The 115,343-nt window shown below is 43.2% G+C and carries 96 protein-coding genes and 2 pseudogenes (1 of these 98 running past the window's edge); 50 read left to right on the top strand and 48 right to left on the bottom strand.

Annotated features, from left to right (window positions below):
• Positions 1-364, bottom strand: partial view of a cytochrome b gene (locus tag AC3CIA_RS16415; RefSeq protein WP_081008990.1) — the 5' portion only. The gene continues 128 nt to the left of window position 1, outside the view; the window shows 364 of its 492 coding nt (coding positions 1-364); it begins with the start codon at positions 362-364; its stop codon lies off the left edge, out of view.
• Positions 365-664: 300 nt separating this feature from the next.
• Here AC3CIA_RS16415 and AC3CIA_RS16410 point away from each other — a divergent pair, with 300 nt between their 5' ends.
• Positions 665-1,504: a tetratricopeptide repeat protein gene (locus tag AC3CIA_RS16410; protein WP_146456115.1), complete on the top strand. Its 840-nt coding sequence runs from the start codon at positions 665-667 to the stop codon at positions 1,502-1,504.
• A gap of 144 nt (positions 1,505-1,648) precedes the next feature.
• Positions 1,649-2,926, top strand: coding sequence for a peptidoglycan DD-metalloendopeptidase family protein (locus AC3CIA_RS16405; RefSeq protein WP_146456114.1), 1,278 nt, complete (start codon positions 1,649-1,651; stop codon positions 2,924-2,926).
• 177 nt (positions 2,927-3,103) lie between these two features.
• Here the strand turns inward: AC3CIA_RS16405 and AC3CIA_RS16400 are convergent.
• Positions 3,104-3,423: pseudogene (locus AC3CIA_RS16400) on the bottom strand (heavy metal-binding domain-containing protein).
• A gap of 58 nt (positions 3,424-3,481) precedes the next feature.
• Entirely contained in the window at positions 3,482-4,408 is a 927-nt protein-coding gene (locus AC3CIA_RS16395) for a LysR substrate-binding domain-containing protein (RefSeq protein WP_146456112.1), read from the bottom strand.
• A 91-nt stretch (positions 4,409-4,499) separates the two neighbouring features.
• Between AC3CIA_RS16395 and AC3CIA_RS16390 the strand changes: the two genes are divergently transcribed.
• Positions 4,500-5,537 (top strand): DMT family transporter, encoded by a 1,038-nt coding sequence (locus AC3CIA_RS16390; protein WP_171307951.1) that lies wholly within the window; start codon positions 4,500-4,502, stop codon positions 5,535-5,537.
• A gap of 45 nt (positions 5,538-5,582) precedes the next feature.
• Here the strand turns inward: AC3CIA_RS16390 and AC3CIA_RS16385 are convergent, their stop codons facing one another.
• Positions 5,583-8,606, bottom strand: coding sequence for an HD domain-containing phosphohydrolase (locus tag AC3CIA_RS16385; protein ID WP_488519270.1), 3,024 nt, complete (start codon positions 8,604-8,606; stop codon positions 5,583-5,585).
• A 346-nt stretch (positions 8,607-8,952) separates the two neighbouring features.
• On the opposite strand from AC3CIA_RS16385, the gene AC3CIA_RS16380 reads away from it, so the two are divergent.
• The 4 genes from AC3CIA_RS16380 (at position 8,953) to AC3CIA_RS16365 (ending at position 12,582) form a co-directional block, all read left to right on the top strand.
• On the top strand, positions 8,953-9,699 hold the full coding sequence (locus AC3CIA_RS16380) for a PHP domain-containing protein (RefSeq protein ID WP_488519269.1): 747 nt from the start codon (positions 8,953-8,955) through the stop codon (positions 9,697-9,699).
• 166 nt (positions 9,700-9,865) lie between these two features.
• Complete coding sequence (locus tag AC3CIA_RS16375) at positions 9,866-10,261, top strand: cytochrome b562 (protein ID WP_004730193.1); 396 nt, start codon at positions 9,866-9,868, stop codon at positions 10,259-10,261.
• A gap of 344 nt (positions 10,262-10,605) precedes the next feature.
• Positions 10,606-10,956 (top strand): hypothetical protein, encoded by a 351-nt coding sequence (locus AC3CIA_RS16370; protein ID WP_488519268.1) that lies wholly within the window; start codon positions 10,606-10,608, stop codon positions 10,954-10,956.
• A 111-nt stretch (positions 10,957-11,067) separates the two neighbouring features.
• Positions 11,068-12,582, top strand: coding sequence for a PepSY-associated TM helix domain-containing protein (locus AC3CIA_RS16365; protein ID WP_488519267.1), 1,515 nt, complete (start codon positions 11,068-11,070; stop codon positions 12,580-12,582).
• 113 nt (positions 12,583-12,695) lie between these two features.
• Here the strand turns inward: AC3CIA_RS16365 and gloA2 are convergent, their stop codons facing one another.
• Both gloA2 and AC3CIA_RS16355 read right to left on the bottom strand, forming a co-directional pair.
• The gene (gene gloA2 / locus AC3CIA_RS16360) at positions 12,696-13,079 is read right to left on the bottom strand and encodes an SMU1112c/YaeR family gloxylase I-like metalloprotein (RefSeq protein ID WP_488519266.1); all 384 of its coding nucleotides are present in this window, start codon (positions 13,077-13,079) and stop codon (positions 12,696-12,698) included.
• Entirely contained in the window at positions 13,079-14,011 is a 933-nt protein-coding gene (locus AC3CIA_RS16355) for a LysR family transcriptional regulator (protein WP_004730200.1), read from the bottom strand. Before AC3CIA_RS16355 ends, gloA2 begins: the two co-directional genes overlap by 1 nt.
• A gap of 486 nt (positions 14,012-14,497) precedes the next feature.
• On the opposite strand from AC3CIA_RS16355, the gene AC3CIA_RS16350 reads away from it, so the two are divergent.
• A complete protein-coding gene (locus AC3CIA_RS16350; protein ID WP_372193073.1) occupies positions 14,498-15,691 on the top strand; it encodes a glycine C-acetyltransferase in 1,194 nt (397 codons plus the stop codon).
• A 110-nt stretch (positions 15,692-15,801) separates the two neighbouring features.
• Entirely contained in the window at positions 15,802-16,833 is a 1,032-nt protein-coding gene (gene tdh / locus AC3CIA_RS16345; RefSeq protein WP_076645250.1) for an L-threonine 3-dehydrogenase, read from the top strand.
• A 146-nt stretch (positions 16,834-16,979) separates the two neighbouring features.
• On the opposite strand, the gene AC3CIA_RS16340 is transcribed toward tdh, so the two are convergent.
• A complete protein-coding gene (locus tag AC3CIA_RS16340; protein WP_488519265.1) occupies positions 16,980-17,555 on the bottom strand; it encodes a tyrosine-type recombinase/integrase in 576 nt (191 codons plus the stop codon).
• A gap of 621 nt (positions 17,556-18,176) precedes the next feature.
• On the bottom strand, positions 18,177-19,094 hold the full coding sequence (locus AC3CIA_RS16335) for a helix-turn-helix transcriptional regulator (RefSeq protein WP_488519264.1): 918 nt from the start codon (positions 19,092-19,094) through the stop codon (positions 18,177-18,179).
• Positions 19,095-19,454: 360 nt separating this feature from the next.
• Between AC3CIA_RS16335 and AC3CIA_RS16330 the strand changes: the two genes are divergently transcribed.
• From AC3CIA_RS16330 to AC3CIA_RS16305, 6 genes are all read left to right on the top strand, one after another.
• On the top strand, positions 19,455-19,925 hold the full coding sequence (locus AC3CIA_RS16330; RefSeq protein WP_488519263.1) for a hypothetical protein: 471 nt from the start codon (positions 19,455-19,457) through the stop codon (positions 19,923-19,925).
• Between the two features lie 70 nt (positions 19,926-19,995).
• A complete protein-coding gene (locus AC3CIA_RS16325; protein ID WP_488519262.1) occupies positions 19,996-20,511 on the top strand; it encodes a hypothetical protein in 516 nt (171 codons plus the stop codon).
• Positions 20,511-23,261 (top strand): TcfC E-set like domain-containing protein, encoded by a 2,751-nt coding sequence (locus tag AC3CIA_RS16320; protein ID WP_488519261.1) that lies wholly within the window; start codon positions 20,511-20,513, stop codon positions 23,259-23,261. The genes AC3CIA_RS16325 and AC3CIA_RS16320 overlap by 1 nt, the downstream gene beginning before the upstream one ends.
• 10 nt (positions 23,262-23,271) lie before the next feature.
• Entirely contained in the window at positions 23,272-23,994 is a 723-nt protein-coding gene (locus AC3CIA_RS16315; protein ID WP_488519260.1) for a hypothetical protein, read from the top strand.
• Complete coding sequence (locus AC3CIA_RS16310) at positions 23,994-25,025, top strand: hypothetical protein (protein WP_488519259.1); 1,032 nt, start codon at positions 23,994-23,996, stop codon at positions 25,023-25,025. Before AC3CIA_RS16315 ends, AC3CIA_RS16310 begins: the two co-directional genes overlap by 1 nt.
• 1 nt (position 25,026) lies before the next feature.
• On the top strand, positions 25,027-25,824 hold the full coding sequence (locus tag AC3CIA_RS16305) for a LysM peptidoglycan-binding domain-containing protein (RefSeq protein ID WP_488519258.1): 798 nt from the start codon (positions 25,027-25,029) through the stop codon (positions 25,822-25,824).
• Positions 25,825-26,092: 268 nt separating this feature from the next.
• Here the strand turns inward: AC3CIA_RS16305 and AC3CIA_RS16300 are convergent.
• Positions 26,093-27,013: pseudogene (locus AC3CIA_RS16300) on the bottom strand (IS5 family transposase).
• Between the two features lie 319 nt (positions 27,014-27,332).
• Between AC3CIA_RS16300 and AC3CIA_RS16295 the strand changes: the two are divergent.
• Both AC3CIA_RS16295 and AC3CIA_RS16290 read left to right on the top strand, forming a co-directional pair.
• A complete protein-coding gene (locus tag AC3CIA_RS16295) occupies positions 27,333-29,909 on the top strand; it encodes an adhesion domain-containing protein (protein ID WP_488519257.1) in 2,577 nt (858 codons plus the stop codon).
• 95 nt (positions 29,910-30,004) lie between these two features.
• Positions 30,005-30,484, top strand: a complete 480-nt coding sequence (locus AC3CIA_RS16290; RefSeq protein WP_488519256.1) for a hypothetical protein — start codon at positions 30,005-30,007, stop codon at positions 30,482-30,484.
• Between the two features lie 358 nt (positions 30,485-30,842).
• On the opposite strand, the gene AC3CIA_RS16285 is transcribed toward AC3CIA_RS16290, so the two are convergent.
• Complete coding sequence (locus AC3CIA_RS16285; RefSeq protein ID WP_488519255.1) at positions 30,843-31,985, bottom strand: reverse transcriptase domain-containing protein; 1,143 nt, start codon at positions 31,983-31,985, stop codon at positions 30,843-30,845.
• Positions 31,986-32,075: 90 nt separating this feature from the next.
• Here AC3CIA_RS16285 and AC3CIA_RS16280 point away from each other — a divergent pair, with 90 nt between their 5' ends.
• Complete coding sequence (locus tag AC3CIA_RS16280; protein WP_488519254.1) at positions 32,076-32,453, top strand: four helix bundle protein; 378 nt, start codon at positions 32,076-32,078, stop codon at positions 32,451-32,453.
• Between the two features lie 31 nt (positions 32,454-32,484).
• Here AC3CIA_RS16280 and AC3CIA_RS16275 read toward each other — a convergent pair whose 3' ends face one another.
• The 3 genes from AC3CIA_RS16275 to AC3CIA_RS16265 form a co-directional block, all read right to left on the bottom strand.
• The gene (locus tag AC3CIA_RS16275) at positions 32,485-32,778 is read right to left on the bottom strand and encodes a winged helix-turn-helix domain-containing protein (protein ID WP_488519253.1); all 294 of its coding nucleotides are present in this window, start codon (positions 32,776-32,778) and stop codon (positions 32,485-32,487) included.
• Between the two features lie 117 nt (positions 32,779-32,895).
• Positions 32,896-33,138 (bottom strand): hypothetical protein, encoded by a 243-nt coding sequence (locus AC3CIA_RS16270; RefSeq protein ID WP_192854284.1) that lies wholly within the window; start codon positions 33,136-33,138, stop codon positions 32,896-32,898.
• 339 nt (positions 33,139-33,477) lie between these two features.
• Positions 33,478-34,071: a TfoX/Sxy family DNA transformation protein gene (locus AC3CIA_RS16265; protein WP_488519252.1), complete on the bottom strand. Its 594-nt coding sequence runs from the start codon at positions 34,069-34,071 to the stop codon at positions 33,478-33,480.
• A gap of 191 nt (positions 34,072-34,262) precedes the next feature.
• Between AC3CIA_RS16265 and AC3CIA_RS16260 the strand changes: the two genes are divergently transcribed.
• The 5 genes from AC3CIA_RS16260 to AC3CIA_RS16240 all read left to right on the top strand — a co-directional run bounded on the left by AC3CIA_RS16260 (position 34,263) and on the right by AC3CIA_RS16240 (position 39,506).
• Entirely contained in the window at positions 34,263-34,571 is a 309-nt protein-coding gene (locus AC3CIA_RS16260) for an Hpt domain-containing protein (protein WP_488519251.1), read from the top strand.
• 16 nt (positions 34,572-34,587) lie between these two features.
• Positions 34,588-36,906, top strand: a complete 2,319-nt coding sequence (locus tag AC3CIA_RS16255) for an ATP-binding protein (RefSeq protein ID WP_488519250.1) — start codon at positions 34,588-34,590, stop codon at positions 36,904-36,906.
• A 219-nt stretch (positions 36,907-37,125) separates the two neighbouring features.
• A complete protein-coding gene (locus tag AC3CIA_RS16250) occupies positions 37,126-38,046 on the top strand; it encodes an IS5 family transposase (RefSeq protein WP_488519249.1) in 921 nt (306 codons plus the stop codon).
• Between the two features lie 438 nt (positions 38,047-38,484).
• Positions 38,485-38,835: a hypothetical protein gene (locus tag AC3CIA_RS16245; RefSeq protein ID WP_488519248.1), complete on the top strand. Its 351-nt coding sequence runs from the start codon at positions 38,485-38,487 to the stop codon at positions 38,833-38,835.
• A gap of 2 nt (positions 38,836-38,837) precedes the next feature.
• Positions 38,838-39,506 (top strand): hypothetical protein, encoded by a 669-nt coding sequence (locus AC3CIA_RS16240; RefSeq protein ID WP_488519247.1) that lies wholly within the window; start codon positions 38,838-38,840, stop codon positions 39,504-39,506.
• Here AC3CIA_RS16240 and AC3CIA_RS16235 read toward each other — a convergent pair.
• The 5 genes from AC3CIA_RS16235 to AC3CIA_RS16215 form a co-directional block, all read right to left on the bottom strand.
• Positions 39,480-39,713 (bottom strand): recombinase family protein, encoded by a 234-nt coding sequence (locus tag AC3CIA_RS16235; protein WP_488519246.1) that lies wholly within the window; start codon positions 39,711-39,713, stop codon positions 39,480-39,482. The two genes, AC3CIA_RS16240 and AC3CIA_RS16235, sit on opposite strands and share 27 nt — an antisense overlap.
• A gap of 201 nt (positions 39,714-39,914) precedes the next feature.
• The gene (locus AC3CIA_RS16230) at positions 39,915-40,634 is read right to left on the bottom strand and encodes a DsbA family protein (protein WP_488519245.1); all 720 of its coding nucleotides are present in this window, start codon (positions 40,632-40,634) and stop codon (positions 39,915-39,917) included.
• A 127-nt stretch (positions 40,635-40,761) separates the two neighbouring features.
• Positions 40,762-41,331, bottom strand: a complete 570-nt coding sequence (locus AC3CIA_RS16225) for a protein disulfide oxidoreductase (RefSeq protein WP_488519244.1) — start codon at positions 41,329-41,331, stop codon at positions 40,762-40,764.
• A gap of 3 nt (positions 41,332-41,334) precedes the next feature.
• Complete coding sequence (locus tag AC3CIA_RS16220; protein WP_488519660.1) at positions 41,335-43,398, bottom strand: protein-disulfide reductase DsbD family protein; 2,064 nt, start codon at positions 43,396-43,398, stop codon at positions 41,335-41,337.
• Between the two features lie 95 nt (positions 43,399-43,493).
• Positions 43,494-43,970: a hypothetical protein gene (locus tag AC3CIA_RS16215; protein WP_065207018.1), complete on the bottom strand. Its 477-nt coding sequence runs from the start codon at positions 43,968-43,970 to the stop codon at positions 43,494-43,496.
• Positions 43,971-44,195: 225 nt separating this feature from the next.
• On the opposite strand from AC3CIA_RS16215, the gene AC3CIA_RS16210 reads away from it, so the two are divergent.
• The 3 genes from AC3CIA_RS16210 to AC3CIA_RS16200 all read left to right on the top strand — a co-directional run bounded on the left by AC3CIA_RS16210 (position 44,196) and on the right by AC3CIA_RS16200 (position 47,309).
• A complete protein-coding gene (locus AC3CIA_RS16210) occupies positions 44,196-45,116 on the top strand; it encodes an IS5 family transposase (protein ID WP_488519243.1) in 921 nt (306 codons plus the stop codon).
• A gap of 182 nt (positions 45,117-45,298) precedes the next feature.
• Entirely contained in the window at positions 45,299-46,159 is an 861-nt protein-coding gene (locus AC3CIA_RS16205) for a helix-turn-helix transcriptional regulator (RefSeq protein ID WP_488519242.1), read from the top strand.
• Complete coding sequence (locus AC3CIA_RS16200) at positions 46,152-47,309, top strand: EAL domain-containing response regulator (RefSeq protein WP_488519241.1); 1,158 nt, start codon at positions 46,152-46,154, stop codon at positions 47,307-47,309. Before AC3CIA_RS16205 ends, AC3CIA_RS16200 begins: the two co-directional genes overlap by 8 nt.
• Positions 47,310-47,515: 206 nt before the next feature.
• Here the strand turns inward: AC3CIA_RS16200 and AC3CIA_RS16195 are convergent, their stop codons facing one another.
• Complete coding sequence (locus AC3CIA_RS16195; protein WP_017060906.1) at positions 47,516-47,641, bottom strand: hypothetical protein; 126 nt, start codon at positions 47,639-47,641, stop codon at positions 47,516-47,518.
• Between the two features lie 247 nt (positions 47,642-47,888).
• Here AC3CIA_RS16195 and AC3CIA_RS16190 point away from each other — a divergent pair, with 247 nt between their 5' ends.
• On the top strand, positions 47,889-48,323 hold the full coding sequence (locus AC3CIA_RS16190) for a YccF domain-containing protein (RefSeq protein ID WP_004730224.1): 435 nt from the start codon (positions 47,889-47,891) through the stop codon (positions 48,321-48,323).
• A 162-nt stretch (positions 48,324-48,485) separates the two neighbouring features.
• On the opposite strand, the gene AC3CIA_RS16185 is transcribed toward AC3CIA_RS16190, so the two are convergent.
• The 3 genes from AC3CIA_RS16185 to AC3CIA_RS16175 form a co-directional block, all read right to left on the bottom strand.
• The gene (locus AC3CIA_RS16185; RefSeq protein ID WP_488519240.1) at positions 48,486-49,409 is read right to left on the bottom strand and encodes a hypothetical protein; all 924 of its coding nucleotides are present in this window, start codon (positions 49,407-49,409) and stop codon (positions 48,486-48,488) included.
• 194 nt (positions 49,410-49,603) lie between these two features.
• Complete coding sequence (yiaY, locus tag AC3CIA_RS16180) at positions 49,604-50,752, bottom strand: L-threonine dehydrogenase (protein WP_488519239.1); 1,149 nt, start codon at positions 50,750-50,752, stop codon at positions 49,604-49,606.
• A gap of 260 nt (positions 50,753-51,012) precedes the next feature.
• Positions 51,013-51,165 (bottom strand): hypothetical protein, encoded by a 153-nt coding sequence (locus AC3CIA_RS16175; RefSeq protein ID WP_162838725.1) that lies wholly within the window; start codon positions 51,163-51,165, stop codon positions 51,013-51,015.
• A 225-nt stretch (positions 51,166-51,390) separates the two neighbouring features.
• On the opposite strand from AC3CIA_RS16175, the gene yjjG reads away from it, so the two are divergent.
• Both yjjG and yddG read left to right on the top strand, forming a co-directional pair.
• A complete protein-coding gene (yjjG, locus tag AC3CIA_RS16170) occupies positions 51,391-52,065 on the top strand; it encodes a pyrimidine 5'-nucleotidase (protein WP_065205935.1) in 675 nt (224 codons plus the stop codon).
• A 173-nt stretch (positions 52,066-52,238) separates the two neighbouring features.
• A complete protein-coding gene (gene yddG, locus AC3CIA_RS16165) occupies positions 52,239-53,168 on the top strand; it encodes an aromatic amino acid DMT transporter YddG (RefSeq protein ID WP_488519238.1) in 930 nt (309 codons plus the stop codon).
• Between the two features lie 50 nt (positions 53,169-53,218).
• Here the strand turns inward: yddG and AC3CIA_RS16160 are convergent, their stop codons facing one another.
• Complete coding sequence (locus AC3CIA_RS16160) at positions 53,219-54,115, bottom strand: cation diffusion facilitator family transporter (RefSeq protein WP_065205937.1); 897 nt, start codon at positions 54,113-54,115, stop codon at positions 53,219-53,221.
• A gap of 309 nt (positions 54,116-54,424) precedes the next feature.
• Here AC3CIA_RS16160 and AC3CIA_RS16155 point away from each other — a divergent pair, with 309 nt between their 5' ends.
• The gene (locus tag AC3CIA_RS16155; protein ID WP_065205938.1) at positions 54,425-54,775 is read left to right on the top strand and encodes a hypothetical protein; all 351 of its coding nucleotides are present in this window, start codon (positions 54,425-54,427) and stop codon (positions 54,773-54,775) included.
• Between the two features lie 61 nt (positions 54,776-54,836).
• Here AC3CIA_RS16155 and AC3CIA_RS16150 read toward each other — a convergent pair whose 3' ends face one another.
• Positions 54,837-55,715, bottom strand: a complete 879-nt coding sequence (locus AC3CIA_RS16150; protein WP_004730238.1) for a LysR family transcriptional regulator — start codon at positions 55,713-55,715, stop codon at positions 54,837-54,839.
• A gap of 161 nt (positions 55,716-55,876) precedes the next feature.
• Between AC3CIA_RS16150 and AC3CIA_RS16145 the strand changes: the two genes are divergently transcribed.
• From AC3CIA_RS16145 to AC3CIA_RS16135, 3 genes are all read left to right on the top strand, one after another.
• Entirely contained in the window at positions 55,877-56,476 is a 600-nt protein-coding gene (locus tag AC3CIA_RS16145) for a class I SAM-dependent DNA methyltransferase (protein WP_004730240.1), read from the top strand.
• A gap of 355 nt (positions 56,477-56,831) precedes the next feature.
• Positions 56,832-58,388, top strand: coding sequence for a YjjI family glycine radical enzyme (locus AC3CIA_RS16140; protein ID WP_488519237.1), 1,557 nt, complete (start codon positions 56,832-56,834; stop codon positions 58,386-58,388).
• A gap of 43 nt (positions 58,389-58,431) precedes the next feature.
• Positions 58,432-59,346, top strand: a complete 915-nt coding sequence (locus tag AC3CIA_RS16135; protein ID WP_488519236.1) for a YjjW family glycine radical enzyme activase — start codon at positions 58,432-58,434, stop codon at positions 59,344-59,346.
• Between the two features lie 75 nt (positions 59,347-59,421).
• Here AC3CIA_RS16135 and AC3CIA_RS16130 read toward each other — a convergent pair whose 3' ends face one another.
• The 5 genes from AC3CIA_RS16130 to yccS all read right to left on the bottom strand — a co-directional run bounded on the left by AC3CIA_RS16130 (position 59,422) and on the right by yccS (position 64,977).
• The gene (locus tag AC3CIA_RS16130) at positions 59,422-60,333 is read right to left on the bottom strand and encodes a LysR family transcriptional regulator (protein WP_488519235.1); all 912 of its coding nucleotides are present in this window, start codon (positions 60,331-60,333) and stop codon (positions 59,422-59,424) included.
• 70 nt (positions 60,334-60,403) lie between these two features.
• Complete coding sequence (locus AC3CIA_RS16125) at positions 60,404-61,663, bottom strand: hydroxymethylglutaryl-CoA reductase (protein WP_474356607.1); 1,260 nt, start codon at positions 61,661-61,663, stop codon at positions 60,404-60,406.
• Between the two features lie 170 nt (positions 61,664-61,833).
• Positions 61,834-62,154: a hypothetical protein gene (locus AC3CIA_RS16120; RefSeq protein WP_488519234.1), complete on the bottom strand. Its 321-nt coding sequence runs from the start codon at positions 62,152-62,154 to the stop codon at positions 61,834-61,836.
• A gap of 121 nt (positions 62,155-62,275) precedes the next feature.
• The gene (locus AC3CIA_RS16115; RefSeq protein WP_004730253.1) at positions 62,276-62,461 is read right to left on the bottom strand and encodes a hypothetical protein; all 186 of its coding nucleotides are present in this window, start codon (positions 62,459-62,461) and stop codon (positions 62,276-62,278) included.
• Between the two features lie 332 nt (positions 62,462-62,793).
• A complete protein-coding gene (yccS, locus tag AC3CIA_RS16110) occupies positions 62,794-64,977 on the bottom strand; it encodes a YccS family putative transporter (protein WP_004730255.1) in 2,184 nt (727 codons plus the stop codon).
• 177 nt (positions 64,978-65,154) lie between these two features.
• On the opposite strand from yccS, the gene helD reads away from it, so the two are divergent.
• A complete protein-coding gene (gene helD, locus AC3CIA_RS16105; protein ID WP_054547042.1) occupies positions 65,155-67,230 on the top strand; it encodes a DNA helicase IV in 2,076 nt (691 codons plus the stop codon).
• 110 nt (positions 67,231-67,340) lie between these two features.
• Positions 67,341-67,691, top strand: coding sequence for a VOC family protein (locus tag AC3CIA_RS16100; protein WP_114635495.1), 351 nt, complete (start codon positions 67,341-67,343; stop codon positions 67,689-67,691).
• Positions 67,692-67,800: 109 nt separating this feature from the next.
• Here AC3CIA_RS16100 and AC3CIA_RS16095 read toward each other — a convergent pair whose 3' ends face one another.
• Together AC3CIA_RS16095 and torT are read right to left on the bottom strand one after the other, a co-directional pair.
• Positions 67,801-68,256 carry a methylglyoxal synthase gene (locus AC3CIA_RS16095; RefSeq protein WP_009844869.1) on the bottom strand — a complete coding sequence of 152 codons (456 nt, stop codon included), beginning with the start codon at positions 68,254-68,256 and terminating at the stop codon, positions 67,801-67,803.
• Positions 68,257-68,316: 60 nt separating this feature from the next.
• A complete protein-coding gene (torT, locus tag AC3CIA_RS16090; protein ID WP_235451164.1) occupies positions 68,317-69,264 on the bottom strand; it encodes a TMAO reductase system periplasmic protein TorT in 948 nt (315 codons plus the stop codon).
• Here torT and AC3CIA_RS16085 point away from each other — a divergent pair.
• Both AC3CIA_RS16085 and torS read left to right on the top strand, forming a co-directional pair.
• Positions 69,209-69,373 carry a hypothetical protein gene (locus AC3CIA_RS16085; protein ID WP_249633130.1) on the top strand — a complete coding sequence of 55 codons (165 nt, stop codon included), beginning with the start codon at positions 69,209-69,211 and terminating at the stop codon, positions 69,371-69,373. The two genes, torT and AC3CIA_RS16085, sit on opposite strands and share 56 nt — an antisense overlap.
• A 64-nt stretch (positions 69,374-69,437) precedes the next feature.
• Positions 69,438-72,452, top strand: a complete 3,015-nt coding sequence (gene torS / locus AC3CIA_RS16080) for a TMAO reductase system sensor histidine kinase/response regulator TorS (protein WP_488519233.1) — start codon at positions 69,438-69,440, stop codon at positions 72,450-72,452.
• A 166-nt stretch (positions 72,453-72,618) separates the two neighbouring features.
• Here torS and AC3CIA_RS16075 read toward each other — a convergent pair whose 3' ends face one another.
• The 3 genes from AC3CIA_RS16075 to AC3CIA_RS16065 all read right to left on the bottom strand — a co-directional run bounded on the left by AC3CIA_RS16075 (position 72,619) and on the right by AC3CIA_RS16065 (position 78,090).
• A complete protein-coding gene (locus AC3CIA_RS16075; RefSeq protein ID WP_488519232.1) occupies positions 72,619-74,973 on the bottom strand; it encodes a fatty acid cis/trans isomerase in 2,355 nt (784 codons plus the stop codon).
• A 157-nt stretch (positions 74,974-75,130) separates the two neighbouring features.
• Positions 75,131-76,774, bottom strand: coding sequence for a VRR-NUC domain-containing protein (locus AC3CIA_RS16070; protein ID WP_488519231.1), 1,644 nt, complete (start codon positions 76,772-76,774; stop codon positions 75,131-75,133).
• A gap of 77 nt (positions 76,775-76,851) precedes the next feature.
• A complete protein-coding gene (locus AC3CIA_RS16065; RefSeq protein ID WP_017079765.1) occupies positions 76,852-78,090 on the bottom strand; it encodes an L-lactate MFS transporter in 1,239 nt (412 codons plus the stop codon).
• A gap of 594 nt (positions 78,091-78,684) precedes the next feature.
• Here AC3CIA_RS16065 and AC3CIA_RS16060 point away from each other — a divergent pair.
• The gene (locus AC3CIA_RS16060) at positions 78,685-79,065 is read left to right on the top strand and encodes an NADH:ubiquinone oxidoreductase (protein ID WP_488519230.1); all 381 of its coding nucleotides are present in this window, start codon (positions 78,685-78,687) and stop codon (positions 79,063-79,065) included.
• Positions 79,066-79,245: 180 nt separating this feature from the next.
• On the opposite strand, the gene AC3CIA_RS16055 is transcribed toward AC3CIA_RS16060, so the two are convergent.
• Positions 79,246-79,590, bottom strand: coding sequence for a YajD family HNH nuclease (locus AC3CIA_RS16055; RefSeq protein ID WP_017060876.1), 345 nt, complete (start codon positions 79,588-79,590; stop codon positions 79,246-79,248).
• A 283-nt stretch (positions 79,591-79,873) separates the two neighbouring features.
• Between AC3CIA_RS16055 and yghU the strand changes: the two genes are divergently transcribed.
• From yghU to AC3CIA_RS16040, 3 genes are all read left to right on the top strand, one after another.
• Positions 79,874-80,731: a glutathione-dependent disulfide-bond oxidoreductase gene (gene yghU, locus AC3CIA_RS16050; protein WP_017064768.1), complete on the top strand. Its 858-nt coding sequence runs from the start codon at positions 79,874-79,876 to the stop codon at positions 80,729-80,731.
• A 276-nt stretch (positions 80,732-81,007) separates the two neighbouring features.
• A complete protein-coding gene (locus AC3CIA_RS16045) occupies positions 81,008-85,492 on the top strand; it encodes an SslE/AcfD family lipoprotein zinc metalloprotease (RefSeq protein WP_488519229.1) in 4,485 nt (1,494 codons plus the stop codon).
• 143 nt (positions 85,493-85,635) lie between these two features.
• On the top strand, positions 85,636-85,959 hold the full coding sequence (locus tag AC3CIA_RS16040) for a DOPA 4,5-dioxygenase family protein (RefSeq protein ID WP_019825803.1): 324 nt from the start codon (positions 85,636-85,638) through the stop codon (positions 85,957-85,959).
• Between the two features lie 165 nt (positions 85,960-86,124).
• On the opposite strand, the gene fruA is transcribed toward AC3CIA_RS16040, so the two are convergent.
• From fruA to fruB, 3 genes are read right to left on the bottom strand one after another with little or no spacing between them, the layout of a single operon-like run.
• Positions 86,125-87,867, bottom strand: coding sequence for a PTS fructose transporter subunit IIBC (gene fruA / locus AC3CIA_RS16035; RefSeq protein ID WP_019825805.1), 1,743 nt, complete (start codon positions 87,865-87,867; stop codon positions 86,125-86,127).
• A gap of 15 nt (positions 87,868-87,882) precedes the next feature.
• Complete coding sequence (pfkB, locus tag AC3CIA_RS16030) at positions 87,883-88,860, bottom strand: 1-phosphofructokinase (protein WP_019825807.1); 978 nt, start codon at positions 88,858-88,860, stop codon at positions 87,883-87,885.
• A gap of 9 nt (positions 88,861-88,869) precedes the next feature.
• On the bottom strand, positions 88,870-90,003 hold the full coding sequence (gene fruB / locus AC3CIA_RS16025; protein ID WP_019825809.1) for a fused PTS fructose transporter subunit IIA/HPr protein: 1,134 nt from the start codon (positions 90,001-90,003) through the stop codon (positions 88,870-88,872).
• A 374-nt stretch (positions 90,004-90,377) separates the two neighbouring features.
• Here fruB and cra point away from each other — a divergent pair, with 374 nt between their 5' ends.
• Positions 90,378-91,382: a catabolite repressor/activator gene (cra, locus tag AC3CIA_RS16020; RefSeq protein WP_488519228.1), complete on the top strand. Its 1,005-nt coding sequence runs from the start codon at positions 90,378-90,380 to the stop codon at positions 91,380-91,382.
• 68 nt (positions 91,383-91,450) lie between these two features.
• Here cra and AC3CIA_RS16015 read toward each other — a convergent pair whose 3' ends face one another.
• From AC3CIA_RS16015 to nirB, 4 genes are all read right to left on the bottom strand, one after another.
• Entirely contained in the window at positions 91,451-93,241 is a 1,791-nt protein-coding gene (locus tag AC3CIA_RS16015) for a bifunctional protein-serine/threonine kinase/phosphatase (RefSeq protein WP_488519227.1), read from the bottom strand.
• 183 nt (positions 93,242-93,424) lie between these two features.
• Complete coding sequence (locus AC3CIA_RS16010) at positions 93,425-94,894, bottom strand: NarK family nitrate/nitrite MFS transporter (RefSeq protein WP_054547027.1); 1,470 nt, start codon at positions 94,892-94,894, stop codon at positions 93,425-93,427.
• Between the two features lie 142 nt (positions 94,895-95,036).
• On the bottom strand, positions 95,037-95,381 hold the full coding sequence (gene nirD / locus AC3CIA_RS16005) for a nitrite reductase small subunit NirD (protein WP_102552518.1): 345 nt from the start codon (positions 95,379-95,381) through the stop codon (positions 95,037-95,039).
• Between the two features lie 80 nt (positions 95,382-95,461).
• Positions 95,462-98,044 (bottom strand): nitrite reductase large subunit NirB, encoded by a 2,583-nt coding sequence (gene nirB / locus AC3CIA_RS16000; RefSeq protein WP_488519226.1) that lies wholly within the window; start codon positions 98,042-98,044, stop codon positions 95,462-95,464.
• 501 nt (positions 98,045-98,545) lie between these two features.
• Here nirB and AC3CIA_RS15995 point away from each other — a divergent pair.
• From AC3CIA_RS15995 to AC3CIA_RS15975, 5 genes are all read left to right on the top strand, one after another.
• Positions 98,546-101,101 carry a molybdopterin oxidoreductase family protein gene (locus AC3CIA_RS15995; protein WP_488519225.1) on the top strand — a complete coding sequence of 852 codons (2,556 nt, stop codon included), beginning with the start codon at positions 98,546-98,548 and terminating at the stop codon, positions 101,099-101,101.
• A 311-nt stretch (positions 101,102-101,412) separates the two neighbouring features.
• Complete coding sequence (locus tag AC3CIA_RS15990) at positions 101,413-102,042, top strand: DUF4145 domain-containing protein (RefSeq protein WP_488519224.1); 630 nt, start codon at positions 101,413-101,415, stop codon at positions 102,040-102,042.
• Between the two features lie 135 nt (positions 102,043-102,177).
• On the top strand, positions 102,178-102,819 hold the full coding sequence (locus AC3CIA_RS15985; RefSeq protein WP_372020203.1) for an HNH endonuclease: 642 nt from the start codon (positions 102,178-102,180) through the stop codon (positions 102,817-102,819).
• Positions 102,820-102,971: 152 nt separating this feature from the next.
• Positions 102,972-103,802 (top strand): hypothetical protein, encoded by an 831-nt coding sequence (locus AC3CIA_RS15980; protein ID WP_488519223.1) that lies wholly within the window; start codon positions 102,972-102,974, stop codon positions 103,800-103,802.
• Positions 103,803-104,280: 478 nt separating this feature from the next.
• Positions 104,281-104,445, top strand: coding sequence for an Eag protein (locus tag AC3CIA_RS15975; RefSeq protein WP_141195608.1), 165 nt, complete (start codon positions 104,281-104,283; stop codon positions 104,443-104,445).
• A gap of 268 nt (positions 104,446-104,713) precedes the next feature.
• Here AC3CIA_RS15975 and AC3CIA_RS15970 read toward each other — a convergent pair whose 3' ends face one another.
• Together AC3CIA_RS15970 and AC3CIA_RS15965 are read right to left on the bottom strand one after the other, a co-directional pair.
• Positions 104,714-105,913 carry an IS4 family transposase gene (locus AC3CIA_RS15970; protein ID WP_488518938.1) on the bottom strand — a complete coding sequence of 400 codons (1,200 nt, stop codon included), beginning with the start codon at positions 105,911-105,913 and terminating at the stop codon, positions 104,714-104,716.
• 171 nt (positions 105,914-106,084) lie between these two features.
• Positions 106,085-106,474, bottom strand: coding sequence for a hypothetical protein (locus AC3CIA_RS15965; RefSeq protein WP_488519222.1), 390 nt, complete (start codon positions 106,472-106,474; stop codon positions 106,085-106,087).
• Positions 106,475-106,741: 267 nt separating this feature from the next.
• Here AC3CIA_RS15965 and AC3CIA_RS15960 point away from each other — a divergent pair, with 267 nt between their 5' ends.
• On the top strand, positions 106,742-107,437 hold the full coding sequence (locus tag AC3CIA_RS15960) for a 2'-5' RNA ligase family protein (protein WP_488519221.1): 696 nt from the start codon (positions 106,742-106,744) through the stop codon (positions 107,435-107,437).
• Positions 107,438-107,618: 181 nt separating this feature from the next.
• Here AC3CIA_RS15960 and AC3CIA_RS15955 read toward each other — a convergent pair whose 3' ends face one another.
• The 3 genes from AC3CIA_RS15955 to AC3CIA_RS15945 form a co-directional block, all read right to left on the bottom strand.
• A complete protein-coding gene (locus AC3CIA_RS15955) occupies positions 107,619-108,017 on the bottom strand; it encodes a hypothetical protein (RefSeq protein ID WP_488519220.1) in 399 nt (132 codons plus the stop codon).
• Positions 108,018-108,220: 203 nt separating this feature from the next.
• The gene (locus AC3CIA_RS15950) at positions 108,221-110,683 is read right to left on the bottom strand and encodes a CHASE3 domain-containing protein (protein WP_488519219.1); all 2,463 of its coding nucleotides are present in this window, start codon (positions 110,681-110,683) and stop codon (positions 108,221-108,223) included.
• A gap of 193 nt (positions 110,684-110,876) precedes the next feature.
• Entirely contained in the window at positions 110,877-112,457 is a 1,581-nt protein-coding gene (locus AC3CIA_RS15945) for an EAL domain-containing protein (RefSeq protein WP_488519659.1), read from the bottom strand.
• A gap of 327 nt (positions 112,458-112,784) precedes the next feature.
• Here AC3CIA_RS15945 and AC3CIA_RS15940 point away from each other — a divergent pair, with 327 nt between their 5' ends.
• Both AC3CIA_RS15940 and AC3CIA_RS15935 read left to right on the top strand, forming a co-directional pair.
• A complete protein-coding gene (locus AC3CIA_RS15940; RefSeq protein WP_488519218.1) occupies positions 112,785-113,216 on the top strand; it encodes a lysozyme inhibitor LprI family protein in 432 nt (143 codons plus the stop codon).
• Between the two features lie 170 nt (positions 113,217-113,386).
• The gene (locus AC3CIA_RS15935; RefSeq protein ID WP_488519217.1) at positions 113,387-114,178 is read left to right on the top strand and encodes a carbon-nitrogen hydrolase family protein; all 792 of its coding nucleotides are present in this window, start codon (positions 113,387-113,389) and stop codon (positions 114,176-114,178) included.
• 163 nt (positions 114,179-114,341) lie between these two features.
• On the opposite strand, the gene AC3CIA_RS15930 is transcribed toward AC3CIA_RS15935, so the two are convergent.
• A complete protein-coding gene (locus AC3CIA_RS15930) occupies positions 114,342-115,343 on the bottom strand; it encodes a substrate-binding domain-containing protein (protein ID WP_017074037.1) in 1,002 nt (333 codons plus the stop codon).

The following is a 115,343-nucleotide window of genomic DNA, read 5'->3' as shown; positions in this document are numbered from 1 at the left end:
TGATTGCAGGATCGGTAATTGGGTTATTCACGATCACTAACCAGAATAACGAATAAGGTTCTTTCAGCATCAAATAACCGGTGCTGAAAACCATAAACATCACTAGATACATCAGGGAGTGAGCAAGTTTAGCAACGCATTTTTGCCCTTTAGGTACAGACAGTGGCATGGTTGGTGATGACCGGAAGTGGCTCCAGACATAACGAACCACGAATAATGGCGTCGCAATGGTCGCCAATGACATGTTGAGCACTGACAGAAAAGAAAATAGCTCTGGATGGCTGGTAACATAGTGCATCACATACCCTGCGACTGTTGCATAGATGATGACAGATGCCATGACCCAGTGCAGTACCCGGCTCATTAAATCGTATCGTGGATTGTTCAAATTAACCTCGCTCTGATCGTTATTAATATAAGATTCATCTCGATGCAATAAATCAACTCTTGGTATATTCGCATCGCGAATTAATTATATAGAACAGTATTACGCGGTATTTTTATAATTTAGAAATTAATGATGTTGCTTCAGGTGTTTTATAATAATCAATGATGTTTTAGAGTGTTAATTCCAATAAGGAGAAGGCAGAATTGCCAACTTTCTAGCTTGTCTTGCGATTAAGAGATACAGTTAACAAAGATTAAATATATAAGGAATGTATAAATGCTTCGAACCCTATTGATTGCAGTGTTATCACTGGTCGCGACCATGAGCTTTGCAAGCGAGGAGGTTAAATACTCAGAGAAAGAGTATGTAGACCGACCATTGATGGAACGCTACATCTTAGATGAGTTGAAGCAGCTGCGAATGGAACAGCAAGATCTTGAAAGACGCTTAACTATTCAGATGACGGATCGAGAGCTTTCAGTGGCCGATAAATCTCTGAATTACGCAAACGTAACCGTGACTTATTTCTTCTACATTATCGCAGGTGTTGCTTCTCTTATCGCGTTGGTGGGTTGGCAATCACTTAAAGAGCTCAAGCACACCACCAAAGAAATGGCCGATCAGCGACTGAATTCGATTGCTCAAGACTATGAGAAGAAATTCAATATTCTTGAAAGGGATCTTAAACGCAAGACCCGAATAATCTCGGAAAACAACCGAGAGATTGAGATCATCAATGAGATTCATAACTTATGGTTGAGAGCGCAAAATGCGCAAACGGCAGAGCAAAAAATTGAAATCTACGATGAGATATTAAAGGTTCGTCCTGGGGATCTTGAAGCGTTAACCTATAAAGCGGATGCTGCGATGGACATGCAGGAATATCATTGGGCAATGAGCCTGTGTAACCGCGTACTAGAGGTTGACGATCAAAATGCTCATGCCTTGTACCAACGTGCTTGTGCTTACGCTAGATTAGGTGCAGAGGGTCAAGCTATCGATGACTTAGAGCGTTCTATTCAAGCGAGTGGGTCAATGAGAGAGCTATTAGCTGAAGAGCAAGACTTCGAGATGCTACGAGGCTTAGAGCGTTTTGAGGCTCTTTGCGAAGAGTAATTCTATGTAATATGTTGGGCTACGTTAGCCCAACATATTTTTACTGTAGATACAGAACGGTTTCTTACATTTCGTTTATTCTTTTGAATTAATTGTTATGTTATAACACTTACCAAGTTCCTTGTTATAACCGCTAAGTATTTTATGAAGTTCCTCCCTATTGGCCTGATCGTAATCGCTATCAGTGCATTCTCGCTTTCCGTTTTGCTCCATTTTCAATCCGAAGCACCAGAAGAAATCTCAATTCAAGTCACCCCTTATAAAGATTTATTAACTCATCAAGAGGGGGCATCAAACTCATATACAGATTCAGAGGCAAGCTCAAGAACGTTGATAAAAGTTCATTATTTCGTGAAGGTTGGAGATACACTCAGCAACATATTTTCGTCATGGAAACTGCCTTATGAGACAGTTCAAAAAGTGATGGAAGCGGATCTTGAGTCTTTGAAGCTCGATACAATAAAGCCTGGCGATCATCTAGAGTTGCTTTTGGATAGTGACTCTAAACAACTCGTAGAGCTGATTTTCCATGAAAGTCTCGTAGAGCAAGCTGTCTTCACTAAAAATGATGATGGAAGCTTTAATTACCAATTCCATGAAATGCCTAGCGAATGGAAAGAAAAACTCTATAAGGGCACCGTTCATGGCAGTTTTTCAACGTCAGCATACAAAGCGGGATTAACAACCGCCCAGATAGCCAATATTACTCGAACGTTAAGAGACAAGATTAACTTCTCAAAGCAGTTAAGAGCGGGCGATGAGTTTAATGTGTTGGTTAAGGAGCAATACATAGGCGACCATCTAACAGGAAAAACAGAGGTCCAAGGCATATCGATTACGTTACGAGGTAAAGAAGTGGCCGCGTTTCTTGCTCCAGATGGACGCTTCTACGACAGAGAGGGTAACAGCCTTGAGCAAGCGTTCAATCGCTACCCAATAGACAAGCAATTCCGAAGAATTACTTCGCCATTTAACCCGTACCGTAAGCACCCAGTGACCGGACGTATATCTCCACATAATGGTACTGACTTCGCAACACCTGTAGGTTCGCCAGTTTATTCAACCGGTGACGGTCGAGTTATTGCTATTCGTAACCACCCGTATGCGGGGAAATACATAGTGATTGAACATAACAGTGTTTACAAAACTCGCTATCTGCATTTGAGCCGATTCTTGGTTAAGAAGGGGCAACAGGTTAAGCGTGGGCAGAAAATTGCGTTGTCAGGCACGACTGGTCGCGTAACCGGGCCGCATTTGCATTTTGAAGTACTGGTGCGAGGAAGAGCTGTGGATTCGATGAAAGCGAACTTACCTTTAGCGAGTTCTATCTTACCTGAAAATAAAGGTGCATTCTTGGCGAGAGTTGCCTCGTTTGATGACATGCTCTCAGGGCAAAAGGTTGCACGAGTAACATCAAGCTAAGTATCAGCTTATAACCGTTCTAACCCTCTGGCGGCTAATCATCAAAGGGTTGGAATGAGTTTTCATTAGGCTGCCTGATTGCTCAGTATCCTAATCGCTTAAGTGCCCAAGTGCTCAAGTTTTGAGATCTTAAGTGACTAAGTGACTAAGTGACTAAGCGATTGAGCGACTAGGCGATTAAGCGACGACAACCGCTGTACCGCTCGCCGATACCATTAGCATGCCATTACCCGTTCCTAGTACCTCGTAATCGATATCTACGCCCACAACCGCGTTCGCGCCTGCTTCAATGGCTTTTTGTTCTAGCTCTTTGAAGGCGTAGTTGCGTGCTTTTCTAATTCTTTCTCGTAGGTGCCAGAACGTCCACCCACAAAGTCACGAATTCCTGAAAACATATCTTTGAAAACATTCACCCCTAGAATGGCTTCTCCGGCGATAACCCCTTTGTAATCGACAATGCGTTTGCCTTCAACAGATTGAGTGGTGGTAATAATCATAATGGCCTCTTGTAAGCTTGATGAGCTGTTACTCGCTGTATGGATTGATAGTTTGGTCTTACTCTTGAATAACATCGCTCAGTGTTGTCTCTGAGCGTGTGAATTCATGCCTCAACCATGTTCTCAGTTTTAGCACACTTTCTTGTTTTAATTTGTTTTTTGGGCAAACAAAATAGAAATCTTGGTGTGGATTCGCGACGGGTTCGCCCAACTCCACTAGCATCCCATGGCTGATGTCATCTTTCACAAACAAGCGATGCGTAACCAATACGCCTAACGAACGAATTGCAGCTTGAACCGCTTGAATAGAGACATCAAACGTTAGATTGCTATGGAATGTGGGCATTGGGATTTGGTAATTGTCGCACCAGACTTGCCAGTCGTGTTGTCGCCTGAGGTTAAAAACGCCAATGGTCGGGTTTTGTTTGACGAGTTGCTGGACGTTTAATCCGGTCTGGTTTTTCAATAGAGCAGGGCTGCACACCAAGACCAGGTCATCGTCGCCGAGCTTTTCGCTGTAATATTGTTCCCATTCGTTTGGCTTGCCATGTACGAGGGCAATATCGACACCTTCTTGTTCGATATCGAAAGGGCCGGTTAATGTCGAAATACGGATATCAAGTGAGGGAGCAAATGCTTGGAATTCGGGGACTCGAGGGATCCACCAGTGCATCGCGAGTGAGTTCACCATGTTGAGAGTGATACGGTGATCGTTAGGCGTTCTGGCAAGCTCTTCGGTGGCTTCTATCACTTGCTCAAGTGCGGGCGCGACCTTTCGATAATATCGCTTACCGGCGGCATTAAGAACAACACGACGACCTACTCGCTGAAATAGCGGTTTATTAACCAGTAGCTCTAGTGATTTGATGGCTTGGCTTACTGCAGAATGACTGACATACAACACTCGAGCAGCGTCGGTCATACTGCCGGTTTCAGCAACAGCAATGAAAGCATAAACGGATTTAAGCGGGACGAGTTTCTTCATTGGTAAGTTTTCCTTACAGTTATGGTTAATATCACTCGCTATTTTTCATCACGTCACGCTTCTAAAATAGGTGTCATAGGAGGTGATAATTATGTCTGATATTACCAAGGCGACGACTTTCATGTTGTTGTCGACGTTCAGTTTGTCTTTGAGTGGCTTGATGGCCAAGTATCTATCTGAAGTGATGCCAATCTCGTTACTCAGTTTTGTGCGTTTTTTGTTACCCAGTCTGTTCTTATTCTTATTCTTGATGTTCTACAAAATAACGAAACCTTCACTCGATATGTGGAAACCTTTAGTGATGCGGGCGATCTTTATGGTGGCGTGTCAGTGGTGTTTCCTTACTTCACTACAAACCTTAACGCTGGTTGAAGGTGTGGTGTTATTCAGTACGGGGCCTCTGTTTATTCCATTGTTAGAAAAATTAATATTCGGAACCAAGATTCATACAACGACTATCGCATGTTTAGCAATTACATTCTTCGGCGTAGTGATGATGGCAGGGGATTGGTCGCAGTTTGAGTTTGGTTCGGAGTTCTTTAGACCTGCGCTATTGCTTGGACTTCTAGCGGGTGTGTTTAATTCTGGCTCGCAAGTGAGTCTGTACCGAGCATCTAAAACCAGCCTGACACCAGCAGAGCTTAACGCATGGACCTTTTTAGTCGCAGCAATACTCGTTATACCTATGCTCGTGTTTACTTCTGTTTCTGCTGTACCAGATATGCTTAAGGGGGACAGTGTGTATGGAGCTTTAACGACTTTACTGTCGTTTGATGGCTTGCGTTGGATTGGACTTGGTGCATTTGGACTCGCACTGTTTACCATCAATACTCAAATTTTCCGCTCCAAGGCTTATAAGCTTGCAGACAGCGGTTCCCAGTTGGCACCACTGATTTTTACTAACATGCTGTTTAGCGCCTTATGGCAGGGTTTGTTCTTTGATGATGTGTTTTCTACTCAGCAGATGATTGGCATTAACCTGATTGTTGTGGCGAGCATTACCAACACGCTATTAGCGAAGAGGCACAGCAAAGCAAAAGCCAAGCAAACACCGCGAGTCACAGTGGCTGTAGCGACGGTAGCCACTGTAGTGGACGTTGCGGTATTGGACTCGGCAGCTAAAAGCTAACCATTGAGCTTATGAAGCTTATGGTCTTTAGTCTGAATGGTTAGCTTAAAACAATGAACGTATGTACTCTTTGACTCGGTCGATGTGTTCGTTTGGTTCAATCTCGCAACGCTGTTTAGTCTCTAGGAATCGCTCAGCGTATTTGTCGTAGATTTTGTTTTCTAAGAACAGCAAATACAGCTTGGGATCGATATGACCGCTGGTGGCCATGTCGGTCATGATGTTGAGTGATTCGCTTAGGCGTTTGCCTTTCTTATACGGGCGATCACTAGAGGTGAGCGCTTCAAAGACATCAGCAATGGCCATCGCTCTGGACGGTAGAGGTAATTGGTCTTCGCTTAAGCCTCTTGGGTAGCCCTTGCCGTCGATACGCTCGTGGTGTCCGCTGGCGATATCCGGAATATTCTGGAGGTAAGACGGATAAGGCAGCTTGTTAAGCATGGTGAAGGTTTGAATAATATGATCGTTGATCATGAAACGTTCTTCATCGTTTAACGTGCCACGACGAACTTTCAAATTGTGCAGTTCACCTTGGTTGTATTTGACCTCTCCTGGCTTAAGCACAAACGCTTCCTGCCATACATCAGCAGGGCTAAAGCCATTATCCCACGGTATTTTATGCTCAGGCTTATCGGCAAGTAGCGGTTCCATCACCGGTAGTATTTGGTTTTTTCTTGCTGGCTCAGCTTCACTCTTCTCTGTCGTGTCTTGTTGTTCATTGAATCTCTCTTTTTCAGACCAAGATAACCCTAGCTGATCGTCGAGTGTTCGTTTCCATTGGCGCTTGGCTATTCGGTCTAAGCGTTCTAGCTGTTCGTCCGTCATCGACTCTCCACCAAGGTTGCACTCAGCAACAAAGGCAAATTCTTCATCCAATTCTGACAAGCTTTGTTCGAGGACCTTAAGCTGATCCTCCTGAAGCGCTCCGTTCGCTATGGCTTTCCAGTAGTCGGTTTCAGCCTGTTGTTTTAACAGTTCGAAACGCATTCGCACTTCGTGGATTCGGTCGTAAATGGTTTCAAGTTTAGTCGCTTTGTCTACGACATACTCGGGTGTGGTTACCTTGCCGCAGTCATGAAGCCAAGCGGCGAGCATTAACTCTTCCCACTGTTTACTATCCAATGAGAATTGCGGGTAATAACGGTCATCATCAATGGTTGCTTGAGTCAGCCATTTGGTGAGTTCAGGCACTCTCTGGCAATGCCCACCCGTGTAAGGTGATTTGGTATCAATAGCTGATGCAATCAACTCGATAAAGGCATTAAGCATGTCTTTCTGTTGCTGCATTTGGTCAATGTTATCTTTGGCTATTTCCGCAAAGCTGAGCAGTTCTCGTAAGAAGGCGTGCTTGTCTGACTGCATCTTGGTAATCGGTCTTTCATAGCCAATTGCGACGATACCCACCAACAACTTCTCACGATTTAATAGTGGAAACAGGTACAGATCTGAATTGAAGATCGAATCTTGGTAATAGTTGAGAACATTGTCTTCTCGGTTTAAGTGGATGGTTTCTCCAGATTTAAGTTGGCACAGCAACCAAGGCGTGTGCTTGATGAAGTCATTGATGTCGGCCTTAAAGGGAAGAATGGCGAGGTTCGCGGCCGTATCAAACACATCTTTCTCTTTTGATTGAGTGAAGAGGACAATGGTTTCTGCTTTGGTAATTAAATAGCTTTGATGAGCAATATTTTTGGCTAAGATCGAAAATTCCTGATTACCTGCCGTGTCTCGAAGTAGCGTAATAAGATCATGAAGTGTGTGTTCCATCAGCTCAATTGAGTGGGCGAGGTTAGCCACTTCTTGAATCATGCTTTTGGGATAATGAGTTCGCCTGAAGTCAAATCGTGCGATGTTGTCGGTGAGTTGCATCAGTGTATTGAGCGGCTGAGACAGTCGATTAGCAACAAACCATACGATAGCGAAGCAGATGAACAACATACCAATCGCGACCGCAACTTGCTTGTCTCGCATTGAGATAAGATCAGAGAGCAACTCATTGTGTGGCGTAGCCTCTGCCAAATATAAAGTGACATTCTGAGTGAGCTCAACAGGCGTTAGCGTCAATGCCCAAGTGTTTAAGTTGTACTCAACGTTTTTTAGGTTGAGGTTTAATTTCTCCTCGTCGGAGATAAGTGGTGCTATGACGGATGCTTTCAATGCTTCCATCTGTTCACGTTTGGGCACATTAAAGCAGCTTTGGTCTTGCTCACTGCCAGAGAGTTTCCCCGTCGTTTGGTTATTCGTTTTCTCAGTTTTACTTGTGTCGTTAGGCTGGGAGGTAAGCTTGGGAATCGATAGATCAAGTTGATGTTGGCCGAGAAGATTGAAATGTTGATCGAACAGAGCGAGTCGGGTTTGTGGAGAGTAGGCCAATTCACTGATCTGGGAAGAGAGAGATTTCAACGTGAAGTCGGCACCAACGACATGCTTGCCATCCAAAGAACGTCTAGAAAGAGTGATGCCATTGGTTTGCAGGAAATAGAACAGGTAGGGCTCAGAGAGTTGTATTGAGCCGTCAGGCTTTGCGTTACGAAACCAAGGTCGAGTCGTGGGGTTGAACTTACTCTCGGCTTGTCGGGTACTGATCACTTGGTGTGCGCCATCGAGAAAGGTAATAAAGTTTTCACCATCTAGATTGGTGCTGCTGACCATCATGGTCGCTTTAGCGGGAGCGTTGTTATCGGCTCTCTGTTTAATGGAACTCAGAGGGCGAAAGATTCTGAAATCACCATCTTCAGAGCCATAGAATAGAGCGACTAAGTTAGTATTTTGTTTGAAGATGATATCGACCGAAGCAAGCCAAGATTCTTTTTCGACGGAGGAGGTTTGATGAGCAACAAACGGGCTCACTGCCATCACGTTTAAGGTTGTGATGACTGGGGCAATAGCTTGTTTAAATACCGATTCCAACTTATCGCGATGTTCATTACTGACTTCGCGCACGGTGCCTAAAAGCAGTTCTTGAGAGTGCCGATAACTTATCGAAATCAGTACGGTACCGACAAGAGTGGTCAAAATTAAGAAAAGGCTAGTGATGTGGATACTCAGCGGATATCGTCTTCTTCTCATCTAACACTCCAGTTTGTAGACTGGTTTAAGTATTGACGAACTTGGGTAGGTTGCAAAAAATTGGCGTAATTACCGAGTATGTTCGATTTTACTCAGATAAGAAAAGCGTTAGTGTCTTCTGGTTAGCCACGTATTATCGTGCTGTGTAAATGAACTCGCAAGAAACCCTTATGTTTAGGTGCTAATTGTCACTTTCAGCTGATAAACTGGTCGAATTGTTGCCATTAAGCATTCCTTTTCAGAAGCACTCCTTTTCAGAAAAAGGTGCAGGCACTCCTTTCCAGAAAGAGACTCAGAGTTACTTTCTGAAAAACGTTTTTTGACCAAGCGAAGAGAGCATTGATTCATGGAACTCAAAGTAGATACCCACACCCACACATACGCAAGTGGCCATGCTTACAGCACGCTGATCGAAAACGCTAAATCGGCGAAGCAAAACGGTTTAGCCATGTTTTGTACTACTGATCATTCTGAGTCCATGCCGGGCGCGCCACACTATTGGTTTTTCAGCAATCAGCGTGTGCTCCCTCGTTTTATTGAAGATGTCGCAATTATTCGAGGTGTCGAGTCAAACATCATGAATACACAGGGTGAAATCGACATTCATCCGAGTGTGGATAAGAACTTGGATTGGGTGATCGCGAGTTTTCATGAGCCAGTATTTCGTCCATCGGATGTCGCTACCCATACAGAAGCATTGTTGAATGTGATTAAAGGTGGTCGAATTGATGCACTTGGTCATTTAGGAAACCCAAATTTTGATTTCGATTTTGAAGCGGTGATTCAATGTGCGGCGGAACATAACGTTGCGATCGAAATTAATAACACCACGCTTAAAGGCAATAGTCGCGTTGGCAGTGTTGATCGTTGTTACGAGATCGCAAGAATTGCTAAAGCGAAAGGTGCGTTTATTACGACAGGTAGCGATGCGCATTTCTGCATAGATGTGGGCGGGTTGGATCTCGTGTCTTCACTACTTGATGAGGTGGGCGTGGATTCGAGCAAGGTTATTACCCATTCAGCACAGCAATTCTTAGCTTTTTTGGCATTGCGTGGTCGTCAATCGATTGCCGAGTTTTCGGTATTTGAATGATGGTTTGCCTGGTACTTGTCAGTAATTAGCTAGCTAGTTTGCATTTCGACACAATCAATTTTTGTACCCGACGGATTTTTGTATACACTAGCCGAAAATAATAAAGTCGAAGTGCCACAATAACGATGGCGCTATCTTCAAAGACATCGCTTCACCTGGAGAAACAATGAAAACTCGCTCAATCCTTTTATCTGGCTTAATCGCTGCTTCGCTATTGTCTGGCAACGCTTTTGCTAATGTTGACCTTAAGAAAAACATGCAAGAAATGAAGCTTGCGTTCAAACAAGCGGCAGAAGCTCAAAACATTGAAGAGATGCAAAAGCCTATCGTACGTATCGACACGCTAGTTGCTGAGCTCAAAACGGGTGTTTACCCAATTGAGAAAGAAGAACACTTCATGGAAGGTTTCAAAAAGATCAGTGCATCGATTGATAGCATTGAGAAGAAGCTAGACCAAGGTGAATTTGAATCTGCACAGCAAGAGCTTCGTACTATCGATGGCCTTCGTGAAGAGTATCACGAGAAGCGTAATCCAAGCATTTGGAGCAAGATCTTCGGTTAATTTGCTAATCGATTGAGTTTGCTTTTTAGATACGTATCAAAGAGCTACGTAACAAAGAGCAAAGCCTCAAGATTCGATTTCTAAAACGCTGTCTTACATTACCCTCTCTAGAGAAAGGTGTAAGGCGGCGTTTTTTATTGTCTTTTTTCTAAACAGTTGACTGCTATTTTCTAGACATGTTACTGCTAATAGGTGCGTAACATTCTTTTGGCTCTTTGGTTGTAACCAGTTTTTAACTAAAAAGAGTGTGCGTTAGCTTCAATTTTTTAACCTGATGTTAATCTTTACGTTTACCTATATAACAAGTGCCTCATAATAAGGAAAATTTATAAAGATTAGGAATAATGCGCCGAACTTCGTTCAACTTCTCCATGTTACTTGCTACAGCATTAAGCTGGGTGCTAGTGACATTAATGCCTGTTATCAATGCTCATGGTAATAGTGCGGGAGTATGGGCGTCGTTATGTACGGTCAACGGCTTTGAACTGGTTCAAATTGAGGAAGGCGAGCCCAGTACTCACAAAGGAAAGCCGTGTCCATTTAGCCATTTTTCCACGTTTCACCAAGACGAACTTCCCACTACACTACTGACAACTCGACTGAGTTCTATTGTCTCAGACAGCTACGCTTTTTTGGCTCTAAGCGAACGCTACACGAGGCAAGCCCCGCGCGGCCCTCCCTTTGATATTGCTTAAACCTAACCTTCTAAAATAATTAAAAAACAAAGTATTAAGTAAAGTTAAACATGCTCAGATTACTTTCTGATTCTTCAGAAGGTATGTTTGCGTGTGTCAAAGGAAATAATAATGTTGAGAAATGAATCTCAAAGCTCTGCGAAAGCACAAGCGACTTCGCAGTCTACAAGCAGTGCAACAACCGGTTCGAGAACCAATATAAAAAACAAAGACCGCAATAAAACTCTCTACTTCCTCACTTGGCGCTGGCACTTCTATGCCGGGCTATTCGTTATCCCATTCATGTTGATGTTGAGTATTACTGGTTTGGTGATGTTGTTTGATGATGAAATTGAACTCGCTTTCCATCAAGACGCGATTGAAATTGTTGCATCGGGCGAACCGATCAAGGTGTCGCAACAATTAGCTGCCGTACAGCATCAATACCCACAAGGTACGGTGACACAGTTTGTACCGAGTAAAGTCCCTGATCTTGCGAACCGATTTTCTGTATCGCTTGAAGATGGCACTTCCGTTTTCGCCACGGTGAATCAATACACTGGTGAAGTGGTAGGAGAAATCCCGCGCAGCGATAGCCTGTACCAACTGGCGAATGACATTCACGGCACTTTGTTGATTGGTGATTGGGGTGATTACCTAATTGAAGTCGCAATAAGCTTGTCTATTCTGTTACTCATCAGTGGCATTTACTTATGGCTTCCTCGAGATAACGCTAGCCGCGCTGGTTTTCTTAAGCTTCGATTTGGTTCAGGAACGCGTATTTTAATGCGTGATCTGCATGCGAACATCGGTGGAACACTGTCATTCATTCTTCTGTTATTTATTCTTTCGGGATTGTCATGGACAGGTTTTTGGGGCGGTAAGCTAGTGCAAGCATGGAGTACTTTTCCTGCTCAAATGTGGGACGACATTCCTCTGTCTAACGAAACGCATGCTTCTTTAAATCACGGGTCTGAGGAGGAAATGCCTTGGAACCTAGAGCAAACGCCACTGCCTTTGTCTCAAGATAAGCCAGCAGAACACGTCCACCAAGTAGAAGAAGCGTCTGAAGCTCATGATCATTCTCAGCATGTATTGTCTGCGAGTAATTTCTCGATTGATGATGTGATAGCAAAAGCTCAATCTCTTGGTTTTACGCAATATAAAGTCAATTTCCCGCGCTCAGAAACGGGCGTTTACACCGTGGCTGCCAATACCATGGGCGGTGACATTATCGACCCAACCCAAGATCGCACGACTCACCTCGACCAATATTCAGGGCGCATTCTTGGAGAGGTGACGTGGCAAGATTACAATTTATTCGCCAAAACATTAGCCGTCGGTATTTCTCTGCACCAAGGTGACATCAGTATCATCAACAAGCTTCTAAACGCGTTGTTCTGTTTGGCATTCATTTTGGTGTCAGTGACTGGTGGAGTAATGTGGTGGATGCGCAGACCTTCAGGCCATAGAAAGTTGGGAACGCCACCGAAGTTTGGCGATGCAGGCTTATGGAAAGCGGGTTTAGTGACTGTGGTTCTTATTTCGATATTGTTTCCACTCGCGGGTGCAACGATTGTGACTGCAATGCTATTGGATTGGTTACTGTTTTCACGCGTTGAGAGATTTAAGACCGCGTTGAGTTAATTGACATGCAAACGGACTTTCTCTATTTGAGAAGGTCCGTTTTATTCATCAGATGGGCGATTCTTTGGTGATGAAGACTTTAGACTTGATACAGCGCTAGATTTGATAAAGCTTTAGATCTGATAAAGCTCTAGCGGCAGGCCGTCTGGGTCTGCGAAAAACGTAAATGATTTCCCCGTAAATTCATCAACTCGAATCGGTTCGACTTCAATGCCTTGTCCTTCCAAATAGCTTTTGGCATGTTGAACGTCATCAACATAAAAAGCCAAATGTCTCAGCCCTTGAGCTTCCGGAAAGCTTGGTCTTTCAGGTGCGTCAGGGAAGCTGAATAATTCTATTTGAGCGCCAGTAGGCAGTGCCAAGTCAAGCTTATACGACTGACGCGCTTCACGATAATTCTCTGCAATCACTTCAAGCTTTAAAACTTCCGTATAAAAGTGTTTAGAAACTTCGTAGTCTGAGCAAATAATGGCGGCGTGGTGTATTCCTTTCAGCATCAGTTTATTTCTCCTGCCAGTTTGTCACCTAAGTGCTCCATCGCGTAATCAATGAATACACGCAATCGGGCAGGCATGTACTTGGTTTGAGCAAACTGCATCGCGATAGCACCATGGTAATTACTCTTGATGGTCCAATCTTCCAATACTTGCACTACAGAGCCTTCAGCCAATGCATCTTGAATTACAAAGTCATGGAAAATACCCACGCCAAGCCCTTCTTTAACGCCTTTCAATCGCATCTGAGAGTGGTTCACAGCGTAACGTCCGCTGACGGGGACTGTATAAAATTCATCATCTTTAAGGAAGTCCCAAATGTGGTCTTTATCTGTTTCTGCAAGGTATAAGCAGTCGTGCTCAGAAAGCTCGGTAGGGTGGTGAGGGATTCCTTTGGCATCTAAATAGTCGGGGCTCGCACAAAGTACAAGGTTTGTTTTTCCGAGTTCTTTCAATACCAAACTCTCGTCAGGTTTGTCGGTAAGGCGAAAGGCAATGTCGATGCCTTGGCGCAATATGTCGATGTCCCCATCGGCGGCTCTTAATTTGAGTTGAATCTCAGGGTACTGATTCAAGAATGGAACAACGAAAGGCTGTAGCACGGAGTTCAAGAAGGCTTCTGGCGCCGCTACTGTTATTGAGCCAGCAGGTTCAGTATGATCGGAGGTAGACAGCTCAACCGCTTGTTGCGCCGCATTAATCATGACCACGCTTTGGTCGTATACCAATTGACCGGCCTGTGTGATGATCAATGTACGAGTGGTTCGCTCGAACAGCTTTACTGAGAGTGCTTTTTCTAGACGTGTGATCAATTTACTCAACGCTGAAGGTGTCACGCCTAGCTGCTTTGCTGCAGCGGTAAAGCTACCTTCATTCACAACTAAGATAAACGAGGCGAGATCGGGAAGTAGGGCGATGAGTTTTGGGTTAATCATAAGTATCCAGTTAGACTAATTTCAACGGTGACCATAACCTTAATTGTGAGTGATCTCTTCTAATTTGTGAATCAATTTCATTAATGGTGTGGCGTGATTGCTCAGATAGTTTCACGTGCTTGTATCTCATCTATATAGCGGCGCAGAGGCTTCACATTTGAGAGAAGCGGGCATTCATCACTATATCGTTCTGAGATAAAAAATTGAGATTCGATATGAAAGCGAAATTAGACAGGGAAGGAAGGGGGTTGACGTTAAAAAGAACAGGCAAGACGCGTTTATGTGCCCTGCGTCACTGGGATGAACTATTATTCGTGCCTGTGATTCATTAATGTTTTTCCAACTAAAGGGATAATCGAGAAGGAGATGTTCAACTAGAATAGGGGTATAAGTTTTACAGTGTAAATGATCGAATTGAAATCGTTTACATCCCCTACATAATGCGGCGCACGATGCTGCTGAATAATAATTAGGAAGGAATAGACAATGTCTTCTGCATTTTACCAACAGATTCAAAATCAAATCGAAGAAGTTAAAGAAGAAGGTCTTTACAAGTCTGAGCGCATTATCACTTCTGCTCAAAAAGCAGCGGTTTCTATCTCGACTGGTGAAGAAGTACTAAACTTCTGTGCAAACAACTACTTAGGCCTTGCTAACCACCCTGACCTTATCGAAGCTGCTAAAGACGGTATGGATCAACACGGTTTTGGTATGGCTTCTGTTCGTTTCATCTGTGGTACTCAAGACTCTCACAAAGAACTAGAGCAAAAGCTATCTACGTTCCTTGGCAAAGAAGACACTATTCTTTACACATCTTGTTTTGATGCAAACGCTGGCCTGTTCGAAACGATCCTAGGCAAAGAAGACGCAATCATTTCTGACGCTCTAAACCACGCATCTATCATCGATGGCGTTCGTCTGTGTAAAGCTATGCGTTTCCGTTACTCGAACAACAACATGGAAGAGCTAGAGCAACAACTTATCGCTGCTAAAGAAGCGGGTGCTCGCAATACATTAATCGTAACTGACGGTGTATTCTCTATGGACGGCGTAGTGGCTAACCTTCCTGCTATCTGTGACCTTGCTGATAAGTACGGTGCACTCGTTATGGTTGATGACTCTCACGCTGTGGGCTTCATGGGCGAAAACGGTGCGGGTACTCACGAGTTCCACAACGTTGTTGACCGTATCGACATCATCACAGGCACGCTTGGTAAAGCAATGGGTGGCGCTTCAGGCGGTTACACTGCTGGTAAGAAAGAAGTGATCGACTGGCTACGTCAGCGTTCTCGTCCATACCTATTCTCTAACTCTGTTGCACCTGCAATCGTGTCTGCGTCTATCCGCGTTATAGATCTTCTTGCAGAATCTGGCGACCTACGTACTCAATTATGGGAAAACTCTGCTCACTTCCGTACTCGCATGGAAGCTGCTGGTTTCACTATGGGCGGCGCTGATCACGCAATCATCCCAATCATGCTGGGTGATGCAAAAGTAGCGGCTGAATTTGCAGAGCGCGCACTAGAGAAAGGTATCTACGTTGTCGGTTTCTCTTTCCCTGTAGTACCAAAAGGCCAAGCTCGTATCCGTACGCAAATGTCTGCTGCACACTCTCGTGAGCAACTGGATCGCGCAATCGATGCGTTCATTCAAGTTGGTAAAGACATGGCTATCATCTAATTTTAAAGGGATGCCTTATGCGTCCTTTGATTAGATAGAGCAACACCTAATAGAACATATAGATTTTTGATTCTCGCCTTACAGTTAGGCGAGATGAACTGGATAACATTATGAAAATTAAAGCACTTTCTAAGCTTAAGCCTGAAGAAGGCATCTGGATGACCGAGGTTGAAAAACCTGAAATGGGTCATAATGATCTTCTTATCCGTATTAAGAAAACTGCAATTTGTGGTACTGACGTACATATCTACAACTGGGATGAGTGGTCACAAAACACAATCCCAGTACCTATGGTAGTAGGTCACGAATACGTGGGTGAAGTTGTTGGCATTGGCCAAGAAGTTCGTGGTTTTGAAATCGGCGACCGTGTATCTGGCGAAGGCCACATCACATGTGGTCACTGTCGTAACTGTCGTGGCGGCCGTACTCACCTTTGTCGTAACACAACAGGTGTTGGTGTAAACCGCACTGGTGCGTTCTCTGAGTTCCTTGTGATTCCTGCGTTCAACGCATTTAAGATCCCTGCAGAGATCTCTGACGATCTAGCATCAATCTTTGACCCGTTTGGTAACGCAGTACACACAGCGCTTTCTTTCGACCTAGTAGGCGAAGACGTGCTAATTACTGGTGCTGGTCCAATCGGTATCATGGCTGCTGCTGTTGCTAAGCACGTTGGTGCTCGCCACGTTGTAATCACTGACGTAAACGAATACCGCCTAGATCTTGCTCGTCAAATGGGTGTAACTCGCGCAGTAAACGTGATGGAAGAGAAGCTTGAAGACGTAATGGCTGATCTTGGTATGACTGAAGGCTTCGATGTAGGCCTAGAAATGTCTGGTAACCCATCTGCGTTCAACAGCATGCTGACTAATATGAACCACGGCGGTAAGATCTCTCTACTAGGTATTCCACCATCAGACATGGCAGTAGACTGGAACCAAGTCATCTTTAAAGGCTTGGTTATCAAAGGTATCTACGGTCGTGAGATGTTCGAAACTTGGTACAAGATGGCAAGCTTGATTCAATCTGGCCTAGATCTAACACCAATCATTACTCACCACTACAAAGTGGACGACTTCCAGAAAGGCTTTGACGCTATGCGTAGCGGGCTTTCAGGCAAGGTTATCCTTGATTGGGAATAACCTACATTAGGCACTCATTAGCAAAAGGCGACAGGTTAAATTGTCGCCTTTTTTACGTCTAAAACCGCTAAATAACGCTCGATTACAGTGGCTGTCGCCATTTTGTCGCCATTAATTTTCTAAAGGATTGAGGTGAACTGCCTGCATCAAAGCTCGGGAGCGAAATGAGAATACGTCATTGTCTGCTCAATTTTTGTGTGACCTAGAATCCGCTGTAACACCAAAATATCCCCTTTATTCATCATAAAATGCGAAGCAAATGTATGCCGTAGAACATGCGTTGCTTGCCCAGTTGGAACATGATTAGGTAAAGCCCTTTTAATGTAGCGCCAGGCATCCTTATAAGTAGTGTCAAAAATCTTATGGTCGCTCACTGCGATATCTAAGATCTCATGATACAAAGCAGGTGAGATGGGCACACTTCGATTTCTCTTACCTTTTGTCTCAGTGTAAGTTAGCTTGAATTCAGCTACTTGTGAACGGGTAAGAGTGAGAGCTTCACTTATACGAGCACCGGTGGCTAAGCAAATCTTAGAGATTACAATGAGCTGTGGAATCGAGACTGTAATTACGCGGTTGAAATTCTTCAGGTTAAATAGGAACTCTTCAATTTGTGGCTTGGTTAGATATGCCAGGTTCTTTTCACTGGTTCTGATAGGCTCGATTGCTTCAACTGGGTTGGGGTATTTCCACTGATTGTACTTAATCAGCTTCTTGAACACAGTAGAACACTTTTCGCATCTGTATTTTTCTTTTATGCCAACAAATTTTTCTATAAGAGTTCTATGGAGTCTAACAATTCTTTTTTCAACGCAATTACATGTCATATCTTTGTTCACAACAGAGCTAATAAAAGAAAAATGATACTGCTATTGGGTGTTAAATATTATTGGCATACTTCATATCTCTTAGTTGAAGGTGCAATGGCAAGACTTAGTGACGTAATTAGGTGGAAGTTGATTTAGACCCACGATGGGCTTTGATGTGATGGAAATACTCATGCACAGTACAACTGAAAGAATAGTTAACTCACTTGATTATTGCTCCTGAGAGCAGCGCCCTAAACTAAGTCGACTGTTCAACATGTGTAGATGCCTATGTACCTAAATACGGCATTTTAGACGTTTTGGGTAAACTAAAAGCCAATCTTCGCACCACATGCGAAAAACGTTCGATTCGATAAGTAAGGTTTACTGGAAAGAGAACATTGTTTTGTCGTGAGGCTACTTTACCTGTAGTGAATAAGTCATGGCCAATTACATTAGACAATCGGGCGAAAAGGGCTCTGGTCAACTCCGCATGGAGCTGTCACTGTAAGTACCCTGTTGATTGCATCGGGGTATCTAAGCTTCAAATAAATTTTGGATGTAATCCTCAATAAATGGAACAATATTTGATACTACTTTCAATGCAAGAATACTTTCAGATTTGATTCTAATTTGCGCATATTTGTAATGTTTCCCAAAAACTTTAACGCCTCCGAAAGGGATTTCGTTACCTTTTGATAAAAGTTCACAGTCAGTACTCGTTTCGAACAGGGTATAGGCTTCATGATCATGACAATTTAATACTAGATTTTTGATGCGAGTATTTTGGCACAATATATCCAACATAAACATGATACTAGATATTCTAGGAGTAGGCAAAGAACCGAACGTAGAGATTACATACAGATCTACAGGATGTTCCATGCTTTTTTCTTGATCTAGCAAGGGACAGGCTGATAGTTGGTTTGGATCAAGTGACGAAGCTTCCTGCTCGATCGGCACAAAACCGTAAAGTAAATGTCCTACTAACATACCGGAAGAGTCACTAAATGTATTTAAAACCATGTTACTTTGTTGTAAATCCGCAGCGTTTATACATATACCCATAAAGTCTTGGTGAAATCCAACCAACTGCTCACACAAACTATGTTGTTTAGCTAATGAGCCGTGATAGTAATGAGAAAACGTTTTAGGAGTTGTTGAGTATGGGTGAAGGATACGGTTGGTCATTTTTTCAAAATGACGTTTATTCTTTTCTTTGGCTTTAACGTCTGGATCAATGAGTTTTATGACATCTTCATTCATCGCTCTGGCTATGAGTAATTGCTTAGATAATTTAGGCGACGTTACTCCGCGCTCCCAGCGACTGAAGGTTGTGAGGTCAAGCTTAGAAAGATCCGCTTCAGAACTACTAAGCAAGTCGACCATTTCCTGTTGTGTCAAGTCTCTATTTGTCCTTACGTATTCTAAGAATTGAGAAAATGTGAGTGGCATTCCTTTCCCTCTGATTGTGTTTAATGTCTTAGTATTGCTCAGTTTATCTCATCGTTCAAGCGCACTTTGGGGGGGGGGGGGGGATTAAAAAATTGAGAGCAGTCTTAAATAAATAGGATAAACAAACCTGAATATGTGCATTGAATTGAAAAACACCGGAATGGGCATACTTGTATATATAAAATTGCTAATGCCAATTACTTTTCATCGGTGGTTCCGCATAATTCATTTCGTCCGGTTATTAAGGAGCGTTAACGAAACTGCAATTCGATAATCGGCTTGCTAATGAATAAATTATAGCCTTAAGGAAAGTAAAAATGTCAAATTTCAAAAAAAAGCGCACTAGCATCAGTTCTTCTAATGGGTATGGCAGCAAGCGCAGGTGCTAACGCAGCTTCAAATGCTACTGTTCTATGGAGCGGCATTGTTCCAACAACTAGCGCATCAGATAATCTTATCATCACTGGCCTAGCAGGTGATACAACAGCGCTTAACGGTACTATCACTCCAAGCACAGACGGTGTGTTTGAATCAGACACTATCGTACTTGAGTCTCACGAAAATGATGGTGACGTAACAGATCCTGTAGTCGGTGCACTAACTTCAGCTAACTGGACTCTAGTTGATGCATCGGTAACTTTTGACGGTATCGCAAACCCAGCTCAAGTTATTGAAGTTGATGTAAATGGTGCAACGGTTGCCGTTGGTGAAGTTGTTTCTGATGTAGAAACTATTTCAACTAAAGTTAAGCAGACTGCTGTATTACCAGAAGCTGAAGTAGGTGGAACTACTGTTCAAGCATCTGTAACAGTTATGGCTGACCTTGTTTAATTTGTAGAAAATTCCCAATTTAAAGGCTCGTAATAATTACGAGCCTTATATTTTTGCCACGGTAGTCAACATGAAAAAAGTCTTAATACTATTGGCTTTCGCGAGTATGAATGCCAACGCCGATTTTAAAGTGCTCAAAATTACCACGAGCCTAGATATAGGCGAGCTATATACAAACTCAATTAATTCTGTTGAATTTATTCCCGCAGTTCTGGATTTAACGTCAAATCAAGATAAAACAAAGTTTGATGACGTTAATACCACATTAAGAATTGAAACAGATATTCCGTTTGAGTTATCGGATATTCCTTATGTTTCAACGTTAACGAAAAATATGTCAACTTGTACGGACTACTCAGGTGTAAGTAATGTTCAGGATGATTTCGTTCAATTAACGATTGATGGGCAAAGCATATCGGAGGGAGAATCTGTGTCTTTTTCAAATTTTGATTTAAATGATGGCGGCAATAAATACAGTGAGCACGACATTATATTAAGTTTTAAGTCATTTAAAGATATTACGACAACAGGCCAATCTGAGGAATGTAATGGTGAGATAGAGTTCAATATTGAGGTAGATATATAATGTTCAGGTTCAAACTCACAACAATGGCAATTTTAATGCTATTGCCTTTGTATTCTTATTCAAGTTATAGCCAAAAAATCCCAGAAGGTTTTGAAGAACTGTTTGAATTGAAAGAATCAACGGTCCGTATGCGTAACTTAGATGGTTCCCTTACTTCATCAGTCCCATTTTTAACGTCGTTTAACACGTTAAAATTAGACTCGAATAATAAAAAAGCGATCGCACAGGTATCTGACTATTTAAATGATAATGCAGTGTCGGCTGAGTACCAGCAGAAAATCATAGAACAATTAATGGTTGGCATACAAGATCAGTCTGAGTGTTTAGGTAAGCTAGATAAATGTGAGTTGTACCCAGAAACGTTTGAAATCGTTCATAACTATAACGATCAAGAAGTCTATGTTTTTGTATCCCCAAAGGTATTGTCATTGTCGAATATCGATGAGGAACTGTTATACCACTCGTCTCTGAGCCAGCACAATGGGTTAATCAATTCATTTGATCTGTACGTGAGTGAATATCAAGATCAAGACTCAATCGTTTCTTTAAATAATGAAACGACACTTGGACTGCCTTACGGGTACCTCAAGACGGATTTTAATGCAAATAACAGTGATAACGGTTCTGAATTGTATGAAGCGGCGTATCACTTAGATATCGATTCTTACTCAATGAAAGCGGGCCATTTTGAATTTGAGCCAGAGGTTAACTCTACCGACTTCTTGAATAACACTGCTCGTGTTGCTCAAAACTCGATTACGGTAGGTACTTCTAAAAAGTTACTCGTAGGTGGGCATAATAACGATAAAGTTTTAAGCTTTTATGCACCAACAAGTGGTGGAGTACAAGTATCCCGCGATGGTCGATTAATTTTTCAAGATAACGTACCAGAAGGGCAAAACTCAATTCCTTACAGCAAGTTACCAGCAGGTCGCTATGAAGTCGTGCTGGAAGTGACAAGTGGTGGGCAAGTTATCAATACCCAGACTTATCAAGTATATAACACCAAAAGTGACTCTCTGACTCAAGGGGAAGTGGATTTCGTTGCTAGTGCCGGTATGTTTTCAGGAAGCCATTACGACTACATGGAACATGGCATTCAAAATATTGAAGACGATGTTTATGGCAAGGCATTAGCTAACTACCAACTCTCCCGTTCGCTACAAATAGGCTTGGGCGGATTGGTAACGGACGTTGGCACCATGTACACCGTTGGTGGTGCATACAATCTGATCGATTGGGATTTGAGTACCGAAGCCGTTTACAGCCAATTCGAAGATGCATCTCACTTGAACGCTAATATTGGTATCCCTTATTTAAGTATCTCTTACGAATCTTTAGATAATGAGCTTGGAGATCCAGTTGCTTCTTATATGTACGGATATGCTGATTATTCACGTCTATCGTTGAATTCTTCGTACAGCTTCCGTGATGGACAATCTGTGTATGCGGTTTACTCGCTTAACAACGACAAGCAGCTAGACAATTTAGGTAACTCGGATGAACAGGAACAACAGTTTATTTCCGTTGGTTACAGCACGCCCACAGTTTTAGATTCTCGAGTTAATATTAACGTCGATTACTCTGAGGCAACGGACGACACATCAATTAATTTGTTATGGAGTGTTCCGTTGTCAGACACCGTAGAAACCATCGTGGGACTGACGAGTGATAGTGATGACCTTAATCAATTTAAAACAACCGTAAGACGAAATCAGTTAATTGACTCAGACTCATTTAATACGTCGCTTGAGGTGAGCAACACCTACAATCGACAACAAGATGATATGTATCAAGATGTACTGTTGGCGACAAGCGGCACGACTAAATACGCTCGAATGAACGCCTCTGCCCATACGTCAACTAATGGCACGAATGGTATCAATGCAGGTTTGTCTAGTACACAAATAGTGACAACTGATGGTGTTTATATTACCGATAAAGCAGCAACATCTTATACGCTTGTTGATATTCATCAGTCGAAGAACACAGAGCAGGCGCTTGATGAGAAGGGTTACTTCTCTCTTAAAAAAGAAGGGAAAAACAACAGTAAGTTCATCGTATATAACGATGAAACTATTGTGCCTTTGGAATCTTATAGTCAATATCGCGCGAATTTTGATTCAGAGAGCGTTGACCTTTACAACTCTGGTGATAGCAACGTAACCGTGTTTACACACCCAGGAACGGTTGCTTCTATAGAGCCCAGAGTGAGTCGAGTAGTTTCGTTCGTCAGTGCTTTTAATGACATCTCAGAACAACCGATTACAGAAGTAGAGTGTCATGGAGAAGGCTGTATTGAAGTTAATGAAATGGCCGATGGTGTTTATCGAGTAACTGTATTGGAAGGCATGAACTTTGAATTGTCAGCGAAAGAAAGCCAGTGCTTATTGCCTTATGAGTTTACTTCAACAAATCAGATGAACTTTGGTCAAAACTATTGTTTGCCAATAGCTCAAGACAACCGGATAGATTTGATTGATGCAGATGAACGACTGCAAGCGATGTATTTAGGTGCATACGAAAGCTCGATTGAACTGAATAAAGCACTTAAAAAGCTCGAGTCACACGGTTATCGAGTTATTCAGAAAGATGTCGGTTCGTTTAAGGCAGTCTATATAGCTCATGAATCTATAAACATGGCGGAAACAATAGCGCTTCATAAAAGAGATATAGATCAATTAAAACTGCTGGCAAAGCGACTTTATCGCACCAACGCCATCACATACCCTGTCGCACAAGCTAATTAAGGAGAGCGAAATGAAATCCAATAAAGTATTATTAAATTTAGTATCACTCACCGCCATATTGTTATCTATAAGTGTACAAGCTTTTACGGTAGATAAAATGGTTATTGTCTCTGATGATAAAGGGAACGGTATCGTTACGTTAACCAACGATGAGTCTCAACCACTATTTGTCCAAGCGAAGGTTGATGAAATAAATATTGTTGACGGAGAGCTGTTAGAAAAAAAACAGTATACAAGAGACAATTTAAATGATTGGAAGGTGTCATTAACGCACCAGAAGTTGGTTTTGAAACCCGGAGAAGAGAAAGACGTTGGCATACGTAGTTTATGCCACAACACTACATGCGATAATTCGCAAGATTTGATGTTTATGTTGTCTTTTTCTCCAAGTAAATACAGGCCTGATGAAGTAGTGAGTGGTGTGGAAATTAATTACGGATTCGCACCCGTTTATATTATTCCTACAACACAGCCTAATTATGCTTACGAATTGACCTATAACGGTGACAGCCTGAGAGTCGAAAATAAAAGTAATACTATGCTCAACTTTTTTGTTGATGCATGTAGCGCTGTAAATACAGCCCAATGCAAACAAAAGTTTACTGTTGTATCGGGAAGAAACAAGACGTTCCCTCTAATTGAAAGTATGCAAAATAACGAGTTGACCATCACCGTGACATCTCACGACAAAAGCTATTCAAAGAAAGAAACGGTGATGAGAGGAAAAATCTAATGCCTGGACGTATCCTATATATTGCAGCATTTATTGGATTAATCACGACAAATATCGCTCAAGCTGCGTTTGAAATTCGCGCGGAAGTGAAGGCTGGTGGTGTTCGCTGGGACAATGTGACACGTTACGACGATAAAATGTTGCCAAGTACGTGGGAAACTCCTCCTATGCTGCAGGCTTCAGAGGCGTGGGCGGCAGCGACGTTTTCGGGTCCCCCCCCAACTTCGATGACTTTAATCGGCGGGAGTGGAAATACATCAGAATCAATACAGATCGATATATCGGGCGTTCAATACAATACCACTGGAATTGAATTTGTTCAGTCAGCGAATACGGTGGGTGGTGGGTGCTCATTTGATGAAGTGTCACTCCCTATTGTAACAGTTGAAGGCCCGAGCTGTGTTTCGTCTGTTCGATTAATTAACAAACAAAAATCGAGCCCATTTATATTTCTGAGACCTATTTTCGATATAAGCGAAAGTGAAATAGTGTCTGCATTCAGTGGGCTACCAGAGGGGCTATATTCCGCCTCAGTTCCGGTAAATATTCGTTACTACTACGAAAATGACGGCATAATGACTTATCGCAACATCAATGAAGTGATGTTGTTTTCATTTGATTATCAGCCTGTGCAACTCGACAGCGTTATTGTAAGTGGAGATGGTGTCATGACGCCAACCTACGACACAATTGGCAAAAGGATAACATCGAAAACGTCATTTGATATCACAGCGAACGGATATTTTAATGACGGAATTGTTTTAACCATGCCCCAACAGCCATACGAATTGGTTAATTCAAATAGCCCTGGTGTGGTTATTCCTTATAGCATAAATTGCGTTCAGTGTGACTCTCGCAACTTAGTCAATGAAGGGGAATTAAGGAACCAAACCACGGCTATTTCAGAAGGTGTTGGAGTGCAAACAACTATCAACTTCACGTTGGACTTTGATTACGATATCGAGGGCATCTCAGCTGTTTCCGGTGATTATTTTGATGAAGTTACGATCATGTTGGAGCCTGGTATTTAATATGAAAAAAATAAACCTAATGACATCGATTGTCGCTGTGTTCTTATCCATTAGTACGTTTGCAGAGGAGCTGCCTATTCAGATGAGTGGCGGCATGACGCTTTCTGCATTTGATGACAACATGGGGCAGACTGAAGCGGTCGGTTACAAGGCGTCGGTTGGATATAACATTAATGAAAACGTACTATTTGAACTTGGCTATGCTGATTTTTCTGCCTTTTCTGACCCTGAAATAGATAGCCTCCGAGCGGTTATGATTGAAACAGACTTACTGTTACCTGTTAGTGATTTTGCTTCCTTATATGCAGGAGTCGGAGGGGCGCTTTCTAGTGATGATACCAATTTAACGGCATCACTTGGTCTTAAATATCAATTGAATCAAAATTGGTATGCTGACCTTGGTTACCAAGGCATCTTTGATTCAGTTCGTCAACAAGATGATCTATACGCATTTAATGCACTCTTGGTTTATCGTTTTTCAAGCAACGAAGCTACAAAGGGCATTTCAGATATTAATCCAAGACCAAATATCGGTCAGCTAGTTGAAGATCCGCCCCAAGTAACAACGGCGGATACCCAATTGGCGTCTATTGTCCGAATTAAGAAAGCGCCACCGTGTCAGCAGCGTTTAATTGAATACCGAGTAGCTTCTGGCGACCATTTACTAAAAATAGCAAAAACATTTGATATTACATTGGATGAATTAGTCGAAGCAAATCAATACCTTTATAACCGTAATTTGAATATTATTTACCCTGGTGAGAAAATAGTTTATCCCAAAATTGTCTGTTTAGAGTAAATTGGCTATTTATAGTAAATTTCCTTCCTTGAAACAGAAACACTGCCATTTTGGGCAGTGTTTTTTTTCGTAGCTATAAAACTTTGACTATATCTAAATATCACCTGTTAAAAATCGATTTTAGGAATGCTATTTAGTTTACTATAAGGTTGTCTATAATTTACCTTTCAATTAGTTAACTTAGAAAATGGAATAATGAATTTAAACTATTTACGGCTTTGTTGCGTAATTGAATTTAGAGATAGAGCCAACCCGTTTCGCGTATTTCTTAATCAATACGACAAGTTTCAGGCATACCTAACCCAGTAAGCTTGTTCAACGCTTTTATCATCGCGTAAGTTTCACCCACCTGGGCATTGTAATTTCTTAAGCTCAATCGTCCTCCTAGCAACTGTTTAACTCGATACATCGCTGTTTCTGACAATGAACGTTTGTGGTATCCATACCGCTCTTTCCAATACTTATTTGAGCCGTATAACTTCTGGCAACCCACGGCGAGATTTCGAGGATGACCACGCTCCCAGAAGGCTGCCCCTTCTCTTGGGGGAACAAGCGCAATGGCTCGCTTAATCTTAATAGCAGTGTGACACGCTCTTGTGTCGTAAGCGCCATCACCAGACACCTCAAGGATACTTCGGCGTGTTTGTTTCAGTAGGTTCGGGAGTACTTCGCCATCTGTAACCGTTGATAAACTTAGCTCGGCGGCAATGATCTCATGAGTGCTTGTATCGACGGCAATATGAAGCTTTCTCCAGACTCTACGCTTGCCATCCGTCCCGTGTTTTTTGACTTTCCATTCACCTTCGCCATAAACCTTAAGGCCAGTTGCATCAATGGCTAGGTGTTGTATCGCTCCTCTCGTTTTAGTCTTAAATGAGACCTCAACTTGCTTGGCTCTACGGCTGATGCAGGTGTAATGCGGACAACTTAACGGCACATGGGCTAACCTAAATATCGAGTCGATAAATCCTTGCAGCGCTCTCAGTGGCATAGAAAAAACTCGTTTCACCATGAGTGCTGTCGTAATAGCTAAATCACTGAACCGACGTGGTCTCCCGCGCTTATTCTGTTTGCTTTACGCCCAGCCGCTTATCGCCTCTTCATCAATCCAAAAGGTCAGAGAGCCACGGTTAATGAGTGATTGATTGTATTGCTTCCAGTTGGTTGTTTTATAACGAGGTTTAGGCATAGGGCTACGAGAGGGAGTGAATGTAGCTGATCAGATCGTAGGTTCTTGATTTAGTTCCATTGAATTACGCAACAAAGCCCGTCTTATGATAAGAATTACTCTAATGGAATGAAGTTAATTCACTAAGAGTGGCTAATTATATTATTAAATATCTATTTTAACTGATTGATTTTAATTTGGGGTGGCTGGTCTTTGATAAATTTCAAAATAACAGGCTTGGCACTTTGATTTATAGAAAGTCACATGTGCCCAATCTGTTTTTGTTGGCAAAGGGTAATATGAAATTTAAACATGTATGAAGGAATTAGTGAGAAAAACTATGAACGACTTAAATAAAAACTTGAGGTGCGGTATAGGTCCGAGCTTAGCTTTTGCTGTAACACTTGGTCTTGTTGGGTGTGGCGGCGATGGCGGCGAAAGTAGTACCGGGCAGTCTTCTGAAACTCAATTAGCAACAGTTTCAGCTCAAAATGCCACTTACTCAACTGGTTATTCAGAATTATTTGAAGTTGACCTATCATCAAAGGTTTTTTCATCTACTGGCGGTGGTTTTGCGCTGAGTGAAGTCGAGGTCTTGTCTAACGATAGTAGCTGCCAAGTAGAAAGTATGACAGAAACTGGGTTTGTAATTCAGGCCTCTGATACCAAGGTGTGTGATTATCGGTATCATGTGACCCCTAGAACATTGTCGCTAATGGGGCGTGTGGCAGAAGCGCCAATGGCAATGAGTGATAATAGTAGTGGAGAAGATTCGAACTCTGCGATCGCACGCATAGCGGTAAGTAGCGATCCTAGCTCAACCGAATTGGTTCCAGTGAGCGCGACAACACTGATTAACGAAGATGTGAGCGTTTCACTGAAAAGTGAACTGGATAAAGTCGGCTTTACATTAGGTGACGAGTTTGTATTAACGGAGCTTACACTGCCGTACGCTCGTTCTAGTTCAGTTAAAATAAATGATACAGATGATCAGGTCTTGGAATATACACCGCCGCAAGGTTTTACCGGAATTGACCTTGTGCTCTATACCTTCGAAGATTCAGGGAACGGCTTAGTATTAATGGGTGTTTTGGATATCGCAGTAGGCTATGAGGCGAACCAAGGCTTTACGATTAATGATACTATTGAATATCCCGATGCTGTTAACGTCTCTACGGAAATAGAAATCGACATCAGTGAATTTGTAACATCTGATGATGGTGATGATTATCAATTAGTTTACGTTAATACATTCAACGCCGAAGCAGCCTCTAAAGATCCGCTGAACACCGGGAACAAAAAGATCGTCTTTCAAGCACCAAAGCCGGGCTATCACTACATAAGTTTTGCCGTCAGTGATCATAATGGCGTTTATGATATGGGTTTGATTCGTGTAGAGGTTGTAGACCCAAACCAGTCAGGTAAATGGGGAGACATTCCTTATTTAGCGGATGTGTTTACTGCGCCCCTTACTTCGGTTGACGCAGCAAATCAAGGCCTAGCTTACGATGCCAAACTCAGTGATACAAACTACTCGCCGGCAATCGACATGGCAGGGGTGCGTTACCCAACAGCGGTAGAGTATTGTCAGCAAAGCGGTGCCTCGCTGCCAACGGTAGAGGAACTTTCGCAGATGGGAACAAACATCAATGTGCAAACTGGGTACAACTGGCCTACGGATTACACGTACCTTGCTTATGACGATGTGGCTGAAGAGCCTAAGTGGGTAGACTTGTCTGGCAGTGGTAGCGTTCAGACCGGAGCCCTGAGTCCGTCTGGCTATTACTATGCTACATGTATCAAGCAAGGCCTGATTCGTGTGCAACCAGACTCAAGTACAAAGGTAGTGGCGAATGGTACCGATGTTGGTACGGTCTCTGTGGAGCTGAAACTTGGCGATGAAGTTAGGCCAGATACGCAAATCAGTGCATCGGTCTCTGGTGCTGACGCAACACTATATACTAAGACGCAAACAACCGATAGCCAAGGTATTGCTGAGTTTACATTAACCAGCACGAAAGCTGAGACGGTGACCGTAACTTTTGATGTCGGCGGTGTGACTCAAACTCATGAAGTAACATTCATCGGTGATGAAAAGACTGCAGGTGTGACATCGGAAGCGACGATCAACAACGCTTTCTACACCTCAGTTGAAGGTAACGAGGTAACGGCAACCCTGAAAGATGCCTATGAAAACCCGGTAGAAGGTTATTCGGTTGAGTCAAAGGTAAGTACTGGCGTGCACCCGGATACGTCGGGCATTGTCACCCCCCTTCTGGTGGATGAGACAACGGAAACCGATGCACAGGGCGAGCAAAAAGTTCGCGTAAAATGGGATCCGCAGTATCAAACGCCGAAAATCAACATGACATTTGATGTGACCTCATCTTATACCACGACGGTGGGCGAGCAGACGGAATCAACAAGCCAAGTGACGTTTAATGCCTACCTTTGTGGGGGGCAAGTCGGCGATGATGACGGAACAAACGCCGGAGGCGACTGCATTAAAATGGCGGAAAGCGACGGAATGCTGTATACCGGAAATCCAAGCGTCAGCTTTTTAAAAGAGTTAGAGTACGATGAATATAGCGTAACGTATAATGAATCAGGTATATATGGCCCTACAGGCGAGTTTGGTCGTTTCAAATATTCCGAGGCCGGCCAACTTTGCGAACACTATAACACCATTGCGCTCAATGGTAAGAATGATTGGCGCTTACCAACGAAAGGTGAGTTGAGTAGTCTTTATGTAAACAATGGCAACATGTTCAACGACAAGGGTTGGGCGACCAGCTACCACTACTGGTCGTCGACGCCTAGTGGTTCCTACTACTACGGCGTGAGCCTCCGCTATGGCAACGTCTACAGCTACGGCCCATCCAGTCAGGGCTACGCCTCGTGCGTGTCAGGTTCTTAGGGTTTAACGTTTAACGTTTAGAGTTTTCGGCCCGCAGGGCCGTTTTTTCTTTTTAAAAAATTAACGGTTTATTTTTAAACTCAGTAAGGATAGAGATGGATATTGAAACAAAACTCAAGCTGAGTCAGCAACAAGGTAAAATCATCGGTATTCATGAAGACATATTTGTTCGCTTTTATGACCAAGCGCTCTACGCATGGCAGCAGTGGGTGGAAACTCGCCCCTCCTTACCTGCTTTAAAAGTCTCGGCTAAAGTGGTGAAAAAAATCGGTTCACAATGTGTTCTATCGGGCGGGTTACCCGCAAGTAGCCTTGCGAAAGTCGGCGTGTATCCTAACGAAAAAGGCGTCATCAGCATTGATTTTTATGCCGATATGTCGAATTATCTATCGCACAAAAACGATTTACCCGCACATGAACGGTCTGACTTAAATCCTAGACTAAAAACAGATAACAGTTTCTCTAAAGTTTGGATGCCACAATGGTTAGTACGCCAGTTAGACGAATGCACACCGGACACCTCTAACCCCGACGGCAAATTGCTACTTGATGTTATTCGCTGGACTGAAAGATAACCGAAGTCATTATTTTTTGATAAGGCGACACGCAAAAAAACAGGGAACATAGCAGCGTTGCTGCGCCTAGAGAGCACCTTTGTTACGGCATTGGTGAGTGGGCCCTGGTATGTTATCGGCACTTATGGCCTTAAAAGGTAATAAAGGGGAGCAAGTCGAAAGGCAACACTCCGTATAAACAATAAGTGCAAACGTGAAGGGTTGGGCGACCAACAACAACTACTGGTCGTCGACGCCTAATGGTTCCAACTACTACAACGTGAACCTCAACAATGGCAACGTCAACAGCAACAACCCATCCAATCAGAACTACGCCTCGTGCGTATCAGGCTGACATATACCCAGTGGTGTCGCCTTATCAAAAATGGCAGGAACGGAGTTTAACACTGGCATAGTGTGCATTCGCAGGAATAAAGAGTGTTTTTAATTCACCGAAGTGATGATGGTAAAGTGACTTACGTAATCTGCAGTGGTTAGCATGGCTTAATAACCCGTAATAACTATTAATCGTGCTTAGCATTGCGCGATATAAAGGAAGCCCTAATGGGGGCGTGTTGCCTGCTCGGTACCATCGTTGCCATTGACCTCGCTCGGGTGGATGCACGTTTGAAAGCGTTTTATTTGGCTCAAGTAAAGAACGAAAGTAACACAATCGTTGCTTGAGCGATTGTACTGTAGATTGGCGTATAAATTTGTGGTGTCCATAAATGCGATAACCTAAATAGTCAAAACCATGTGTAACTTTATCAAGGCGTACCTTAGTTGGGTGCAGTTTAAGCTTTAAGTGTTCTTTAAGGTAATACTTAATTTCTTTCTGCCAGAATCGTAAGGTCTTAGGAGAGTCGGCAAGTAAAAATAGGTCATCCATATAACGCACGTAACCTTGTACTTTTAACTCGTGCTTAATAAAATGATCTAGGTCGTTGAGGTAATAATTGCCCATTAATTGGCTTGTAACGCTCCCTATCGGCAGGCCTGTTCCTTTTGGGCTGTGAATAAGCCGTTTATGTTTCGGGATGGCGTGCAAAAGAGACTGATCCCCGGTTCGGGTAAGAGCTTCATGTGCGGTATCATGAGTAATGATTTGCTTGGTTACTTCAATAAGGCAACGTTGTTTAAGTGGGTGAATGGTGGCATTGGCAATAAGCCGTTCTATTTTATTGAGTAAAAGAGTTTTATCTATCTGGTTAAAATAGCTGTATATGTCTAACGACATGGCCCATTGGTGCTTTGGTTGCCTCATTAATTTTTGGCTTTTTTCTATAGCCGCGTAGGTTCCTTTACCTTTGCGGTTTGCGTAAGTGTCGTCAATAAAACGATTTTCCATTAGTGGAGTTAAATGACTACACACCCACATTTGAGCAATACGGTCTTTGAATGAAGGAGCGTAAATCTCTCTGAGTTTGGGTTCGGTAATGGCGAAGTGTTGGTAGGGTTCAGGGCTATAGGTACCGCTAAGCATGGCATGACAGAGCTCGTGGCAGTGTGTTGGTAACTGCAATGTCTGTGTGGCCTTTTGTTGGCTACGACCTGCAAGTTGCGCACTACGGAGTAACTCAGAGACAAGTTTGTGACGAATTGAGGAGGGATAATGATGGGGCAACCTTTTAAACATAATCGAATATACTATGACTTACAGAAATTGTATAAGTTATATTGGAACCAACAAAAGCATTTTCCCAGAGCATTTCGGTTTACAACTGGTGAGCAATTGCTTAAGGAAATAACGTCCGCGATTCGTAACGTAGTGCTAGCGAATTTACAAAGCAAGTCAACAACGGTTGGAAAAGAGCGGGCTGCAAAGTTGCTGATGGAGGTTAATGCTTCGCTAGAAACTATCTCGGCTCTGCTGTTATTAGCTTGGGAAATGAAGTTTTTGTCTCACGGCGGACTGGCTGTGTTGACTGAATGTATCGGGAATATTCAAAGACAAGTTGTGGGTTGGCGACGTTGGTTTTTAGGGGGATAGCGCGCAAACTCACGGCAAAACACATATGTCGTCAATTTTTATGCAGACTATAGCCCACTCTATGGATAGTACTGATTTCAATCCATCCACCTAGCCTAAGAAGCTTCTTTCTTAAAGACATGATCACCATATTCAATGCATTATTACAAACGTATGAATTGGGCCAACCGGCTTTGAGCAGGTGGTGTTTTGTTAAATGTTGCCCTTGATGAGCGAGCAACTCTTCGAGAACTAAAAACTCGCTGAGTGTTAGTTGAATGGTTTTTATTGTGGGACAACCCTCAATAGAGAGCCTGAGCGCCCCATGTTGCAAAGTGATTTTCATAAATAAACAACCAGTTTAATCATCGTACCTTTATTATTTCTATGCTACGTTTGCAGACAAGGTCGGATTGAATATCAAACTGGTTGGTATGCCTACCTAGTGGCTTATCATTTTAAATTAAAGGTCGAATAAGACCATCTTGTTCTCTTTTTTGGTCGTCGTGGTTGTTTTACTCTGTTTGAGCTCTAGCTTGCAGCGTTCACTTAATGAGTTGAACGCGACTTGGTTGCTAATAGGGTTTGAGGCGCAGTCAGAAGTCGGAACTTTCCCTGTCCAGCGCACAGTGACATTTGCGGCAGCCGATTGAAAAGAGACAATAGTTGATAATACTGCTGTTGAAGCAAAGAGTAACGAACGCATATTTAAGCACCTTGTTTAGATGTTTTTGTTGATATGCCTAGTTTGGTGCCAGTGGGGCAGATTGTAAAATAAATAGTTATAAATTGAGTTGTATTGGAGATTGAATTGTGATTTTAAACCGAAGAGATAATAGGAAACCAAAATAAAGGAAGGCAATGCGAATTAAAACGGAGCGAACTATTAAGTGAATGGGTAGGCTAAGTTAACAAGATTCAGTTTGAGGGAAATCACTTAAGGACAGGCGGTTTAGCTTAATTAACAGTAGCTAGGAATAGCCACGGCATCAAACTAACCGCGTTTGGAATTAACAAGAATCTAAGCTTCTTTAAACGATATAGGCTAACAATGACTTTGAACTAGGGTGCGCAATGCGTTTTTTAGGTTCGTCGGTAGTTGTGAACGGTGTATATCCTGGATAGCACCCTCTAACGACCAAATCAACTCGATGGTTGGCTTATAGCAGGTATGTTGTTGTATAGCCTCAACAGCACCAATCGTACCAAGACTTCTGAGTTTCTCAATGGAGTTTATGCCCGCTTTCTCAAGAAGTTGTTCTGTTGAAAATCGCATATTGGGTAAGTCTTTGAGCCTTTTGGGAGCAGAAAGGTAGCTGCTTCGTGCTCTCTTTATTTGGTCTAGTGTGACTTCCGCTTCACATAGAGTCAAAGAATATTTGCTCCAAGGGTTTACTGGTAACTTGTAGTAGTCCGCATTTTGACTTACCCCCAGTGTACCTCCATTCACCTTGGGGTAGCCTTTGTAAATAAAGTAGCTTTCTTGTGCCGATGTTCCTCTGAGGTACAGTTCCCCACTTTTATGTAGAACGAGCAAAACGTTATCTACATAGAAGGCAGTAAGGCCAAATATTTGTTTTATAGACACCCGCCCTAATTGTTCCAAGCGTCTAAAAGTCTGTCTGAAAAGGTGTGCCATTATTGTTATTCGATAATTGAAATAGTGTGATCTATTATCCAAATATCTCTCTCTGGTGAATATGGCATAAGCCAACTTGAAAAGTAGACAATGCCATTAGGCATTTTGGTTTTTTTTATAATGCCTATGCCATATCACTTTTGCGATAGGCGTTCAAAATTTAGGGTGTCATTAAGGTGAGAGAATTAGGTATGTATAGCATCGACACAAATGTATTTCTTATGGCGACGGGTTGTAACTTTCAATCGGATATTGGAGTTAGATTTCGTCAGATTGCCATTAGGAGTTTGCACAAGGTTAGTGATGATATTCTTCAAGGACGTGAGTCCAATAGAGCTCTCGCCCATAAAGTTAAAGGTATTGCGTTATCTTGCGGGGCTATGGAGATTGCAAGAATCTGCCTGAAGTTGGAGCATTACTACGTGGTAATTAATGAAAGTGCCGGAAAGAAAATTTTGATGGATATGTCTAACGCTATGATTCACCTTTGTGAAGCTTAAGTAGGAGAATAGAAACATGTCTTTTAAAAATAAAATCATTTTCGTCAATGCAACAATATTGGTTCTATTTGTTGCATTGCTTACGTACTTCGCTAGCGAAATTGTTCTGGGTTCTTCACAAAACCAATTTGAAGCGATTAAGGAGAGCATTACTGGGAATAACAAAAAGCTTCTGTTTGCCTTTGTGAAAGCTCAAAGTGTAGGTCTTGATAAAGAGGTTGAGCTGGTCGCTGAGGAAGTGGAGCATGTAGCGGTCGATTTTGCTTATGATTTTGGCAATGACTCGCAAAACGAGGCATTGCGTAATAAACAACTGGCTTATATTAACACTCAGCTTGAGCCCTTTATAAAAGAGGTACGGTTTATTGAAACTAACCGCAATCAAGAGGTCTCTATCATCGAAAATGGTATTGTAAGCCGCTCAGTTTTCGTTGATCTTAGTCAAATGTATCAATATAAAGGTTTATATATTGATAAAGAGGTAGAAGGTGGAATTGTCAGAAATTTTTCTATTTATATCAAACCAAAAGATTGGAATGAGTCTTTGTTAAGGTTTGACATTGATTTAGACTACTTCTCTCGTTCGTTAATGTTTGAGAATATGACCGATGTTTTCCAATATCGATATTTTTTAGTTGATGACAGTGGCAATCTCGTTGCTACGAATTTAAAACAAAGCACTGAGCGGTTGATGTCAACGAGCGTTTTTGACCAGAAGGTTAAGAAAAGTGCCGTGAATTATATTATGTCCAATGATCATGGGAGTTTTGCTGTTACTAGCTTAAGCGGTAACTATAATGTTACCTTCGTGAAAAATAGTGTGACAAAATGGAAGTTGATTTTAGTAACGCCAGAACATGTGATTCGTTCTAGTTATGTGACCACCAAAGAGCTAGTTTTGTCTGGAGACAACTCGTTATTAAAAAGTTTGCTGCTCGCCTATATCATTTTGCTTGGGCTATTCTTAGTTATTAATTCAATTGCGGTTAATAAGTTGCTCATGCCGGTTTCTAAATTGATCGCACAAGCTCAATATCTAAAGCAGCGTGATTTTAATAAAGCCACACATGTGGTTCATAGTAATGGAGACGAAATTGAGCAGCTTTCTAAGGCTTATTCTGAGGCTGGGGGCCAGATTCAAAATTTAATTGAAGGGCTTGAATATGAAGTCGAAGAGCGAACGAAACAATATGAGGTAGCTGCGCTAGAAGCCAGTGAGGCAAATAAACAGAAATCAGTGCTGCTTTCAAATGTGTCCCATGAGGTTCGCACTCCATTGAACGCGATTATTGGTTATACGCATATGTTGGCTCACAGCAAGCATTTTGACGCCCATAGTCATCAGTTGAACGGTATTTCGAGTGCGAGCAATACCATTTTAGGTATTGTGAATGATCTATTGGATTTTGAAAGAGTAAAAGCGGTAAGCTATTCATTAACCCCTAAATGCCTGCCGGTAATGAGTTTACTTCGCGAAATTGAAAATACGTTTTTGCCCCTTAGTGAGTCTAAGCAATTATCGCTTGATATTATCAGCAATGTCGATGCTTCGACAACATTGCTGATTGATGAGCTTCGTATAAAACAAGCGATTAGTAATTTAGTTTCGAATGCATTGAAGTTTACAAATAAGGGGGGCGTGACAATAGAAGTTTCGACCGACGATAAAGTGTTCAATATCTCAGTAACTGATACGGGGTGCGGTATTCCCACAGATAAATTGGATACGGTGTTTAACAGTTTTGAACAAGTCAATAGAGAAGACCAACAGTTTGGTTTTGGTTTGGGGTTGGCTATCACTAAAACAATTGTCGAGTTAATGAACGGCACGTTGCGGGTTGAAAGTAAGCTTGGCGTAAGCAGTACTTTTGTTATTGCACTTCCAGCGCTAGAAGTTATGAATGTTTTTGAATGTTCTAACGGAGTTGTAGAGCAAATACATAATATTGGGCAGGGACTAGACTGCACAAATAAAAAAGCTCTGATCGTTGATGATGTTGAGTTTAACCGAGAAATTCTAGAGTTTCATTTAAACGCGCTGGGTTTTGAATGCATGACCGCGAATGATGGTTTGGAGGCTTTAGCGCTCGCTTCTGAACATGACTTTGATGTTGTACTTACGGATATTTCTATGCCGGTTATGGATGGTATTGAGCTTGCTTCTGAGTTGGAAAAGCGTAAGCCATCGTTACCTATAATTGCCGTTACGGCACGAGCCACCATTCAAGAAGAGTCTCGAATGAACCAATATTTTTCGTGTTATCTAACCAAACCGCTCGATCCGAGTGATTTAAAGCTAAAGCTTCAGTGCGCGTTATCAGGTAGTACTTGCTAACTTAGTTAAATACTCTCACCTATATTCTGAGGGTTAGCCATCTTCAGAACTTCACTCGTTACTTTCATCTGTTTTTCTGAGAGTTAAGGGCATTGTCATCAAAGGAAATTCTCAAACTGTTATGAAAATAACTATCTCCCGGCTTTGTTGCGTAATTCAATGGAACTAAATCAAGAACCTACGATCTGATCAGCTATCTCCACTCTCTCTCGTAGTCCTATGCCTAAGCCTCGTTACAAAACAACCAACTGGAAGCAATACAACCAATCACTCATTAACCGAGGTTCTCTGACCTTTTGGATTGATGAAGAAGCAATAAGCGGGTGGGCGCAAAGCAAACAGAATAAGCGCGGGAGGCCGCGTCGGTTCAGTGATTTAGCTATCACGACAGCACTGATGGTCAAACGAGTTTTTTCTATGCCATTGAGAGCGCTTCAAGGATTTATCGACTCGATATTTAGGTTAGCTCATGTACCGTTAAGTTGTCCGCATTACACCTGCATCAGTCGTAGAGCCAAGCAAGTTGAGGTTTCATTTAGGACTAAAGCGAGAGGAGCAATACAGCACCTAGCCATTGATGCTACTGGCCTTAAGGTTTATGGCGAAGGTGAATGGAAAGTGAAAAAACACGGGACGGATGGCAAGCGTAGAGTCTGGCGAAAGCTTCATATTGCCGTCGATACCAACACTCATGAGATCATTGCCGCCGAGCTAAGTTTATCGACGGTTACAGATGGAGAGGTACTCCCGAACTTACTGAAACAAACACGCCGAAGTATCTTTGAGGTGTCTGGTGATGGCGCTTACGACACAAGAGCGTGTCACGCTGCTATTAAGATTAAGCGAGCCGTTGTGCTTATTCCCCCTCGAGAAGGGGCCGCCTTCTGGGAGCGTGGTCACCCTCGAAATCTCGCAGTGGGTTGCCAGAAATTATACGGCTCAAATAAGTATTGGAAAGAGCGGTATGGATACCACAAACGTTCACTCTCAGAAACAGCGATGTATCGAGTTAAACAGTTGCTAGGAGGACGATTGAGCTTAAGAAATTACAATGCCCAGGTGGGTGAAACTTACGCGATGATAAAAGCGTTGAACAAGCTTACTGAGTTAGGTATGCCTGAAACTTGTCGTATTGACTAAGAAATACGCGAAACGGGTTGGCTCTATCTCTAAATTCAATTACGCAACAAAGCCGAAAATGTATATACACGAGAGACGATGAATAAACATGGACTCACGCGAATACGACATAGGGCTATACGTATAAACCTATCACGTGCCCAATTGCAGCGGAGCTGCTATGTTCGAATTTGGCTAAAGACTAGATCGTTGTGGTTAGCGATTAGTTATGCTGAGTAATGAGCGCTTACAATGAATCGAATCAAAAATAGTTAGCTATATGGCATATGAAAATAAAAATTTAATAAACGGCCATTGTGAGATAGGTTTGGTATGTGTGATGGTGCGTATTGTTGTGTAGGGTTCTGTTCCCCCCTGTCGCTATATCCGAATCGTTACATTCAACAGGTTAATATTTAAAATATCTTGACTTTTAATTACAATCGTAAGGTGATCGCTATGAAAAAAATACTTATCAAATCTTTGTTTATCTTGGTTAGTGCTTTATCCACAAATTCTGCCTATGCTCAATTATGCGAATCTAAAGTTACTATAAAAAGTATAAGTGCTGGGTATGTTGAAGGTTATCAAGGAGGTCCTGACAACGGTAATGCATTCGTTGTCAAGTTTTCAAATAATAAATCTCTTCCACTCAACCGTATCTATAATAGTAACGACGTGAATGGAAGAAGCTTAATTTCAACTATTAGAATGGCATTTTCACTTCGCTCTCCTATATCTATCATAGATAATTATGGCTCCAGATGTGATGATTTTGACGAGATTATTGTGTATCGAGATGAGGATTAGTTATGAGAGTTATATTATCTATAATTATGTGTTTACTTCCTTTTTCGGTTTCCTTGGCTAATGGATTTAAATGTCCAGATGATAATATTAATATGGTTGTAGCTTATGGTGTTGGTGAGGCAGAAAAGGATGCAAAGGCAATTTTTAAATGGGGTGAAAAAGCTTCTTTTAAAGTAAAGCTGCTCTCACCGGGAGAGCATACAAAATACAACATGTTAAATTATATGCAGTGTGAACGTTTAAGTTTTTTTTTCAACATATCACACAGTAGTTCAACTGATATTATATTAGGGGATAATTCAGGTACATTATCAGGGCGCGACATCGGAGACAATGTGGACTTTAAAGACAACACTATTTTTTATACTCACTCATGTAATTCTGGTGAGGGCACAACGGATGGCAGCTTAGTTAATGGTATGCGGCGTGCGAAAGCTAGAGCTTTTATCGGTACAAGTCGAAGTGTGACTTGTGGGGGTAATAGTGAAGATATAACTGTGACTAAGTGTGTTATAAAGAGGGTCTTAGGAAAAAATCTACGTTTCGACGACGCAATTAATGAATGTACAGCCCGTGAATCCATACCAAACTTTCTAGTAATTAATGATTTTAACAAAAACTTGAAGCTTAGTGTAATGACGAACTCACTTAAAGCAAGTATAGAGCTTTAACCTGGCCTCGATTTTAAGGGCGAACCAGAACTGCCGCCCTGATTCATTCGTTCCAAAATCCAGCAACAGGTTAAGCTGTTCTCTATCAGAGGATTTACCGCTCGCTTGCTCTTGGTAAATTTTGTCACAACCAATACGTTTAAGTTGCTCAAGTTGAACATCGAGCGTTTGGTCTTGGGTGCTAACACGAGCATAACCAATTTTCATAAAATGGCCTAAAAGTGAACTTAAAGATATTGACACACAAGTGTACATGTTCACTTTACCTGACCTGAAATAGTTGTATCTTAAAATCGATTATTCAAAGCCATAAAAAGCCTACTGCGGGTTAACGCAAGTAGGCTCTATCAATTTAGTCTTCAATTTTAGCTAAGGCTCACAACCTTACTAAAACCTTTCTAGATTCGATTAGAAAGCGTCATCCGCTATGTCTTTTAGTCGGTCGTAAGGTACATACCCCGGTAAGACCTGACCATTCATCATCATGGTTGGAGTGCCGGTTAAACCTAGAGCACTAAAGGTTTGGTGGTTGGTCATGAGTATGTCGCTTTGCTCTGAGGTCGTGTCCAATTGCGCTTCTGTTCCTGTTTTCTTAGCCACAGCTTGTAATGAAGATTTGGTGTGGCTACCGCTTTTCGCCATCAGCAGTCTGTTGACTTCAGGGAATGCTTCTGGGTTATCTTTCCATACTTTCATCGCGTATAGCGCCGCGTTGGTGTCTAGCCCTGGAACTTGTTGTTGTTTAAACGATAAGTACACGTTGATCACTTTGATGTCGCTATTTTCAGAGGCTAATTGAACCAAACCTTTTTCCAAGCGCTTACAGTAAGGGCAGTTATAGTCGGTAAAGTTAATGATGACTGATTTGCCATCCGGGTTGCCCGTGATTGGGTGAGCGTCATTGTTGTACAACCAATCATGGCTTTCTGCTTGAGCCTTCTTCGACTGTTCTTGCCCTGCTACGTACTGCTCTAAGCTGGTATGTAAGCCAGAGATCGTAGAAGGGTTCTCTTTCAGAAATTGGTTAATCTCTTCAAGTTGCTGGGTTTGTTCTGTACTTAACTCAGCGAAGGCAGTGGTGCTCATTAGTGAGCCTAAAATCAGTGTACTAATCAGATGTTTTTTCATGCTATTTATTCTCTAATTCTTGATAATCGTGAGCGCTCATTGGGTCGCGCTCACGGTAATGCTGTTCGTTAAACGGGCTAAATCGAGTTATTCGCCTTGCTTTGCTCAGTTTTTCTTTTTAAGCGAGTTATGCAAAGTAGGTTCTTAACCAGAGCCCTATCGGGGAAGTAACGCCTGTTGCGATACTGCTAATCTTTCCATCTTTGATGATGACGATGCTTGGAGTGACATTAACGCCCCAACTTCTGCTGATCGATCCAGAGAGATCATTGATAACAGGGAAGTCATACTCTTTTGCCTCTAAGTAGCGCTGAACACGTTCGTCTGGGCCCGATGACAGAGCGACCGAAACCACTTGATGGGAGTCGTTGAAGCTATTGACGGTTGGGCTCACAAATTTGCAGGCGCCACACCAAGTTGCCCAAAAATAGACAATGACTGGCTTACCATTTTTGCTTAGCTCGATAACATCAATATCTTTGCCTTTGAGTGATTGACCCACAATTGGAATCGCGTCGCCCTGAGGCATGCTTCTGCTGTGATAAAAGTCCATCGAAAATGAAACCACGCCAACGATCAATATCATTGAAACCAGTTCCTTTCCCCACTTCTTAAGACGACTTGGCTTTTTGGTTTCACCCTTTACAGCGCTGTCTTCAGTCGTGCTAGATTTATCTTCATTGTTGGGAGTCTTCATCAATTATCTCGCAGTGTTGATGGCTTGAACGACAGTGTCACTGTCGAGAATAACAGGCAGTGGAATACCGCTTTTATAGCTTGGGCCGTAGACGATATTAAATGGCACACCAAATCGACCATTACTTTGTAAGTATTGAGTGACACTTTCACTTGGTGTTGTCCAATCGCCTTCCATCAAAACAATGTTTTCTTGCTGTAGGTGGCTGTAGACAGGGTCTTGGAGAACGACGCCGATCTTGTTGGCCTTACAGGTAATACACCAATCAGCGGTCACATCGACAAATACCGTTTTGCCTTGCTCAACCAGTTGAGGGATTTGTTTTGCATCTAGCTTTTGCCAAGCGAGATCGTCAACAATCGGTGTCGCCCAATTGTCTGCGGTCACACTGCCTACGATTAATGCAGCACCAAACACCAAGGTTGTGGTTGCGACGATAGGAATAAGTACCTTGCGACCCAACTTACGGCCAATCCAAATCAATACTGTAATCACGATAAACAGTGACAACAGGATCGTCGGGAATTTACCAATGAATGGGCTCATTAGGCTTGCTAACCATAGACTGGTAATGAACATCATTAAGCCAAATACCAGCTTAACTCTGAACATCCATGCCCCAGGTTTTGGAAGCAGTTTTGTAAGACTTGGGAACAGCGCGAAAATTAACCAAGGTGCACTCATACCGATGCCGAGTGCGATAAAGATAGCCCACAACTCTTGGTAGCTTGCCCCAAGTGCATAAGCGACTGCGGTTCCTAGGAATGGAGCGCTACACGGTGTTGCCAACAGCGTAGCAAACATGCCTTGAATAAAGTGGCCTGAATGTGAGTCGTCGCCTTTAGTCGCCATCCAAGTGTTTAAACCTGATGGTAGTCTGAATTCGAATAACCCAAGTAGGTTAATCGAGAACAGCAAAGTGATGATCAGCATGAACCCGATGAACCAAACATTTTGGAACTGGATTCCCCAACCAATCGCATTGCCACCCATTTTTAGAGCGGTCATGCCAAGGGCTAGGAGTGCAAATGACGTAATGACACCTGACGCAGAAGCTAAGAATGAGAGTCGGATATGTCGATTGGATGCACCTTGATTTTGAATGATGCTGTTTAACTTCATTCCTAATACAGGCAACACACATGGCATAATATTGAGGATCAAACCGCCAATCAAAGCAAAGCCGATCATTGCAAGAAAACCGTTGTTACTTGCTTGATAAGCAATAGGTTCTGAGCCGACTTGAGCCGTCATCTCTTCGGCAAAATTAGTGTCTGAAACCGTGACACTAACGGTGCGATCCGTTAAGTCGACTTCGCCTATCCAGTTGCTGACGTCAAATACCGCGGTCATCGTATTGCCGGTGATATGGACGGTTGGTTGAGCAAAGAAGTCATCGATGACTTCTTGCCCGTCAATCAACACCATCGGCTTATCCCAGCCTTCGTTACTGGTTAGTTGAGTGACCAGTTGTTGCTTGCTTTTGTCCCAAAATAGACCGTTCACTGAAGTCCGGCTCGCTTCTCTTGGAGATTGGCTCATGCCTTGGTTGAACAAGAACATCGCTTCTTCATCGAACTTCAATTGCTGTGTGTCGATAGGGAGTTCGATGTCATAGTCAGTCAAAACACAAATATTGGTGCACGACGGGAACGAGAGAGAAGCCCTAAATACAGCGGGTTGCGTTTTGTCTTTCAACGTTAGGGTGACAGGAAAGCTTACGTGCTTTTTGTATCCCAGCGTCATTACGTCAAGTTGTTCGTAGTATTTAGGGATCGGCCAATGCCAATCTACAGACTCTATATTAGTTGAATCAGACCAATTCCAGCTTGGCGGAATGCCACCTTCACCTGGACTGCGCCAATAGGTTTTCCAGTCACCGTCGAGTGTAACGTCCAATACAGTTTGAACGGTACCGCCGTTATCCGACTGTTCCCCCGTCGACATCATTCGCATCTTAACTGGCGGATGCTCAGGCACGCTTATCCAGCCCGTGGTTTGAGCCAGGGCGGTAAATGACGTCATGACTAAGATTGCAGTGACGAAAGCTTTTGCGCATGTGCGCATGCAGAATGCCAACAAATCGACAAACTTAGTTAGTAGTGTGTTGTACACAAATGTATCTCCAAAAAATAAATAAAAGGGTGGAATAGCCCGGTTATTTACTCTCTAAATATACAGTGCTTTAGGTGTAAGCGGTGTTTTGTAGGTCGAGCAGAGCGATGATTGTCTCTAGATAATCTCGAGATGTGAGGAGGTAAGTTAAATGCAACAGCAATAATAAGTACGAATGGGATCAGCCAGCCGGTTTTCGGGGCGGCAAAGGTCAGCATTTTCGAACTCAGGCTGCATGAACTTGAATTTGGTGTTGTCAGAGCTTTAGATGCTTCTGAACCAAAAACGCTGGCATAAAGCTCAGACATTTTATCTAAAGATGCGATGACAGCATGTGGGTTGCTGGTTTCTGCGCCGACAAATATTGATTGTCCAACTAAGGAAGCTGAAGCCGTTACTTTATTTGCAGACAGCGTACTCGCCAGGCAAGTTATGATAACCAGTCCGGTAAGGAGAAGCGCCCAAAGCGATTGCTTTTGTTGGCGATTCTGTGTGGGTAAGAAAAGTAGCGATGTGTTCAGCAAATTAGTCAGTAATCAAATCAGTTAATAGTTAATAGTTAATAGTTAAAGCGAGATCATTGAATTGTGGCTAGCTTAGATAAGTTCTCTTCGCGCCACAAGTCATAAAATTGTTAAAGTGAAACTATATATAAACGAGAGAAAATGTAGGCTTTGTTGCGTAATTCAATGGAACTAAATCAAGAACCTACGATCTGATCAGCTATCTCCACTCTCTCTCGTAGTCCTATGCCTAAGCCTCGTTACAAAACAACCAACTGGAAGCAATACAACCAATCACTCATTAACCGAGGTTCTCTGACCTTTTGGATTGATGAAGAAGCAATAAGCGGGTGGGCGCAAAGCAAACAGAATAAGCGCGGGAGGCCGCGTCGGTTCAGTGATTTAGCTATCACGACAGCACTGATGGTCAAACGAGTTTTTTCTATGCTATTGAGAGCGCTTCAAGGATTTATCGACTCGATATTTAGGTTAGCTCATGTACCGTTAAGTTGTCCGCATTACACCTGCATCAGTCGTAGAGCCAAGCAAGTTGAGGTTTCATTTAGGACTAAAGCGAGAGGAGCAATACAGCACCTAGCCATTGATGCTACTGGCCTTAAGGTTTATGGCGAAGGTGAATGGAAAGTGAAAAAACACGGGACGGATGGCAAGCGTAGAGTCTGGCGAAAGCTTCATATTGCCGTCGATACCAACACTCATGAGATCATTGCCGCCGAGCTAAGTTTATCGACGGTTACAGATGGAGAGGTACTCCCGAACTTACTGAAACAAACACGCCGAAGTATCCTTGAGGTGTCTGGTGATGGCGCTTACGACACAAGAGCGTGTCACGCTGCTATTAAGATTAAGCGAGCCGTTGTGCTTATTCCCCCTCGAGAAGGGGCCGCCTTCTGGGAGCGTGGTCACCCTCGAAATCTCGCAGTGGGTTGCCAGAAATTATACGGCTCAAATAAGTATTGGAAAGAGCGGTATGGATACCACAAACGTTCACTCTCAGAAACAGCGATGTATCGAGTTAAACAGTTGCTAGGAGGACGATTGAGCTTAAGAAATTACAATGCCCAGGTGGGTGAAACTTACGCGATGATAAAAGCGTTGAACAAGCTTACTGAGTTAGGTATGCCTGAAACTTGTCGTATTGACTAAGAAATACGCGAAACGGGTTGGCTCTATCTCTAAATTCAATTACGCAACAAAGCCCTATCTCCCAACAAGTGCTGAGTGTGACTTGGCATTTCTAAATCATTCAATCACTACTTGCCCTTAGCTTTTGTTCATATTTAATCAAAAATAAGCTAAATCACAATAACGAATAAGAAAGTAAAACTATGTTTGGAAATATTATCCGCACGTTTCGTGTTAACAATGGTTTATCACAAACTAATTTTGTTGATGCGATTCAAAAAAGTAACTCTAACTTTAATAGTCTAGATGTTGTGACTCTAAGCCGCTGGGAAAGGGGAGTAACAACTCCCCACTTAAAGCGTCAAAACGAATTACTGGATCTCGTGGGAGTCAACATATTTGATGTTTGGGAAGCAAACGACTCACAAACAGTTCTCACAGGGTTAAAGAATAAATTTAATAACAACGGTTATATTGACATCGATATGTACGTTCAAACGCAAGTTACGACTATCAACTCAAATAATTCATTTTTTGTTGGGAAAATAAAAAAATTAATTGATGTCATCTTTGAATATGAAGATAACGTTCTACTTAGTAACTTAGAAAAATCAGGTCTGAGTCGAAAGGCAATTATTGAAAAAATAATAAATCAATATTCTGGAGAGTTAACGCTCGTCACGGTTAATGGGCAATTGATCGGACACTTATTAAGTGCTAACTATAAACTTGCAGCAGATTTTTTGGAGCAAGTCTTAGTATCTAAAGAAGATAAAGCACATTTAGTTGTTACTTTTAACTGTACTCATTATTCGTCATTTACAGATACAATGGGCAGAGAGGCGTACAAGTATCTACAAAGTTTAAACCCCGATAAAGAGCTTTATATACTACTGAAAAGCAAGAGGATTTTTGACCTGTTCTTTTCATTGGGCTGTGAGTATCGAACTGTAACAAGTAACGATAGATCAATGAAGGTCATGAACTTGAATTCAAAGACAATAAAATCGCAACGCTCTTGGATGGATATTATTGCAAACTATAAAGGTGAAGAGCATGAATAACACAGTATTGATTGTTGACGATGTTGAACTATCTAGAGAAGTTATTAAAAATGCGGTCTCTTTATCTAATAAAAAAACATCCATACAGTTTGCAGAAAATGCGTTCGATGCAATGGAAAAAATGCAAAACGCATCATTTGATTTGGTTATTATGGACATCATGATGCCCAATGGCGATGGATTTGAACTCTTGAGTATGATGTCTCAACAAAATATTGAGTCTAAAATAATCATTACTTCAGGTTTGGATAAATCCATTGTTAGCTCGGTGAGTATGCTTGGGAAACTCTATGAGTTAAATGTTGTCGCTTCATTAGAAAAGCCTATTTGGGCTAACCAAATAAGTGAGTTGGTTGATAAAACACTTGTGGTTGAAACCATAACCCAAGGTGAGCCAAGCTTTGGTCATCGTGCGACAATCATCGATGATGATTTTCCCATAAACCTAGTTTATCAGCCGCAAGTTGTTTCGGATATAAATGTTATTTCGGGGTTTGAAGTGTTGTCTCGATGGTCTGATAAAAAAGGGACCTTACTTCCACCGAGCTATTTTTTGCCAGTAATTGAAGAGCTAGGAAAGCAAAAGGTTTTTACCAATATCGTGATAAATAAATTCATTCAGGATTATCACCTTCATTTCAGTGAACTGGATCAATCGTTGAGGTTCTCGATTAATATCGATCCTAATTTGTTGATTGACGAATCTGTGGTCGATACCCTACTTGATATCTATCAGCAGGGTATTGAGCATACCATCGTTTTAGAGCTGACTGAAAAGGCCCTTTCAGGCAATATTGAAAAGGAATTGTTGGCAAATATTTTACGACTTAGGTTGAAAGGTTTTGAGATCTCTATAGATGACTTTGGGATGGAAGCATCGAATATTGAACGTATTGTCAAATTGCCTATTAGTGAGATAAAGATAGATAAAACTATTACATGGGGACTTTGCCACAACATTGATTATATGCAGAAGATCGACGAAGTTAAGAAGCTCATTTCGGTTAAAAACGCGCGTATTATCTATGAGGGTGTTGAAAACAAAGACACCTGTGCTTTTCTGGAAGCTCTAGGCGGCTTTAACCAGCAAGGTTTTCTTCATGGGGCTCCATTACTACCAGAAATTGTGGTTGAGATTTTTTCAGAGTAAAAAGAGTTAGCCCATGTCGCGCACGATTTTCTAAAATAAACTTGATAACCCTCGACTAGGAAACACGAGAGTATCTCATCCTAAAATATGTTGACAATTTTTAGTAAGCCAGTAATGCAAGTTGCTGGCTTTTTTCATACACCTTATTTGCAATGTGGGTAACTTAAGGTGTTGTTACCTAAATTAGTTGAACCTGTCCGGCTCTGTTACATATACTGGTTGATGTACACGTCGACTAAGAACATGAACACTGGGACTGTGCTGAGAAGTCCGAAGAAGACGATTGGCACCCAGTTTTTCATTTTCTTTTTAGGTTGCTCAGTGTTGTTCATAAATTCGGCCTTCAATTAGTTGTTGTAGCTGTTTAGCTTTGTGGTACTAAAAATCTAAGAGCATGGTATCAAATAAAATCGATGAGCCCTATGTGGATTTGGCGTTTCGTGGCGTGTATCAATCACATAAAATGTAAGTGATTCATAAACGGTTCATAAAGGTTCAACAATAATGAACCTATTAGAACAAGTATTGCCTTACTCGGCATATGAAATAAACAGTATTACAAGATTTGGAGAATACAGAATGAAAACAATAGGAAACATCATTTGGTTTCTGTTCGGTGGCGTATTTATGGGACTAGCTTGGTGGTTCTTCGGACTGCTCGCATTCCTTACCATCGTTGGTATTCCATGGGGTAGAGCGTGTTTTGTTATGGGTAACTTTTCATTCTTCCCATTTGGTCAGGAAGCCATATCTCGTGATGAGCTGACCAATGAAATGGACATAGGTACGAGCCCGCTAGGCGTGATTGGTAACGTGATTTGGTTCTTATTTGCGGGTATCTGGCTAGCAATCGGTCACATCATGTCAGCTGTGGCGTGTTTCATTACCATCATTGGTATTCCGTTCGCGATTCAACATCTTAAGCTCGCGGTTATCTCGCTAGCGCCAATCGGTAAGACAGTTGTCGATAAACGTGAAGCAGAAGCGGCGCGAGTAAGAAATTACAAAGGTTAAGATTACAGTTTAAGCCTTGATCGAACTGAAAAAGCACATCGTATGATGTGCTTTTTTTGTGCCTCTGTTCTTATCTCTCGATGCTTATATATCAAACACTAACTAGGCGTTGTTGAGCTAGAGACTGTTGAACTATACGTTGTTGAACTAAACATTATAGAGCTACACATTATTGAACAGGACTTCAAGCCGAAGGGTGATGTTGGCTTCTTCGGTATGTTTCTCATGGGGTTCTCGTTCCCATTGATAACGAGGAATGAGTTCGTAGAACAGCCACTCTTTCCATACGTTTTGTCGGTAAGTAACCGAAACCTGAGCGTATTCGTAATGATTATGAGGCTCATCCGTTGCATTAATTGTAGCGCTATATTGAAGTGCTTGGTCTTGGGCAAGGTAGTGATACAAGGTTAATCCCGTACCATAGTTCCAACCTTTGAGATCGTCGTTATACCCCGCAAAGCTTGACCATCGAGCCAAGAAATCATCACTTAAAGAAAGATCAAAATCGACGTCAGTGATCTCGCCAGTTTCTTGTTTTTCTTGATATACCCGCTGGGTAAGTCTGAATACCACATCGGTTGTGAGAGGGTAGGTAAAACGATAGCGAGCTTCAATGCGTGGTCGTAATGTTGCCTTAATATTGAAGCTGCTATATCCCTTGGCATAGGCGTCGTAGCGCAGGCCTAACGCACTTTCCAATTCATCTGAATCATTCGGAAAAAAATCCAAGAACTCTTCATCGCTGACAGACTCGTAGATCAACTTTAGGCGTTTACTCACAAAGGGAAGATGCAGACGCGCCTTGAGTTTTGTTGAGTAGTCGACATCGCTACCTTCCGAGTAAATAAAATCGTTATACCAACGGACGGACGTGCCAGCTCTGGCATCTTCGGTAATGCGGTCATCAACAAAAAAGCTGTCAAACCACAGAGCAGGTTGGCAAAATTTACTGTTTAGGAAATGGTAAGCTTTTTCGACAGGGACGTCTTCTAACGGCTGACTGTGGCACTCATTTTGCTCCTCTGCTTGAGCGGAGTATGCAAGAAGTGATGCTAATAATGAGGTGCTAGCTATCTTACGACTCAATGGAACCTGTTTGTCATTCTATATATCAATAGTTTAACTATAACTAAGCGATTGCAACAATGCGACTTTTTCGTGATTAGTGATTAGTGATTAGTGGAAAAGGAAAAGATTTGAAAGGTACCGGACGGAAAAAAGAAAACGGGCTCAGAGGTGAGCCCGTATGTGTTAGCTATAAGAAGTGACTTGTATCTAGATTACATTGCTGCTTCGAAGATTGCTGAGATCTCTTCGTGTGTTGCTTGTTTAGGGTTAGTGAAACCACAAGCATCTTTTAGTGCGTTGTCAGACAGAGTTGGGATATCTTCTAGCTTCGCACCAAGTTGAGCGATACCTGTTGGGATGTTCACGTCGTTTGCAAGTTGAACAATCGCGTTGATTGCTGCTTCTGCGCCTTGTTCTGCAGTCATGCCTTCAACATTTACACCCATTGCTTTTGCCACATCACGTAGACGCTCAGGACAAACTTGTGCGTTGTAGCGTTGAACGTGTGGAAGCAAGATAGCGTTACATACACCGTGTGGAAGGTCGTAGAAACCGCCCAGTTGGTGCGCCATTGCGTGAACATAGCCCAGTGAAGCATTGTTGAAAGCCATACCCGCCATGAATTGTGCGTAAGCCATTTGTTCACGAGCTTCAATGTCTTCGCCGTGCGCTACCGCGTTTCTTAGGTGTGCTTGCACAAGCTCGATGGCTTTAATTGCTACAGCGTCTGTAATTGGCGTTGCTGCGATAGAAACGTAAGCTTCGATTGCGTGCGTCAACGCGTCCATGCCTGTTGCAGCCGTTAGTGATGCAGGTTTAGCAAGCATCAACTCAGGATCGTTTACTGAGATTAGTGGTGTTGTGTGCTTATCAACAATAGCCATCTTGATGTGGCGAGCTTCATCAGTAATGATGCAGAAGCGTGTCATTTCAGATGCAGTGCCAGCCGTGGTGTTAATAGCAATTAGTGGCATCATTGGCTTTTCAGACTGGTCTACGCCTTCGTAATCAGCAATCTTGCCGCCGTTAGAAGCAACCAGAGCGATACCTTTTGCACAGTCATGTGGAGAACCGCCACCTAGAGAAACAACAAAATCACAATTGTTGTCAGTCAGCAATTCAAGGCCATCGTTCACGTTAGTGATGGTTGGGTTTGGTTGAGTACCGTCGAATATAACTGCGTCTACGCCGCGCTGGCTAAGAAGATCTTGTACCTGCTTAACTACGCCAATTTGATTCAGGATCTTATCCGTAACGATCAGACCTTTTTTGAATCCTTGAGACTGAATGCTATCAGCCGCATCCTTCAGACAGCCAGTACCCATGAAGTTGATTGTAGGGATGTAAAATGCAGTAGACATTGGAAAACTCCGTTAATTATGATTTTTAATTTCCTACATGTTGTCGGCATTCAAGTGGTTGACCATTGATCTGGAACAACTTTGATTCCGAACTACCACTTTGTGGCTAGTCGTTGTGATAGGGCTCATATAGCAATCGTTTTCATGGTTTTTGGTTGTGTTCATTGTCAGTAATGGATAGTGATAAATTGACTCAACCAAGAGCAGAATGGTGCTCTATAACAATGAAAAGTAAGGTTTTTCATTGAAAGCTGCTCTAGTTAGGCTTGTGTCGACTTTTTATCTGAGTTGTCACCGCATTCAATTTGAGGCTCTTGTGACTCTTCAGAATCAAGCGTGTCTTCTGGCTCCTCGTCATAGTATTTGACAAGAAAAGGGGTGAGCATGACAGACGACGGTAAAAAGTGCTTCATAGTACCTCCCGGTACCTAAGTGTATTTCTTGTATGGTATTGGTTTAATATGTGGCAAAATTTGCGATACATCATGACTTGTGACTTGTTTTCTATAAATTATTAGATTTATATACAGGCTCACAAAATTGAGGGTAAAGTGATGCTCCGCCCTTTGAGGCAACGATAAAAACAACGACAAAAACAGTGCATGCACTGCTCAACAGCGCGAATAATAGGACATAAAATGAAGTACGATTGGATATTCTTTGATGCAGATGAAACTTTGTTCCATTTTGATGCTTATCAAGGAATGAAGCTTATGTTTTCTCGCTTTGGTGTGGATTTCAGCGAGCAAGATTATTCGGCTTATCAAAAGGTTAACTTACCACTTTGGGTCGATTACCAAGATGGCCGCATTACTGCAGATCAACTGAAACATACGCGCTTCGAAAGCTGGGCTGAAAAACTTGAAACAACAACCGCTGCTTTAAACAGTGCATTTTTAACGGCAATGGCGGATATCTGTTCTTTGTTACCGGGTGCACAAGAGTTGATGGAGTCTTTAAAAGGCAAAGTGAATATGGGCATCATTACTAACGGTTTTACAGAGCTTCAGTCTATCCGTTTAGAGCGTACCGGAATGACGAACTACTTTGACCATGTGATCATTTCTGAGGAAGTCGGTGTTGCTAAACCAGACGCGGAAATTTTTGAACATGCACATAAGCTGATTGGATTGCCATCGAAACAAAGAATATTGATGGTCGGGGATAACCCACACTCTGATATTTTAGGTGGCTTGGATTTTGGTATTGAGACCTGTTGGTTGAACAGCCAAGAGAAAGCGACGCCAGCAGGAATTAACCCTCATTATCAGGTTAAGTCTCTGGCTGACCTGCAAGCACTTTTGTTGGCATAACTGCTAACTGCTAACTGCTTTTAGATTTTTGAGTGAATGATTGATAGCCGAGTACAGTTATGTGCTCGGCTACTTATTTTTACTTACTGCAACTTATCGATAGTGGTGTTTAAGCTTATCTTTGCTTTAAGCTCATTTTGATTAACCAATTACAATAAAGAGAAGGAAAAGGCGTGCTGAAATCTCATCGTTATAGCTGCTACGGTATTATCGCCATTTTATTATGGAGCTGTTTGATTGCTCTGTCTCGTAGTGTCTCAGAACAGCTAGGTCCAATTGGTGGTGCTGCCAGTCTTTACACGGTGAGTGCACTGTTGTTGGTCTGTGTTATGGGTTTACCAAAGTTGTCACGCTTCTCTAAGTCTTACTTGCTGATTGGCGGCGCCTTGTTCGTTTGTTATGAGATTTTCCTGGCTCTGGCATTGGGAATGGCGAACAGCCGGCATCAAGCCATAGAGATGGCAGTAATCAACTATCTATGGCCGGCACTGACGGTGTTGTTTGCGGTGCTGCTGAGTGACAAAAAGATTAACTGGTTGGTTTATCCAAGTATCTTTTTGGCATTCTTCGGTGTGGCTTGGAGCATCAGTGGTGATCAAGGTCTATCTGTTGATCAAATTGCTGCCAACATTGCGACTAATCCTAAAACCTATTCTATGGCGTTTTTTGGTGCGATTATTTGGGCTGTTTACTGCAACTACACCCAGCGCGTTGCTAAAGGACAGAATGCGATTGTGCTTTTCTTTATCGCTACGGCGATCACTCTGTGGATTAAATACGCGTTGAGTGATGAAACAGGCATGGTGATGACAACGAGTGCGGCGATTGACTTAGCGTTAGCTGGCGCTTGTATGGGCGCAGGCTATGCGCTTTGGAATACGGCAATTCTGGGTGGAAATATGGTATTTCTTGCGACCATGTCGTACTTTACGCCAATCTTCGCAACCGTAATCTCTTCGTTGATTTTAGGCTTGTCGTTGACCATGACATTTTGGCAGGGCGTTTGTATGGTAACCGTTGGTTCACTCGCTTGCTGGTGGGTAACAAGAGAAAAGCCGACGGTAAAGGCGTCGGCTTCTAAAAAGGTTCAATCTCACTCTTAATCTGAGTTTATGTTCTCGGATGAGGAGTGTCCTCGTTTGCTATGGAAAACTTAACTCGCAACATTGAGATTCAATTGAAGCTCATAAGGCATCTTAGATAGGCGTCGCTTAAGCTGTCGGCGCGTTCGTTCAATATCATCGACCGCAATGGCTTGTTGGTCGTTGGTATGAATATCAACGTTAATTCTTAGTTCTGGGCCAACCTTAGTCACACCCATCAGCTCCAAATCTTGATCCGCTTCTTTGTCTACCGCGACAACGTTCTTATCTACCGCGTCACAAATATCTTTGTTTGCCGACATCATCAGCAGTTCGCGCATTGCTTCACGTAACATGTCGAAAGGTACTTTGATGAAGTAGAAAGACATTAGCAACATCATCATTGGGTCGGCATACACCGCGTATTCTGCAAGTGGAGAAAAGGTAATTAACCAAGCTGCTACGAAACCAGCCGTTACCGCTACGCTCAGTAGCGTATCCATCTGCCACTGCTTAGACTCTGCCTGAATCAGACCTGAAGAAATACGTTTGCTCTTGTTAGCGATGTACCACCAAGCGTAACCACAGCCCAACACGTTGAAAATACCAAACAGAGTCGCGATAGAAGCATCAACTTCACGACCACCCGTCATCAACGCACCAATCGCAGAGTAAAGTGAATAGCTAACCACTAGCAGAATCACAATTGCTTTAATCGCAATCACAATTGGTTCAATGATAGCTCGACCAAACGGGAACTCGGTATCTGAAGGACGGTTAATGTATTTCGATGCAGCTAGTGACAATAAAGTTAGCAGTAAGCTGATAAGAGAATAAACACCGTCAAATACTATGACCAGAGAGCCAACGAGAAGACCCAACACCAATCCGCCAACTGCGAAGCCTGATGCTAAAAGGGCTGAGAACAATAGTACTCGATTTTCGTTTTGGCTTTTCCTGTCACACATAAAATTTTCCAGATGTTTTTGATAACTTCATTGTTCTAATATTGAGCTAACTTTACAAACTTTATCTGATGATGTTTATATGTCGGCAACCCATTTTATATTCAAGTTGTTATTATTCAATTACTTATTGATAAATTGAGGTGTCAGTAAAATTGACGTTGAGTGTTTCTTGGGGATGGTGTGCAACTGAAATAGGATCGTTTATGATTAATAAAACACATTAGTCGCTAGGGTCTCATTGATTTCCTAGACTCTGCTGAGACTGAGACTGAGACTGCACGGATTGGAATGGACAAGGAATGGATCAATATGAAGTTTGACGATATCAATGATAACGAACTGTGGGTGATTGCTAACCCGATCATGGATAACTTGATGGACGGTTCAACTAAGGTTGATCATGCTCAGCACTGTCGAGACTTTACCCAAAGGATGAAAGACATTGTTACGCCGGAATATTTAGAAAAGGTATGTCACCATTATCAACACAGCAATGGCTTTTTTGCTGAACGAAAGCAGGTCGCACTATTTAGACGCTCAGACTCTATCGCCTTTGTGTGGAAGCAAGCGTATACCATTGCGAAAGGCGAGTTTGTGGCTGAAATGGTGTTGGTTGAAGAAGACGGACGCTATTTAGTTGATCACGTGATGGTCTTTTAAAGAGAGGGCTCTCTATCTGTTAGATGATTTAAAGTGTCGAGATAGAACATTATCTGACACTTTAAAAATCAAACAAGTAATCGCTGATCTGATCCGCTAACCAATTCATACCTGGGTGTTCAGCCATCCCAGCGGCGGTAAACATACAATAGTCTTCTTGTGTTAAGCCGTACGTGTGTTTGATCACTGCTAGCTCTTGTTCACGCAATAAATGGCGAATCAATGGTTCTGGCATTACGCCCCACGCCTCTTCACGCAAAATTGTATCCAACATGAAGTCAAAGCTAGAGAAACCAATATAACGGCGAGAGAAGGGCTCAAGCTCAGGATTATCCTTCTCATTGAGATAAACCATGGTCGCTTGCATCGAATTTCTCAATACTTCATCCGACACTCGTCGCATCGCACTTAGATCATGTCCTTTCTTACACACAGACATCATTCGAATCTTACCAAGTGGATTGTAGATAATTCTTGGGTCATCGACACGTTCGTAATCGACGCCAAATGCGAAGTCGACTTGCTGAGTTTCAACCAAGTTAGCTAAGTCGCCGCTCGACGCGAGAACGAAGTTGAATGAGGTAGAAGGGTACTTGTTATTTAAGGCGTGAGATAAATCCTGCCACATTCCATCGGGTAGGGAGTCATCTCGTGCAATCCAAATTTCCGCGTTAAATTCACCTGAAACATGCAAGCAGGTCTGTTTAATACGCGCTGCTGTCACCAACAAGCCTTCGCAATCTTTGTAAATGGCTTTGCCCGCTTCAGAAAGTTCAACGTGGTTTCCGCTGCGCACGAACAGCTCGACATCTAACTCTTTTTCCAAGGCTTTAATCGACATGCTGAGTTTGGTTCGATTGCATTCTAGCTGGCGTGCAGCTTCAGACACTGATCCTAAATCAGCAACGGAACAAAAGGCTTGGACTTGAGAAAGGTTCATTTCATTTCCATATTGAGCGGGGGTCGGTGCATATTATCTGAATATTGTGCTGACTATCTTAGAAATAGTCCATCTTTGCATGATAACTCTATGACGAATTGACTAATTTGGTTTATTCTGGGGAAGTTCCGAACCTACAAGAAGTAAAGATGGAGGCCATGATGGCGAAACAATGGGACGAGTACGCCGTTGATTGGGATAAAGATCCCGCGACCGCAGTATTCGCACAGTCCGTATTTGACCAGTTAACACCGCTCGTTGATTTAAACGGAACCCGTGTCCTTGATTTTGGTTGTGGTACAGGACTACTCAGCCAGAAAATATCTCCTTTAGCAAAAGAGATCATCGCACTTGATATCTCTGAAGGGATGATTGAAGAGTTAGATAAGAAAGAGTTACCCAACGTTGAACCTGTTGTTGATCTTTTATCGCGCGGGCTTGCAGCGCAGCATCCAGCATTCAGAAACCAGTTTGACCTAGTGGTAGCTTCTTCGGTGTGTGGTTTTATCCCGAACCTACAAGACACAGTCAGTCTGATTTACACGCTGCTTGAAAACGACGGCACGTTTGTACACTGGGATTGGTACTTAGAGAACGACAGCGAAGACTACGGTGTAAGCCAACAGCGCTCAGAGAATGTATTGAGTGCAGCTGGCTTTGCAGTGGTTGAAGTGTCAACGCCGTTCTCGATCAACACTCCACAAGGAGAGTTAAAGGTATTGATGGGTGTTGGACGTAAACAAGTGCTTCCTCATCTGTAATCCTGTGTATGCCTAGAGCTAGCCTCGGTAATGCTCATCTAAAATAACGAAACCCACATCAACGATCTTAAGGTCAGTTATGTGGGTTTTCTATTTTTAGTCGTTTGTGTTTCAAACAGGCGAGCCAGTGAGTGCTTTTCAGTATCTTCACTATAACTATAACTATAACTATAACTATAACTATCAACGCCAACACTGGCTTCGTTCTTCCCATTTCGTTCATAGATAAGCTAATTTCCGGTAATTAATAAATTACTCATTTCCATTTTGGAAATATAGTCTTGCATACATTTCATTAGTGGAAATGTAACAGTGAGATATAAAATAAGCCCATAATAATATTAAGGGTTTCATCATGAGCCACCAATCTGCTTCTCCACAACTTTCCGAGCAACAACAGCGCTTTAGCGATATCATTTCAGATGCTCACCTGTCACCAAAACAGAAGTCGAGTTATCTTGCCTTAGAAGCTGAAGCGAGCCTACCGTATATGCCGGTTAGCAATGAAGTAGAGCAAGCCTTACAACAAGGTGTGCTATGTGACATGTTTGAAGGGCACGCCCCATTTAAGCCGCGCTATGTACTTCCCGACTATTCTAAATACTTACATCAAGGCTCAGAGTATTTAGAGCTTAGCGCGGCCACTAATTTCGATGAAGCATTGAACATGCTGACCATCCTTTACCACCATGTTCCGTCTGTGACATCAATTCCGGTATACCTAGGTCAATTGGATGATGTGTTGATGCCATTTGTTGGCGACTTGACGGATGAGCAGGTATATCAAAAGCTTAAGCTGTTCTGGATTATGCTGGACCGCACACTGCCAGATGCCTTTATGCATGTGAATATCGGCCCGACCGACAACATTGTGTGTCGTACGATTTTGCGCGTAGATGCTGAACTGAAGCAGATCGCACCAAACCTAACCTTTATGTACGACCCTGCTGTGACACCTGATGATCTACTTCGTCATGCGGCAAGCAATATCTGTGAGTGCAGTAAACCACATATCGCAAACTATCCAGCGCATGCCGAGGCTTACGGCGACAAGCGTTTTGGTATTGTGAGCTGCTATAACTCTTTGCCTTTAGCGGGCGGTTCAAACACCTTGGTGCGTATGAACCTCAAGCAAGTGGCGTTGAAGTCTGAGGACAGTGCTGATTTCTTACAACAAGTATTGCCGAATTACAGTGGCATCATGGTTGAATTGATGAACGCTCGTAGCCGCTTCTTGCATGAAGAGTCTAACTTTTTTGACGGTTTCCTGACCAAAGAAGGCCTTATCGAAGAAGACCGCTTTGCGCCAATGTTTGGTATTTATGGCATGGCGGAAGCCGTCAACATCTTGATGGAGAAAGAAGGCCAAGCAGGGCGCTATGGTCACGATGAACAAGCTAATCAACTCGGTCACCGTATTTCTGAAAAGCTGGCTGAGATCGTTGAAAGCTCTCAAGTAAAGTATGGGCTTGAGGGTAAAGCTCTGCTGCATGCTCAAGGCGGTATTAGTTTAGATGAAGATGTGACTCCGGGTGTCCGTATTCCTTACGGCACCGAACCTGATCCTGTCTCTTACGTTCGTGCTACCGCGGGTCACCATAAATTCTACACCTCGGGTATCAGTGACATTCTGACCATCGACGAAACAGTGAAATCAAATCCTGAAGCGATGTTTAACCTGTGTAAAGGTGCGATTCAGGCGGGTTACCGAGAGTTCACTGCCAACGTTGCATCAAACGATTTGGTTCGTGTAACGGGTTACATGATCAAGCTGTCTGATATTGCGAAATACGATGAGCAAGGCTCACGTACTAATACCACCTTCTTAGGTGCTGAGGCTGCGAAGAACACGGGCATATTAGAGCGTAAACCACGCGTGGCAAGCTTAGAGATGTCGCCGACATACGAATAGCTTTAACGTCTGTTGTGTATTTAGAATACGAACAATGTGAATTATGAAAATTTCTGATCTAACAACTCAAATGGCTAGGGTTAAAAATAATAAGACAGAAAAACAAGCGAAGGTCAGCCGTGTGCTGACCTTTTCTTGTGTTGACGGCCCGGGAAACCGCTTGGTGCTGTTTCTTCAGGGCTGCAATTTTGACTGCATTACCTGCCATAACCCGCATACAATCAATCACTGTAACCATTGTGGAGAGTGCGTAAGTGGCTGCCCAAGCAGTGCTCTGAGTCTTGTTGAAGGCAAAGTGAAGTGGGATCCGGTAGCGTGTACCAACTGCGATCAGTGCATCGATATCTGTGATCATAAGTCGAGCCCAAAAATCACCACGATGACGGTATCAGATGTGCTTGAACTGGTTAGGCACAATCAATTCTTCCTGAGCGGTATTACCATTTCGGGTGGCGAGGCGACCATGCAATTGCCGTTTATCATCGAGCTATTTCAAGCGATCAAAAGCGATCCGCAATTGGCTCACCTCACGTGTTTTATTGATAGTAATGGTTCCTTACCTAAACAAGGTTGGGCTAGGGTATTACCTTACCTTGATGGTGCGATGATCGACTTAAAATCATGGCAATCTGAAACGCATCAATGGTTAGTGGGTAGAGGCAACCATCGAGTGTTCAAAACCATCAACTATCTTGCAGAGAAAGGTAAGTTGCATGAAGTCAGGTTGCTGCATATTCCAAATAGAAGTGATCTCGAAGGCGAAATTGAACAGGTTGGAAATTACCTGAAGGCGCTGCCAAGTGATGTACGAATTCGCCTAAATGCGTTTCAGCATCATGGTGTGGTTGGCGAGGCGTTGGAATGGCCTAAATGTACGAAGAAACAGATGCAGAGCTTTCACGATAAGCTCTACACAATCGTTCAAAAACAGATGCAAACGCCTGAAGTTTATACCTAACCTTTAAGTTGCTTAGGTGGACAATCAGGCTTTTAAGAACGTTAAGTTTCTAAAGATATTAAGCTACTAAAAATATTAAGCCTCTAAAAACAGGTCACACAACCATTTGATCGCTTGATCATTCATGTTGGGCTTGTTCCACACCAAACTATACGCCACTTTCCCGTAGTCAAAAGGAAGCGGCTTACTCACTAATCCTTGTGCTTGTTTTGCTTGTTCAGCCCATTGTTTAGAACAAGTGAACAAGAAGGACGTATGGTGACACAATACGGCGGCCGCACCAAAATCCGCTACCGATATCGCCATATCTCTTGGCTTATGACATTGAACCAAGTTTTGCTCAAAGTAAGGCTTGGAGAGTTCGTTATCTAAGATCCCAATATGTTTAAAGTCTAAATAACCTTCAACAGTCAGTTCTTGTTGGGCAAGAGGGTGTTGTGATCCCATTAAGCAAACCATCTCATCGGGAAGAATAGTTTCCCAAACCAACTCTTTGTTATCTGTCGGAGGTTGGGAAATATCATGAGGTAACAAGATCAAGTTGACCTTACCGCTGAGTAAAGCATCAAAGCCGAGTTGCTGCTTGGAATAGATATTGAGCTTAGCTTTTGGGGCGAGTTCGGTGGTGATTCTACTGATCTTAGAAGCGAATACTTCAAAAGTGCTTTCACGCATCGAAAGTGAAAAACTGCCTTGGTATTTTTGAGGCGAAAAGCTCTTTTGATGAAGCAACCCATTCATGCTTGAAAGAATCGCGTGAACAGTGGGTGCTATCTCCAAGGCAAAAGGAGTAGGGATCAGCTTGGTGCCGTCCCGATAGAAAAGCTCGTCGTTAAGTATGTCACGCAGCTGAGATAATGTCTTACTCACACTCGAAGGGCTGACAAAGAGTTGCTCTGAGGTTTGAGTAACGCTGTGGGTGTTCAGCATAATATGAAGCGCAGTGAGGTGCTTAAGGCTCACTCTAGATAAGTGTAAGTAATCCATTTATGACTCACGCATTCAGAGTGGCTTGTGCAATCCACAAAATCTCACAAGCCAAATTGGATAAAGGTTATTAACGAGCTAATTTGTGATGAGCTCGCGAAAAGTGACCTGCGCAAAACGCGCCTACAATCGACAGTTCACCCGCTAAACATAATGCAGCACATACCTCAGCTAAGGCTTGCGATTTACCATTGCCGTGAAGGCCAAGTAAATCTAGACATGCCTTTTGGCTTGGTAGACCAGTACCACCGCCAACAGTCCCTAGCATTAAGTTAGGCAGTGTTACGCTAGCGTATAGGCCACCTTCTTTGTTGAGCTCCATACGAGTCATACCAATCGCCGATTCAGCCACACAGGCTGCATCTTGGCCGCACGCAATGTAGAGCGCAGCAAGTGCATTTGCATAATGAGCATTGATACCAATCGTGCCGCTCAAAGCCCCACCGACTGTGGTCATTTGTCCGAACTGCACCATTTTCTCTGGTGTAGTGTGGAGGTACTTAGCGACAAGCTCGGCAGAGATATTAACCTCGGCTGTGACCTTTTTACCACGAACGCTGCGCAAGGTTTGAGTATTGGCTTTTTTATCGCCTGACAAGTTGCCATCAAGGAAAGCGTGGTCGGGCTTAACCGGCGTATTTTCAATGATGTACTCAAAAACTGAATTGGTGGCGATGGTCACCATGTTTTGACCAGAAGCATCACCAGTTAGAAATTCAAACACCAAATAAACATGGTTACCTTCGATGTTGATATTGATGTCGGTAAGCTTGCCGTGTGATGTTGTTGATTCTGCCAAGATCTTGAACTGGTCATACTGAGTCACAGCCCAAGCCACAAACTGTCCGGCTTCAACTAATCCTTGGAATGCGAAACCAGGAGTACGTGTTACACCTTCATTGAGCAACATAGCACTTGCGCCACCACATGCCGTAATCAACTTAGAACCACGATTGTAAGACGCAACAAGCGCTGCTTCTGTAGTTGCGAGTGGGACGAGGTAATCGCCCGTAGCAAATAGGCCATTGACTCTTAAAGGGCCAGATATTCCCACAGGGACTTTAACTGTGCCAATAAAGTGCTCAATGTTTTTCTCATAAGCTTGGACCTGACTTTGTGTATGAGGGTCGAGGAGCTCTTGTTGAGAATCTAAATTGTCGAGAGCTGTCCAGCGACGTGCTAGATTTTTTTCTGTCAGATAGGGGCTAGGTGTCAGCTTATTTACTGGCTTTTCAAAATGAGGCTGAAGCTTTTTTTCTAATGCGTCTGCGGAGATGTCGCCTCCTAAAATAGAAACATAGTCACGGCGATGCAGATTTAGTTTTGGCATAAATAGTATGAAGTAAAGTTTGTGCAGCAAATTGGTTTGCGCTGATTCTACCGAGTAATAAGCCAGAAACAAGCGCCTGATATAATGAGTTACAGTTTGTATGGGTTTAGCAGCAATTTGTTCGCCTAAGCAAGACAACTTCGTCAAAAAATGCTCACTATGAGATTGAACTAGATATGGATATCGAGAAGGCTGCCGATGGCTTCGTTTTGACGATCAATCACACTCGCACCAACGCGGTTATAACTTGCGCTTTGAGTCAGTTTTATAAGTGCATCAGTTGAGGATGAAGGTGGTTCCGGTTCTTTCTCTTTAAACGAAATGGATTGTTCAGGTTCTATTTGGTTAAAGCTGAAATCGCTAGTTTGGAAAGCGTCATCGGATTCTAGAGAGTGTTTGGAGGCTTGGTTGAGCTCGATTGCGGCTTCTTCAGCCATGTTGGTTGACTGCTGAATAATGGCGTAACCAGATTGAATACCAGATATCGACATAGCAGAACCTTTTATTGACGTATTGAATGAGTCTAGGCGGACGATATTTTGAGCGCAATGGTGAACAGGTGAAATTTACGGTGAAACGGTGAACTTAAGCTAAAATAGTGACGTCTGTCTATTAATTAAACAGGTCATTTAGTGCGTTTAACTCTTCATCAGTAAGCAGAGAAGGCTGGTCCGTCTCAAGGTTGCCGTCGATTTCACCTTGAAGTGCTTTCAATTGCTGTGGGCTAAGAAGCTGTATTTGCTGCTTAAATACTTCAAATTGCTGTGTATTCATAATGTGACCTTTGTTCAAATCCATATGCTCTATAGAGCATAGCCTACTGATTCAGGAAATCAAACAAGATTAAGTGAATATTAAATGAAGTTTGAAGTTTCCTAAAACTAAGACAACTATAAATTTCTGTGGTCGTTTTTTGTCCGAGAAATGTTAGGCAAAGTTATGGTTGGGTCAATCAAAGTCAGAGAATTCCTACAATGTAAAAATCCCCGTATCCCTTGCAATGAAAGGGTAGGTAAGCAATTGCTCTACCCAGTTTGGGGTATGGATAGAGCAATGTATAAATACACTCAATGATCAAAAGGTGAGCGATTGGCGGTATCTTTTTGTTTTTACGGTATTTTGTTTGTTGTTCAAGAAGCTTCTGTTTCAAACGGCTTATCTATCTTTACCTTAACCGCAAACTTGGTCGCTAAGGTATGCAATTCTGGAAGCATTCGATAGATCAAATGCAGCTGTTGTAGAACCATTCTGACAGAACTCTCGTCTTCTTCTCGCCACTCACTCAGACGTTTATCCAGTTCAGGGTCGTAAGCATTTTTCACTTCACACTGTTCTTGGTGGGAGTAGAGTTGATCATTTAGAGCGTCGAGATGTTCGTGTATTACTCTGTGTGCATCTAATACTAGTTTATGTGTCGCTTCATCATCGATACGTGTTCTGTGAGCACCTAGAGCAGAGATATAACTGAGTAGAGCATGATTAAGGGTTAGGAATCGGAAACTCTCATCTTCAGAGGTACGATACTTACCTGGTTCAACCAACATGCTACTGATGGCCGCAGTCAGGTTGGCATCGTTATTGTGTGCACTGCGGCGCGCAATACGGTAATTAAGGGTGTCTTTTTTACCTACACGATACTGGCCAATGATCTGAGCGAGATAGTTCTTATTGGAATCGAGCGCATCTGCCATGACTTTGTGCAATCGCTTTGATTGCCAATCAGGCAACACGTAAATGACAGCAAGTACGGCGAGGGCACAACCGATAAAGGTATCCGCTAGTCTTGGCAGCACCACCGCGTAGCCTTCCCCTAATTGGTTAAAGCAGAAGAGTACAAGCAGCGTTATAAAGCCGGTCGCAAATCCGTAGTTATTGATTCTGAATGCAAAGAACATCACGCCACTGATCACAATGAAAACTAACTGGCTCTCTTGAGACGGGAAGAAGGTCAGTAGTGGTACTCCAATCAACAAGCCTGCAACGGTGCCAATGACACGAGCCGTCAGCTTTTGTCGTGTTGCACTGTAGTTTGGCTGGCATACAAACAGTGTCGTTAACAAGATCCAATAGCCACGCTCTATGTCAAAACCTTGAATGATCCCGTAGCCGAGCGTCAATGTGATTGCCATACGAATCGCATGACGAAACAGCATCGAGTCGGTATTCAGGTTGGCTTTGATCTTGTGCCACATTGCCGTCAAAGTATGAGGGTTGGTATCGTCCAATACATCTTCTTCCAACTTTTCCGCATCCGGGTTACTGATATTCGAGAGCTGCTTCTCGACGGTAGCGAGGTTATTGAATAAGTAATCTAATTGGTTGAGCAGTGATTTCCACTCGGGCTTGTTCTGTTGGTTAAGATGGTTAAGCGAAGACATTAACTCATCAAGTGCTAATACAGATTTATCGCCATGTTGGTATTCAGCTCCGACTTTCAATGAGCTCGCCACTTCTTTACAGGCTGTGGCTTGGGCTTCGAGTAGATACTTGAATCGAAACAACACATCAGAGCGTTCAAAGTGCTTTGCCAGCTCTTGATAGCGGTAGTGGGTAGAGCTCACGCGCTCATGAATGTCTTGTGCGATGAAATAGGTATTTAGGAATCGGTCACTCGGACCATCAATGTGCCCGCGCTTAGATCGGTTAAGCAGTGTTGCTTTACACATGTTGAGTGCATTAACGGTACTGGCGTTTAACTTAGCTTCAATAATGCGATGTGGCTGAGGAATAAGGTCAGATACAGGGTAGAAGAGTTCCGCTTTTGATCCGATGTAATTGCCGATTTGGTCGAACACCGTGGCTAGGTTTTGCTGTACGGGCTGCATCGGCCAGACAATCTGCCAAATCATCGACATGAAGTAGTACCAAGCGGCGCCGGTTAAAAGTAGAAGCGGTTGAAACCAAAGGTTGGTGCTCTCATGGGCGCCGAGCATGGTATAGATAGCAACAAGCAGTGAACCAAACGCGATACTGGCGTATTTAGGGCCTATTGCACCGAGTATAATAAAAGAGAAGGTTGAAACGAAAAGCCCTATCGCGAACAGCCACGGTGTATCGAACAGAATCTCAATAGAGAAGGCTGCAACGGCAAAACAGATAAAGGTTAGCGTGAGTGCTTTCAAACGCCCTGTAAAGCTGTCATCACTTTCGGCAAGAGCCGCAGCAATAACACCTAAGATCAAAGGTGTGATGAGTGTGTTTTGTCCATAATACCAAGCAGGAACCACAACACCGAGTAGAGTGATGAGAATTAGTACGCTGTAATTTATGGTTTTATTCGCCCAATAGAGGCGCAATTTGGCTGAGAAGTCCACAGTCGCTCACTTGACACACTAAAACCATAATCCTAACAGAAATCAAGCACAAGAATTTGATACTTATCCATAATTGCCCCTAGATGGTCATGAAAGCATCGATAAGATGTGAGACATTATTAATTCTCACAGCATCATGATATAAATTCAATATTCCCAATTAGAGAGCACACTCCAATGCAGCTAAGCGCTAACAAGACTGCACAGTTTTTTATTCAAAATGAATATCATCAAGTCGAACTTGATGGTCCACGCCTGCTGTTATCTTCAGTAGGCAGTGAAGAACGAATCCCGTTTACTATTTGGAGTGGCAAGATCGCGATAAAACGCGGATTGTTTTGGGGATCGTTACAGTTCTTTGCTAATCAACAAGATGGCAAACAGCGCAGCTGGTTAGTACAAGGTCTACCTTGGGAACAATGCCGTCAATTTGCACGCGCATCGGTTGCTGCTTATCAGAAGTGGCATGACACTCAATGTGAACAATTGGCTGAACACGTTCCTCAATGGGAAGCTGAATTGACACGTCTTGAGCAACTTCCTGCTTTCCTAGCGCATTCTAAAGTTAAGACTTGGGTCGACATGGTTAACTCAAGTTTAGAAAACATGACGATGACTTTAGAAGAAGCGGCGCAGCGTATGCCAAACCGCATTGCTCGAATGCAGCCATGGTTGTCTGAGACGGAAATTAAGCAAGCCGAAAGAAATCAGCAGTGGTTAGAAACAGAAAGACAAAACTGGGAAGTATTGTTTGCTCAATGTGAATCGTCACCACTCAATTTATCTCAGCAATATGCGGTCTTGATGAATGATGATCACAACCTTATATTAGCGGGCGCTGGCTCGGGTAAAACCAGTGTTCTTACAGCTCGCGTCGCGTATTTACTGCAAAGTCATCAAGCTCAAGCTGAAGAGTTGTTATTGCTCGCATTTGGTCGCGAAGCCGCGGAAGAGATGAAACAGCGCCTTAACAGCAAAATTGGTTTATCAGCAGAGAAGGTGCAAGTGAGTACTTTCCACCAGTTGGGTCTAAAGATCCTTAATCAGGTTGAACCTGAACGTGTGGTTATCTCTCCGTTAGCGCTCGATGACAATCAACGCCAAGCATGGTGCATTGATTGGTTGAAAAAGCACTGGATGACGCCGACTAACTTCAAACGCTGGCAAAAGCACCTGTCTAAGTGGCCAATCGCTTATTTAACAGGTGATGACGAACTTGGTAGTCATGTTTCAAACCTCAAGTTGATTGGTTGGCTTGAAAAGCAGCTTGAGCAGTTGAATGCATCGGGTTTATCGAAGAAGGAAGTACAACAGCAGTTGATTGATCACAGAGACTACACGCGTCTCAACAGCGAGCTTTCACTGTGTTGGCCATGCGTGACAGCATGGCAAAAAGAACTGAAAGAACAGAATCACATCGACTTCTCAATCATGATCAGCCGAGCGACTCAGTATGTCGAAAAAGGCAAGTTTATCTCGCCTTGGAAGTTCATCATGATCGATGAGTATCAAGACATTTCGCCAGATCGCCTTGCCTTGGTTGAGGCACTGTGTAATCAGTCGAAAGCGCAACACCAAGCTTCTATTTTTGCGGTAGGTGATGATTGGCAGTCGATTTACCAGTTTGCGGGCGCAGATGTTGATTTAACGACGGGCTTTAAGGATCGTTTTGAGAGCTCGACGATTCATCACCTAGATACGACTTACCGATTTAACAATCAGTTAGGTGCAGTTGCCAATCGTTTTGTGCAGGAAAACCCGATTCAGCTTCCGAAAGAACTGAACAGCTTCAAACAACAGAAGCAGAAGGCGGTGTACAGTGCGCCAAGCAAAGAAGTTGAGAAGATCCTGGATCAGATTAATAGGCAAGTAAAAGGTAAAGCCAGCAAGTCAGTATTGCTACTTGGACGTAACCATTACCACAAACCAGAATTGCTGGAAGATTGGAAAAAAATCTTCACATCCATCAACATTAATTTTATGACTTGCCACGCCAGTAAAGGCAAAGAAGCAGATTTTGTGATTATTCTTTGTGTTGATGAAGGGCAGTTCCCGACGAAGAAGAAACAGCTGCATATTGATGGCGCATTGACTGAATCATCAGACGCCTTCCCTTATGCAGAAGAGCGTCGTTTATTTTACGTGGCAATGACGCGAGCAAAAGAGAAAGTATGGATCACACACAGTGGCGACGGTTCTGGTTTTGTACAAGAACTGCATGGATCTGATTACCCCGTCGTTCGTAAAAAGTGATGTCACTTGGGGTAATTGTCTAAGATTAGATCTTCAAGCCCGCTACCTATTCTTATTAGGACGTAAGCTATTATCATTAGGAAAAAGGCATAAAGTAGAAGGAATCCGCTATGGAACACGGCTCTATTAACTACATTGAATTTGCTGCGAAAGACATCGCTGCAACTAAGGCGTTTTTCAGCCAAGTGTTTGGTTGGACCTTTGAAGACTATGGCCCTGAGTATTCTGCTTTTGAAGGGAAAGGCTTAATGGGTGGGTTCTATTTAGCGGATCTGGCGTCGAATGCTGAAAGTGGCGCAGCGCTAATGGTTTTCTATAGCGAAGATCTTGAGCAAACCGAGCGTGATGTGATTGATGCTGGTGGTCAGATAAACCGCGAGATATTTAGTTTTCCTGGTGGTAGACGTTTCCATTTTAGAGAGCCAAGTGGCAACGAAATGGCGGTATGGAGTGACAAGTAGCGAGTTAAGACTCTGGTGAACAAAAAGCCTGCGATGAAGCAGGCTTTTAATCTTTGACGTTATCTTGGTTCTTAACGAAGCGATCTGCTTAGTTAAGAGCGCTGAACCATTAAGTTCGCTCAGCTAGGTACGCTTCGTAGTCTGGGATCTCAATGATCACTTCTTCTTCAAGCAGTGAAGAGTTAAATAGGAAATTAGCGGTAGCACGGTTGGTTGCCACTGGGATGTTCCAAACACTTGCGATACGAAGCAGTGCTTTTACATCTGGGTCATGTGGTACGGCATTCAGTGGATCCCAGAAGAAAATCATCATATCGATCTTGCCTTCAGAGATAAGCGCACCAAGTTGTTGGTCACCGCCCATTGGGCCGCTGATCATGCTCTTAATTGCTAGGCCTGTTTCTTTACTGAGTAGAGAACCCGTTGTGCCCGTTGCATAAAGGAAGTGCTTTTGTAGTTTTTCTTTGTTCTCTTTGACCCATCTAAGTAGCTCAGGTTTGAAATGGTCATGAGCGACCAAAGCGATATTCTTATGCGTTGGCATAGTACGCGTCGTTTTTTGCATGAATGTTCCCTAAATGATTGTTTCGTTTTTATTGTTTTGAGTTCTTCAACCAATATAGCACTAAGGATTCACACTGAATACCGGACGAAACTCAGAAGGTGACAATGAGTCGGCGATAATTTGATCTTTGAGTGTTGCAGGTGTCAGTGCTTCAATTATGGGAGCACTGTGTTTTTCATAAGGTTGACCGCGTAAGTAACTGGTGGCTTGTTTTACCGATAAGCGACCTTGCTCAACCATTTTATCTGTTGGTGCAAAAAGCACCTTGTTACGAAGCAAGCCACGGTAGGTTCCGTGACTTAGGTAACTTGAAATTAATCCAATTTCTTTGGTTTTACCGGCTGCTCTCAGCTCACTTATCGCAGCTTCAATCGCGACTGCGCTTCCGACAATATATTGAATATCCGGCTGCTCGATGACTTGTTGTACTAAGTTTCTTTGCAGTTCTTTATCGTTGTCTGCCCAATAGCTTATCGCAATTTTGATATCGCTCGATTTGATTGCATCATAAAACCCAAGAGCTACAGGCTTAGTACCGCCACTTGATTGTGGGCCAAGTAACAAGGCGATAGGTGTTTCGCCTGATCCTTTCGGATGTCGTTTCGACAAAAACTCTCCGACTTGAAATCCCATTTGATACCAGTCGACACCGACCGTGCCTTTCAATACCTTTTGTTGTTCTTCATTGACGGTCAACTCATTCACAGTAGCAAACACAGGGGTAGAGCCAACCCAATCCGTAAGATTGTCATGGTAAGCATCGGGTGAAACTGTGCCTAAAATAATGGCGTCGGCTCCCCATTGTGTGCAAAGCACCAGCTGTGAGGCTTGCTTACCAATGTTTGGGTACCCGCCAGCTTCTAATACTCTTAGCTCAACTTGCTGCTTTTCTGCTTCAGAGACCATGCCGTAGTTAACAGACAACCAGTAAGAATCCTTTAGGTGCGGATAAATGGCACAAATTTTCTCTTTATGTGATGTCGCTTCGGCAGGTTTTATTGGGCTCAAAGGCTCGCTAGCACTCGCGACAGAGGTTACTGTGGCCAGTAGTGTGAGAATGATTTTTGAAGCTAAAGGTCTAGATAGCATGAATTGCCGTTTTATTGGTTTTAGATAAGAAACACTGCAAAATATAGCGTATTCTGCATGGGTAAAGAAGAACGTTTTAAGGTTTAAAGTTTATGTTGTTAGCCTCAGCGAGTATTGGACGCAAGCTACTAGCCTCATTCTTAGTGATGGCACTGTTGGTTCTATTGTCTGCATTGATCGGTGTTTCTGGTTTTAGCTTTGTAGCAAAAACGGAAAGAAACGTCGTCGATTCAGCGCTTCCTGCCATGATCGAAGCTCGTCAAGTTTCTGAGTTGAGTAACCGTATTATTTCGTCGGTACAAACGCTTTCTAATGCGAGAAACGAGGCCGAACGAAAAGAGGCTGGCACTGTGTTGTTTGACCAGCTTGAAGCACTTCTTCAACATATCAAAGAGCTTGGTGTCGACAGTTTTGATTCGCAACTTCTCAATAAACTCGAAAACAATGTTCAAAGCGTTATTAACACACTGGCTGAACTGGGTGTCTCGGTCGAACGTAAGCTTTGGTTAAGCAAGGAATTGACGTCTCGTGTTGAAGAGATGCGCTTACTTGCCGAAGAGTTAGAGCAGCTCACGCGAACCCAAGTGCTGAATACTGCCACCATTGCGGTTGCTAACGTAACGCACATCTACGACCTGCTAGAAACCAAAGAAACCGATAGAGCCTACCAAGCCTTAGACGCACTTGTTGAAGTTGATCTTGATTTGTCTGAGCGTCTGCACGAATTGCATTTGCTGGCGTTCAAGATGCTCAATCAAATTGAAGAAACTCAGACTGTCACCAACGTTGAACGTATTCATCAAATCCAGTCTGAGTTCGAATCCAACCTAAGAATCATGGCGCGCCGCGTTAAAGCGGTGGAAGATCCGACTCGTTCTGCGCAGATGTCTCAGTTGCTTGAAGAGTTGAGAAAACGCCAGGTCGTGTTCGATATCTCGCTAGAACAATATGAGAACACCAAAAAGTCAGAGTTTCTGATGCAAAATACGTTGGAGCTGTTCTCTCAGCTGAATACAACGGTTAACCAACTGGTTGATGATTCAAACCGAAGCACAAAAAAAGCGGTTGATGAGCTAACGTCAACCTTGAACTTGGCTCAATGGTCGCTGTCTGTGATTTCGGTTATTGGTTTGGTTATCGTCGCATTTATCGTTTGGCGAGTGGTTTATATTTCGGTTGTCAAACGCCTTACTGAATACTCATCGGCCTTGATGTCTATCGCACAAGGTCGCCTGAATATTGATATCTCGGTTAAGGGTAATGATGAGTTGGCTCATATGGGCGAGGCAATCATCACCGCCAGAAACACAGCGCAAGCACTACAAGTGGTCGCGGTTGGCGAAGCTAAGGCAAAACGTGAGCTCGAAGAGCACAAAGAGCACTTAGAAGAGTTGGTCACAGACCGAACCTATCAGCTGCAAAAGACCAATGAGAAGTTGAATGTCGAGGTGGGTAACCACGCTAAAGCTCGCAATGCGGCAGAACAAGCAAGCCGTGCCAAGTCTGCTTTCCTCGCGACGATGAGCCATGAAATACGAACGCCTATGAATGGCGTATTAGGTACGGCTCGATTGCTTAAAGATACCGGCTTAGACCCGCTGCAATCAGGCTATGCGGACATCATTAACCGCAGTGGTAAGAATCTACTCGCTATTTTGAATGACGTGCTGGACTATTCAAAGATAGAAGCGGGACATTTAGAAATACGCGCGGCTTCTTTCGACCTTTACCAGATGGTTCAAGATACTTATCAGTTAATGGAAGGGCGCGCCGCTGAGAAGAAGCTTAACTTTGATTTTCATATCGAAAGTGACGTGCAACGCTATTGGCGTGGTGACGTCACTCGAATCAGTCAAATATTGAATAACTTGGTCGGTAACGCGATTAAGTTTACGGAAAGTGGCTCGGTCGATATCTTTATCAGCTTAGATATCGAAGATGAAAATCGAGTGATGTTTGAAGTGTCAGATACCGGTGTCGGTATTGATGCAAGTGAACAGGCGTGTTTGTTTGATGCCTTTACTCAAACCGACAGCGGTCGCAACAAAACCGGTGGCACAGGGCTTGGATTGGCGATCAGTAAAAGCATCATGTTGGCAATGAATGGGGATATTGGCGTTCATTCGGAAGAAGGCGAGGGCAGTCAGTTTTGGTTCTCATTGCCACTTGAAGTAGGTGAGAAAATTGAAACTAAAGCAACGGTCATTGAAGCTTGCATCCGAGCGAAGGTACTTCTGGTTGAAGACAACCCTGTGAACTGTATTGTTGCTGAAGGCTTTTTGAATAACCTGGGTCACGATGTTGTAATAGCGACAACCGGACAAGAAGCGAGAGCCATATTCAGTGAGCAAGAGTTTGATATTGCGCTGGTGGACATTAACTTACCGGACTGCGATGGCGTCGAGTTAATTCAACAACTCAAAGACGATGCGCTTCAGCATGAGCATGAAGAAAACGTAACACGCAAAGTACCACCAATGATCGCAGTATCGGCTCACGTGTTTAACGAGGAAGTGGAAAGCTACTTGTCGTCTGGCTTTGATGGCTTTTTGCCTAAGCCGCTAGAGAAAGAGGCACTTTCTCAGCTCATTGTTGCTCAACTCGATGGTAAAACACTATTGTTGCCACAGCCCGATCCAAACGATGCTGTTTGTAAGCAAAATGGTAATCGTATGATTAATGCTAACAGTGATGAGTGCTCGACACAGATGGTAGATGTTTTAGCCAAGTACACGACGACAACGGATTCCCAAGATGAAGGAGGCACTCCAGTGAAACTGATTGATTCCCAAGTGATAGAGGGTGACCTATCGATTCTTGGATTGGATAAAATGAAACAGATCGTTGTGCTGTTCGAGGAGAGCAGTAACCTTACCTTGAATGAATTAGTCGAGGCAAGCGAAGCCGATAACGGACGAGAAGTGAAATCTTTGGCGCACAAGCTGAAAGGCTCGGCGGGCAGTTTGGGTTTATTAGCACTGTACAATTTGTGTCAGAGCATCGAAGCAAGCGAAGAACCATTATTGCAGTACCGAGATAACGACCACGCTTTATCTGAATTGGTTAAACACTCGTTAGAGGCGTTACTAACTTATGTTTCTGCCTAATGACGAGAGCTTGCTTTAAACTTGATCTAATTAACAAGTCAAAAAAATCCTCTGAACGAATATTCGTCAGAGGATTTTTTATACCGTGCAAGTCAGCGCTCTTTATGAAAGGCTAACCATTCCAGCTAACCAAGGCTCAAGAGCTCGAACTAAGGCTTATCGCTTACTATCTATTCTCAAAGCGGTTGTAATCCAGCAAGCCAAACTCGATCGGTTGGTCTTGTTGATACCAACGATGAACTCGGTCACTGAACGGCCAGAACTCGCTAGAACTGCGTCGTACCGCAAACTTATCCAGCAGCGCCACGTAATCTTCTTCTGTGTTTAAATTTTGCAGAGTTTTCACCAGAGTCGGTATCTCGCTTTCGGTTAAAGACAGGTAGGCGGCAGGGTAGCTACCGACAACGCCTCGTACGAGCGTTAAGTCATCATTGGCGTAATCTCTGTTACCTTCTTCATTAAACAAGCTTGAAATGTTGCTGTGAGCGTTATTGTGAATCATGGTGAACAGCTGCTCTTCGCCATTTTCGCCTTCAATCATGATCATCACTAACTGAGGAACATGATGCAGGCCGACTCCCTTTATCAAATTCACTTGGTTAAGCAGTGCTTCGTTCTTTCGACCAAAACCTGTTTCGACAATATCAAAACGACTATCGAGGACAGGCGCGAGCTTATCTTTGATCATATTGAGCAGTTCACGCTTAGGATCGGCCGTTTTGTAAACCACACTTGTTGGTTGGTCGAAAGGGGCGATATTGCGTTGCAAGTAATCGCTCAGTTGTGCACTTTGGTTTTTGTACCAGCTTGAGTGTTCAATATGGCGAACATCTTTAGGAAGAAGGGTTAAGAAGTTACTTTCACCCTCAAGGCGCAAGAAGTCCATAAACATACGCGTAATCAGCTGGTGGCCGAAGTTTCCGTACACATCGAAGCCTGCTACAAGAAGGTAATGAATGCGCTCTAGTAAGGCGTAATCAAGGATCCATGCTGTCTTAGGCTGTGAACCAACTAAACCCTGAACAACAGAAGCGCTATCGAAGTGTCTAAAGATAGTGAGAGCGGCATTTTGGTTGATGCCATCGCCATCCCAAATTATACCGGTGTCTAGGTTCACGCCACTATCGAACCATTGGTTGGTGAAGTCTGATTTCGCATTTAGGTATCGAGCCTGTTGCTTAGAGTAGCGCACCCAGTTAGTCGCTGGTACGGTGTTACTTTTCAGTTCACTGGGGAGTTTTAAGTTTTTCTTCTGGCTGGCGTAGAAAGCGTTTATTTCTGGTAAATCGGCTTTCTCTGGATCAATGAAGAAAACCCAAAAACGGTCGTTAATCACATTCAAGGCAAGTTGACCACGACACACCGGCCCTTTGATAAAAGCCATGATGGTGTTTTGCGCATTGTCCAACATGAAATGAAAGCGCGAGTTCACTGGCAGCGCTTCAAACGAAGTCATAGGGTTAGCTGCGACATCAATGTTGTAGCTAGGAAGTTGTTTCACAGAGTAATTAGCATCGACAAACCAAGTGTTCCACTTTTGTAGTCGCTCTTTATTGAGTGCGAAAGGCATGTGCGTTTTGTCGACGATGGTGCCTTGTTCTGGAATCAGGCGGTAGTAAACACGTTCTACTTTTGGATCGTCGTAAGGGCGACGAGTCGTGATGCGTTGCACCGCTTCACCTGGAGGCGTTGCAGAGCGAACAAGGGTGAAGAAACGCGTTGGTTGCGCCAAATCAGAGAAGTAGATGTGCGATAGAAACAGGTGCTCATAGATGTAACGTGCTGAAAGTTGGCTTTTATTGTCACTCTTATTTAAAAAGCTTTCGTAGACATTAACGAGCTCTTGTTCCGCATCATTCAGTGGAATGTGGTCGTTCATTAACGCGCCATTTTCCAACCAACTCATTAAAGTCGCGTATTCTGTTTTATCTAAATTCGGCATCCCATAAGGCATTCCCCAAGTTGGGTAATCTCTCTCGTATTGGGCATACTCCTCAATAGTTGGGCACTGTTGGTCGCGGTCGGTTGAAAAGTCGAAACCTTCAAGCTGGGTTTGATCTGGAAGTGGGTGGTTCTCTTTTTGGACCAACATTCGTGAAACAAGACCAGCATCCAGGTTAGCCGTTGAGTTCTGCATACGTTCGTTGAGAACTGGATGAAAATCCGCATCGCGCCACTCTTGTATGGTTAAAGCATCTTCAAACAAGCGAGTAGGGGCTGAGGCGGTTAAACGGGTGCCTTGATAAACGAGTGCCTTACTCGCACCTCGGTCGATACCTTCTACCGAAGACATTTTTAGCTGGCAAGGTGCGTCATAGCAAGCGTGACAAACCACACATCGGTTATCAATGATGGGCTTCACTTCATCAATGAAGTGCTGTGCTTGAGCCGACAGAATAGGTGCTTGGCGATCGCGAACTTGTTGTTTACCAAACAGCTCGTCGAAGTTTAAACCTGCGTAGACGGCACAACCTGAGAAGACGCTAATAAAAGCTAAAATGAAGAGTTTTTTCAAATTCATACGTATTTATATATTAAGCATTTTCTCTAATTATATCGAAAATGATTGAAAATGCTCATGTTCTAACAATCTTATAGATAAGATCTTGATGGGGCTGAGCAACTTATCGAGGTGAGTCACTCACCCTAGGTTGGAATTTGGAGTGTCGACTTAAGGCTTACTGGTTGATGTAACAAACAGAGAAAGGGACAGATAATCGCTCAAACTCTTTGATCCAGCGCCATTGGTTGTCTTGCAGTTTGTCTCCGGGGCCTTTGACTTCAACCCAATGAAACTCTTTGTCCTTGAATGTAATCAAATCGGGCATCCCAGTTCTAAATAGCTTCAAATCACTCAATATCACTTTGAAAAGATCAACAATCAAGGCGTTGGGAATAGCCTCCATACTGTGCTCGACGAGTGATCTGGGGAAGTAGTTCCAATTAACAAATGGATTGGCGATACCGCGCTTCTGGTCATATATATTGAGTAAGTGGTTCAGCCCATGCTTGAATATAGTCTGAAACACCGCTTCGACCTGTTCGGCTCGCTTGTCTACAAAATCGGAATGGTACAGATCCAGTGGTCGATGTTGGTATCGATTGATAAAGGCGCCTTCAACATCTGCAAAAATGACCTCCCAAAAGGCTAAACCAAATAAGCCACATAGAAAACTGTTCTCAGAGAAGTAAACATCCCATCCTTGGCTTTCAAAGTGTTGCTTTACTGCAAGCTCAACTCGCGTTTGGCTGAGGTCTAATTCCAGCTTTATCTCTTTGCAGCTCGGTTTTATGGTTCGTGAAACTTTGTGCCCCTGTTTCCGCAGTAGCCTGTCTTCAAGCTTAATAGCGACTTCCAACTCTGACACATCCGATGGAGCAGCTTTCATTTGCGTGACAATGTCACACATTAAGTCTAGCTCACTTTGTTTGTCGTAGATGCGAGCAAGTCGCTCTCTGCTGGGTGGAAGTATAGATTGCTTGAACCAAAAGACAGCTTGGTCGTTTAGGTTAAGCCTTTCAAGATCGCGAGCAATATCATTGATCAAACGCGATCGTTTTCTGGCAATGCTTCTTTGTTCTGATTCCGCAGGTATCGACTGTAAAAGCTGCTCAAGAAACTCACTGTCTTTGCGGTCTCCTTCTGAATACAAGCGTTGAACATCGCGCATCTGGAGCAATTGATTGAGTTGCTCTCTGGAAGTGAAGAAGCGGCGCTGCTTGCTTAATGAATAGTTCTCAAAGGTATTGAGCCCAAGATCGCTTAAGACGAATTGGCTTAAGTCTTGATAGGTGTTGGCAAAGAACAGCAACAGTAATACATCGATAACTTCAGATTCGGCAACGTAAATACAATCGAATGCTAGGCTTTGGAACTGATCAAAAGGTTGGTGATCGAGTAACGCCAAGAGTTCGTCTTTCTTCGCGGTTTTGTTGCTCTTAAAGGCAGGGAATACATTCAACAGCTCTGGTTTGGTGAGCAAGTGCAATCCGAGTTCGACATTGCTAACGACAAGGTCATGTCGCTCGGCGGGATGACTCAACGCAATAAAGCCTGCGGTGCTTAGCTCTTGTAGTGCGGTATTCAAATCAGAAATCTCAACATAGTTGAGTTTATCGCTGCGAAACCAACGGCCTTTACGAGAAAGTAAACGAACCATCAAACATTGGCTAGGTTCAGAAAGACGTGTGTATTCAGATAACCAACGACATTCATCGTCACTCAGAAGATCGGGATAGAGTGTTTGAGCGTGTTCAATCAGTCGATTGAAGTTGTCGAGATAATAAGTAGGGGGGAGCTGAAGAGTGGTTTCTATCGTCAATGGGTAGTCGCTTGATACAAAAAGAGCCTAACCCTAAGGTTAAGCTCTTCAGTAACAAATTCAATCTTTTCTGATGATTAAGCTTGAGATGCTTTTAGTTCAGACACTTTAGCTTCAGAGATTGGCTTGGTGACGATTGCAAGAACAATACACACTGCCATCATAGCTGCAGAGATTGTGTAAGCTAGGCCGTAACCTTCGCCGTTTGTCATTGAGTAACCAACAACAGCTGCACCGATAGCGCCGCCGATACCCCATGCCGTGTAAAGCACGCCGTAGTTAGTACCGTAGTTTTTCAGGCCGTAGAACTCAGCAGTAAGTGTTGGGAATACTGCTAGAAGCGTACCGTAACCAACAGCTGCGATAGCCGTGCCAATGATTAGCGTGAATTCAGAGTTGAACGTAGCGAATAGAGCCATGTTCGCGCCTTGAAGGATGAACGCTAGAAGTAGAGTACGTACGCCACCGATTTTATCTGCAAGCATACCTGCAGCAACACGGCCGCCTGAGTTGAATACAGCAAGGATAGACGCTAGGTAAACCGCGTTTGGTAGGTTCGCTTGAACGCTAGCAATCGTAGTGATGTTACCGATGATCATAAGACCAACAGAAGCTGCAAATGCGTACATGATCCATAGAGAGTAGAACTGAGGAGTCTTCAGCATTACTTTCCACGTTAGGTCTTCAGTCTTCTTAACTGCCTTAGGTGCTTGGCCTGCTTTTACTTTAGGCTCAGCTGGCGTGTAATCCGCTGGTGGGTTGTTGATTGTTGCTGCTAGAGGTACTGCAATCGCAAGCACGCCGGCACCAAGAATCATAAAGCTTGTTTGAATACCCATGCTGTCGATTAGCGCAGAAGTGAGTGGTGCTAGGTAAATAGCAGCAAGACCAAAACCTGCAGCGATTAGACCGTTAACCATACCTTTCTTAGAAGAATGGAACCATTTCATTGCTGATGGCGAAAGACATGCGTAGCCAAAGCCGATACCAGCACCTGTCATCACACCAAACGTTAGATTTAGCATCATAGGAGTCGTAGCGAAACCAGAAGCAATCATACCGAGGCCAGTAAGCGCTGTACCTAAGATAAGGATCTTACGTGGACCCATACGGTCTTGTAGGATGCCCGCAACAAGAAGACAAACAGAGAATGTGATAGTTGCAATAGCGTAAGGTGCAGATGCTTCAGCAGCACTCCAACCAGCTTCGGTGACTAGCGCCTTGTTAAATACACTCCAAGCATACAGGATGCCAAGACAAAGGTTGATACAGAAGCCTGCTAGCAGGATACGTGATGCTTTATCAATCTTGCTCATTTTTATTCTCAGTTTTGTCGTTGGCTAGTGGTGAGCCACTTAACTAAAGACGGGTTATTGTGATTGTTTCTTCAAAATTAGTTTGCGTTTATCAACAGACAGCGCAAAAGAGCGCGGATTATAACCAATAAAAATGTGATTGGAATCTCTTTTTCTATTTTTGGTAAATAAACTCAAACTTGTTAATGAGTTGTTTTTTATTAGTTTTGCAATTGTATTTAATACCTTTCTGTTTTGTTCTTTTTAACGTGGCGAGCCTATTTTTTAAGGTGTTCTTCGATAAGTATTTCTGAATTGCCACGTATTCCGTGCGGATATCACAGAGTTACGAATTATTTTAATTATTTTCTAAGGTTAATTTTGTGTAACAAAATAAATCGAAGTGGAGCTTTATCCATATGAGACAAGGAGTAACGGAGTTCTATTAAAAACAAAATGTTAACCAGTTGTTACAGTTGGTTTTTGTTAGCACCTTTGCTTACATTTTGTTCGATTTGAGGGGTTGTGTTGTCCGTGAAAAGTGGGAAAATAGTACGCAAACAAAGATTCCAAATTTGAAAGGATGCGTTTCCAACTTATGGTGAGGCGAGTATTATGAAACTGTTTTTAATTCTATTGATGTCAATTTCTGGTGGTTTAGCGGCAGCTGACCATATTCACTCTTTCTTATTCGGCTTCTATATCGCTGCGTTGGCGGTGGGTAGTTGTTACTGGCTTGCATTCCGCAGCACACGCTTCCCACAGTTGGCTTTGATGCTATTAATGTGTGGCTTCTTCGCGAAAATTGCAGTGACTGTTATCGGTGTTTCTTGGGGTATCTCGAACGATATCATTCAATCGCCGTTCATTTTCTCATTGTCATATCTGTTCTTCTTAGTGGTCGTGTCTTACATTTGGTTTGCGTACCGCGATAAACTGACGATGAAAAAGCGCGCTAAACAGGTAGAAGAGTCTCGCAAACAAGCGGCTGCGTAATTCGATTTGATTCTTAAAAAGCCTTCTTCGGAAGGCTTTTTTGATCCTGCCTATCTGAACTCTATTATTTGGTTATGACGGCAGATAAAAGAAACCCCAATATGGTGACATACTGGGGTTTCTTATTATTTATCTATTATCTAGCAGTTACCATCTACCAAAGGCAACTCTGAAGGTGTGTTACTTCTTCATCATCTTAGCGAGATCGGCGAACGGGTTGTGTGTCGCTGACTGATGATCATCTAAACTCGCTTTTGCATCCACACCATAACGCTCATGGTCAGTGTATTTTGAATGCTCATGATCGTGACAGTACAGGCACAGTAGCTCCCAGTTGCTGCCATCTTCAGGGTTGTTTGTATGGTCGTGATCCACGTGGTGAACGGTAAGCTCTCGGAGGTTTGAGTAAACAAATTCACGCGCACATTTACCACAAACCCAAGGGTACAGTTTTAATGCTTTTTCGCGGTAGCCTTTCTCTTGGCGAGCATACGCTGCACTCGAACCTGTGAAATCAGAAGACATTGCCAAATCCTTATCAATTGTAATATCCCGATTTTATCACAGCTTTCTTGAAGCTGTCGGTATGTCGTTCGTAAATCATTGTTAAATGATGCGGGGGATTTTCCGATATTAGACTGAAGTTTGAATACGGACTTATCTTTTACACACTAACGCTTAAGCGGGTTATGTCTTTCTGGAATAAGCCATGCTTAACAGTTTGAAAATAAATCGTATTCAGGGGTTTTAACCGCAGACATGTGACCTAATATCAGTTTGTGAGACCCTATATTAATAAGGAAATATCATGTCAGAACAATACACTCCGCCAAAAGTTTGGGTTAACGATACTGCTGGTGGTAACAAATGGGCAAACATCAATAGTCCTGAATCTGGAGCTCGCTTTGATAAAGAGCTTCCTGTTGGTGACCATGCTTTTCAATTGTATTCTCTTGGCACACCTAACGGTCAAAAAGTCACTATTTTGCTGGAAGAGTTGTTAGCGGCGGGTGTTAAAGAAGCTGAATATGATGCGTACTTGATCAACATCGGTGAGGCTGATCAGTTCTCTTCTGGCTTTGTTGGCGTGAATCCAAATTCTAAAATACCAGCACTTGTCGACAAGTCTGGTGACGAAGACGTTAATGTTTTCGAATCGGCATCTATCTTGATGCATCTAGCAGAAAAATTTGGTCACTTCTTACCAAAAGAAGGGGCAGCAAGAACACAAACCATTAACTGGTTGTTCTGGGCACAAGGTTCTGCGCCATTCCTAGGTGGTGGCTTTGGTCACTTCTACGCTTACGCGGATGAAAAGCAAGAGTACCCAATTAACCGCTTTGCGATGGAAGCTAAACGTCAGCTAGATGTGTTAGACAAACAGCTCGCAAATAACACATTTGTGGCGGGTGACGAGCTAAGCATCGCTGATATCGCGATTTGGCCTTGGTATGGCAACCTTGTGCTAGGCAAAATCTACGATGCAGCCGAATTCCTGCAAGTAGAGTCCTATACCAACGTCGTACGCTGGGCGAAGCAGCTAGAAGCGCGCGAAGGCTTCCAACGCGGCCGAGTGGTTAACCGTTCATTTGGCGAAGAGTGGGAGCAAGTACCAGAGCGCCATTCTGCAGAAGACATTGACCGAGTTTTAAAGCTTAAGCCTTAGTTCTTTTTTGAACGTGTTTTTGGCAGATATACCCTATCGGTCTTAATGTTAATGGCTAATTGAAACGCCATATCTCAATCGAGATATGGCGTTTTTCCGTTTTAAGGTAGGGAGAGGTTTTGCAATTGGAATGAGAGTCTCAATTATCATTTTGTTTATCTTATTCAATCGCTTATGAGAAATGGTCTTTGTGGTTAAGACAAAAAACAATAGTCATCGAGATGGAGTAAATCTATAAGATAACGGTCCACTTAAAATTACGATCAACTTCGCTCAATGAAAAAAAACTTAATTGCGCTGGCTATCATATCCGCGGCTCTTTCCGGGTGTAATCACGATTCACTAAGCTATAGTGACGGCCCTGATACGGTTCCTCCAACAGACATTATTCCACCAACGGATATTGTTCCACCGACAGATATTGTTCCACCAACGGATATTCTTCCGCCGACTGACATTATTCCACCAACAGATATTATCCCCCCAACAACTTACATAGGTTCACTGTTGTCGAGTGGGGCGTTTGTGTCTGGAGATGTATACTGTGACGGCGTTCATCTTGAAAACGGAACGTTCAGTGTTAAACAAGGCGTGAGTTTTAGTTGTACCTTGGGTCACCTTACTTTAGGTGATTTCACTGCTCCTTTCCCTGAAGTTACAGAAAGCACGATTTCAAATGATGCGCTTCATGCGGCATTTGAGTTGACAGAATTACATGGAGACAACGTTACTAAGGTACTCGAATCAATTGATGTTTGTGAGACTGAAAGTGCTATCTGTTTAAAAGAACTGGATGCTTTTGATATTGAAGGTGTGTTCTCGCAACTTGATGATCAAGATGCTGTCGATGCGTACTTTTCATCGAAAGAAGAAGAGTCTACAGATGAAGTAGGTAAGGCTCCTAGTTCACACGTAGACACAACAGTTGTTCCTGCGGTTGATCCTAATGCGGACAATAACCTTAACGCTGGTTTTGTCTCTGCAGATGCAGAGTCGACTTATGCTTACAAGCCAAGTGTTGAAGGAAAGGTATTAACGCGCAGTAAGCTAACAGACGAGAATGGTAAACCAATTTCCGGGGTCAGTTTCTTTTCAGCTAACGCGACAGGTGTAACTGATGAAGACGGTGGATTTGAGTACCTATGGGGCGACAGGATTGCTTTTGGTATCGATACGTTTGAGTTTGGTTATATCACTGGTAACCAGTTAGCCTACAAATTGTCTGATGTGACTAATAATGTGGTTGAGAAAGCGAATATCCAATCTTTGATTGAACGTTATGCTGTTGATCATGTGAGTCACTATGAGATCTCTGAAGAGGTTCAGGATACGTTCTCAAAGTACCCGAATGTTATTAACGAACTGATTAACCTAACTCTGCCAAACGGTGGGGTAATAGAAGGTACTGACTATGAACTTCCTAATGAGTTTGTTGTTCAGTTTAGCCAAGGGTTAACGGCTGTAATCGACGAGGAGTTACGTCAAACACCTCTGTTTATGGATTATGTGCGCCAACCTGTGATGCTATCTATGGGTTCTGGCCACTATGTTACAGAGTCTCTGCAGCAAATCTTCCACAACGTCACCAAATTCCATGTCTTCAATGACAATGGTAGCTTTTACGGTGCGACGGGGTATACCCGTGGTATGCGAGCTCTGAACATATCGAACAGAGCATTCCCTGTGGTGATGCCAAGAACTGATAAAAACCGTGAGCTTTACTTTGGTGAGCAACAGGCTTGGACTCGTGAAGGCAAACCTTACATCGCACAACACCCAAGCATCTCGATGCCTCCGATTCCTTTAGTCTCTGAAGACAACGCGACTTATGGTTTTCCATTCGTTACAGCAGGCGAGATAGGCAAAGGTAAAGTCGTGTTCATGGGTAATGGCTTATACCCAAGTATTCTGTCATGCCCAGAAAATTATTGGGCCAATCGAACATTGCATATCGATAGCAACAAACAACAGTGCACTGTTTCGACGTTCGAAAACCTACTGCATGATGACCAAGGCAGTATGAGGTTGTTTTTCTCGAACTTGTTTGAGTGGTTCAATAATGGTCTGCCTATTGCTGGGATGAATGCAGTCACCAATATTGACCAAGCTTATTCGGCTTATCACCACTCCACAATGGGTAAGCAGTACACGTTTTTTGTTAGTCCTCAGTATGGTTTTGCATCAGTAGAAAAGCGTGGTTCAGGTGACTTTGATGGTTTAGATGCGAGTACTACGCCGATTTTGATCCTTCAGGCATATCCTCCTAAGTTGGTTCAAGATGGCATGACTAACCAGTTTGTTGCTGACTTGGATAACCCAAACTTAAGCCAAGACGATATTACCGCTCTTATCAACTATGTTAATAACGGTGGCAATATCTTATTTATGGATGCGATTCAAACGACAAACCCTGAACCTATTGGACGCTTGGCGGATGCCGCTGGTGTTTCACTAGGTGGTGAAAACGTTACGCCGACAAACCAAGCTTTCTGCGGCAGCTCTTATTATTGCCAAGCGCCGTATCCAAATCTTCACGTGAAGAGCGAAAAGGAAATGGTGGTTCTTGAGCGTTTTCAAGATAACCAAGGAGAGCCTCCATTCACGGTAAATCAAGATGGTACGGTTGAGTGGATCAAAGATGAGTCCAAAATCAAGTTTGAAATCCCGACTTATGAGGTTACTAAGTTAGGCCCTGAAGGGAAACCAGTGCTTGATGAGTCTGGCGTACCAGTCATGGAGACCAAATCCGCACGTATTCTTGTTGAATCGGCAGAAGAGCGTGAAGCGGCGATCAAAGAACTGCAGTCGGCATTCGTTGGCACTAAGCTTTGTAAGAACGAGTATGAATACGAATTTAACTGTATAGAGACTCGTTCTGGAGACGGCATCACTGTTCGTGGTGCTTATCATAGAGCCGATTTCGACCGCTATGAAGTGAGTAAAACCGTTGTCGACAGTATGGTGAAAGCAGCGAACTTGGGTTCTAACTTTACAGCGCTTTACGAGCACGAGATTTACTATCGCACGAAGGGCACTCAAGGTAAGCGTCTGTCTAACAGCGAATTGAATCAAGCGTTTGATAACCTGTCTGTTTGGATGTGGAATGACAACGCATACCGTTTTGAAACAGATATACAAGATGAGTTGGGGTTCAAGCAGGCTGTTCAGTTCCTAAACTGTTATACCGAAGACTTACATCAAACAGACACAATTGATGCACAGTGTCCTGTTGACCTAAAAGCGTCGTTAGTCGCTAATGGAATGATTCATGGCGAAGGTGAGTTATCTGGGCAGTTGAATCCTAGCTATCCATTAAATTACATGGAGAAACCTCTGACTCGTATTATGTTGGGGCGCTCATTCTGGGATCATGAAATCGTTGTTGATACCACAATGTATCCGGGTCGAACTTCGGGGGCATCTTCGTCAAGTACGGTAATGGTTCAGACCAACGGTAAAGCGGTGACGTATTCGGCAGGAAACAATCAATCGACAGGTCTGTGGGCACCTCAATTACAAGAAGTAACCATTCAAGATGGCGTGGCAGCTACGATTACTGTGATGATCGCGGATGATCTTACAGGTAAGCCGAATCACGAAACGAGTTTGAAACGCCCTCCACGTATGCAAACCAGCTTTGACTACAATGGTTCGAGCTTAACTTTCAAGGTTCCATATGGTGGCCTTATTTACATTCAACCGAAAGTAAAAGAGCTTGGTGAAGTCTCGTTTAGCATTGATGGCGCGTTAAAAGCGGCTTGGTGGAAAGAGGGACAGTGGATTAACACTATTCAATCGGCAGACGCACCAATTGCAGAAATCGATACGGGTTCATTTATTTACACTACACCAATCAGGAATCTAGAATCCGCTGATTTGAACCAATTCGCAACAGATATGAATCGATTCGCTGAAGCGGCAAGTGACTTCTACGGGCGTGATGAGAAACAAAGCACTGGTTTACACCGTAGGTTCACTTATCCAGAACTGAATGCGTTCCGCCATCGTTTTGTGAATGACGTGCAGATTTCGATTGGCGCTGCTCACTCTGGCTACCCAGTGATGAATTCAAGTTTTAACGCAAATCGGACATACATTCCAACCAACCCTGTGAACGATTGGTTGTTGTGGCATGAAGTTGGTCACAACTTAGCATCAGCTCCTTTCCTTGCGGCTGGTAGTACAGAAGTGACCAATAACCTTCTTGCGTTGTATATGCAGGAGTTAGAGGGACGCAATGCAAACCCTGAAATGGATCGTATTAAATCGGATATTAAGAAAGCACCTAAATGGCTAGAGCTTAATAATGAACATGCGTGGTCACATGGTGATGCAGGTTTACGATTAGTTATGTTTGGTCAGCTAAAAATCTGGGCAAAATCGAATTTTGCAATTGATGATTGGTATACACGCGGCGCAAGCCAATCTGATGTGTATGGTGAAGATGAAGGCTGGAACATGTTCAAACTTATGCACCGTAAAGCTCGAGGTGATAGAGAAGGCGACTCGAATACTAACTATTGTAGCGCTAGCGAGACTGGGCTTTCTGGTGGAGACCTAATGATGGTGTGTGCTTCTTATGTTTCGAACTATGATTTAAGTGACTTCTTTGTTGCTTGGAACGTAGGTGAAACCTCCATGACTAATGCTGACGGTTCAAAGTCTTACAGTGGAGGCATCAGCGATAAAGGTCGTAGTTTGGTAGAGCAATTAAACTTGCAGAAGCCAAAGAATAGTCCTTTGAAGATCGACTCTATCTAATAGGGACAACCTTTGTTTACACTGCCTATTGCTTGAATTAAACGCCACACTTCACTTTAGTGTGGCGTTTTTACAGCCATAAAAGAGATCTATGCGAAAAAGCAGGTTAAACTGCGCCTATCATAATTCTAAAGGATGGTGCCATGTACCACGGTCATATCTATTTCCCTCTGCGCTTTGCAGAGCAAGCAGAAAAACTGCGTCAGAAAATTCTATCAGAACGTAAAGATGTGTTAGAGACTTTCCCACTAATACAGCGTTTGGTTGGCCCGCATAAGATGCCGATGTTTGAGATTCACTTTGCAAACAAAGAGTCGGGTATTGTTGAGTGGCTTGATCAAGAGCGCGGCGATATGTCGGTGCTTATTCACCCAGTCACAGGCGGTGAAGAAACGCTAGACCACACAGTACGTGCGATTTGGCTTGGTCGTGAGCTAGGTGTGTTTGAAGATACGCTGACTAGCTAATCAAATATACCAATATTGCACTTAACTCATTCCGACCGGAAAATACATGAACAATAAAAAGGCTCCTCAAATGAGGAGCCTTTGTTTTAGGGAGCCGTTTTACCAAGAAACCGGTTATCAAGAGCCTCTGGTTATCGGGCTGAACCGTTAACCAGAGTAGGGGGATTAAGCCTCTGCTGTTGCCTTAGAGTCGCTCATCTTTTTAAGCGCAGCGTAACCGAAACCAGTTACAGCTGTACCCGCTGCAATCGCCACTAGGTACATAAGTACTGGAGAGATAGCACCAGGAATCAGTAGTACGAATAGACCGCCGTGTGGAGCCATTAGCTGAGCACCAAACATCATTGATAGTGCGCCAGTTAGTGCACCACCTGCCATACAAGCTGGGATAACACGCATTGGATCTTTCGCTGCGAATGGGATTGCACCTTCAGAGATGAAACATAGACCAAGAACGAATGATGCTTTACCCGCTTCACGCTCGCCTGCTTCAAACTTGTCTTTCACTAGGAAAGTCGCAAGGCCCATACCTAGAGCTGGAACCATACCTGCTGCCATGATTGCTGCCATTGGTGCGTAAGTTTGCGAAGCCAGTAGACCAACACCGAACGTGTAAGCGGCTTTGTTTACTGGACCACCAAGGTCGAAACACATCATTGCGCCTAGAATCACACCCAGAAGAATCGCGTTAGACGTTCCCATGTTGTTTAGGAAAGTCGTCATTGCGCTCATCACGCCAGAAACAGGGCCACCCACGATGTAAACCATCACAAGACCAGTGAACAAACTCGCGATAAACGGAATGATCAGGATTGGCTTGAGGGCTTCCATGGATTGTGGAAGTTGAACCTTGTCGGCAATGAATTTCGCTGCGTAACCGGCAATGAAACCCGCTGCGATACCACCAAGGAAACCTGCGCCTGTTGAGCTCGCCAACATACCGCCGATTAGACCTGGAGCCAGACCCGGACGGTCAGCAATCGAGAATGCAATGAAACCAGCAAGAACAGGAATCATCAGTGCGAACGCAGAACCACCACCGATAGTCATCAATGCTGCTGCCAGTGTGCCTTCTTCTTTAAACGCTTCGATACCGAATACGAAAGAGAGTGCGATGATCAAACCACCCGCAACAACCACAGGAAGCATGTGCGATACACCTGTCATTAGGTGCTTGTACACGCCTTTCTTCTCGTCAGCAGGCGCTGAATTAGAAGAAGCTGTGTGTTGGTATGGTTTAGCTTCTGCGAATGCTTTTTCCATCTCTTGCTTTGTTTTCTTCAAAGCAGGACTTGTCGTTGTTTTGTACAGTGCTTTACCGTTAAAACGATCAAGAGGGACGTCGATATCGGCAGCGATGATAACAAGATCAGCGTCTGCGATTTCTTGGTCAGTCAGTTGGTTTTTCGCACCTACAGAGCCGCGAGTTTCCACTTTAATTTGGTGACCTAGGCGTTTGCCTTCTGCTTCAAGCGCTTCAGCTGCCATAAAGGTATGTGCAACGCCAGTTGGGCAAGCCGTAATCGCTACGATCTTTTTGCTGCCTGTTGCTGGAGAAGTACCAGTAACTTGGATAGATTCTTCAATTTGAGAAGCGTCCAGTACTGTTGCTTCTGCTACCGCTTTCTCTAGAAATGCTTTTGCATCCGCTGTGCACTCAGAGATAGCCGCTTGGTACACTTTCTTACCGACAAAGCGTGCTTTATCAACGTTTGTGTTGGCTGCGATAACCACAACGTCGCTGCTGTCGATAGTGTCTTGCGATACGGTTGAGTCTGGTAGCACGCTTGATTGACATTCAATAGCGGCGTTCCAACCCAGTGCTTTTGTCGCTTGCTCTAACAAGCCTGCGGCGATGATGCTGTTTGCTACGCCACTAGGGCAAGCTGTGATAATGGTAATATTCATAATAAACCTTTTGTCCTATTTGCTTGTGTCTAACTGGCTAGTTGGAGCACTAAGCGACTGTAATTGGATATTTTGTAGTACTGATTCCAGCTCTTGTTGGCTGGTGATGCCCACGCCTACCTGTGAAACTGCTAGAGCAGATAGGGCAGTGGCGAATTTAATAAGTTCTGGTTTTGGCATCTGTTGCATGTGACCCCAACACAGGCCTGCGACTAATGTGTCACCTGCGCCTACTGTGCTTACCACTTGCATACGCGGCGGTTGAGCATGTAGCCATTCACCTTGGTTTAGCCACATCACGCCTTCTGCGCCAAGTGATACCACGATGTTGTCGATGCCTTTTTCACTCAGAACTTGGCCTGCGTGTTGGCATTGGTCACGTGTTGTCAGTTCGGCATTGAATAGCTGAGACAGCTCTTCATCGTTTGGCTTAATTAACCAAGGTTGTGCATTGATACCGGCTTTAAGTGCGTCACGGCTGCTGTCAAATAGCACCTTCTTACCTAAATCGTGTAAGCGTTGAACCCAAGAAGCGCAAAGCTCAGGAGAGATACCTTGTGGCAAGCTGCCTGCAATGACGAAATAATCGTGCGTTTCAGCAAGTTCTAATAGGGTTTCTTCGAACGCTTTAATCGCGTCAGCATCAACAGGAACACCTGGGAAGTTGATGTCGCTTACTTGGCCTGAATTCTCTACCAATTTCACGTTAATGCGAGTTGCGCCATCAACACGGATGAAGCGGTCAGTTGCGCCCATCTCTTCAAACAGTTGGCAGAACGCTTCTTCGTTATTGCGACCAAGGAAACCTGTTACGGTCACTTTCGCGCCAAGCTCTGAAAGAACTTTTGCGACGTTTACGCCTTTGCCCGCTGCATGCAGAGAGCCTTTGTTTACTAGGCTAACTGAACCTACATTTAGTGCGTCGATAGCGCCTGTCAGGTCTAGAGCAGGGTTAAGCGTTACGGTAACGGCTTTGATTTGTTTATCAGACATATCGACTCCTTAACCTTCGCCAAGGCCTGAAGCGATAGCTTTACCTATCGATTCAAGTGCTTGTGCTGCATCGTCACCTTCAGCAACAAACTGAAGCTGGTGGCCGTGTTTAACGCCAAGTGCGATGACTTTCATCAAACTCTTCGCGTTCACTTCTTTTCCGTCGCCATCTAGGTTTGAAACGCGGATTGTTGATTCGAATTTCTTCGCTTCAGCAACCAACATTGCACCTGGACGAGCGTGTAGGCCGTGTGCGTTTTTGATTTTGAATACTGCGCAGTTGTCATCGTCTTGAGACGCTGTAGAAACCGCTTCACCTTTTAGAAGGCCAATCACTTGTGCGGCATCAGCAGTTAACAGTTGTTGCTGTTTACCTTCGAAAACCATCTTGCTTAGGTTTGCCAGAATAGATTGGTGTGCGCTGTTACAAGCGGCGAATGCTACCAATGCTTTCACTGGTGTGCCTTCGTATTCACAATGGTTCGCTGTTGAAACGAAAGATACGCCAGTACGTGTTACGCCTTTATCGCTGCCCAACAACCACAGGCCTTGGCCTAGGTGAGTCGGTGTTTTTGTTACTAGGTCAGCAACGAATGCGTTGTCTGTACAACCTGTGTTCTTAAGTAGGCCGCCTGCCACTGCCGACATTTGAACCATGTCGCTTGCAGGGAACAGTAGCTGAACTAAAGAAGCGTCTAGGTCTGCTTCTAGCTGAACTTCGCCGTTAAGTAGGGCGATGATTTCGTCTTCTGATTTCGCTTGCTTTAATTTCTCTTCAACGCCGTCAGCCGCTAGCACTTTCGTTAGTTGCTTAAGAATGCCTAAGTGCTCGTCAGATTTAGCTGCAATACCAATTGCTACGTAAACACGGTTGCCGTCTGCCCAATCAATACCTTCTGGGAAGTGGTGTACTGCAACGCCTGTCTCTTTCACTAGGTCACGAGTATCCGTCGTTCCGTGAGGAATCGCGATGCCGTTACCTAGGAACGTAGAGTTCTGGTTTTCACGGTTCAGCATTCCTTCAACGTAACCAGAGTCAACTAAACCTTTAGCTGTCAGGTCGCCAGCAATGTTTTGGATTGCTTTGAATTTGTCATCGGCCGTTTGACCAAGAGTGATGTCAGATTTTGATAATTTAAGCATGGTGCCTCTTTAGCGTATCGCTTGAGAATTTGTGTATCGCTACGATTCAGTCTAGAGCAATATTTGCCCGTTGCTTGCTCTTTGTTTTATCTTGGCTGAATCGGTTCAGCATTTAGTGTAAAAAAATTCAGCAAAGCCGATTTTGGTTTTCAAAATAGTTTTGCTGCGTGTCGTAATTTCAGTTTCGTTCATAACGAGAAGTTGAATCACAACAAATGACGCTCAATCCATACAAAAGGATGATTGAAGTCACTTTTCAGATTTTGCTGAATCCTTTCAGCTTTTATACTGAATCGATTCAGCATATAATTCAACTAATCCGAGGATCAGATCATTGGTTATATGATCCTACGCACAAAATACAGGTCACCCATATGACACTTGATGAAATTGCTAAATTGGCTGGAGTATCGAAAACCACGGCCAGTTATGTCATCAACGGCAAGGCGCAGAAATACAGAATCAGTGAAAAGACTCAGCAGAAAGTCATGGCGGTGGTAGACGAGTATAACTACCGTCCAGACCATGCTGCTTCGTCGCTGCGTGCTGGTAATAGCCGTTCATTTGGTTTGATTATTCCTGACCTAGAAAACAGCAGTTACGCGCGCTTGGCAAAACTGATAGAGCAGAACTCACGTAAAGTGGGCTATCAAATCCTGATTGGTTGTTCTGATGATGACGCCGAAACTGAACGCAAAGTAGCGGAAGCGTTGGTGAGCCGTCGTATTGATGCTTTGCTGGTGGCGAGTTCTATGCCAGACGCTAACGAGTTTTACTTGAAGTTGCAAAACTCGGGAACGCCTGTGATTGCGATTGACCGTCCGTTAGACGATGAACATTTTGCCTGCGTGATCAGTGAAGATTTCGAAGCCGCCTTTGAACTGACGCATTCAATTCTCGATGACAACATTCACAGTGTTGGTTTAATCGGCGCGTTACCTGACCTAAACATTTCGCGTGAACGCCAACTGGGTTTTGAAGCAGCCAACAAAGCGTATGCTCAGCAGGTTGGACTCTCAGAAAGCAAACCTACAATTGTGGGCTATGGTGAACACTTTGACAGAGAGTCTGGGCGTGCGGTTTTTGAAGAGTGGATTGCTAAAGGCACGGTTCCTGATGCGATTGTCACTATGTCTTACACCTTGCTAGAAGGTGTGTTGGATGTGATGGTCGAAAAGCCAGAGCTGATCAACCAAGTGAAGCTGGCGACCTTTGGTGATAACCGTTTATTGGATTTCTTACCTTTCAAAGTCCATTCACTGCCTCAGCAATTCGAAGTGATTGCCGACAGTGCTTTTGCACTTGCTTTGAACGCGTCAGCTAAGCGCTATCAAGCTGGTATTGAATTAGTGCCGAGAAGCTTAGTCAAACGAGGCTAGCATTCATTTAACAGTTAGTCAGAGCTTAACGGCTAGCTTTTGTTTAGTCGTTAGCCAGAGCTTAACCGTTAACTAGAACCAAGCAATAAGCCCATTTCTACAATGGCAACAATGCCGAGCAGCAAAGCCAACACTTTCCAAAACTGGATAGGGTTTCGGTTTATCAAAGGTTGTTTGGCTTTGCTTTTCACCAAGCTTTGGTTTGGTGTGTAAAGGTCTGCCACAAAATCCCCCAACACTTGATGGCGCTCGCTTGGCGATTCCGCGCAGGCTTTTTGTAACACCAAATCCACCCAAGCCGGTATATCAGCACGCTTTTGTGTGAGTGGTTGGTATTCCCACTGATGATGACGAGATTGCTTGAGCGATTGTGCAGTCATTTCAGAGTAGGGCAATGTACCTGTCAGCATCTCATAGCCGATCACTGCGATAGAGAACAGATCCGAGCTTGTGGTGGCCGTGTTGTGCTTAATGGTTTCCGGCGCAATGTAATTCACCGCGCCCAGTGGTGTCGAGTCTTGTTCTGTTTGTTCTCCCTCTTCAATACCTCTCACTAACACAGCCCCAAGATCGATGATTTTAATCTCGCCATCACGTTGAAGCATGATGTTTTCAGGTTTCAAGTCTCGGTGCACCATATCTGCACGTTGTAATACGCGAATGCCCTGTGTGATCTTTTCTAGTATGTCGCGCACTTCATTGAGTGACGGTTTTGGATTGTCGTACATCCATTGTCTCAGGGTGATGCCTTCTACCCACTCACAGATTTGATATAAGAATTGCGAGTGTTCTGGCGTCGGGTAGACCTTCATTACTTTCTTGTTGTTCAGCAGGATCCCTGCCCATTGTTCGTTAAAAAAGGTGCTCAATTGTGCGGGGCTATCGTGGTATTGAACCGACGGTACTTTCAAGACGAATTCGGTTTGTGTCTCTTTCTGCATCACACGGTATACATGGCTTCTTGAACCTGCATACAACACTTCAAGTACCATATAGTTGTCGATGCTTTGCCCAAGCTTTAAAGCGGGTGGGATAGCGCGCTTGGCAAGCTTTTCATGGAATTCAATAAGTGATGGTTTAGGAAGGTGACTGACCTGCACAATCAAGCAGCTCACGTTATCGGAACTATTGTAGCCTAAAGCGGCATTGCAGATCGTTTGTGCCGCGTATTCGAAATCCGCTCCTGGTTTGTCGATGTGATCCTTGAATGTGTTGGGCGAGACAAACTCGTGTACGCCATCAGATGTCAGGATAAAGCAGTCGTCTTTCTTAATAGGAAGCGTTTGATAGTCAACGTTGAGCTGATTATCCATACCTAAAGCTCGCGTCAGATAGTGTTTCTGTCCCATATTCTTGCGGGTATGGTCACGTGTCAGTTGGCGTAACTCGCCATCTCTCAATAGATAAATGCGACTATCGCCCACATGGAATATATGGGCGGTGTTGGATTTTAATATCACGCTGCTAAAAGTGGAAACGAGCGCATTGTGGTTCACTTGTTGTGCGGGATGAATATTAGAAACAGAAGTGTTGAAGAGCCAAGAATTGAGCGAGGTTAAGACCTTTTGCGCCGAGCGCTGAATGCTCCAGCTTTTTGGAGTGGCGTAGTAGTCATCAATAAACTGCATCACGCTGGTATGGCTGGCTTTTTGGCCATGTTCGCTGCAACTCGCACCATCGGCTATGCAGGCAACGCTCCCTTTTAACTCTTGCTCAGCGCGAGTTTTAGGGTGTTTTACAATGATGGCATCTTGGTTTTCATCACGAATGCCTTTATTTGAGTAACCACCAAACTTCAGCGTCATTTGGTTGTTTGACTCTGGCGTGATGACTTGTCCTTGGCTGAATGAAATTGTCATAACTGGTCTTCTTCTTAACTGCCGTCTTCTTAACTGGCCGTTTTCTCATCTGTTTGAGAGCACATCTGAGAAAGAACAAAAGCTCTAGTGAACTTAGAGCCTTTGAACGAAGCACCTAGCGTTGATGTATCTGCTAAGGTGCTTCTCCCGATTCAATAATATCAATGCTTCATAGTACTGAGACTAGTTTGAAACATTAATCAGTGTGACACTACCATCGTCGTTCACTTCGGCAATTTGACCGTTAGGCTCTTCCATGAATAGTAGAGTCACAAAGCCAAGTATGGCGGTCGCAGCAATCACTAAGAAGAAGGTTTGGTAGCTCACGAAAGACAGCACTGTTAAGTAAACTACTGCACCCACGTTACCGTAAGCTCCAGTCATACCCGCAATCTGACCTGTCATGCGTCGTTTGATTAGAGGAACTGTCGCAAATACCGCACCTTCACCCGCTTGAACGAAGAAAGAGCATGCCATGGCTGCTACAACGGCTAACCATACAGGCCATGTGCTGTCTACTTGACCCATTGCGAAGTAGCCCACAGCAAGACCAATCGTTAGAATAAGCAGTGTTGGTTTACGACCGAATTTATCTGAAATCCAACCGCCACCTGGGCGAGACATCAAGTTCATAAAGGCATAAGCTGATGCAACCATACCTGCAAGAACGGGTGTTAATTCAAAGGTTTCAGAGAAGAACAGTGGCAACATAGAAACAACGGCCAGCTCAGAACCAAATGTCGCGAAGTACAGTACGTTAAGTACCGCTACTTGCTTAAATTTGTACTGGTGAATCTCTGGCACTTCTTCTTTAAATACGTTTTTGTTCACTTTCCAAACTTGCGACACTTCGTACACGTAAAGCGCAGCTAAACCTGCGTAAACCGAGTAAACCGCCATGTCAGACAGCATGTTGATGTTGGTTGGCGATAGTTTCCATGTCAGTAGTGCAAGAGCGGCATACATCGGGATCTTCATAATAAGTAAGAAGAAAAAGTCACCCTTTGATGTTACTTCCATCGCTGTTACTTGAGCAGGCTTGAAGTAAGTCGAACCTTTTGGTGTATCCGTTACGTTTTTGTAGAACACAAACGAGAACGCTAAGCTCATTACGCCAGTAATACCAACCGCATAACGCCAACCGTCTTCGCCACCAAATGCTAGAGCGAGAGTTGGAAGCGTGAATGCTGCCGCTGCTGAACCGAAGTTACCCCAACCGCCGTAAATACCTTCTGCTGTACCCAGTTCATTGTGTGGGAACCACTCAGACACAAGGCGAATACCAACAACGAAGCCTGCGCCAATGAAACCTAATAGGAAACGTGCAATAGCCGCTTGAATGAAAGAGTCTGCCATCGCAAACATAAAACAAGGGATTGAACAGATTGCGAGTAGCGAAGAGTAGACTAATCTTGGGCCGTATCTGTCGGTTAACATACCCACTGCGACACGAGCAGGAATGGTTAACGCAACGTTGAGGATCAGGAGTGTTTTGATCTCTTCAGTAGAAAGACCGAGCGTGGTTTTCACCATTTGTAATAGCGGAGCAAAGTTGAACCACACAACAAAGGTGATAAAAAAGGCCATCCAGCTTAGGTGTAAGGTTTTCATCTTACCTTTAAATGAAAGCAGCGAAAATTTTGTGTTATCCATGGTTTAAATCCTTTAAATCTGGAAAATTACCCGGTTTTAGCTCGTGCGTTACTTCCGAAATTCGAACGCATTCATGTGGCTAAACCCTATGCCGAAATTGCTCACGCCTATAAAGCGTTTGCAGGATGATGTCGGCTGTTTATTAACTGGCGATAGCAAGCGGTGCGAGAACTTGTACGTGTTCACCTTGCTTGCGAACTTCAAATTTAACGAGCTTGAGTTCGGGTTGTTCAAGGCATGCGCCAGTTTCTAAGTGGTAATGCTGCTTGTATAAGGGCGAAGCTACGTAAGGTTCACCACTTAATGAACCAATGATACCACGTGACATCACATTCGCTTTGCCGATAGGGTCGTAATTAGAGAGCCCATAAAGCGTGTCGCTGCGCTTGCAGTAAAAGATAGCCACTTGGTTATCTTCAACTTTGGCGCAAATGCCACCATTTGGGGTTAAATCTTTAGTGCTGCATACGGTTGTCCAATTTTTCATGACTTTCTCCTAGTCAAAAGATGAGCTTTATAATCATTATTCGGTTAAGTGGCGTAGTTGCGATCACAGACGAAAGGCATCTACGACACTTCGGTAACTTCAATTTGTTCAGAATTGGTGAGGGCTTCATTTCGAACTTTCTCAGATGAATCGCTCAAGCTCGGCTTAGGGAAACGCTGCTCTCGCTCTTTGATGAATGAAAGGCTAGTGTCCATTTCTTCGCTGTTGATGTAGTGCTGGAAGCGTTTCATCTTTTCAGGGTTTTCGATGGTGGTTTTCCACTCACACTGATATTTTTCGATATTGAGGGCGATATCTGCTTCAAGTTCTTCAACAACATTGAGCTTGTCTTCAATCACGACTTGTTTGAGGTATTCAATGCCGCCTTCAAGGTTTTCCATCCATACTGATGTACGTTGTAGGCGATCTGCGGTACGTGTGTAGAACATCAGAATGCGGTCTATGTATTGCAGAAGGGTGGTTTCATCAAGGTCGGTAGCGAAAAGGTCACCATGGCGAGGGCGCATACCGCCGTTACCACAGATGTAGAGGTTCCAACCTTTGTCGGTCGCGATAATGCCGAAGTCTTTCGATTGCGCTTCTGCACATTCACGAGTACAGCCAGAAACTGCAAACTTGGTTTTATGTGGCGAGCGCAGCCCTTTGTAGCGGTTCTCTAGTCGAATCGCTAAGCCTACGCTGTCGTCGATACCATATCGGCACCAAGTGCTACCCACACACGACTTAACAGTACGAACCGACTTACCGTAGGCGTGGCCTGTTTCGAAACCTGCGTCAATCAGCTTTTTCCAGATGATAGGCAGTTCGTTAAGCTGTGCACCAAACAAATCGACACGCTGACCACCGGTGATTTTGGTGTAAAGGTCGAACTCTTTCGCGACTTCGCCAAGCACGATCAATTTGTCAGGTGTGATTTCACCGCCTGCAATACGTGGCACAACTGAATAAGTACCGTCTTTTTGCATGTTGCCTAGGTAGATATCGTTGGTGTCTTGCAGTTCGATGTGTTGATCTTCGAGGATGTAATCGTTCCAGTAAGAAGCCAGAATAGAACCGACAGCAGGCTTACAGACGGTACAGCCTAATCCATTGCCATGAGAATCCAATAGCTCATCGAAGGTCTTGATTTTGTTGACGCGGATAATGTCGGTAAGTTCTTGACGAGAATACGCAAAGTGCTCACAGATATCGTTTGAGACTTCCACACCAAGGTTGCTTAGTTCACTGTCTAAAACTTGTTTAGCAAGCGCAGAACAACCGCCACAACCTGTTGAAGCATTGGTTGTTTCTTTTAATGCAGCCATGGTGGTGCAGCCAGCAGATACGGCGTCTTTGATATCGCCTTTGGTCACATCAAAACACGAACAAATCACGGCGCTATCAGGCAGAGCTTCAACGCCCATTGCTGAGCCAGAATCGTCCGCGAGGTTTGGCAGAATAAGCACGGATGGATTTTCAGGAAGAGGCATATCATTTTGTTTGATTTGCAGTAGTGACCCGTAAGCCTCGGCGTCGCCCACCAATACTGCACCGACAATCTTCTTGCCATCAGCCGATATGATTAGGCGTTTGTAAACTTGCTCGATTTCGTCGTTATAAGTATACGATTGAGCACCTTCTGTTTGGCCGTGTACTTCACCAATACTTGCTACATCAACACCAAGTAGTTTGAGCTTGGTGCTCATGTCGGCACCAGTAAACGAAGTGTCGCTCGCTCCATCAGAGATGATATGCGCTGCTGCGACTTTCGCCATTGAATAGCCAGGCGCCACTAAGCCGAAGATCTTGTTGTCCCAAAGTGCACATTCACCAATCGCATACACACTGTCGATGTTGGTTTGGCAATGATCGTTAATCACGATACCGCCACGTTCACCAATGGCAATATCAGAGCTACGAGCTAGGGCATCTTGAGGACGAATACCCGCAGAGAACACAATCATATCGGTTTCAAGATGAGTGCCGTCTGCAAAGTTCATACGGTAGCGAGCACTCTCACCCGCGACTATCTCAGAGGTTGCTTTCTCGGTATGAACTTGCACACCAAGGTCTTCAATTTTTCTGCGTAAAAGCGCACCGCCACCGTCATCTAATTGAACGGCCATTAGGCGAGGCGCGAATTCAACCACATGGGTTTCTAAGCCAAGGTTTTTGACTGCGTTTGCGGCTTCTAAGCCAAGCAGACCACCACCAATCACCACGCCCGATTTACTGCCTTTGCTTGATAATTCAATGGCGTCTAAATCTTCGATGGTGCGATAAACGTGGCAGTGTTCTTGGTCGTTACCGGGAATAGGGGGAACAAAAGGGAATGAACCGGTTGCCAGAATTAATGTGTCATAACTCTCGATATGTCCCGATTCCGTCACAACGCATTTATTGTCAGTATCTAGTTGAGCGACTTTCGCGTTTAAAAGGTAATTGACGCCATTGCTTTGGTAATACTCTTCGCTGGTTAATGCCAAATCTTCGGCATTTCCGCGCTTGAAGTAAGCTGTAAGCTGAACTCGGTCGTAGGCCAACCTAGGTTCTTCGCTGAAAGTAATCACATCAAACTCATCACTTTCTGACTGCAGGATGTTGTCGATAAATTTGTGTCCAACCATACCGTTACCAACGACGACGATCTTCTTCTTGCTCATAATCCATTCCTTATTCTCGGCTTCATTGTTTATAGCGTTAACGTTAATAGCGTTTAACTTCTAATGGTTAACAAATGAATACCGGGTTGAGATTCCACTCAATTCATCATTATCAAGAAAACAAAAATTGTTTTTCTAACTCTTGGTTTTTAGTGGAGCAAGGAGGATGCCAAATTGTGATTTAGCAAAATAAATAAAATTTAATTCATATTTTTCAACTAATTATAATTTTATGGCGGCACGCAATTACCCCTAAAGTGGTATGTAATTTTTTTGTTAAATTTAGGGAAGTGAACGTTTGTGGTGCAACTTTCCGCAAGATGGTGCAAAAAATAAGTTTTTCATATCAAGCACTTCTTTGGAACTGAGTTTTAATTATTTTTGTTTTATTAAGTTGTTGTTTTTATTTGATTTTTGTTGTGTTTGTGATTCTTTGATTTAATGGCGTGTTATTTGCTTTATCTAAATAAATACAATTATGGATAATTGAGCGAGAAACGGATGAGTGATTCAAACAGTGGCTGGATAAAATCGACATGTGCCTATTGTGGTGTTGGCTGCGGAATAGAAGCGAGGCCCACTGCGTTAGGTAAGCTTGAAGTGCGCGGTGACAAAGAACACCCGTCGAATTATGGAAAGTTATGTACTAAAGGCATTGCTCTAGGTGAAACCGTAACGCCTTTAGGTCGTCTTACTCAGCCTACTCATATTCAGAATCAACAAAAACATGAACTCGCATGGGATGACGCCACTCAATTGGTCGCTGATAGGTTTAACCAAACCATTGAAGAGTTCGGTCCTGATTCAGTTGCGTTCTATGTCTCTGGTCAACTGTTAACAGAAGACTATTACGTTGCCAATAAGCTGATGAAAGGCTTTATTGGCAGCGGAAACATCGACAGCAACTCAAGGCTTTGCATGGCATCGAGCGTTGTTGGACACAAACGTGCATTTGGTAGCGACACGGTGCCTATTTGTTATGAAGATTTAGAGCAAACTGACTTGGTCGTGATTACAGGCTCAAACTTAGCATGGTGTCATCCGGTTCTTTTTCAAAGGTTAAGAGCGGCTAAGCAAGCGAATACCAAACTGCAAGTGATCGTCATAGATCCTCGTTATACCGACACATGTGAAATAGCAGATCAACATTTAGCGATTGAATCGGGCTCTGACGTGGCTTTGTTCAACGGATTGCTTTCATACCTAGCAGATAATGATGCTCTTGATGAAGCCTATATAAGCAAACATACAGAAGGCTTCCAACAAGCGATCGAGTCAGCAAAGAAGTATGTTTACCACGCTGATTCAAACATCAATTCAGAGCAAAGCGTCAGCCAGCTGACTGGCTTAACGGAACAAGAGATTGAGCGCTTCTATCGTGCGTTCGCTTCTAGACAAAAAGTTGTCACCATCTATTCTCAGGGCGTGAATCAGTCGAGCCAAGGTTGTGACAAAGTGAACGCTATTCTCAATTGTCATTTAGCCACCGGAAAAATCGGACAAGCAGGTATGGGGCCTTTCTCTGTGACAGGGCAACCCAACGCAATGGGCGGTCGCGAAGTGGGTGGTTTAGCGAATACGCTAGCGGCGCACTTTGAGTTTGGGGATGAGAAATCACACCAAACGGTGAGTGATTTTTGGCAAACCGATAACTTAGCAACCAAACCCGGCTTGAAAGCAGTCGAGTTGTTTGACGACATGCTTGAAGGCAAGATCAAAGCGGTTTGGATTATGGCGACCAACCCTGTAGTCAGCCTTCCAGACAGTGCGAGAGTGAAAGCAGCGCTAGAAAACTGTCCATTTGTGGTGGTGTCAGATTGCATTGCCGATACTGAAACCACGCGCTTGGCCGATGTTGTGTTACCTGCGCAAGGCTGGAGTGAAAAATCGGGTACCGTGACCAACTCCGAGCGCCGTATATCAAGGCAGCGCCGCATATTACCAAGCCCAGGTGAAGCTAAACCTGATTGGTGGATGATTAAAGAAGTGGCGCAGAAAATGGGTCATCAACATGCTTTTGACTATCGTCATGAAGGGCAGATATTTGAAGAATACTGTCAAATGACGGGTCTTGATAATACTGACGGTAAAACGCGAGACCTGTGTTTAATTGGCCTAACCAAATTAGACGACAAAGGTTATAGCGAGCTAAAACCCCAGCAATGGCCCGTACTAGAGTTACAGCAAGATATCGTAAATAAACGAATGTTCACCGATGGCGAGTTTTTCACTAAGTCAGGAAAAGCCCAATTTGTTGCGGTTGAACATGCTTTGCCATTAACGACGTCTTCACCAGACTATCCGCTTATTATGAACAGCGGACGAGTGCGCGATCAATGGCACACTATGAGTAGAACAGGGCTTGCCTCATCACTTGGAGACCACACTCCCGAACCGTTCATTGCTGTTCACCCTGAAACCGCCAAGAAATTTGGATTGGAAACGAGCACAAATCAAACCAACCAGGTTGTTAAAGTGAAAAGTGCTCAAGGTGAATCTCAAGCGCGCTTGGTATTAACCCAAGAGATGCGTAAAGAGCAGGTGTTTATGCCGATCCACTGGAACGGCACCACGGCCAAAGACAGCAAGCCGTGTGACTTGATTTTACCTAACACTGATTCCAATTCAGGGCAGCCAGAGTTCAAACACACACCTGTGATGTTAGAGGCATGCGCTTATCGCAGCGAAGCGGCACTGGTCAGCGACAAGGTGATGGACTGCAGCAACTTTGATTACTGGGTTAGGCAGAAAGTAGAGGGCGGTTTTCTGTATCGTATCTCGTCATCTAAGAATCCGATGGAGCTAGTGATTCAGCTTGCCAACACACTGGATGAATTACCTGAACCCAACGCAGAGGCGGTTAAATCACTCCATTATCACGGCAATAAATCGTTCAAGAACTATGGTTCAGCCAAGCTTGGTGAGTTTGGCGTAAAACAAGCGTTTGTGGTGAACAGTAACCTAGATCATGAAAGCATCAACTGGCTGGTGGAGTGCCTAACCCGAGAAGCCGATGAAGAATTCGAAGCCGAGTTTTTGAGTACCATGGCGAAGTAGTTACTACTTCACATTCATCCAATCCAAAGACTTAGGTCAAAATTGCCTAGGATTTGGTCAGTAAATCACCGAATAAGGTAATGACTAACTCACACATTGAGGTGTTTTCTGCATTTTGCTGAAACTATATGGAAAATTTCTGCTTTTGGTCATGTTTGATAAAGCAGTAATCAGGTAAGGTTCTGTTATTAAATGGGTTATTAGACCGATCCTGAACTATTGATATGACTAGACAGAATTGTTTCAGGGACAAAATACAGAATTATTCTGTCTAATATAGCTGTTAAGTGTTCTTCAAATAAGGAGTGAAAATGAGTAAATATTACCCTCCGGTATATTCCGAGGAGCAATTTCATTGTGTACATTGCGGCGTATACGCGAATCAGTATTGGAATGACTTAAGCCGCCTTTGGTATAACCAATACAAAGGAACTAAATTTACTTACAATGAATGTAGCCATTGCAATGAAATAAGTTATTGGTATCAAGAGAGAATGATTGTGCCTTCAGCGGCAAGTGTACCACCTCACCATATAGATTTACCTGAAGTTTGCGTATCCGACTATGATGAAGCGCGAGACATTGTGGGGCGCTCTCCAAGAGCCGCTTCTGCTCTACTTCGACTAACAATCCAAAAACTGCTAATTGAGTTGGGAGAGAAAGGGAAAAATATCAATGACGATATCGGTGCTTTGGTATCTAAAGGCTTACCTATTGAAGTGCAGCAGGCGTTAGATTATTGCAGGGTAGTGGGCAACAATGCAGTTCATCCTGGGGAGATCGATCTAAATGATAAACCTGAAATAGCGAATAGCCTCTTTGAAATGATTAACTTTATCGTTGAAGTTAGGATATCGCAGCCAAAGAAAATTGCTGCACTTTATAACATTTTGCCTGAAGGTGCGCTGAAAGCTGTAGAGAAAAGAGACACTGAAAAATAAACACTTAACAAAGCATTTAAGAGTGATTCGCAACGCTTGGCATTTTCGCTTCGCTCAAGTATAGCCACACGTCGCTCACACCTTAATGCGGCGTTATGTGTTCATACGGTAAAATGGTGTTCAATGAGAAATGATGTGTATAAAGAAATCGTAGGTGATGATAAGCAATACCTCAATTGGTTGGCTCAAAACCCTGATGGCTATGTTGTTAACTGCCTTACAACTAAGGACGACTATCGTGTATTGCATAGAAGTGACTGTCGTTCTATTAGTACGCTGATCTCAAGTGCATCTGACGGTGGCTTTACAGAACGAAAATACATAAAGGTTTGTTCCTCAACGATTGAGGGTTTGAAAAAGTGGTCAGTCGATAATCGTGCAAAAGAGCAATGTTTTTCCTCGATCTGTAAGCACTGTATGAAAAAGGATCAGCAGCAGCAAGAGTTTGAAAAATTTGCTCAGTTTGTCGCGGAAGCTAGCAAAGTGAATGCATCTACACGCAGAGATAAACTGAATAGCTATGATGGCGTTGTTACATCTAAGGTTGTTGAAACGACAGTTTACTCAAGGAGCCCAGAAGTTGTGGCTGAGACTTTAGAGCGGGCTAATGGTGTTTGTGAAGAATGCGGCGAAGACGCTCCTTTCAATCGTAAGTCAGATGGTAGTCCTTATCTAGAAGTTCACCATGTAATTCCGCTGTCACAAAGCGGCCTAGATTTGTTAAGTAACACTATTGCCCTTTGTCCAAACTGTCACAGAAAAGCGCACTTTGGATAAAACACATAACAAGGCGCTTAAGACGGACTAACAAACGCTTGGCATTTCCAGCTTGGTTTAGTTGTGTGTTTAAGGTGCTTAAATTGAGTGAAGTGGCAGGCTTGTTAGCCACTTAGCTAATCGTTATGCGTATTATCAAAGTTAGGAGATTTATGGCTAGATTAGCTCCCAAAGCAGAGACGTTACGAGCTCTTTTTTCTCGTTCTGGTAACCAATGTGCATTCCCTGGTTGTACTCAATCAGTAGTTAACGGTAAAAATAAGTTTATTGCTCAAGTTTGTCACATTGAAGCAGCATCAGATGGTGGTGAAAGGTTTAATCCCCTCAGTGACGATGAATATCGAAGAAGTTATGACAATTTGGTAATCTTCTGCTATCCCCATCATATTGAAACAGATGATACGGACGAATATACAGTTGAGTCTCTCCGTGAAATTAAGCTAGATCATGAGCAACAATTCTTGAAGTCAGACTTCAAAATTGATGAATCAGAGCTACAAAAGTTAGTTAGTGAGATGCAAGTATATTGGTCGAATATCGACCGCTTGAATCAGGTTGAACACGACAATTTGGATTCAGGGCTTGCAATGGAAGTAAATGGGCAAGCAAGCTTTGATGAAGTCATATCTCGTGCATATACTGCTGCTTCTTATATTGAGGCTATGTTAAAGGACCTACGTGAAAGTGATGAGTCATTAATTGCAGATCTACAGACACTACTGGCTCTAAAGAATATCCCTGAAAGCACTTTTTCAGACGTGCCTTACTATCAAAATCCCTTTGAAAATCGTAACTGGGAGACTCATCACTTAGGAGGACGAAACTGGTTGCAATCACTTCGAATTGCTCTAACACATATAGAAGTTATGTACTTATCCGAGCACCTAAAAACCAACAGCAACGACAATTCCTCACGTGCTAAATTGGAGTCAGCAAAACAAAAGCTAGCAAGCTATGCGGTTTCTGCAATGCACGTCGATTAGAATACGCATAACAAAGCGTTTAAGACAGATTCCCAACGCTTGGCATTTTTCATTCTGTCGGTTGGGTTCTGTGTTTAAGGTGGTATGGTTAGGTTCAGTGGTGGCGTTGCTCACTACTTAACGCGGCGTTATGTATATTAAATCCAATTTCTCTCACAATTATATGCAACAAAGTTGGTTATAATCGCTATGTTTTTAATAAGTGGAGGTTATATCAATTGAGCAACCCATATGAAGCTAATTATGGTTACGAGAAATCTAGTCGTGAGCAAACATGTTACTGTGGTGCAGTTTTTCATGTAAGTGTTCCTGGTCAAAAAGGACACGAAGAGCCAGAAGAGTACTATTGTCCAGAATGTCATTGTGAATATAAAGCACGTGCATCCATGTCTCCAACAGTTACTCTTATTTCAGGGCGCACAGATGGGAAAACAGGATCTTGTTGATTTTTAATCCATTGAAAATATAAGGTTTTAATATGAAAAGAGCAGGAGCTGTTTGCCCCAAGTGTGGTTCAACAACTAGACCCTACAAAGAAAAGATCATGGGGCAGGACACTCAAGATCTTATTTGTGCAGACTGTAAATATACTGGTTGGTGGACTGAATTTCAGCAAAAGGCAGATGCTGATGAAGATGAATAAACTCCAGTAACAAAGCTGTGTTAATACACATAACAAAGTATTTAAGAGTGATTCCCAACGCTTGGCATTTTTGATGCCATCGTTGGGTTTTGTGTTTAAGGTGGTATGGTTAGGTGTTGTGGTAGCGTTGCTCACACCTTAATGCGGCGTTAATAGTGATTCGCAACGCGTGGTATTTTTACCATGCGTCGGTTTTTGTGTTTAAGGTGATCTGCAGAGACTTAGGCATTGCGTTGCTCACACCTTAGCAAGGCGCTGACGGATCCCCTCATAATTTCCCTAGTCCTGCGTTGTGTGTGAGCCTTTGATATTCGAACATTCCCCATTGATATTGGGATTCATTAATTTGATATCGCCGATGATTTCGTACCTCTCTCCCTAGACGAGGTATGGATAGAACTCGGCGGTGTTTAATGCTGTTGGCTTGGAAGTCAAAATGCCATTTGGCTTGTACTGCAATGAGGCCATTCCACCACATCAAGATTTCAGCGAGCAACGCAATAAGAAGCAGGATATCCAATCGCTTAGTACAACGAGTTCTGTTGTGACGAAGTGCGATTCCATAGGCGGTACTCTTTAGATCGCGGAAGGCTTCTTCTATTTGCATGCGTTTGGCGTACAGGTTGGTAATTTGTACTTCATTTAAGATATGTCTAGGGACATTGGTCGCGAGTAGCCACGGCTCCTTTGCACTGCGTTGATAGAGATGTGTAGCGGAGTGTTTTTGACTGGTTCTGCTATGGCGTTGGGCTTTTCTGCCTTTTTCTAATCCTTTATAAACATAGGCTTCACAAGATATCGGTGATCTCTTTGCTAATAAGCAGTGGCCAAGATATTTGGGTTTATGGACAGCGTTTGGATAAAAGGTTTTATTTGAGACCCAAGGTTTTTGGGGTTGTTTGATTGATACTTCACCTCGGACACGACCTAACCAAAACCAACCTTTCTCCTGAACTTGGCGGAACCAAGTATTTCTAAAACCCGCATCAGAAACGATGATCGGACTGATTTTATTCGGTAAAATACTCTGCAATTTATCGAGGAATGTTTGGTGACTTTTTGGTGAATTGTATTGGCCATACTCAAAAACTTGCTCAAAGATTGTGATGGCTCGTCCATCAAGTGCAACGGATGCTCTTAACGTCATATAACGAAGTTGTTCACGAACATCAGACCAATCCACAAGGATCACAGGGCATGGGTTAGCGCCCGTTATTAAGTAGGCATGCCATTTATAAATAAGGTCTTTTTCACGATGTAGTTGGCGATTTCCAAGCAGTCTATCAACGCGTTTGATCGCATGTTTTACCGTGGTATTAGTTTCTAGTTTGCGACCTAGTTTAGTCAGCGTTAAGTCTGAGCCGTCAAGTACACTTTTTGTAGCAAGTATCAGAGAACTAACGCGTTTTTTGTGAATGGAGGGGCATTGGTTTTGTATGGTTTGTTGTAGAATCTGAATGTCGCGCATTATTAACCCACTTGTTCGAAATGTGTGTTCAGCGATATTCATTAGATCAAAGACGGCGATGCGCGTCTACCTCGTTGTTTTTACGCCTGATTATGAGGGGATTCGCAAGATTGCGGCGTTATGCGTCAGTGAGCCCGTTCACATAATCGATTTGAACGGACTTCATTTTACTTATTTTGTTTGAAATGCTTCTAAGGTGTGCATAGCAGAATAAACCATTGCACGTTCGTGTTCACTAATGAGCTCTAAATTTACTCGTTCAACCCTATTTATGAGGCAAAGGCAAACAGCAGCCTCAACTTCATTATTCGGATTTATGTTCCCTTTCATTACCTCAGCAAGGTAAGCTGCTAAAGAAATTAAAGCACTGTAGAATGTTTTTACTTCTTGTTTTTTTGCCACTTCAAAATTTTCAGCAGGGACGGAGGCAACAACAGCGTTGATAAAAGTCTGTTTGCGTACTGATATATTTAAAAAACCATCGACCTCTTGGTCAAACTGAGCACCAATATCAGCCTGGACTTTAGCTGTGTATAACCTATTACCTATTGCGTTAAACATCGAATATTTCCTTAATATTAGCACTGTTATTTGGAACGACATGTTATAAGGTGAAATGTAAAAATCAAGTCGTTGTGTGTGTTAGTGTGGATAGTGTTGGAAATATTGAAACCTTACGAAAAGTCACATAACAAAACGTTTAAGAGTGATTCCAACGCTTGGCATTTTTCATTCCATCGTTGGGTTTCGTGTTTACGGTGGTATGGTTTCGTTTAAGTGGTAGCGTCGTTCGCAACTAAATTGGTATTTATACGCTTTGGGGAGCTAATGATTCAGAGTATTTATGACGAGATGTGGCACAGGTTTGAGCTAGCATCAGCTCACAACGATTATGAGCTAGACTCACATCTATTAGATATTGCGAGTGATACCCGAAGGGGGATTACAGCTTTGGCATATTTAAAGCAGGGTAATCGTTCTGTTCTTGATGAAATCATGAGCTTTCAGAATGCAGTATGTGAAATAGAACCCAACCAATACTACCATCCGCTTGAAGAACTGCACCTAACCGTTCTGTCGGTAATTTCATGCGTACCAGAGTTTGAACTCAGCGAAATCAATATTCATTCTTATACCGAAATATTTCGTTCAGTCTTGAATTCAAATCAACAGATAGAAGTAAAATATCAAGGTGTTAGTGCGTCCCCCAATTGCATTCTACTGCAAGGTTTTCCTGTCAGTGATTCTTTGGAACAGTTTAGAAATGAACTTAGAACTCAATTAAGTGAAGCGGGGTTAAGGGTAACTTTTGACAGCCGTTATAAGTTGGTTACAGCGCACAGTTCATTAATTCGGTTCAGAGTCCCAATTAGTGATAGTCGGCAGCTTTTTAGGTTGTGTCAGCAGCATCGAAATTATGATTTCGGTAGCATCGTTCTGAAAGACTTTGAACTGGTGTTTAACAACTGGTATCAAAACTTGGCGGTAACAAAGTCTTTGGCTAGAGGTTCTTTATTAAACTAAACGCGCTTATAACAAGTACCTAAGAGTCAGCCAAAACCCCACATAATCAAATACCCAGTGCACGATTTCAAAAAAAACAACTAAATCAGAAACCCCAACACTTGGCACTTTATGCCAGTGTTGGGTTTGTTGTTTTGTTGAAAGCTAATCACACAGGGCGCCAATAACTGCGCCCTTTGTGTTAGTTGGCAACGCTGTAAGTGTCGTAGTCACGCAGTAAGAAGAGTGCAATACAAGCTGCGAGCATTGGCCAAGAGGCAAAGAACAGTAGGTTGTTGAACGGATCCATATATTTACCAAAAGAGGCGAAGGTGGAGCCTGCGTGCAAGATTAAAATTGCGCCATAGGTATACTTTTTCCACATGCCGACAGCAAACGCGCCTAAGAACCCTAGCTGCGCGACACCAATAGCCATTATCGCATTATCCGAGATGTCGATTCCGTAAAAGCCAGACAGTACCTTTGTTGCATGCTCAGGTACAAGGATCTTATCTAAGCCCCAGAACAAGAAGACGATAAAAATGCCGATTCTCAGCAGCAGTAGGCTAGTCGCCAGTTTGGTTTGAAGTTTCTTTTCCATGATATCCCTTGTGATGCACTCAACGATGCGATGAAATTAAATATTCTTCAAAGAAGACCCATCGTATTCGCGTTTTCTTTCGTTATTTTTGAGTGCCTTATGTAACAAGGGGTGTCTGTTTAGTGGGTTTGATGGTGGGTAACGTTAATGCAGACTTAGGTAGAGCTTATATGCGACGAGAAGTCAGGCTTAGATTCTCGATCTTAATGTACTTGGCCGTGTATATAAGTTATTGGCGCAGCATAAGCCATTATCATTCGTTGAGCCTGATGTTCATTGACTAATATGCGGTTGATGAGCTTTTGAAGTTGCTCTATTTCTGGCAACTGCTGATGCTTTATTTGTTTTTCTAGAGCGAGTACTTGTTGTGCCAACATGTTTAACCCGAGGTTCAAAGCCATCCCTTTTACTGAGTGTAAAGTCTTCCTTATAGATTTAAGGTCCTGCTGAATATAGGCCTCGATGAGTTGATCGATGGACTCCTCAAGCTCTTTCGATGTTGATTTCAAAAGCACGATCAAGTCGTGGTGGTTTTCTTTAAACGATTGAATAACCTCTGATTGACTGATCTCTTCTTCTGTTAGGCTGAGCTTATCAATGGGCTCTCTGTGAAGTTCGATAACATTGCTTGTTATATCAGTCGTGGATTCGTCGTTAGCGTGCTTAGGAAGGCGTGAAGAAAACTGCTGTAGGGCATCGAAGAAACTCTCTTGTTGCAACGGCTTTGTTAAAACGTGGTCTGCACCCGCTTCAATAAAGCTGTCATGAGCCTCGCGAAACACATCTGCGGTATAAGCAAATATCAGAGTGTTTAAGCCAAGCTGTTGTCTAATAAATTGTGTTGCCTCAACTCCGTTCATTTCAGGCATGTGATTGTCCATTAAGATGAGGTCATATTCTGCTGTCTTCAGATATTCTGTCGCGATTCTTCCATTTTCTGCCTGTTCAACATGGTATCCGAGGTTTTCACAAAAACCTTTAGCAACAATGGCGTTAATGCGGTTGTCTTCTACTAACAGCACATTCAACGGATTATGGAATGGCTCGTCAGTGCTAATGAGAACTGGGTTGGTCTCTGTCGATTTGTGCTCTTGCCAGGTGATAGGTAATGAAACTTGGAACTTGGTCCCGAGACCAACGGCACTGTTTAGAGTTATCTCACCTCTCATCAGCTCCACGAGCTTTTTAACGATAGCTAACCCAAGCCCTGTACCACCAAATTTTCTTGTTGTGGATGCATCCGCTTGTTCGAACGGGTTGAATATATGCAGGTGCTTATCTTTCGGGATCCCGACGCCAGTATCCGTTATTGATAAAAGGAGCTTATTGTCTTGATGATTAAGGGCTAATTGAATCAGCACGTGGCCTTCATTGGTAAACTTTATCGCGTTGCCCCCTAAATTAAACAAGATTTGGCGTAACCTCGCGCAGTCACCAATAAGGTCTATGTTATTAGGAACCTCGTTATCGACGATTAAACGGATACTCTTTTCATCTGCCATCGGTTTAATTGCACTGCAGACAGGTCGGATAACTTGTTCAAAGTTAAAGGGAGCAATATCCAGTTCGAGTTTGTTTTCCTCCACTTTAGAGAAATCTAGGATGTCATTGAGTATTGTCATCAGGTGCTGCCCTGAATCGAGGATGACTTCGATGTTCTCTTTGGTGGCCGGTTCTTTAGTCTGAGAAGCTATGATCTGCGATATGCCAAGCACACCATTCATAGGGGTGCGTATTTCATGACTCATCGTTGAAAGAAATTCACTTTTCGCTTTAACGGCGGCTTCGGCTTTTTTACGTTCAGCAATGAGATCACGATTTGAGGCGTGCATTTGGTTGTTACTTTTAACCAGAGTCGTCGCCATTTTCTGGAAACTGTGGGTGAGTTGAGCAACCTCATCGTTACCGCTCATTGAGGGGCTTCGGTCAAGCATGGAAGCGACTTGCTTTAAATGACCAGCCGCCACTTGATTGGCCGCGTTAAGGAGTAGGTGAATACGTTTCTTAATACGGTTTGATGACCATGCTGCTACTAGCAGAGAAATAAACGTTGAAAAAAGTGTTCCTAGAAACAGCACATAACTGGTTTGGTTGGCGGAGTGATCGGATTCTTTTACTCGAATTTGAATGAGCTTTTGTTCGATTGAAATAAACTCGGCTATCTCGTTACGAATTTTATCGATAAGTTGTTTGCCCGTTTGTTTCTGGGTTAAAGCAATCACATTTTGCATCGTAGTTGTGCCATTGCCGACCAAGCTACGCTGGGCGATTTCTTTTTCACCTGCTTCCTTAAGCCATTGCTTATGAAGTGCATCGATGTTTCGGAGGCGTTCTACTTGGCTGGGGCTATCGCTTACTTGTTCACAAAGGGTATGAACTTTTTGGTTCCATACATCAAGTGCTAGGTGATAAGGCTCTAGGAATACAGGGTCACCCGTGATGAGGTAGCCCCTTTGACCCGTTTCCATATCAATGGCTAGGTTTAGAAGCTCCTGAGCGCGAGCAATCGCCTTATGAGTGTGAACAACCCAGTGGTTGTCTTCGACTATTGATTGGGTGTTTTGATGGACAGAGAATGAGACAAGAACCATTAATGCAATAGGGATGGAAAAGCTAACTAATAGTTTTCTCTGTAGAGAAATATCATCAAACCAACTCGCAAACATAAAAACGCGTATTCCACACAATCGAAACCTATTGTTATTGTAGGTTAGATTGTTAGGTGTACAAATGCATAGTGTGTGGTTGGGTAGGTTTTGACCCTGAAAAGATGGCTAAAGCTCTAAAAGTAGAGCTCTAACAACCTTTGCGTTACGAATGGTGACATAACACGGTGTGACAAAAACGTATTAGTTTGATTTAGGAATGATCTAATTCTGGTGAAGAGGGTTCAGATTCCTGATATTCATGACTAGATTCGATATGTTGCTGCTTGAGCAAACTGATGGTTAGGCTTATCGGCATCGGCTTATAAAAATAGAAGCCTTGGATGTAATCGACGCCTAATTTAGACAAGATTTTCACTTGTGACTCATACTCGACCCCTTCAACGATCACTTGCATGCCTAATGTACGTGATAGCTGGAGCATGGATTCTAATAGTGGAATACCAAGGCTTGATTCGTCTGAAATGTTTTTAACAAACACGCGATCGATTTTGAGAATGCTAAACGGGAATTGTCTCACAAAATCTAAGCCGGCATAGCCAGTACCAAAGTCATCAATCGCGACTCTTACGCCCATATTCGACAGCTTCGTCAGGTTGTCTCTAATCTTGATCATATCTGCATCAGAACATTCGCCATCCTCTGTGACTTCAAAGACCACCTGCTTGAGAATGCCAGGGCTCTTCTTATAAATACTAATGACTTTGTTTGCGAAGTTACTGTTGGAGACAACATTCCGGCTTATATTGACGCTAATGTACTTTGACTCAAATAGCGTTTGATTATGTTTGATCGTGTTCAACACTTCACGCAACACAAAGTAAGTAAGGTCTTCTATCAGCCCCAAGCTTTCTGCAAGCGGAATGAATATGGCCGGGGAGACGTTACCTTCAATAGGGTCGTTCCACCTAAGGAGTGACTCACAGCCTACTATTTCAGTTGTATTTTGGTTGACGATAGGTTGCATGTGTACATGCAGGTGGTTGTTCTTTAAAGCACTAGAAAGCGAATACTCCAAGCTACGTTGGCTCTGTTGTTTATGTTTGATGGAAAGAAGACTAATGGTAATGATTCCAGCCATGAGAAAGCCAAACCATGAGTAACTCAACAGGAAGTTAATATAATATTGATATCCCACGTATGACGTGATGGTAAATGGGTAGGTATCCGATTGTATTCGTACCTTGGCTATGTGCGCGTCAGTATCCGATGGGTAAATATCTCTTTTTATCACTTCAACTTTGGTTTGAATGCCATGGCTGCTAAGGTTTTTTTCTACGAGGTCATAGATGAAGTGCGGCGGTATCATCAGACTCACGCCTATATCCTCTTTGTTTGAGAAGATGAGCATGATGGATTGAACTTGAGTGATGGCTGAGTTTGAATACGATAGCGTTGTTAAATTCGGGGCGTCATTGAGTCGCTGTCTGATGGTGCTAAATAGGCGGAACGACACCTCACCATCGGTGGTTGAACAGTAAAATCGGTTGTCCTTATTGAATACCGCGGCTTCTTTTACCCAGTCGGCATCAAAAACGTTTTGGCGAAGCTGTCTAACAATCGAATTGCAAGGCTGGTCAGGCGTGATTTCTGAGAGAAAATGGTCAAACCTCGATTGGATTCCTTCAAGCCTCGTTTCAACTAACCTCGATGAATCTTCGGTTAAAGTTTGGTAATGAGACGGCGTAAAAGGAATAAGCAATGCCATCGAAAAAAAGAACGAAATGGCAAAGTAGAAAGATGTTTTAGCAAAATGTTGGTACTTGATATCCATAGTTGGAGTAACGTTGCCGATTATGGTGAACATTCAATTTAATTTATAAATTTAACGATAGTAGCGCAAGTTTATGCATAAATAGTGTGAATGAACGCATGAGTTATTTATTTAAAGAATGTGTTTTCTATTTTTACCAGTTAAATCTTGGTGTTATCTCGTTTTTTCTTAGTTAGATCGGTGCTATTTTGTACTTTCACACGTATAAAAATTGCTTATAACTCTATAAATTTTGTTGTTGTATGGCTAAGTATTGAAGGGAGTTTAAATATTGAGCCGTGCTTTAATTAATCAAAAAATTCACTGATGACAGTAGTTAGGATGTTTATGAAAAGATTTATACCAGCATTACTATTGGCCTATTTTTCTTGTTCTACATTGGCGGGCGAACACGTTATAGACTGCGAAAATGCGATGACAACAATAGAGATTAATCATTGTGCGTCTATTAAGTTGGAATCTGCACAAATGGAACTCGATAAATACCTTACCGCGAGTTTTGAGCACAATGCTTATGATGCGGAGTTGGTCAGTTCAATCAAGGTGGCTCAGGAGAGTTGGCAAACTTACCAATCAGCGCATTGTGATTCTGTGTATACGCAATGGCGTGATGGTTCGATTCGAGGCCTCATGGCGCTTTCTTGCAAAACTAAACTGACTAAACAAAGAACGCATGAGGTGTGGGAAAACTTCTTAACCTATATGGACAGCACTCCTCCTGTCTTGCCAGAGCCAGTGTTAGAAGTAGAACCTAAATAGTGGAATAACCGAGCGCAAATGCTTTTTTGAGTGTGCACTCGCTTCAACCTTTGGCGTGTGAATAAGAAAGCGATAGGGGATTGTCTTACTCTGTCGTTCTCAGTCTCTAGTTTGAAGTAATACAGTTTGAAGCAATACAGTTCGAAGTGTTACCTAGCAAGGATTCAATTGTGAATAATGTCAGCATCACCCTCGTTCAGCTTGAAGTTGAATACAAAAACAAACAAAAGAACCTCTCGCGAGTCTCTGAGCTTTTAGAAGCAGAGGCGTCAGTGGGTGATATCACGTTACTGCCTGAACTGTTCTCTACTGGGTATATCTTTAATGAGGCTGCAGAAATTCATGAACTGTGCGAAAACTTCAATAACAGCCTTACCATTGATTCGTTAACTCTACTTGCCGCGAAACATCAGACGTTAATCGTTGCCGGTATCGCAGAGAAAGATGATGGCCATTATTACAACAGTGTCGTTGTTGTGGATGCTTGTGGCTTACGCAACAAATATCGAAAAGTCAGCCAAACGAAGTTCGACAAAGAATACTTTTCTAGAGGGAGCGAGCTCCTTACTTTTGAACATAAAGGCTTAAAGTTTGGCGTCGCGATTTGCTTCGATATCTGGTTTCCAGAGATCATCAGAGGGTATCAGTCGGTCGACGTTATCCTGCATCCTGCGAATTTTGGTGGTCATCATAGCTTTGCCATTGCCCAAGCAAGAGCTTTGGAAGAAGGGTGCCATATCGTCACTTGTAATCGTGTTGGGCAAGATGTAGTCGATGCCTTTACCGCAACGTATTGTGGTAGTAGCAGAGTTTATTCCCCTAAAGGTGAAGTAATGCTTCAACTCTCGGAAAATCACGCTGTTGAGACGGTAGAGGTTGAAGATTTATCTATTGCGCCTCAGTACAATGGTATTGATGTGTTAGACGAAATACAGCGGATATCGTCTGTGTTGAGTCGTTAACAAGATAAGTGAAATGCAATAGGATCGAAAAGGGCAAGGTTAGATAACCTTGCCCTTTGTTATTTTGGTTTGTTGCTTGCTTTGCTGCTTTGTTTGGTTGCTTAGGCTTGTTGCTTAGGCTTGTTGCTTAGGTTTGTTGGAAATGGGTTTGCTAGAAAGCGCTCTAAATCGCTTTAACGCTGCTTCGTTCTACTAATGTCGGCTCAAGTTCGACAACTTGCGGGTCAGAGTCAGGTGCTTGTAGTCTGTTTAAAAGTGTATCTACAGCGGCTTGGCCTAAGCGATGTTTTGGCTGGTGGACCGTACTTAACGCTGGTGTCATGTATTTCGACAAGTGGATGTCATCGTAGCCAATGATAGAAAGATCGTTAGGGATCGATGTACCATCTTGCGCCGCTGCGTGAATCACACCCATTGCCATCATGTCATTACTCACAAACAGCGCTGAAGGCATTTCGCCACGGGTTTTTAATGTTTGATAAGAGTCAAAGCCGCCATCACATTCGAAGTTTGATTCAACAATCCATTTAGGATTGATCTCGAAGTTCGCTTCTTCCATCGCCTGTTTGAAACCTTGATAACGAGATGAAGCTTGATTGCGGTGTAATGGGCCGGTGATACAACCGATTTGAGAGTGTCCATTATCAATCAAGTGCTTAGTCGCCATGTAGCCACCTTGATGAGAGTTATCTTGAATCTTATCACTCGCAAATAACATCGGGCCCCAGTCCATTACTACGACAGGTAACTCAGGGTATCGGTCAAAGACATCGATATGTTGCCCTTCAAGGGTTGAACACATCAACATTAAGCCATCGACACGCTTTTGCAGCAAAGTATCGATGGATGATTTCATGCGTTCACTGTCGCCTTCGGTATTACATAAAATAAGGTTGTAGCCTTTTTCATAGCAACGACGTTCAACACCTTTTACTACTTCCCCAAAGAATGGGTTAGTGGACGTGGTAACCAACATACCCAAAGTTTTGGTTTGCTTCATTTTCAAGCTACGTGCCAATGCAGACGGTGCGTAGTTGAGTTCTTTAGCCGCACTGTTAACACGCTCAGCGATCTCTTCACTGACAAAACGCGATTTGTTGATCACATGACTCACGGTAGAAGTCGAAACCTTTGCGATCCGAGCGACATCTTTCATTGTTGCCAT

The organism is Vibrio sp. QJM3NY_27 (assembly GCF_057785955.1).
The sequence above is the reverse complement of the archived record's forward strand: the minus strand, read 5'-3'. Positions and strand labels throughout refer to the sequence as shown.

What these genes read in the sequence shown, in the direction of transcription:
- AC3CIA_RS16410 (WP_146456115.1), top strand. Translation starts at nt 665, where the DNA reads ATGCTTCGAACCCTATTGATTGCAGTGTTATCACTGGTCGCGACCATG.
- AC3CIA_RS16405 (WP_146456114.1), top strand. Translation starts at nt 1,649, where the DNA reads ATGAAGTTCCTCCCTATTGGCCTGATCGTAATCGCTATCAGTGCATTC.
- AC3CIA_RS16395 (WP_146456112.1), bottom strand. Translation starts at nt 4,408, where the DNA reads ATGAAGAAACTCGTCCCGCTTAAATCCGTTTATGCTTTCATTGCTGTT.
- AC3CIA_RS16390 (WP_171307951.1), top strand. Translation starts at nt 4,500, where the DNA reads ATGTCTGATATTACCAAGGCGACGACTTTCATGTTGTTGTCGACGTTC.
- AC3CIA_RS16385 (WP_488519270.1), bottom strand. Translation starts at nt 8,606, where the DNA reads ATGAGAAGAAGACGATATCCGCTGAGTATCCACATCACTAGCCTTTTC.
- AC3CIA_RS16380 (WP_488519269.1), top strand. Translation starts at nt 8,953, where the DNA reads ATGGAACTCAAAGTAGATACCCACACCCACACATACGCAAGTGGCCAT.
- AC3CIA_RS16375 (WP_004730193.1), top strand. Translation starts at nt 9,866, where the DNA reads ATGAAAACTCGCTCAATCCTTTTATCTGGCTTAATCGCTGCTTCGCTA.
- AC3CIA_RS16370 (WP_488519268.1), top strand. Translation starts at nt 10,606, where the DNA reads ATGCGCCGAACTTCGTTCAACTTCTCCATGTTACTTGCTACAGCATTA.
- AC3CIA_RS16365 (WP_488519267.1), top strand. Translation starts at nt 11,068, where the DNA reads ATGTTGAGAAATGAATCTCAAAGCTCTGCGAAAGCACAAGCGACTTCG.
- gloA2 (WP_488519266.1), bottom strand. Translation starts at nt 13,079, where the DNA reads ATGCTGAAAGGAATACACCACGCCGCCATTATTTGCTCAGACTACGAA.
- AC3CIA_RS16355 (WP_004730200.1), bottom strand. Translation starts at nt 14,011, where the DNA reads ATGATTAACCCAAAACTCATCGCCCTACTTCCCGATCTCGCCTCGTTT.
- AC3CIA_RS16350 (WP_372193073.1), top strand. Translation starts at nt 14,498, where the DNA reads ATGTCTTCTGCATTTTACCAACAGATTCAAAATCAAATCGAAGAAGTT.
- tdh (WP_076645250.1), top strand. Translation starts at nt 15,802, where the DNA reads ATGAAAATTAAAGCACTTTCTAAGCTTAAGCCTGAAGAAGGCATCTGG.
- AC3CIA_RS16335 (WP_488519264.1), bottom strand. Translation starts at nt 19,094, where the DNA reads ATGCCACTCACATTTTCTCAATTCTTAGAATACGTAAGGACAAATAGA.
- AC3CIA_RS16330 (WP_488519263.1), top strand. Translation starts at nt 19,455, where the DNA reads ATGGGTATGGCAGCAAGCGCAGGTGCTAACGCAGCTTCAAATGCTACT.
- AC3CIA_RS16325 (WP_488519262.1), top strand. Translation starts at nt 19,996, where the DNA reads ATGAAAAAAGTCTTAATACTATTGGCTTTCGCGAGTATGAATGCCAAC.
- AC3CIA_RS16320 (WP_488519261.1), top strand. Translation starts at nt 20,511, where the DNA reads ATGTTCAGGTTCAAACTCACAACAATGGCAATTTTAATGCTATTGCCT.
- AC3CIA_RS16315 (WP_488519260.1), top strand. Translation starts at nt 23,272, where the DNA reads ATGAAATCCAATAAAGTATTATTAAATTTAGTATCACTCACCGCCATA.
- AC3CIA_RS16310 (WP_488519259.1), top strand. Translation starts at nt 23,994, where the DNA reads ATGCCTGGACGTATCCTATATATTGCAGCATTTATTGGATTAATCACG.
- AC3CIA_RS16305 (WP_488519258.1), top strand. Translation starts at nt 25,027, where the DNA reads ATGAAAAAAATAAACCTAATGACATCGATTGTCGCTGTGTTCTTATCC.
- AC3CIA_RS16295 (WP_488519257.1), top strand. Translation starts at nt 27,333, where the DNA reads ATGAACGACTTAAATAAAAACTTGAGGTGCGGTATAGGTCCGAGCTTA.
- AC3CIA_RS16290 (WP_488519256.1), top strand. Translation starts at nt 30,005, where the DNA reads ATGGATATTGAAACAAAACTCAAGCTGAGTCAGCAACAAGGTAAAATC.
- AC3CIA_RS16280 (WP_488519254.1), top strand. Translation starts at nt 32,076, where the DNA reads ATGATGGGGCAACCTTTTAAACATAATCGAATATACTATGACTTACAG.
- AC3CIA_RS16275 (WP_488519253.1), bottom strand. Translation starts at nt 32,778, where the DNA reads ATGAAAATCACTTTGCAACATGGGGCGCTCAGGCTCTCTATTGAGGGT.
- AC3CIA_RS16270 (WP_192854284.1), bottom strand. Translation starts at nt 33,138, where the DNA reads ATGCGTTCGTTACTCTTTGCTTCAACAGCAGTATTATCAACTATTGTC.
- AC3CIA_RS16265 (WP_488519252.1), bottom strand. Translation starts at nt 34,071, where the DNA reads ATGGCACACCTTTTCAGACAGACTTTTAGACGCTTGGAACAATTAGGG.
- AC3CIA_RS16260 (WP_488519251.1), top strand. Translation starts at nt 34,263, where the DNA reads ATGTATAGCATCGACACAAATGTATTTCTTATGGCGACGGGTTGTAAC.
- AC3CIA_RS16255 (WP_488519250.1), top strand. Translation starts at nt 34,588, where the DNA reads ATGTCTTTTAAAAATAAAATCATTTTCGTCAATGCAACAATATTGGTT.
- AC3CIA_RS16250 (WP_488519249.1), top strand. Translation starts at nt 37,126, where the DNA reads ATGCCTAAGCCTCGTTACAAAACAACCAACTGGAAGCAATACAACCAA.
- AC3CIA_RS16245 (WP_488519248.1), top strand. Translation starts at nt 38,485, where the DNA reads ATGAAAAAAATACTTATCAAATCTTTGTTTATCTTGGTTAGTGCTTTA.
- AC3CIA_RS16240 (WP_488519247.1), top strand. Translation starts at nt 38,838, where the DNA reads ATGAGAGTTATATTATCTATAATTATGTGTTTACTTCCTTTTTCGGTT.
- AC3CIA_RS16235 (WP_488519246.1), bottom strand. Translation starts at nt 39,713, where the DNA reads ATGAAAATTGGTTATGCTCGTGTTAGCACCCAAGACCAAACGCTCGAT.
- AC3CIA_RS16230 (WP_488519245.1), bottom strand. Translation starts at nt 40,634, where the DNA reads ATGAAAAAACATCTGATTAGTACACTGATTTTAGGCTCACTAATGAGC.
- AC3CIA_RS16225 (WP_488519244.1), bottom strand. Translation starts at nt 41,331, where the DNA reads ATGAAGACTCCCAACAATGAAGATAAATCTAGCACGACTGAAGACAGC.
- AC3CIA_RS16220 (WP_488519660.1), bottom strand. Translation starts at nt 43,398, where the DNA reads ATGCGCACATGCGCAAAAGCTTTCGTCACTGCAATCTTAGTCATGACG.
- AC3CIA_RS16210 (WP_488519243.1), top strand. Translation starts at nt 44,196, where the DNA reads ATGCCTAAGCCTCGTTACAAAACAACCAACTGGAAGCAATACAACCAA.
- AC3CIA_RS16205 (WP_488519242.1), top strand. Translation starts at nt 45,299, where the DNA reads ATGTTTGGAAATATTATCCGCACGTTTCGTGTTAACAATGGTTTATCA.
- AC3CIA_RS16200 (WP_488519241.1), top strand. Translation starts at nt 46,152, where the DNA reads ATGAATAACACAGTATTGATTGTTGACGATGTTGAACTATCTAGAGAA.
- AC3CIA_RS16195 (WP_017060906.1), bottom strand. Translation starts at nt 47,641, where the DNA reads ATGAACAACACTGAGCAACCTAAAAAGAAAATGAAAAACTGGGTGCCA.
- AC3CIA_RS16190 (WP_004730224.1), top strand. Translation starts at nt 47,889, where the DNA reads ATGAAAACAATAGGAAACATCATTTGGTTTCTGTTCGGTGGCGTATTT.
- yiaY (WP_488519239.1), bottom strand. Translation starts at nt 50,752, where the DNA reads ATGTCTACTGCATTTTACATCCCTACAATCAACTTCATGGGTACTGGC.
- AC3CIA_RS16175 (WP_162838725.1), bottom strand. Translation starts at nt 51,165, where the DNA reads ATGAAGCACTTTTTACCGTCGTCTGTCATGCTCACCCCTTTTCTTGTC.
- yjjG (WP_065205935.1), top strand. Translation starts at nt 51,391, where the DNA reads ATGAAGTACGATTGGATATTCTTTGATGCAGATGAAACTTTGTTCCAT.
- AC3CIA_RS16160 (WP_065205937.1), bottom strand. Translation starts at nt 54,115, where the DNA reads ATGTGTGACAGGAAAAGCCAAAACGAAAATCGAGTACTATTGTTCTCA.
- AC3CIA_RS16155 (WP_065205938.1), top strand. Translation starts at nt 54,425, where the DNA reads ATGAAGTTTGACGATATCAATGATAACGAACTGTGGGTGATTGCTAAC.
- AC3CIA_RS16150 (WP_004730238.1), bottom strand. Translation starts at nt 55,715, where the DNA reads ATGAACCTTTCTCAAGTCCAAGCCTTTTGTTCCGTTGCTGATTTAGGA.
- AC3CIA_RS16145 (WP_004730240.1), top strand. Translation starts at nt 55,877, where the DNA reads ATGGCGAAACAATGGGACGAGTACGCCGTTGATTGGGATAAAGATCCC.
- AC3CIA_RS16140 (WP_488519237.1), top strand. Translation starts at nt 56,832, where the DNA reads ATGAGCCACCAATCTGCTTCTCCACAACTTTCCGAGCAACAACAGCGC.
- AC3CIA_RS16135 (WP_488519236.1), top strand. Translation starts at nt 58,432, where the DNA reads ATGAAAATTTCTGATCTAACAACTCAAATGGCTAGGGTTAAAAATAAT.
- AC3CIA_RS16130 (WP_488519235.1), bottom strand. Translation starts at nt 60,333, where the DNA reads ATGGATTACTTACACTTATCTAGAGTGAGCCTTAAGCACCTCACTGCG.
- AC3CIA_RS16125 (WP_474356607.1), bottom strand. Translation starts at nt 61,663, where the DNA reads ATGCCAAAACTAAATCTGCATCGCCGTGACTATGTTTCTATTTTAGGA.
- AC3CIA_RS16120 (WP_488519234.1), bottom strand. Translation starts at nt 62,154, where the DNA reads ATGTCGATATCTGGTATTCAATCTGGTTACGCCATTATTCAGCAGTCA.
- AC3CIA_RS16115 (WP_004730253.1), bottom strand. Translation starts at nt 62,461, where the DNA reads ATGGATTTGAACAAAGGTCACATTATGAATACACAGCAATTTGAAGTA.
- helD (WP_054547042.1), top strand. Translation starts at nt 65,155, where the DNA reads ATGCAGCTAAGCGCTAACAAGACTGCACAGTTTTTTATTCAAAATGAA.
- AC3CIA_RS16100 (WP_114635495.1), top strand. Translation starts at nt 67,341, where the DNA reads ATGGAACACGGCTCTATTAACTACATTGAATTTGCTGCGAAAGACATC.
- AC3CIA_RS16095 (WP_009844869.1), bottom strand. Translation starts at nt 68,256, where the DNA reads ATGCAAAAAACGACGCGTACTATGCCAACGCATAAGAATATCGCTTTG.
- AC3CIA_RS16085 (WP_249633130.1), top strand. Translation starts at nt 69,209, where the DNA reads ATGGCACAAATTTTCTCTTTATGTGATGTCGCTTCGGCAGGTTTTATT.
- torS (WP_488519233.1), top strand. Translation starts at nt 69,438, where the DNA reads ATGTTGTTAGCCTCAGCGAGTATTGGACGCAAGCTACTAGCCTCATTC.
- AC3CIA_RS16075 (WP_488519232.1), bottom strand. Translation starts at nt 74,973, where the DNA reads ATGAATTTGAAAAAACTCTTCATTTTAGCTTTTATTAGCGTCTTCTCA.
- AC3CIA_RS16065 (WP_017079765.1), bottom strand. Translation starts at nt 78,090, where the DNA reads ATGAGCAAGATTGATAAAGCATCACGTATCCTGCTAGCAGGCTTCTGT.
- AC3CIA_RS16060 (WP_488519230.1), top strand. Translation starts at nt 78,685, where the DNA reads ATGAAACTGTTTTTAATTCTATTGATGTCAATTTCTGGTGGTTTAGCG.
- AC3CIA_RS16055 (WP_017060876.1), bottom strand. Translation starts at nt 79,590, where the DNA reads ATGTCTTCTGATTTCACAGGTTCGAGTGCAGCGTATGCTCGCCAAGAG.
- yghU (WP_017064768.1), top strand. Translation starts at nt 79,874, where the DNA reads ATGTCAGAACAATACACTCCGCCAAAAGTTTGGGTTAACGATACTGCT.
- AC3CIA_RS16045 (WP_488519229.1), top strand. Translation starts at nt 81,008, where the DNA reads ATGAAAAAAAACTTAATTGCGCTGGCTATCATATCCGCGGCTCTTTCC.
- AC3CIA_RS16040 (WP_019825803.1), top strand. Translation starts at nt 85,636, where the DNA reads ATGTACCACGGTCATATCTATTTCCCTCTGCGCTTTGCAGAGCAAGCA.
- fruA (WP_019825805.1), bottom strand. Translation starts at nt 87,867, where the DNA reads ATGAATATTACCATTATCACAGCTTGCCCTAGTGGCGTAGCAAACAGC.
- pfkB (WP_019825807.1), bottom strand. Translation starts at nt 88,860, where the DNA reads ATGTCTGATAAACAAATCAAAGCCGTTACCGTAACGCTTAACCCTGCT.
- fruB (WP_019825809.1), bottom strand. Translation starts at nt 90,003, where the DNA reads ATGCTTAAATTATCAAAATCTGACATCACTCTTGGTCAAACGGCCGAT.
- cra (WP_488519228.1), top strand. Translation starts at nt 90,378, where the DNA reads ATGACACTTGATGAAATTGCTAAATTGGCTGGAGTATCGAAAACCACG.
- AC3CIA_RS16015 (WP_488519227.1), bottom strand. Translation starts at nt 93,241, where the DNA reads ATGACAATTTCATTCAGCCAAGGACAAGTCATCACGCCAGAGTCAAAC.
- AC3CIA_RS16010 (WP_054547027.1), bottom strand. Translation starts at nt 94,894, where the DNA reads ATGGATAACACAAAATTTTCGCTGCTTTCATTTAAAGGTAAGATGAAA.
- nirD (WP_102552518.1), bottom strand. Translation starts at nt 95,381, where the DNA reads ATGAAAAATTGGACAACCGTATGCAGCACTAAAGATTTAACCCCAAAT.
- nirB (WP_488519226.1), bottom strand. Translation starts at nt 98,044, where the DNA reads ATGAGCAAGAAGAAGATCGTCGTCGTTGGTAACGGTATGGTTGGACAC.
- AC3CIA_RS15995 (WP_488519225.1), top strand. Translation starts at nt 98,546, where the DNA reads ATGAGTGATTCAAACAGTGGCTGGATAAAATCGACATGTGCCTATTGT.
- AC3CIA_RS15990 (WP_488519224.1), top strand. Translation starts at nt 101,413, where the DNA reads ATGAGTAAATATTACCCTCCGGTATATTCCGAGGAGCAATTTCATTGT.
- AC3CIA_RS15980 (WP_488519223.1), top strand. Translation starts at nt 102,972, where the DNA reads ATGGCTAGATTAGCTCCCAAAGCAGAGACGTTACGAGCTCTTTTTTCT.
- AC3CIA_RS15975 (WP_141195608.1), top strand. Translation starts at nt 104,281, where the DNA reads ATGAAAAGAGCAGGAGCTGTTTGCCCCAAGTGTGGTTCAACAACTAGA.
- AC3CIA_RS15970 (WP_488518938.1), bottom strand. Translation starts at nt 105,913, where the DNA reads ATGCGCGACATTCAGATTCTACAACAAACCATACAAAACCAATGCCCC.
- AC3CIA_RS15965 (WP_488519222.1), bottom strand. Translation starts at nt 106,474, where the DNA reads ATGTTTAACGCAATAGGTAATAGGTTATACACAGCTAAAGTCCAGGCT.
- AC3CIA_RS15960 (WP_488519221.1), top strand. Translation starts at nt 106,742, where the DNA reads ATGATTCAGAGTATTTATGACGAGATGTGGCACAGGTTTGAGCTAGCA.
- AC3CIA_RS15955 (WP_488519220.1), bottom strand. Translation starts at nt 108,017, where the DNA reads ATGGAAAAGAAACTTCAAACCAAACTGGCGACTAGCCTACTGCTGCTG.
- AC3CIA_RS15950 (WP_488519219.1), bottom strand. Translation starts at nt 110,683, where the DNA reads ATGTTTGCGAGTTGGTTTGATGATATTTCTCTACAGAGAAAACTATTA.
- AC3CIA_RS15945 (WP_488519659.1), bottom strand. Translation starts at nt 112,457, where the DNA reads ATGGATATCAAGTACCAACATTTTGCTAAAACATCTTTCTACTTTGCC.
- AC3CIA_RS15940 (WP_488519218.1), top strand. Translation starts at nt 112,785, where the DNA reads ATGAAAAGATTTATACCAGCATTACTATTGGCCTATTTTTCTTGTTCT.
- AC3CIA_RS15930 (WP_017074037.1), bottom strand. Translation starts at nt 115,343, where the DNA reads ATGGCAACAATGAAAGATGTCGCTCGGATCGCAAAGGTTTCGACTTCT.